The organism is Gimesia aquarii (assembly GCF_007748195.1).
GTDB lineage: Bacteria > Planctomycetota > Planctomycetia > Planctomycetales > Planctomycetaceae > Gimesia > Gimesia aquarii.
Genome location: NZ_CP037920.1, coordinates 3,525,312 through 3,640,654 on the forward strand (window position 1 = coordinate 3,525,312; position 115,343 = coordinate 3,640,654).

Consider the following 115,343-nt stretch of genomic DNA (forward strand, 5'->3'; position numbering starts at 1 on the left):
CTAATGGCTTTAAATGATAGTCCATTTAAAAAACTCGAAGCTAAAAACTCGAAATCGAACTTCGTGAGGCCGTTCTAAGCCAAATGATGGGTTCGTTTGATAATCTTGGTCGAATACTAGCCTATAACACGATTTAGCTCAAGATGAGTCTGGCAGCTGTAAACAAGCTCGTTTTGCAGAAACTGGAGTTTTATATTTGCCTTAAAGTATTGTAAATCAGAGTGTTATGAACCCGTAAAGAATTTGTCTGAGGAGCCACCCTCTTTGACAATAGGGATCTCGATCCGAGAAGCACATTTAGGACAATGACCGGCATAAGCAGTCTTGTCATGATTCATGTAGATGTGGGAATAGACGTTACAGCACTTGAAATGGACACCAACATGTGATCGTTGGGGAGCATGCGAGTCACGTTCCTCTGTCATGATCGACTCCAGTCAAATTCAATAAAGTGAAATCACTCCAATGAGTTTCACATTATTTACGAGAATTCGCTGAATAAATCAAGAGACACTGATTCGAAGTGAGGGCTGACTACTTTTGATTCGCCAGCGTCAGCATAGCCCGTGCACGATCTTGATCTCGTTCGCGGGCATCACATTGATCATCACCAATAGCCGGTCTGGCTAGTGCCTCTTCTAGAAGTTTTTCAGCTTCTGCGGCGTCCAGTTCGCTGATGGGAAGCGCTTGTTCTGTCAAAACGGAAATGACGTTGCCTTGAACTTGTAAAAAACCACCATCAATAAAGTAATTGCTCTCTGTTCCATCTGTAGATTTGTAGACAAGTTCACCATGGCCGAGTCGACCGACCATCGGCATGCGGCCTGGTAGAATCCCGATTTGTCCATCAAACAAAGTACATCGCAGGCTCTGGATCGAGAGATCTAACAGAGTTGTTTCCGGTGTCACTAATAAAAAGCGAAATTCTTGTGCCATTGGTGGTCTAACCACATTTTGAAACAGGTCGTCAAATTGAATTTGTGGTCGGAATACCCGACCACAATATTAAATCAAAGTCTATTTATTCTTCTGCCATTCTCTTGGCTTGTTCTTCAGCTTCTTCTACGGAACCAACATACATAAATGCGGCTTCAGGAAGATGGTCCCACTTACCAGCACAGATTTCTTCAAAGCTGCGAATCGTATCTTCCAGTGGAGTAATTTTTCCTGCTTTACCGGTAAACACTTCAGCAACCAGGAATGGTTGTGATAAGAATCGTTCGATACGACGTGCGCGGTGAACGACCAATTTATCTTCTTCACTTAATTCATCAACACCTAAAATGGCGATGATGTCTTGAAGTTCACGATAACGTTGCAGAGTTTGCTGAACCTGACGGGCCACTTGATAGTGACGTTCTCCCACATATTGTGGGTCCAGAATACGACTTGAAGAGGCGAGCGGATCAATCGCCGGGTAAATACCCTTTTCAGAAATCTTTCGTTCCAGATAAATGAACGCATCCAAGTGGGAAAACGCTGTGGCTGGAGCAGGGTCGGTGGGGTCGTCAGCAGGCACATAAACCGCCTGCACACTGGTGATGGCTCCATTTTTTGTTGAGGTAATTCGCTCTTGGAGTTCACCCAGTTCTGTTCCCAGGGTGGGCTGATAACCGACAGCACTCGGCATACGTCCCAACAGCGCCGATACTTCACTTCCTGCTTGTGAGAATCGGAAGATGTTATCGACGAACAGCAGAGTATCAGTCCCCGTGGTATCACGGAACCATTCTGCCATAGTCAAGGCAGAAAGAGCAACTCGCAGACGTGCTCCTGGAGGCTCATTCATCTGTCCAAAGACCATACAGGTTTGCTCAATCACAGAACGGTCTGTTTGACCAATTTTTGTTTCCTGCATTTCCAGCCAGAGGTCGTTTCCTTCACGGGTTCTCTCCCCCACACCAGCGAATACAGAATAACCACCATGAGCACTGGCGATTCGAGCAATTAACTCGGTCAAAATCACAGTTTTGCCAAGTCCGGCTCCACCGAACAAGCCTGCTTTTCCACCACGTACAAAGGGGGTGAGCAGGTCAACCACTTTGATACCTGTTTCAAACAGTTCAGTCTTTGCGCTCAGGTTATCTAATTCAGGGGCATGACGATGGATGGGCCAACGTTCTTCAGTCTTCACCTCACCGCGACCATCAACAGGGTCGCCAAGCAAGTTAAAAACGCGGCCTAATGTTTCTTTTCCGACAGGAACTGAGACAGGTGCACCGGTGTCGGTGACGTTCATTCCCCGGACCATACCATCGGTTGACCCCAGGGCCACACAACGGACACGGCTACCACCCAGGTGCTGTTGAACTTCACCGGCCACTTTGATTTCCACGCCTTTAATCGTCTCATCTACAATAAGTGCATTATAGATTTCAGGCAATTGGTCTTCAGGGAACTCAGCATCAAATGTTGAGCCAATGATCTGTGTGATTTTACCAATTGTTTTTGTTTTACTGGCTTCCGTTGTCGCCATTGATTTGTCTCTACTTTCTGATGTTAATCAATTTGTAAAAATACAAAGTGCCCACTCAGGGCAGGTCGGAAATTACTCCAAGGCAGCGGCACCACCAATGATTTCAAGAATTTCCGAAGTAATTTGTGTTTGTCTTGCACGGTTATATTGAGCAGACAGAGTGCCTACCATATCGTTGGCGTTTTCAGTAGCACCTTTCATGGCAACCATCCGTGCAATCTGTTCGCTCACTGCTGCGTCCAGGAAGCATTTGAATAAGCGTGCTTTAAAGGCTGTTGGAACAATTTCTTCCAGTATTTCCTGTGCAGAGGGAAGAAATTCATAATCGTATTTTTGAGATCCTGAAGATTCTGCTTCAGATGATTTTAATGCACCAATTGGGAGCAGTGAATGTACAACGGGTTCTTGTTTGGATGCAGAAACAAACTCGGTATAAGCGACATCCAGTCGATCGATCTTGCCTTCAATATATTCAGTAATATAGCGACTGGCCAGCTCATCTACTTCTTCAAAAGTAGGGCGGTCTTCAAAGTGTGTGTAAGTTTGAGACGCAGAAGTACCTTGAAATTTCAAAAAGCTGATACCACGTTTTCCGGAGACTTCCAATCGTACGTTTTGTCCGCTTGTTTCTAATTCTTGATAGCGTTTCAAGGCACCTTTTAGCACACCCGAGTTGTAGCCACCACAAAGTCCACGATTCGAAGTGAGAACCAATAGGACAGAATTTTTCTCAGTTTCATGCTTTTCAAGTAATGGATGATGAAACTCAAGATTTGCTTGAGAAAGATCAGAGACAAGCTCAGAAATCTTTTGAGTATAAGCGGCAGCCTCCGAAGCGCGGTCCATAGCCTTCTTGAATCGCGCAGTGGCGATCAATTCCATAGTCCGTGTGATTTTACGGATATTTTTAACCGCTTTTAAACGTTTTACGATGGCACGTGCTTTGGCCATTAGATTTTGAACCTGTTTTTGATGATCTATATCAAGTGATTAAATCACTGAGTCGGTTTACGGATTTTTTCGTTGAAATTGTTCGATGAAGGTGGTCAATACTGATTTCAGCTGTTCGATCGTGTCGTCTTCCAGTTTACCAGTCTCTGTAATCTTATCTGTGATTTCAGGGTATTGATCATGAATGAACTGGAGCATTTCAGATTCTGCTTGTTGTACCTGAGGAATCGGAACGGTATCAAAGTACCCTTTCGTACCGGCATACAAACTCACAACCTGATCGGCCATCGGCATCGGCTTAAACTGTGGCTGCTTCAATAATTCAACCATTCGATAACCACGATCAAGCTGAGCCTGAGTCGCTTTATCGAGTTCGGTACCCATTTGTGCAAATGCTTCCAGTTCACGGAAAGCGGCAAGGTCTAGTCGCAAACTTCCCGATACGCTTTTGGTCGCTTTGGTTTGAGCATTACCACCCACACGTGAAACACTGATCCCTACGTTAATCGCAGGACGAATTCCGGCAAAGAATAAGTCCGGTTCCAGATAAATCTGACCGTCGGTAATCGAAATCACATTTGTCGGAATATATGCCGACACTTCACCTTCAAGCGTTTCAATGATCGGTAGAGCAGTCATGGAACCGCCGCCAAGTTCATCACTCAAACGAGCAGAACGTTCCAAAAGACGACTATGACAGTAAAAAACGTCCCCAGGGTAAGCTTCACGTCCGGGAGGACGTCTCATCAATAATGACAACTGGCGATATGCTTGAGCCTGTTTGGAAAGGTCATCATAAACAACCAGAGTATGTTTGCCCTGGTACATGTAATGTTCGGCAATCGCGGCACCAGCATAAGGTGCAATATATTGTAACGGAGCAGGGTCACTGGCAGAAGCACTGACGACAACGGTGTAGTCCATTGCACCATGTTCTTGAAGTTGATTGACAACACCTGCAATGGTCGCAGATCTTTGCCCACAACCCACATAAACACAGATGACGTCTTTGCCTTTCTGATTGAGGATTGTGTCGATGGCAATCGCCGTTTTTCCTGTTTTACGGTCCCCAATAATCAACTCACGTTGACCTCGACCAACAGGGGTCATGGCATCGATCGCTTTGATCCCAGTTGCCAGCGGTTGTGTCACTGGCTGTCGGGCTGCAACACCGGGGGCAGCAACTTCCAAAGGTCTGGATTCAGTTGCGACTATGGGGCCCTCTCCATCAAGTGGATTACCAAGAGGATCAACGACTCGTCCCAGTAAGCTGTCACCGACAGGGATCGAAAGTAGATTGCCCGTACTCCGAACTTCATCACCTTCAGCGATGGATAAATAGTCGCCGAAGATAATAATTCCGACAGAGTTCTCTTCGAGGTTGAAGACCTGTCCTCTAACCCCATTGGAAAACTCAACCATTTCACCAGACATGGCAGAGGAAAGACCGTAAACGCGTGCGATACCATCGCCCACTTCAAGGACTCGTCCTACCTCACTCGTCTCGATTTCGCCGCGAAAGTCTTCAATTTCCTTCTGGATGACTGAAGCGATCTCGTCCGCTTTGAATTTCATGTATGCTCCTATTGCTCAATCGTCCGCGTAATTGTTTTAACCGCGTACGCAGTGAACCGTCATAGACTGTGTCATCAACTTGAATTACAAGACCACCAATTACAGATTGGTCTATTGATGTTTCTATTACTGGGGAAAAACCGAGTGCTTCGTTCAAACATTTCTCAATGTTTGTCAGATTTTGTTCTGATAACTCAAATGCAGACCGAACAGAGACTGCCTTTTTTCCGGCTTCTGTATCGCGCAATGTCTTGATTTGAGTAAAGATCAGAGGTAGCAGCTCCAGTCTTTCATGACGAGCCAGAACTCTCAGGAAGTTTGTGAGAAGTTCTGAAGCATGGGGAGCGAAGACACGATCCACCAGGCTTAATCGTTCGTCTTTGTTGAGTGCATTTGACATCAACATTCTTCCAAACACTGGTTGCTGAGTCATGGCGAGGTCGATAATTTCAGTAAACTCTTCGATTACGGAATCTCTCTCCGATTCTTTAATCGAACCAAGAAATGCTTTGGAATAAACCTTCGCGACCGATGTGGCGCTCGGGTCTTCCATTACACTTGGTACATGAGTTTTTACTTCTTTCTGATCGTTCACGCGAACCATAACTCACAGCTAAAGGAATATTGATTCAATCTACACCCACTTCATTTGAATAAAATGGGTCTCTTAATTGTTAGTTAGAACTTCCTGAAATCTGAGACAAAGCCTCTTCAATCAGTCGCTCACGGTCGGATTCATTTAATGCTCGTCCTAAGACTTGTTCGGTTGCATCAATGACTCGACCATTTAATTGATCAAACAGATCTTTCAAGGCCAGTTCGCGAGCTCGCTCAATCTCATCAAGTGTATGAGTCTTGATTTTCTCTGCTTCCTGTCGTGCCTGTTCAAGGATGTCCTGTTTGATACGATCTGCATCAGAACGAGCTTCAACCATCATTGCTTGAATCTCATCCTGAGCAGCTGCTATTTTTTGTGCATGTTCTTTAACTAATTCTTCTGATTCTCTTTGCTTTGATTCTGCTTGATCAATTGCGTTGACAACTCTTAATTCTCGGTCATCTAAAGCTTGAATGAGCGGTCCCCAGGCAAACTTTTTGAGCACAAAAATAAAGATGACGAAAACAATAAATGACCAAATGGCCAAGTCCGTTTTCCAGCCCAGCGGAGCCCCTGTCGCATGTCCTGCATCTTCAGCCGCATATAATGAGGCTGAAGAATCAATGAGTCCACTGCCCAATATGATGCTGCCCATTATGATCAGCATAATGAAACAACGGCTTGTACAAAGACTTTTCAACATGATTAAAGACTCTCGCATTGTCATCAGAAGAATTGGTTATGAAATCGTTCTCAAATGCTTGAGCACGGGTTTCTTCAGTAAAACATGGACACAAAAATTGGAATTCATCAGATCATGCAGATGATGAGGGCGAAGAATGCTGCACCTTCGATCAACGCTGCAGAAATAATCATTGCTGTCTGGATTTTACCAACAGCCTCTGGTTGTCGAGCAATTGCTTCTACAGCGGAACCACCAATTCTACCGATGCCGAAACCAGCACCGATAATGGTAATTCCCGCACCAAGGGCTCCTAGTGAAATTCCACCACCTTCTCCTGCTTGTGCCATTGCAGGAACAGCTGTGGCCAATACAACAACACATGTCATGTACATAATCCGTAAAGCCTGGATCATTGTTTTTATCCCCTGACCTTTCTCAACGAGGAACACTCAAACGAAATATACTAAGCAAGTCTGTAATAAAGCTCTCTGTTCCTCTAGTGAGGATGTACAGCGGCTCCAATAAACAGAGTTGCAAGAAACGCAAAAACATATGCCTGTAGGAACGCAACGAAGAGTTCCAGCAAGCCAACTAATATTTGGGCAATGATGCTTGAAGGCATCACGATCGCCCATAATCCTGAATCCGCGGTCATCGCGATGAATCCCAGAAAAACTGCAATCACAGTATGACCAGCCATAATGTTGGCAAATAAACGAATTGCCAATACTGCATGTTTAATCAAAAAGCCGGCTAACTCAATGACCCAGATCATGGGTAATAAAGTGAGTTTCATGAAAAATGGAAGCTCCATGGAGGGCGCTAAAGATAACCAGAATTGAATAAAACCCTGTTCTCGCGTCCCATACATGATAACCGTACAGAACGTCGTAAACGCCAGTGCGATTGTCACATTTAATTCTCCTGTTGCAGATCCCATCCACGGGAAAACTCCCAGAAGATTACAAATCAATACATAAAAGAAACAGGAGAGCACAAAAGGCAAGTATTTATCAGCAGAGTGTCCGACTTTGGGTTCTTCGTGGTGCCCATGATCATCATCATGGTGGTGATCAGAGCCAATTGTGGGTCGAACCACTTCGTCGCGCATATAGATGACGAGCGATTCCCAGAAGTTCCACCAGCGACCTCTTACGACTTGACCACCGGCAGCATGTTTAGCTAATCCACGAAACACAAAGAACAGAAAAGTAACAGCTATTAACTGTAGCAGCATGAACTTTGTAATTTGGAACCCGAATAGGCTCGGCAACTCGAGGTGAATTCCCCAAGGGAGCTCGAAGTGCGGAAAATCGCGAACATGATGAAAATGATCAGTGTGACCGGCGGCCATTTTTTTAGCTCAATTCCAAAAAAATCTAACTCGATACATTGTTTAGGCTAATTAACTTCGGCAGATTACCGAATGATCAACAAGGTTTCAACCAATAGAGACGCAAAGTAACAAATCAATAACCAAATCAAAAATTCGGGTAAACCAAAATCAGATCTGAGGTTCAATATCAACACAGTTCCGATACCAACGATCATTAATCGAACTAAAGTCGAGATCGCCATTACTGCAACGGGAGCCGCTTCGCGGAAGAATAATCCCGAAATGAGCAATACGATAATCCCGGGTATCAGGCAGAGAATCGTAGCGTAAGCGAGTCCTTCAACTGCTTTTGTTCCGATGCTCAAATAGGCAGGTAAGCAGAGAAGAACAAACAGGCCAATTAAAACGCCCGCAAGAATGCCACACTGTTTTATCGGGTTTTTACTTTGCGAAGGAGCTGAAGAGAGCATGATGTTAAAGTTGATTCTTGCTGTCTATCTAGTCGATAAAAATTCGTTTTTAATGAGATTCTATAATTGCGAATTATTTATATTATTGATCAGTTAATCTACTTCTATCTTTTCATCTGAGTTTGACTCAGGTTGATTCGATGAGGGACTTTTACTCTTTCGATCTTTACGCTCTGCTTCTTTAGTCATTCGTAATAAATGTGTCAATCCACAGCCAAAACCCAGAAAGGCACCGATGGCCGTCATCACAGGTTTTGTTTCCCACTTTGTATCGAGCCAATGGCCTAATAAAGCAGGTAATGCCATTTCTAAACTGATTGTTGTCAATCGACTGACCCATAAATGGGCCTCGGCGAATGACGAACGTTTTTGCCGATCAGGAGTAGGGTCAGGATGCGGCATTTTAGATGCTTTCAATATTGAAGCAGAGCAATATTAAGCTTGCGAAATCAAATACGAAGCAAACCTGAGAGTGACTTTAAGTAGATCACCTTGTTGAGTCAAAGTGATCGGCTTATCGAAATTGCTGAATCTAAATTTTCTCAAAAATGAAATTCCGTATGTTGAGGTCCTAAATAGCTTATAAAGCAAGACCAATCGTCTTGGAACAAGGTGCGGGTACACCCTCAAAATCTTCTGACAGGCTTTCAGGCGTCTCGCTTTTTTAGAGATCTCAAATTCTTGTGATGAAGCGATTTGTTTAGTGTCGCTACGATTGAGCTGACTAGCCAGGACGATGTCTGCTTGTATTAGGTTTCTATGAAATTTTGACAAGGCTAAAATTATAAGTACCATTGATGTAACGGGATATGACTAAATGCGGACTTGTGTTATGCAAATCAGGATAGTCGAATAGTTGATTTTTATGACCTTTCGTGTTAAAAACGTTTTTCATGTTGTTAAGAGTGATTTGAGTGTCACAAACTTTGAGGAGACACGAAAGTCATTGATAATAAGTTCGTCTGACTAACCTACTTCAGGTTGTTGGGTGATCGAATCAAAGCTCTTAAAGTTGCAATTCTGATCAAGGGAGTCAGCCTAGTAGCCTTTACTTTAGCGAACAGCGGTTCCTGATTATGAGAATTTTTAATAGTGGCTTTCTGTTCTGGGGAGAGTAGCGTCCTGGTCGAAATTTGATTTGACGTTTACATATTGTTCATTACATTCTGATCGTATGAAATAAAGGATTCGATATTACTGCGATATTCTGAATGTACTGGAACGGGGCAGATGTGCTAAAACTTAACCTGATTGTCATGGATGACTAAGGCGATATTAAGACACCGACCAGTGTCTTGGTTGATACTTGGGAGTCCGTTCCTAATGTCCCCGGCAGTCATAAAAGCTTTAGAGTGTCAAACGCGTCGTGATCTTGCTGCAACTGCTAAATCTCATGGAATTGCCGGCTGGCATGGCATGAGAAAACAAGAGTTGGTGAAAGCAATCGCAAAAATCAAAACTGCAAAAGCAAAGCCGAAACCCAAAAGTAAAAGCGTTCCTGTCACCAAAAAAACATCTCGTTCTGTTACTCCTAAACCTGCGGCCGTACCGGCTTTACCCTCACAATCTTCTTCAAGCCACTTAGCTCCTTCCGAGCATCAGGCAAAGATACAAAAACTGCTCAAATCAAACGGGCAGAGTTCACATAATGACAAAATCCTACCGACTTCAGAATCTTCTGAAACCAAGCTGACTGCGGTGGTGAAAGATTCCCATTGGTTACTGGCGACATGGACAGTGACTCAGGGAAGCTTAGACCGTGCCAAAGCAGCTTTAGGGGCATACTGGTATCAGGCCGTTCCCGTCATTCGTATTTATGATATTACGACAAATGAAAACAGTCGCACCAGTAAAGCGTATGTCAAAGACGTTGAAATCAAGATCGACTCCGGGCTGTGGTTCGTGCAAATCGATCAACCAGCTCGGTCGTATAAACTCCAGCTTGGTTTTGTGACGCCACAAAATAAGTTTTTCGGCTTAGTTTACTCTCATAAATTAACTCCTCCAATGCCTGAAGTCTCTGAAAAAGGAGGCAAAACAAAACGGGCACTCGACAGTAATTACTCAGCCACTCGATCCAGACGCTATACGTCGCGGAACGAGAACGGCGGTAGCGCTGCCGCAAGACTCGCACTGCCTTTGACGCTCGATTCGAATGGTGGTTCCAATGGATCCCGTAGCAAAAAAGCAAAGCGAGAGTTCCATGTGGAAACGGAATTACTCATTCATGGGACCTCAGACCCGCAAGCAGAGGTCACATTATTAGGAGAGAAAATCCCGGTTAGCAAAGAAGGGCGGTTTGCCCTGCGTCTCAGCCTACCCAATGGTAGGCAGGTAATCCCAGCCGTCAATACCTCTTCGAATAAACGTAAGCAACAAACTATTGTGCTTGCGATTGAACGTAATACCAAAGATCTCGAGCCCGTTCAGCTCGACGAGTAAGGAAATCGCGCTCGCAACGCCAAATGACTGACAGAGAGCGCTTCTCTGTCAGTCGGCGTTTCCGTAATAGACTTCAGTGGTGAGACCCGTTTTTTCCTTCACCTTTTCCGCAATCTCATCAACTTGCGCAGAACTAAGCGAAGTTACATAATCTTCTGTTGTACGACGTGCTATCGTATAAACCTGAACCAGCTTAATCTCGCCTCCTGACTCAATCACTTCGTTGAGCCGATCACAGTACGCGTCGATTTCTGCTGCATCAGGTGGTTGCTGATTCACCAGCATAAACAAGCTCTGAATCACAATCGGTCGCTGTTTCGCGACGAGTGCGATGTTATCCAGAATCTGTTGAAATCGAATTTTGGTGCGATCAATGGTTTTGAAGTAGCTCTCCGTGCCGGCGTCAAGCTTGGCCCAGATCTCTCCTTGATTTTCATCTAATAGTTTGAGTGCGTTTTGGGTACTTTCCCGATGGAACATACTCGCATTGGTGATTAATACCATTTTGACATCATGCGCTTGATGCTTCTTTTTCAAGTCGGCCACTTCTTTGACAATGTTGTCAAAATTTTTGTAGGTTGTCGGCTCTCCATCGCCCGAAAATGCGATATCGTTCAGCCTTCGCAGCGCTTCAGGCACCGTAGCAAACTTCGGATCTTGATAAATTTCCCCACTCATGACGAACTTCAGCATGTGATCAAGCTCTGCCAGCAGCTGTTCGAAACCGACAAAGCGGGTTTCCGATTCTTCCCTGCGATCAACTTGACAGTAAATACAGTCAAAATTACAGATTTTGTCGGGGTTGAGATTCACACCGATCGAAATTCCCTTACTGCGCCGGGATAAAACCGGGTAAACAAACTTATTCTCGTGATAAGTTCGTTGATGCTGCGAGTGCAGAGGCAGTGATGATGATGGCATAGTTCAATTTCCAGAACAAAGTACTCGACTTACTCTTTTTATATGACTGGTATCTCAGAAAGACAAGTGGAACTTGATTAGTTATCACTCAAGGCAAACAATCTGTACATCTTACTGCGATTTACCATAAAAAATGCGGTAACGACTATACGAAGCCGCTACCGCATTTGTAGTTAAATTTACCGCAGGTGGGATTAGACTTCTTTCGAATCAATCCAGCTCATCATGCGGCGAAGTTCTTTACCAACTGCTTCGATGGGATGCTGTCGATTCAAGCGTCGAATCGCTTTGAATGAAGCCTGGTTCGCTTTGTTTTCCAGCAACCAGTTCTTGGCGAATTCACCATTTTGGATCTCTGTCAGAATCTGCTTCATTTCTTTGCGGGTTTCCTCAGTGACGATACGAGGGCCACTGGAATAGTCGCCATACTCGGCTGTATTGGAAACGCTGTATCGCATGTAGTTCAATCCACCCTGGTAGAACAGGTCAACGATCAGCTTCAATTCATGCATGCACTCAAAGTATGCCATTTCAGGCTGATAACCAGCTTCAACGAGTGTATCATAACCGGCTTTGACCAGTTCACTGACACCGCCACAAAGAACGACTTGTTCGCCAAACAGGTCGGTTTCTGTTTCTTCTGCAAAGCTCGTTTCAATCACACCACCACGAGTTCCGCCGATTCCCTTCGCGTACGCGAGAGCCAGTTGGCGGGCACTATCAGAGGCACCTTCGACCAAAGCAATCAATGAGGGAACGCCACCGCCTTGGACATATTCGCTACGAACCAGATGCCCCGGACCTTTCGGAGCGACCAGAGCAGCATCAACACCAGTAGGTGGAACGACCTGGTTAAAGTGGATGTTAAACCCATGCGAGCAGAGCAGCAGATTTCCCTTACTCAGATTGGGAAGAATTTCGCTTTTGTAGAGATCGCCCTGAACTTCATCAGGTAGCAGAATATTGACTAAGTCACCCGCTTTGGTGGCTTCCGCAAGAGGCACGGGATCAAAGCCATGGCTGACAGCCAAATCGTAATTTTCGCTCCCTTTGCGTTGTCCAATAATGACATTGCAGCCACTGTCGCGAAGGTTTTGAGCTTGTGCATGTCCCTGGCTTCCGTAGCCGAGAATCGCGATGGTCTTGTCTTTGAGCAGCGACAAGTCTGCGTCATCATCGTAATAAATTGTAACTGCCATAATCCTGATCTCTTGTATTGATGTAATGCTGAAAGAAGCAGAACCGGTTCCACTTCGATTAGAACTTCTTTAGTCAAATCGTTGCCATCAAACATTCTTTTAGGCAACGCTCTGCGTTGTGGGACAAAACAGCCGTGAATAGTTAGTCTGCTGTTTGTCTGGTGGAATGATTAAACAGTTTCCACTGCCTTTGAACCAGAGTCTGCTTTGACTGTTTCGGAACGTAACAGTGCGATTCGTCCTGTACGCACGATCTCCAGAATTCCAAAAGGCCTCATCACATCGATGAATGCATTGATCTTGGATTCCTGACCTGAGATTTCGATCATCACGTTTTCAGAGCTCACGTCAACGATTTTCGCACGGAAAATGTCGACTAATTCACGAATTTCTGATCGTGACGTTCCCGAGGTCGAGACTTTCATCAGCATCAGGTCACGCTCTACATAGTCCTCGCCGGAAAAATCGACCACTTTCACAACGGTTACCAGCTTTTCTAACTGCTTTCGGACCTGATCCAGTTTGTTGTAATCCCCTACGACAAAGGTAATTCGGGAAAATTCGGGTTCTTCCGTTTCACCGACAGCCAGGCTCTCGATGTTAAACGCACGCGAAGCGAGCATGCCTGAAATATGGGCCAAGACACCCGGTTGGTTCATGACTAATGCAGAAAGAACGTGTTTCATCCCAAAACCTTAATGTGTAATTCAATCAAAAACAGGGGTAACGTGAAAATCACCGAAGCGTTTAGTTTAGTCTTGTCTCAGAGCACGAGCAAGTCCCGACGTCGATATCTCAGTGCACTCGGCTGAGGATCAGGCGGGTTAGACCGATTATGTGCCTCTCTCATCAGTGGACTGGACAGGGGAAAGCCGAAATGGGTTCGTTTTGACTTCCCGGCGGGGGGAGTCTTTCATTTTGTACATTCAGTCAATACCATGGTTTTGACAGTCGAATGTGACTCTGTTTTAATAGTCAACCAGTTTACCGCTGATTTTTTCTCCTTATATCTGATCGAGAGCACGGATGACTCAAAACTGGCGATTTGCTCCTCACGATGAATCTCAGGTCCGCCGTCTCAGTGGGGAAATGCGGATCTCTCCACTTCTTGCCCAGGTCTTAATTGCAAGAGGACTTCAAGATGCAGCTGCGGCGCGGAGCTTCATTGACGCTAAAATGAACGACCTGCTGGAGCCCAGTTCCATGCCGGGCATCGAAGACGCAGCCGACCGCGTGATCGCCGCGCTAAATGCCAAACGTCGCATCACCATTTACGGCGACTACGATGTGGATGGCATGACCTCCACCAGCATTCTGCTCCAGTGCTTAACATTAGCAAACGGAGAGTGCGACTATTACATTCCCAACCGTCTGGAAGATGGATATGGATTAAGCTGTGACTCGATTCAAACATTGCACGAAGAAGATCCACAGCGGCTCGTCATCACCGTCGATTGTGGAATCACCAGTGTGAAAGAAGCGGCACTCGCCAAAGAGCTGGGGCTGGAGCTGATCATCACCGATCATCATCAAATGAGCGATGAACTTCCCGAGGCGGCGTGTCTGGTACATCCCCGCTTGCCCGGCAGTACGTATGAATTTCCTCATCTCTGCGGGGCAGGGGTTGCTTTAAAGTTGGCCTGGGCCGTGTGTCAAAAATTGGGCGATGGTCAGAAAGCATCGCCTCAAATGCGCGAGTACCTCAAGTGCGCAGTCGGGTTGGCAGCGATTGGAACCGTGGCGGATGTCGTTCCCCTGCTCGGTGAAAACCGAGTGCTTGTGAAATACGGTTTAAGCGCCTTCACCGAAAGAGCGCCGTTAGGTTTGCTGGAACTCTTGAAAGTCGCGGAAATCAAGCCCGACCAGAAACTCGATACCGAAGATATCGGCTTCGCCATTGCGCCACGCTTGAATGCCGCAGGTCGACTGGGGCAGGCAAGGCTGGCTGTCGAACTGTTAACCACCACAAATCAGGATCGCGCGACTCAGTTGGCGGCTTACCTCGACGAGCTGAATAAAAATCGCAGAACCGTGGAACGGCGGATTCTCAAACAGGCCAAAGAAATGGTCGATGAGAATGAAGACTGGGCCGACCATGCGACACTGGTCTTAGCGCATGCAGACTGGCATCCCGGCGTGATCGGCATCGTCGCCAATCGAGTCGCCGAGCATTATGAAAAGCCAACCGTCATGATTGCCCTGGATGCGAACTCGCAAACTGGACAAGGCTCCGCGCGGTCGTTTGCAGGCTTTGATTTGCATGCCGGCTTCACAGGTTGTTCCGAACACCTGATCCGCTTTGGCGGTCATCAGGCAGCCGCCGGACTCAAAATCGCGGAAGAGAAAATAGAGGACTTCCGACGCGCGTTTGCCGAATTTGCAGCCTGTGCGCCACAGCCCTCTGATGAAGAGTTACAGATGCGGATCGACGCCGAAGTCTGTTTAAACGAAATCACAAAACAGGCAGTGCAGGAGCTGGACCGCCTTGGACCATTCGGACAGGAAAACCCACGGCCCCAATTTGTAGCGACCCGCGTTGATCTCGCAGAGCCGCCGCGCACGATGGGAGAAGGGGGGCGGCATCTTTCATTGGTCTTCCAGCAACACAAAACCAAGATCCGCGCGATCGCCTTTGGCAAAGGCGAATGGGCCAACCAGATGCAGGAAGACGGCGGTCCATTCTCCATCAGCTTCGCTCCCAGCATCAATAAATTTCGCGGTTTCGAAAATGTGCAGTTGCATTTGAAAGATTGGATCTCCGAAAAATCAACCGCACCACTACCTTCCTGATCTTCAGTGCTCATTTTGAACTTGACGCCGCCGTGCAGAGAGTGAAACTCCTGATTTATGTCTCGCGCGCGCGAGGGAAAAAATTCGGAATGCTGAAGACTTCTGCCCCTGTGGATGTCATCACTATAAAACCCCCTCGTTTGAGCAAGCTTTCAAAAATCGCTAGCAAAACCGGTTCCCGATCTTCACTAATTTGACTACCGATTTGCACCCTGGATGAGCTCAAATCGTGTTTCCACTCGTCACGAATTAACCAACTCTCAGACAAAACTGCGCAAATATCAAACTTGACCACCTCCCGCCATTCGCGATGATAGTTGAGGTTCAAACAACGAACCTTCCAACAACAAGAAAGAAAGGAGCTAAAACGAAAAAACAAACACCACATAACAGATCCTCCTTGAAAGGAATCAAATCAAACACACCAGGCAGCCGCAACAAAGCACTGCAATTGCTGCAGCACAAAGACTGCCCAACAGATTCTACCCGATAGACACGAACAGATCGGAGATGAAGATTGTGCAGGTGTTGTAAGAACTGAAAGTCAAAGCATTGAGATCCAGAATTCGTTGTAGTGTTCCCTACTCGGTGCAGGACAGAGGTTGGAATTACAGTGAATCATTCGAACTAGAGTCGGGGCAGCCATTGCTCTCCATGCGCTTGTTCGGTGTCCTCTCGAGAAGCCAGAAGGCGATACCAAAGCTGATATACTCGACGAGTATAATAAGCCAGTTGATGTTGGCAAAAAATGAGATAAACATGACAACAAGAACTGCTATCAGAGAAACTATCGCAACAAATATCCTCCTGCGATAACTACCTTTCATTCGAGCCAAAGTTATTGTTCCTGCAATCGCGATCGGAAGATAGACGCAGATCCAAATACCATAGTAGAATCCGACTGCCCCAGCAAACTTCGGATCTCCTCGATCTAGCAACATCACTAAGATCCAGATCACACCCCACCCACCAAGGAAGTAGCCAAATAAAAAAAGGAACGGTGCAAACAGTTTCATTTCTTCACCGAACTTGTTGTTTATCTATAATCCCTTGTTTATGTGTTGTGCTGATAGGGATCAAAAATGTGCAAATGACCGATTTTGTTTCGATATGATGTCACAGAGGCTTAATACTTCTCATTAACGTTATGAAATATAGGGGAAACTCATCATTCAGGAAACAACCCGTTTCCTTTATCTCATAAACCCCATTTGATTTTCGCTTAAAAACTATTCACGGCTTGATTTGGGTTAATTGTAGTAACTTGATCAGCACAAATCTATTTTGTGTCGAATATTTCCTGCTTGCCTGAAGTATCAGGGCTCAAGGAAACAATAATGGACCAGGTCTCTTATTGGTTATTGGTGTTTGACCGGGTATTTACCAGACATATATTGTTAGCATAAAGTGTCAAAGGAGTTATTTCTTGAACTGAAATTCCGAGAGAGTATCATGTTTAGTATATATGATATGAATCCCCTAGTGTATCCGATTAACGACTATGACAGCTTGAGATTTAGACAATGGCAAAGAAGGTTCGAAAGAAAACGAAGGCAGAACTGGCTGATCCTGCTTTTCGCAAACGTGCTACCACTCAATCTAAGGTGCTAACACTATCCTATTCTGAATGTGATAAACTAGCAAAATCTAGACATCAATACATTCTAGATGTGGCGGCCAGTGAATGGATCAACCGCTTTGAGAGCATAGACGACGATGCTGCTTTCGAGAAAGAGTGTCGCAAGTGGGACAAGTTGCGACGGGAATTCGTGAAGTCAGTTTCCAAACCTCTCGATATTCACTGCTTTACTTGCAACTATGATGCGTCGAATGGCATGAAGCCACTGATTCAGTTGGGAAAACACCCATCGTGTGATGCTGGAACTGCGCTTCGTCTTTTCTGGGTATATGAACCAGTCTTCTATTATTCTCAATATGCTACGATTTCAGAATGCGCTTATGAAGAAGATCAGGATGCGATGAGACTTCTCAAGGCTATAGAGCGTCGATTCAAGAAAAGTAACTTCAAGACACACAAGATTTATTTTGACCCAAAACCTTGGCTTGAGGCATGTGAAGTTGATCTCGAATCGCTCCGGCTACCAGATTCGATGCTTGTGTCCGTTCCCTAAAAAAGTAATAATAGACTAGGTCTCTTTTGTTACTTCATATCTCATTTCGCATCGACTTTCCAACGGATTGGACCTATGATGAACTGTACGAATTCAACTGGCAAGATCTTAAGAATAAACCCAATTGCTTCAACAAAATCGACTACGATGCAATCACATAACAACGTCGTTCGCCGCGGCCCGGTGAACAGTAACGTTAGGTGCAAGGATAGATATGGCGCAGAATCCATTTTATGTTTATGCCCTAAAAGATCCTAGGGAGAAACCGGCTAAAACTTTCTACATAGGAAAAGGTACTGGTAATCGTGCTTGGGAGCATCAAACACAGATTGATGATTCAGAAAAAGGGAAAGTGATTCAGGCCATTCATGACGCAGGTCTTTCTGTTCTCCACACAGTCATCTCTGATAATTTAACCGAAGAACAATCGCTAAAAATCGAAGCGGAGCTTATTTCAGGATTTGGTATCAGATCTCAAGGTGGTTTACTTACTAACCGCGTTAAACCAAACCCAAATAATATTTCCAAACGCATCAAGGTAAACATACCTGATGGATGTTATGAAAAGGCTCAAATGGGCTTAGGCATACTTAAATCAGCAGTTATGGAGCTAGCTAAGGCAAACCCTGAAGGTATTAAAAACTCTGATGCGGCTAAATATCTTGGTTTGCAGTCAGATTATGGTGGTGGTTCTAAAGATTATTTAAGCTACAGTGTACTAGGCATTCTAATGAAAGAAGGCCGTATAGTTCGCGACGAGAAAAAGACGCATATTGCAAAGTCAGAGTAGGCACCTACCTAGTCAATCAACTTCGTGCCTATGGCGCCGGTTATTGGGGCGTTATCCAATAAACTCATTCGTTTCTTCAGACGTCCTGTAATTCGATCGTTTTAAAAGACACTCTTTAGAAACAATAATGGACCAGGTCTTTTTTGGGGTGGTTCATTCTCATTTGATGTTGAATGCCACCACGTTGCATCCATTGAATTTGGCGAATGCCAACAATTTTGATCCCATTTTTTTCTGTAATAATGACTGGTCCACGTTTTTTTCGTAGTGAATGGATTGAATCATCAACTTGTGATTGCTTCGATCTGCTTTGCAATCAATCCGGGCGACAAATCGGCTGCCCTGGAGGACCGGCAGAGAAAAATAGCCATACTTTCTTTTGGGTGCAGGGACGTAGCATTCAATCTTATAATCAAAATCAAAAAAGGTGATCAGCTTATTTCTTTGAATGATCAAATTGTCAAACGGGGATAAGATGTGAATTTTAGAGCCGACCCTGGGGATGTTCTCTAATGCTTGTCTGAGGGCAAAATAAGGCTCGTCAACTCCTTCTACAGCGACTTGGGATATCTCGCCGGCAGCCACCATTTCGTTGAGGGTCTTCAAAACGGTTTTCTTGGTTTGCGCTTTGCGCATGTAGGCAATTTCGCTTACAGAGGCTAAGCCATGATGTTGCAGCGTTCGTTGAATCAGGAATCGGGCATAGTCGGTTTCGCTCGGTAGTGTGGTGTCAACAGAACCAGGAATCACATTCTCCGGGAGATCGTATACTTTCTGGAATCCCTCACGGCGGGTGATTTCCAGTTTGCCTTCAAGAAACAGTCTCTCTAACGCTTTTTTGGCTGGTTTCCAATCCCACCATCCCGATTTCCCTTTCTTTGTCATCTCAAAGTCTTTGGATCGAAGCGGACCTTCTTTACGGATCCTGGTTAAAACCTGTTTCATCATTTTCAAGTCTTTGGGATACCAGGAAGTCTCGCGTTTTTGAAATTCTTTCTTCAGTGGTAGCGAAAACCGGTAGTCTTTCATTGGCAGGTAAGAGGCGGCATGGCTCCAGTACTCAAACGCGTCTCGTGATTCAATGAGATTGTCCAGGTCGGTTGGACTATATTTTGGGTTTCGACTCCAGAACACATGGTGATGAGCACGCTCCACGACAGAGATGGTATCAATCTGAACGTACCCCAGATGCTCAATGATTTGCACGGGATCTAAAGCGGGGCCTGACAGCTTCTGACTAGCCACCATTAAACGTTGTGCAGATTTCAATGGCAACTCGATCGTTTTCATCTCGGGGATTTTTTTAGAGAACCTAAAAGGATAATAGATCGACACAATCAGGCAACGTCCATTCTGCACCTGCCTGGGAATGATAAAGTTGCGCAAAACACATCAACGTGAGCGTAGAAAACGAAGTGTAAAACCTCAAGTAAGAACTTGACTCGATCTTCTATTTTCCAAAAACAATTTCTTTATCGTCAGGATGGAAAAAGAGAGCAAGAATTATTTAGTTCAGCCAAGTCTTTAAAAGTTATTTTGAGAAGCGATTTTTTTCGAGCTTTGTTCTACCATTCAATTGAGTCGCTCATTTTGTGATTCCCCAGTTTGTTGTGGTTTTTAAACCCTGTGGTTCAACCACAATCATGGGAACGAAATACGGACGCCAGTGCCATGGGACGGCATCTCTTTCTGCAAGTTCAGCCGGGTTCTTACCAAGTTCTTTATATAAAGCGTACTCAGCTGGTGGTCTTCCTACCATGCGACCTAGTTCGTATCCCTTGAGGATGCATCGCGTTTTGGTGGGAAGTCGAACATTGTCGACTTTGATTAGAATCGTCTTTTCCAGTTTTTTACCATCGACCGTGTCGATGACAATCGTATTGGATTCGACCTTTCCGTTGCCCTCATACAGCACACCTTCTATTGTCAGATAAGTTCCAAGTGTGGCATTTAAATAACCACCAGGTTGGCGTGGTCGGAGAGGGGTTTTTTGTGCCGACTTGGTCACTTCTGGGGATTGAGCATAAATGACTCTCACATTACCGGTTACAATGACCAATATGAGTACAGTAATAAGATAGAAGCAGGGAACGTGTTTCACGACAAGACTCCTTCAGGGCATGGACTGTGGTTACACTAAACGATTCTCTCTATGGTATTGCAGAAATTCCTGACAATACAAGATACGATAACCAGAATCGAACTGAAACATTCTCCGAAAAGAGAAAATATTAATGGACTGGGTCACTTTGAGGTACCTTGGTTCGTATTCCCATATTAGCAATCGCCGGTATCACAAGATGGGTTACCTTCTGCTTTGCACTTGAGAATGTTTCCCTGTCTGTCGAACTGGAACTGGCAGCACTCTTTCAGCATTATTTCAAGAGTTTTACGGCCGCGTTGAACTCGGGATTTTGCTCCAGAGAGATATATTGATTCTCGCTCAGCGATTTCCTTTTGTGAGATGCCTTCCAGTTCGTACAGAGAGACGGCACGCTGTTGATCTTCAGGTAAATGGTGAATCAAAGCGGTCAGGCAACCGGCAACTTCTGTGTTCAGATTCTCAACGCTTTTCATTTCGGCAACTGCGTTCTGCGCGAGGTCATCATTTGGCACATCTCGTTTTTTGCGAAAATGATCAATCACGGCATTACGTGTGATTTGAAATACCCAGGCTTCCAGCCGCTCGATTTGATGGAGGTCCTCGATCTTTTGATGAATGCGGAGGAACACCGATTGTAAAATGTCATCCACATCCGCTGCCGAATTCACGCGCGAACTGACAAACTGGCGCAGCCGATCACTCAGCTCGCGCCAGATTTGTTCGGTTGTGATGTGGGAACTCTGGTCTTTCATTGCTAACAGCAACCCGATTGATCAGATTGAGAACGCACCTTGTTTGGGCAACAACTTTGTGTAGCACAACAACAAACACAGCAACAGTTTATTGTACAACACGCGTTGTTTTCATCACACTTAGAACTGTTTTCATTCGATTGATCAGTCATTTTTTCTCCTTTTCGAATTCGTGAAAATGGGACAGTCACTCGTTCCGTCACACATAAAGACGTATTGAATTCGAAAAAGACGCAACTCTGACCAGTTTTTTCATTCAATCAATGAAAAGTGTTCGGGTAACCTGAGTCGCCCGAACACTTCACTCGTGCCACGCTTGGTGGTCTTAAATGATCGCATCCTCTGCAAGGCATTTTTTCTTTTTTTGAAGTGAGGCGTAATGAGCTACTAAATTGATAAGTTTGTCACGATCGACTGGTTTGGTTGTATAATTATCACAACCGGCGGCAACACAGGAATCTCGATCATATAGACTGGTATGAGCGGTGATGGCGATAATCGGACTGGTATAACCTGCATCACGTAATTTTTTTGTGGCTTCATTTCCATCGATTGACGGCATCTGAATATCCATCAGAATGACGTCAAAGGGGAACCCGTGATCACGCGCTTCCATAGCAAGATCGTAGGCAATCTGCCCATCTTCCGCGATGAACACTTCAGCGCCCGCCTGCTTCAAGTAATATGAGACCAGCCTTTGGTTATCGGGCATATCTTCCGCTAAAAGAACCCGGCATTCGAGCTGGTTCTCCTGGTCTGTGGATTTGTCTTGATCGTTCATGATGAAGTTAGGCCTTTCTTCCGATACAAATGAGATTTTCCATCTGTTGAGCGTATCAACTCACGATTTCCGTATATTCAGACACTGGGTATCAAACTATAGAACACAATCGATGTCCGTGTGGGGAGGTAATCATCTGCATTTGTTTAAAAAAGAGAGGGCTAAGTCCCTCTGAATGCCTTAAAAGATTTACCTCCATTCTGAGGTCCGGAATTCGAAAAGTCTTGCGAAACGATGGTCCCGTTCTCTTCAATGCCTTCCACTGACTGTCATTAGGAAACGGCAATCGACTCCAGCTCAGCAAGATGGCTGTCGGTATGGTGAAACATTTCTGTGAGGTGTTGACCAATCTGACCGTCGCCTTCCTCATCAGTCACCGAAGCAGTGACATTCATTAACAGTTGTCTGGCGTTTTGCAATCGATCCAGGACCTCAGTGTGTGTATGGCTGCGTGCCCATCTTGCTTCGCGCTCATTATGCGTATCAGCATCGGGCCACGGGGCGTCTGGTGCTATCTCAAGATCAGTACCCCCATACCACTCTTCCACAGGGATTTCTGGACCGCCACGAAACATACCTTGGATGACAGGCAGGCTTGTTTCTTCCCAGAACGCAAGATGGGCCAACATCTCCTTCACGGTCCAGCCATCACGGATACGTCGGTCAAAGCCTTCAGTTCCTAAACGATTAATAACACGTGCCAGACGTTCCCGACTGGATTCAAGAAGTTTAAGTTTTTCGCTCGCCCACTTGCTCTGAGATCGCATTTGTGGATTCCTTAGGAATGTTTTTTGTCCAGATGTTAAATCTGGCTAGAATATAAACAGACATTTAAGCATGACAAACTGTAAAAATCGTATCAAACTCAGGTGGTCTTTATCAAACGCAATGATCAAAAATGAATTGATTGTGTTAACCGAACCTCGCGTCTCTTAACGATGTCAGAAGATTCGAGTAAAACAGCATTCTGGTCTGTTCAATCTCCTTTTGTATGCCTCCTTTGCCTCGTAATAATGAAAGCCCATCTCATGACCTGGTTAGAACCGATTACTCTTAATGGCCCTGGTGTTCGACTGGAACTGCTTGATCAACGGCATCATGACGATCTTGCTGAGGCAGCGAGGGATGGCGCACTGTGGGAGCTCTGGTATACCTCCGTGCCTGGACCCGATGGTGTGGCAGCAGAAATTCAAAGACGACTTGATTTGTTCGAACAGCAGCGAATGCTGCCCTTTGTGATTATTGAAGAATCATCGAACAAGGCCGTCGGTATGACCACATACATGAATGTCGATGCAGCGAATCGGCGGGTTGAGATTGGATCAACCTGGCTCCGCAAATCGGTGCAGAAGACAGGACTTAACACGCAATGCAAACTACTCTTACTGACACATGCGTTTGAAGTATTGGATTGTATTGCCGTCGAGTTCCGAACGCATTTTTTCAACCGACAGAGTCGCGCTGGTATCGAACGTCTGGGAGCGAAGCTCGACGGAATCTTGCGAAACCATCAGATCTCACCGAACGGCACACTGCGAGACACGTGCGTTTATTCCATCATCGCCAGCGAATGGCCTACGGTGAAAGCACATCTGACATTTCAGGCAACACGTTCTCGTTGAAAGAGATTCGTAATACGATACTTGACTCACTGTATTTGTTTCTGTTTTTTTGCAGTAGAGTTCAGTATTTTTATTGGTCCTGATGAGGCAAGTGTTGTAGAACAGGCCATTCCGCGAAAGCCAGAAAATAGATTAGTACAATATTTACGATTGGAACTAAGATTCCAAGACTGATCCAGCCAGGGAACCCCGCTTTGGAACAGATCATCCAAAAGGGAGTCACTACGAAAATCAAAATGATTCCGATGGTGAGCAGTTCTAAAAGGCCGGGCATGAGAATGAATACGGTAGGCATAGGTAGAGTTTCCTTTGGTTTGCTGATTGAAGTCCGTTTATGGAGTCATCAGATCTCAGCTAACGGGACGCTACGAAATACGTCTGTTTATTCCATTATTACAAGCGAACGGCCAAACGTGAAAGCACACCTGACTTTTCAAACAACACGATCATGTTGAATACGATTAGAACACGGCACCCATGAAATCCGACCATCGATTGCGGTCGACAAAACCGTAGTGGCCGGCGTTTTCCCAAACATGAGTTGTGCAATCCGGTAATCGTTCTGCAAGACGAAGTGGCATTTTAATATCAAGGATATCATCGGCATCGCCGTAGAACAGTTCGACATGCTGATTGATCTCTTCCGGATCAAATCCCCAATCCCAGAGCGCCATGATCATTTCATAGATTCCTTCGCCCCCCTGAACCATGCCGGTGGTAAAAGAGGCTTCGAACATTTCGCGTTGTATCGGATCGCGAAGAAAAGTTTCCGCATCAGAGGGATCTTCCTGCGCGGTTGTCTCAACGAAGCTCGGAATATCTTTTAATGCTCTTTTTGCTTCACTATTGGAAGCCCATTTAATGATGAAATGGAGGTGATGGAGTTTTGCGATCAGTTTCAGGTCTTTGTTGATCATCAGTTTGCCCATCCCTGGCTCATCGAGGGGAGAGACTGGTGAGGCCAGAACAATCTTCGTCACCCGTTTTGGGAGACGGTAGGCAATGGCGAGCGCATGAGGTGATCCACCCGAATGCCCCGCCACTGCAAATCGGTCTAATCTGAGTGAATCGGCTAACTCTTCCATGTCTTTGCCCCAATCGACCATCTTGCGTTTTTTTTGTGGAGAGGAGATACCCACTCCCGGTTGATCGGCGGCAATGACACGGACACCCAGAGATTTGGTTAACGACTCGTCAGGGTTACGGATCAGTCGTGAGTCCGAAAGGCCGTGATTGAAGATCACTGGCGTACCATTTGGATCACCGTATTCGTCGTAGGCCAGAATTCGACCATCACTGAGCGTTAGTTTTTCCATCTTGTATTCCGAGAATTGAGGGGGACTTTTATTTTCGGTAGCGCGTTTTTTAACTCTTCTCGTTGTTATGTTTGTTGTACCTGCCGAACGGCGTCCAGACGCCTTGAATTTTGATCATCCTTTTTTGTCTTCCAGGATAACTTTCACTTTGACTGGAGGCGTGGTGACTTCGTATTTCTTGGGCTTGTTTTTTGGCTTTTTGTCATCGGGTAAGGGAAACGCTGGTAGCCCTGTGTAAACTGTATACGTGGCGGTGATCGTATATTCTCCCGGTTCGCTCCAATAGAACCAGGGAGTGCCGCCGTTTGGGTTGAGTGAGTCGATTGAGAGGCGATAACTCTTACCCGGCGCTATGGTCGGCTGGATGCTGCTGCCTGAAGACGCTCCTGATATTGATTTCAAATTATCCGGTTGCACGACTCCCGGTCCCTTAACTGTTAAGTCAGGGTAGCTAATCGCCCCTTTCGGCCAGATCATCACGTTCTCTTTACTGATATTCTTGAGTTCCAAAACAAGATCGACTTGCGGTGCAGCGGGTAGCTTGTCGCTGTCGGTTTCAGCTTCGATTCGCTTACGAAAGGCTTTTCCGCGGCGTTTTGGGGACAGGATGTATTTCGATTGATTCACGATTAATCTGGCTTCCACAGGCGAAGCCTTCGATTTTTTTATCGGTTCCTCTGCCAACAGGGGGACTGAGGTCGATATGAGGCAAACGATGACAGGCAATGATATGAAGCGGTTTGAATACACAATCATAATCCCTGTTAGAATATTGACCGATGACGAAACGCAAATGAAATAAAAACGCATGCTTTCGTTCTTCAGTTTACGCTATCTGATTATAGATGAGCCGTCAAGAAAATTATCCTCAAGATTACAGGCGATGAACTGTTGAGCGGGCATGAAGAGATAATTTCGCTTTAAGATGCCGTCACACACAAAAGTCGCTATAATCCTGGACTGAAAGAAAGAATTTGATTTCATTTCAAATAACAAACGAGTTGATCAGGGAGGACAACCAATTCCGTTTACACCATTTCACTTTTGTCCGGGATTGCTCGCCAAAGCGTTTAGCCCTCGTTATTTCTGGCTTACTTCGTTTGTGTTGGCAAATGTCCTCATTGATTTAGAAGTTCTTTACTATCTCAGCAAAAATGACCCACCAATTCATCGATACCTGCACACCTATCTTGGTGGCATTGTCATGGGGGTATTCGCCGGTTTGCTGATGTTTGCTGTCATTCAGATAGCATGTCGGGTTTTACCAGCACATTCGCGCTGGAGAGTAAAGGTAATACAGGCACCAAAATTACAACTGCTCTGGCAATCGCTAATTGCCGGTCTCATCGGTGGGGTGACTCATATTTTTCTGGACAGTCTGATGCATGAAGAGATGAATCCGTTTTGGCCAATTGCGGATGGAAATGGATTGGCTGGGATGGTCAGCGTCGGCACTCTTCATATCGGGCTGGCAGTGACTGGCCTCTTCGGCCTGATATTCAGGCTTCTGCTTCGCGAATCGTGAGAATTCCGTTTTCTTCGCTGCCTTTTACAGCTATAAACGGTGTTTCAGAAAGTTTGATCTACTGCATCTTGCAGGCTGTGAAACTAAGGCAGTATTATGCACTTGTATTCCGTATGATCAGCGATTTTGAGTCGGGGGACATCCAACTGATACGCGACGTGAAGGAAGAAGATGCGAAAGATATTTGTGAAATCTATAATCACTATGTCACAAATTCCATAATCACATTTGAAGAGAATGTGGTAACTGCTTCCGAAATGCAAGGACGTATTCGGGACATCACTGCAACCTTGTCCTGGCTCGTTTATGAAGATCAGCAAACGATTCAGGGCTATGCTTATGGCAGTCAGTGGAAGAGCCGCTGCGCTTATCAATACTCGGCAGAAATTACGGTCTATCTGGCCCATGATTCAGTCGGAAACGGTATAGGTAGTTTACTTTATCAGGAGTTAATTGATCGTTTACGCAGTCTTTCTTTTCATAGTCTGATCGCAGGAATTGCACTTCCTAATCCAGCCAGCATTGCGTTGCATGAGAAAATGGGATTTGAGAAAGTAGCACATTTCAAAGAAGTTGGCTGGAAAATGAATCGATGGATTGATGTGGGTTACTGGGAATTAATCATGCCGAATACCAATCCAGTACAATAACTCTTTGACATCAATCAAATACTCAGTCAGCAGGCGCCTACATATATAGCGCTATAGCGCGACTAAATCAACGACTCCTTCAGATAACTCCCTCCAATCATGTTTGTTCGAGCGTTGAAACTATAAAATAAATTCAAGTTGAGTAATCCTCATAATCGATAAATTAACAGACGTGTACCTGTGTTAAAAGTTAGTGATGCTAACTGGTGGTTTTTGTGATCTGGGGGATTGCTATGAAAATTGACTCAATTAACTCTAGTAGTCTGTTGACTCAATCACAAAAACGAGAGCAGGACCACCAAATTCAAAATCTCTTTAGTGCGCTGCTGACCGAAGCAGGACGTAAAGGATATGCCTCGGCTCAGCCTATAGATAGCCAGCAGCCGCTCACGGAAAATATTCAAAAAACCTGGGACAGTTGGTTTACGGGGGAATTGGGAGGTCGTTACACGCAGGTTCAAAATCCTGACGAGTTGAAGCACACCTACGGCGAAATCCTTGTGCGGGCGCACAATGAGGGGGGATATTTTGATCCCAAAGGTTTCCTGCAAAGTCTGTCTCATGACGAATTAGCGGTGATTCAAAAAGTTCAAGGGCTCGCCAGTGAAATCGATGTTGAGTCTTTAACGGAAGAAGGTGCATTGAATTTGCTTTTGCCACCTGCAGCGCAAGTCGACTTGAACCAAGATGGATTGACGCGCAGTGGTTTGGCATACGGCATCAAGTTTCCTGATAGCAACACTCCTGCTGAAGTTGTCAACGCCTGGGAAGAAGCAACTGAGGGTATGAGTTTTCGCGAGCTTGCTTTCGCTCAGTTTCAAGTGATGTTACCAAAGCTTACCTCAAATATAGTACTCGATGAGAACGGCTCATTTCTGCATCGGTATGAACCTGGAGATGCCGGGTTCAAAAATCCGATGGCAACCTCTGATTATTCATATGTAACAGCGGCAAAAGATCAATTAGCATCGCTCGAATTTATGAAAAACGAACTGCCAGCTGAACAATATGAGCGTCAAAAATCGTTTTGGAGCAAGTTTCAGCAGTCGCTGATTGAGAATGGTGCTGAATAAGTGCTACATAAAATAACCAGAGATATTCTTTTCGAAACTCTTGTGTCTTAGCGACTTAGTTTTGCTTCTTTCGCCATTCTAGTAGCTCTTGATAGAGATCAGTCTCCGACAGTTCAGTCTTTACAATTTGCTCGTACGACATGCCTTTGGTAGCGATTAAATATTCAATCAATAGACGCCAGCGAACGTAGTGTGGCGGAACAATCACTCCTTCAGAGATCTCCATCCAGTTCTCATTGCCTCCTGAAGTCGCGACATGCATTTCGTATTGATCTAAGAGTGAGGAAAGGTGGTAATCAGGTGCGTTTCGATCACGGAGATGTGAGACGTACTCGGCATATCCTTCTCGTTTCCATGACGCGGTGTTGTTATGCATTCCATAGTGTGCGTTTTCCAGGCAATGTGTCATTTCATGTGCCAGAGTGCGAACAAGATCCATTTCCAAAACGGGGCCAACGAGTCGTAAATGGTCCAAATCAATTCCACCATTCAGAAAAACGATATTGCGTGATGCTTTTGCTAAGACCGGTTTGGCTAAGAGGCTTTCTAATCGACGGTAGTTAGAATTGGAAATCAACAATACGTTGAGCTTGGAATGATTCGAATACAGTTCAGAGCTTTGAATTAATGGAAGAAACTCATCGATGACATTTTTCCAACGTGGATCAACTTCTGATTCCGAATGAATGGTAATATTTCGATGTGTGAGGGTATGCCGAAACAGCGATTGAGGGAAGCAGAGTACCCAGGCGTATGCACTGATTGGTATAAAGACCAGCAAGGCTACAAATAAGATCAGTTTTTTTTTGCGTAATTTCATAATCTGGAATACTCTACTCTATTTCGCTAACAGATTCCGCTGATTTATATTTTTCCTTTCTCTTTTTGAGATAACCATACAAAAACAATCCAGGCAGACTTAACAGGGCAAGCGGCAGGAACCAGCGATCCATAAAGGAATTGACGACTCCTTCCTGTTTGTTTTCAGGATTGATCAGGACAGCAACCGTTTTCCCTTTTTGCCGCTCACAATGGGATTTGCTGCCATACCAGCGTCCCGTAATGCGTGCGCCATTTTTTGTTTCAACGACATAAGCATATTTCGATTTATGCTTGAAGCGTTTTCCCGTACATCCCACCACGGTGCCAGTGTCATGTTCAAATTGAGTGAGGTACCAGGTTGTTTTTCCCAGTTCATAAACGCCAAAAACGGGGACAGCGCAGACCATCAGAATGATCACCGCACTGAACGTGTAACCAAAAATATATAAAAGCACTTTTTTCATGTTGTTTTGTCGGGTCGTCCGTGAAGATGCAGGGCTACTCAGGATTATAGTCGAGTATGAATTTGGCTACGAAAACAGATCGCCCATGCTCATCATAGCTCCAGGCAAACATTTCTTGAACACATTCCATCACACGTTCATATTCGCCAACGACTACAGTTGCTGTGGGACCAGGAGTGACGCGCAGGCCTTCATACTCCTTCAATTTTTGGATAAAGGCTTGAATCAATTCCCGATAGCCTTCTTGAAAGGGATACATGCTTATTTCGACTGTAGTTATCATAGTAGCTTTTTCATCCTTTGCGATTGTATGTTATTTGGAAAAATTCCATGAAGTCGGCATCTTAGACCCACCTTTTGACAGCTTCGACAGAATCAAAGGGAGTGCTGTTGAAAGCGATCTTCGCATTCGGAGCTTCTGCATGAATTGTATTGATGATCTTTTCAAAGAGTAGGAAGTGATCGGGATCAATTCGAACGCCAGCACCGACTAAGACAATATCAGGAGTAAACTCTTTGAGATCTGTGGTCAGTTGTTGCTCTGCGGTTTCTCCGGTATCCGTCAAACACCATTTCGCCTCATAGCCGAGTTCGATTAGATTTGTGTGAACATCAGAAAAGGCTGCTTCTAATTTTTCCACTGATAATTCTGGCCATTTCTCGAAATTTACGACCGATGATTTTAAGCCGACTAAAAGCACAGACGTCTTCTGCATGAGGGCATCCTTTCGGTTACTTGCAGGTTACGACACAATCCCAAGCACAAAAATTGTATAACGAATGTCACTGAGTGAAATGATTCAGAACGTTTCATTGAGTTGACGCATCGAGGAATTAAATTTCACTGATCAACTCAATTCCCGAGATAACAGGTGGATGTGCTGAATCATTTACCGGAATCAATTCAATCTCAATTTTGTCTGATGCGGGAATATTTTTAAACTCTTTGACCAGACTGTGCATTGCCTGACCGGTTTCTCTGAGAATATCCAGATTATCAATGGCAGGTGTTCCCTGTAAGCGAACCTGGAATTGTCGGTTTCCCGGTTTCATATTCTCATCAGGCTCGGTAAATGTCAGTCGGATCGTATACCGATTTGCTGGAGGAGTGGCTTTCGTTTTTGCTGCTGTTTTTTGCTGCTGCTGTTTCATTTTGGTTTTGAGAACAAGCCGTGCGGAGCCTGATTTCGCCCCCTTGTACGATTTGGCGATGCGTGTGCCTGTTCCCGTAAAGAGAAACGAAATCGCATTTCCTGGTTTCCAGTTTTTCTTTGACAGGACACTTTTGATAATGGAAGTCAAATCAGGTGTCGCTTGTGCTGTGCCCACGGCACCGACTTTTGACCATGCAGGGGGAGTCCATTCCACATAAGCCTTGGATCGCTTTCGAGAGGAAAGATTCCGTTTTGTTTCCACGTACGCTTTGGAATTCGCGACATCTTCGGTTTGAATTTTTAGTTGACAGCGCGAATCGCCTCTTTCATCAACGGTAAATTGAATGTAGGCAGATTCTAAATCGTCAGCCGATAACAGTGGAATGTCTGTAAAACGGAGTGCGACCACTTGTGGGTCCCCGGCATCAAGGCCGAGTTCCAAATCGCTACTATGCAGTTTGACTTCCCCCTTCGAATCCTCTTCTGCATCATCTTCGACACCGGCGATTGGGATTCCCTCAGGTGTCATCGTGTCCTTGTTCTGATTGATGGCGATGGTGATTTTTTGGGGGTTTTCAATTCCAGAAGCAGCGACCCAGTTCAAACTGCCAGAGGGAGAAGGTTCTCTCATTTTGAGTGTATGGTGTCGAAACGGGACAAATTGTTTGTTAGAAATCTTGACCTTGAGATCTGGAGATTGTCCACCCACACTTGGATAATCGAGCCAAAGGGTGCCATTTTTTGCCCGACGATCTCCGGGAGCACCAAAGTTAATACCTGCCTGTTTGACCAATGAAGCAGAATCGGAACCGCTGCCTAATTCACTATTGGTCCAGATTTCAATTTCCGGCATGTGAATCAACGCCAGAGAAGTCTGGTTCTGGTATGAGCAGCTACAAGTGCGCGTGTAGTCCGGCGCGTTTAAGACTCCATTAGCTACGACCAAATTGGAAGTGCAACTGGATTTGAAACCACCAAAATTTCCGGTGCCGCTTTTTGATTCCAGATCATAAAATCCGGCGGCTCCCGATCGAAACGTCAGCAGGTTTTCACTGGCAATGACGTAATTACAACCATAGGTTCGTGAAAACTTCAGCGACTCTTTTTGCTTTGTAATCGGATTGATAATCGAATAAGGCGTTCCGTCTAAAATATTGAACGCCCCGCCTGAGACTTCGTAAGAATTAGCCGAGGTGATGATGAGGTCGTTATGCAATACACAAGGTCCCGTATAACGTTGGTCTTTATTCTGCCAGATGATGGATCCATCTTTGCCGCGGTAGGCTGTCATGCCTTGTCCGACTTCATCACTCAAACGGTCTTTGGCACGCGCTCCCGCCTGAAGCAGCAGGTCATGTTTTTTCGAGTAGCCCAACCACGAACCGAAGATGCTTTTATTGGTCGACCACAGTTCTCTTCCAGTGTGGATATCAAAGCAGACGATGCGATATTTTGTGGGATCTGCCATTCCGCGACGCGAAAGTTTTTTCTCGGCGCTGGCAGGGAGCTTATCCAGGCAATAAACACGCTTGCTTCCTACGACGATTCCATTATGTAAAAAAGAATGCACGGCAGCGGTTTCCCAGAGTTTCTTGCCAGAATGACGGTCATAGGCAATGAGTCCGTTGCTGGCGGAAAGATCGGCTGCCGCAGGTCCGTCTTTCCCTGGTTTCTCATCGATTTTCTTACCATAATGTGCAAATCCATTGCCGGCGAATAAGATGTGTTCAGAGACGGCGATGAAGGCCCAGTCATTTTGGGGATTTGGTAATTTGATGATCCGCCGCGTTTTCCCATCCGTCGCATTCAGAACATGGCATTCCGAACCGATGGCGAGATAGACTTCATCAGAGGTTGCAATATAATTCGTGCCACGCGCATTGGCACCCGGAATATGTTTCTGATTGTATTGAGTACTGAGAGGGGTGTCTTTATAGGTCGTATTGAAATAAATGCCGAACGTTCCCAGATCGTCAAACTCTCTTCGCCAGAGAACTTCTCCCGTATAAACATCGCGTGCACTGAGACTGTTCATTCCTTCCAGAAACGTCCGGCCGCCGACAACCTGCTCGGGAGGACCATGTCCATGTCGGGGCAGAATATCATCGTGTGTGTTTCCGCCAAACCAGAGAACGCCCAGGGGTAGCTTTACCCGTTTGTCATTCGACTTGACGGTGTTGGCAATATCACCATATTGGTGGGTCCAGTCGGCTGAGTCAGGTAACGCTCCCTTGCGCTCGATGAGAAACTGTTCTGCACGTCCGGTATAAATTGCCTTCGGCAGTGCAGCCTTGTGAAAGATTGCGACGGTTTCACGCGTGGACCTTTTCTCATTCTGCGGCATACAGATCACGCCGCCATAAGGTCGAACGGAGCGGTAGATTTGTTTGAGTTGTCTGGCATCGAGGGATTCCATGAACGCCTCGCTCAATAATGTCAGCCGTGCGATATGTTGTGGTGCCTGGAATGATTCAGGGGTTCCTTCGTGAACGGTAATTCGAGAGCCGTACAATCCGAGTGAATCATATTTGGTTCGTAACCTCTGGACTTTGGCTGGATCCTGTCCGATGACGATGAAACGTAATTGAGACTGATCCAGAAAGGCATCGAGTAGCGATTCTTGATCTGCACCATAGCAAATTGCGTAACCTTTTTTTGTTTTCGCTTTTTCCAGCAGGGTGTTTGCTGTTTCAATAGATTGAGGATCAGAGAGTAATGATTCTGGTTTTGGTTTCGTTTGTGGCGACAGTTTCGCTGGTTTACCAAATGCTTTGATGTCTCCATTTAATGTCACGGCAAACAATTTCTCATCGGCTGCCAGCAACCGTAAAACCTGACTCTTTAAAGGGAGTTGCCAGGCGATTTTTGGCTTTTGTTCTGGTGAGGTCGGGAGAGTAATCGCGGACAGCGTTTTTTCCCCTGCCGCATACAGTCGATTTCCTGCGCGGATCAGATCGCCTTGGCCATCAACGTCGAGGGACCACAAAGCCTGATGGTTTTTTTTGTAGGCCTGAATTAAAGGTCGTTTGTTTTTCAAAATGGCAGAGTAGAGCATTTTGTCATCAAGCACCGGCTCATTATGCACATACAGACTGGGTAGCCCCGTTTTGAGATTGTAGGTTCGCACACCGCGATAACGAGTGTGGACAAAGAACTCACTTTCGTTACTAATGACAAAAGAGCCACCATTTCCTTTACCACCGAGGTGAAAATATTTGAGTTTCCCTGTCTTGCGATCAAGTGCCGCGGGAACAGACCGACCACCGGGAACTAACAAAAGCTCTTCTGTTGCAACTAAAGTTCCCTGTGGTGCAACACCCGCAAACGAAGGGGCACTGTGTGGCTGTTTGATATAGCTGGCACTGGTAGAGTCATTGACCCAGACGACATTTCCTGTTTCCGCATCAAGGGCGTAGATGAAAGTGCCCATGAATGGCCAGATGCTGGCGGCAAAATAAATCGTATCATCATACAGTACGGGGCCACCTCGGGCAGGCCACGCGGAAATGACACGTTTATTTCCTAATGCTTTTTGCGCAGCCGGAGCGCCGCGAAATTTCCAGACCAGTTTTCCCGTCTCTGAATTCAGGCAATATAAATAGCCATCATCACTGACCGTATAAACGCGGTCTTTTGTGGCAACAGGGGAAAATCGAATGGGGCCATCGGCGTAAAATGTCCAGAGTGTGTTGCCATCTTCTGTATTAATGGCGATTAACTTATCGGAATCATTGAAACCAACAAACATGCGTTTGCCATAGACGACGGGTTCGAAAACTTTGTCGTAGGTCATCAAATCGTTATTGAGGGGATCATCCCAGACCTGCTCACGTTGACCGAAAGAACGCGTCCACAGTGGTGTTAATTGATCGGGTAAACCATCTGGGGATGCAGCGGTGTGCCCCGCATCGTAACGCCACATCGGCCAGTTACCGGCTACTGCTGATGACGGTAACGACGAGAGTGTTAACATCAGGAGACTGAGGACTCGGATGGTATTTAATGAATTTCGCATCAATTATTCCTATGAGTCTATTTACTCGAGCAACTTTTTCAGAGCCGTCGTTTATGGTTCTTTACCGGATTTGAGGTGGATACAGACCGTCAGGATTCCCCAGATGAGTAACAAAAACCCTGCAATTTTCCAGAACAGGGCCCATTCTTTGTCCAAAGTCGAAAAGTAGAGAAAGCTGCCACCGGCCATGATCGCAAACAGATCATCCTTATACTTTTTCATGAACTCTTTCTGATTTTAACAAGGGAAGTCCCTCACTATGGTTAATTTATGAATAATTTGAAAGTTGCTAAGCAAAAACAAGGAAGTAGATCATCTAAACTGATAGTTTTTTGACAGAAAATGGGAGGTCAGTCTCAAAAGTAGCTAAGATTAAGGGTTTCTTGGCGATTTTAGTATTAGGGAGCTGGAGGGCGGATCAATGAGATCACTCTTGTATTGCTCCAAGTTGATTGTACAATTGAATATACAACAAATGTAAGTGATCACAGTCTTCTCTTTTCTGATCGATCTGATCATATTTTGCGGCCAATCTAAAGGACTGTATTAAAGTGTTGAGTGTTTCAATACATCATCACAGGCGACGTTTCAGGACAGCGGTTGCCCATCTCTTTGTACTCCTGTTCGTTCTGCTTTCGTTGGCGATTTTCCCATACGGCTCCATTTTTGCGTCCGAACCAAAACCCAATGTCCCCAGTGAGAGTCTTTCAGGCCAGATTGACCAGCTCATCGATCAGGCGAAAGAACGGGAAGGAGTCGTTTCCGCACCTCGTTCGACCGATGCGGAATTTATGCGACGGGTCTCGCTCGACCTTTCAGGGAAAATTCCGCCTGTTTCCGAGTTACGTCTTTTTCTTGCGGATCCGGATCCCAAGAAACGCGAAAAACTGATCAATCGTTTGTTAGACACTCCCGGTTTTGTCGTTCACTTTACCAATATCTGGCGTTCCATCCTTTTGCCGGAAGCGGGAACCGACCTGCAGGCACGGGTACAGATCCCCGAATTTGAAGCCTGGTTGCGATCTCAGTTGAGGGAGAATACCCATTATGATGAGATCGTTCGACAAATCATCAATGCCCCTCTTGCTGTTAATCGTAATCAAGCAGAATCAGACACGTCACAGGGGTTAACGCCGCGGGCGTATTATATTGCGAAGCAATTCAAGCCAGAAAGTCTCGCGGCCAGCACTTCACGCGCGTTTTTAGGCGTGCGAATTGAATGTGCGCAGTGCCACGATCATCCGTTTGATAAATGGAAACAAGAGCAGTTCTGGCAATATGCGGCTTTCTTTTCAAACGTGGCTCCTGCGCAACAGGGAGGGGTGGGCGCTGTTTTGAACGTCACAGAAGTTGTAGGAAAACCGCAAATCAAAATTCCCGATACAAATCGGCTCGTTGAAGCCAGTTTTCTTGATGGAGTCCAGCCTGATTGGGAACAAGAACAACTCAATCCACGTCTGCGACTCTCCGAGTGGGTCACCTCACCTGAAAACCCGTACTTTGCGAAAGCAACAGTCAATCGCGTTTGGAGTCTCTTTTTTGGCCGTGGCCTGATTGATCCCGTTGATGATTTTTCAGCGTCGAATCTTGCCACACATCCCAAACTGCTTGATCTGCTGGCAACGAAGTTTCAGGAACATGATTACGATTTGAAATATCTGATTCGTGAAATTGCAAACAGCCAAACTTACCAGCTGACCAGCCGCCAAACAGATCCGAGTCAGTCTCGTACTGAATGGTATGGAAAGATGCCAACACGTGGATTAACGGCAGGACAAATCTTTGCCAATCTGATTCAAGCGACAGGTTTTTTTCAACAAACGACAGAGGCGAATGGAAATCTGTTTGGGCCTGGAATGAATGACCCCCAGACCGAAATCTTTGAGTTATTTAAGTCTGACTCTGAGAGTCGACTGGAACCCAGGGCAACTATTTTACAAGCACTGGCTCTGATGAATGGTACCTTTGTGACGAATGCGACCAGTCTGGAACAATCAGACGTATTTACGGCCATCGTTGATTTTCCAGGACTTTCTGTCGAACAAAAAATTGAAGCATTTTTCCTGTCTGCTTTAAGTCGTAAACCTACGGACGCTGAATCGCAGCGTCTTGCAGATTATGTGAAGTCGCAAGCTTCGGAAGAGGACAGAACACACGCTTATGCAGATTTATTTTGGGCGTTATTAAACAGTAGTGAGTTTTTGTTGAACCATTAAAATGCAACACATCTTCAGAAAATTTTGTTGGATGCTGGTTGTCTGTCTGTGGGGAATGATTGGAAATTCCCACATGCTGGCAGGTGAAGTACGACCTGAAGCTAATGATGATCAACACAAACATGCAGCACAAAGAATTGTGTTACTCGCGCCTTCTGCACCCTTCATCATTGAATTAAGTGTGCTGGTTGACAAAGAAACTTTTCGTACGACGACGACCGATTACATTGACAGGCTGTTTCGTTCACTGGATCGTGATCAAAACAATTTTATCGATCTCAAGGAAATGGAAAACGTTCCGGCCTTTGGCATTAAACAATATGACCAGGGGACTCCTGCCCAGCGCATGAAAAAACTTGAGTTTCCGCCAATGGATAATCGACTCAGTCTGGCTGAATTTGCTTCGTACCTGCACAGCGCCCAGGGAACTGCGTTTCGGATTACAGGTACTCCGTCACGTACTTCTCAAGCGATCGAATTGTTTCGCAAATTGGATCAGAATGGTGATGGTTCGATTAGCGATGCGGAATTCATGGCAAGTTCGAAAACGCTTTTCATGTATGATCGCGATGAAGATGAAGTCTTTAATGTCGCCGAGCTACAGCCGTTTGGGAGTGATCCCAACAGAGTCGGTGCGCAGCCGGTTGTTCGTCAGGTTGTGGAAACACCATTTCGCCGCTTAGACAATGATCAATCAATTAAAGATTCGATCTCTGAGTTATTCAAGAAATATGTTGAGCACGCGAATGCTGAGAAAACTACACTCTCAGTGAATTGTTTCAAATCGGGAGATCCTGATGCCATGGCGCGCGTGCAAAGTTTTGATCGTGACAGAGATGGTTTTTTAAGTCACGATGAGCTGTTTGTCTACCTTCAAAATCCCGTTATCGATGTCCAGTTACAAATTACACTACCACGGAAGCAAAGATTTCGTCCCCAACTGAAATTACTTAAAAAACAGTCGAATCGGATGAGTGAGATTGAACCCGTCTCAAACTCTAAGTTAAAATTACGCGTAGATGGCCTTCTTTTGGAACTGAGAGCGAAAAGTTCGCGTCATATGTTTGCGGACAACGTCCGTTTTTATCAGACACGATTTCGCGTCGTCGATGCTGACAAGAATGGATATCTGAACCAATCTGAATTTATGCAGCTCAATATACCAAAGCTGGATTATAAGAATGTGGACCAGAATAAGGATGATATGTTGACCGTGAAGGAGCTAACAGATTCTCTCATCAAAGATACCTTAGCTGTACAGAATCAGGTTGTCATGACCGTGCAAAATGATGGGAAATCGTTATTTGAAATTTTGGATACCGATCTGGATCGGCGTTTAAGTCCACGTGAATTACAAAAAAGTGTACAACGTGTGCGAGAATACGATGGAAATCGTGATCGTTCGCTGGATGTGTCTGAGCTCCGCGGGCATTTCAAATTAACATTCGAGTTAGGAAAACCTGAGTTATTTGTATTTGATCCACGAATGAATTCGATGGCTATGGGGCAGGGGAGAGCGGTGCAGCGCACATCAAGCGGACCACGCTGGTTTCAACGTATGGATCGAAATCGTGATGGTGATATTTCTCCCAGGGAATTTCTGTTTGATCCCTCTTTATTTATAAAACTCGATACGAATCACGATTCTCTGATCAGTCCTGCGGAGGCAGAGGCGCTAAAAGATAATCAATAAGACACCACTAATTGATAGCAGGTAATCCTTCTACCAGATGAGGGGAAGCGAAAATGAAATCTATGGATAAATCAAATCATCTCATTCAACAGGTGCAACGACGTCTGGCCATCGCGAGTTGGGGGCGTAGCCTGTTTATTGCATTCGTTTGTTCTTTAGCTGCTTACCTAGCAGTCTTGTTGTATAGTCGTTTTTCGGGCTATCTCAGAGACTGGTTTACTTTGGAATCGGCTGGCGTTGTCTTAATTGCAACATTCTTGTTGGCTTGTCTGATCTATCGCAAACCAGGCAAAGAGCAAGCCGCACGGCTCATTGATCAAAGCCAGGGAACAAAAGACCTGTTTTTAACCATGACAATGTTGGAAAGTGCAGTCGGCAACTACAAGCCGCTGGTTGTGAAGGACGCAGAACAGAAAGCGGGAAAAATCAGGCCTGCTCAGATTGTCAGTTTTGAGTGGGGCAAGCGTTTAGCCGTTTCATGCGCGGGAGCCGTTTGTCTGTTTTTAGTATTACAATATGCTCCGCAGTTTGATCCATTTGGCAAAGTTGAAGCTGCCGAGGTTGAAAAAGAAAAAGTAAAAGAATTCGAAAGTTCTAAAAAAGCAACCAAAGCCAGAATGGCTGACTTAAAGAATAAAGATAACGGAGAAGGGGACGAAGAGTCTAAAGATGTCAAAATGGCTGTGGAAAATTTGAAATCCGATTTTCGAAAAATGAAGCCTGGGAAAAAACAACAGAATTCGAAGACTCTCGCCGGGCATCAGAAATCTCTGGGTGGTAAGTGGCGGAAGATTGCTGAAGAGAAAATGAAAGGTCTGATGATGAAAAGCGATCAGGCTCAGAAATTTGGGGGAATGTCGAAAAATGAAGGCATGAAGAAGTGGAATAAGGAACTACAGGAAGGTTCGACGCAATCTCTCACAAAAGAAATGGATGAATTAAAAGAACAGCTGAAGCGATTGATGAAAGAGACTGATCCTGTGAAACGGGAGCAGTTAAAAAACGAAATCCAGAAAAAACTAAAAGAAATGGAATCATTCGCACGCGAACAAACAAACTCCAAAGCGATGGCCGCGGCATTGAAACGCGCTATGAAACAAATGCAAATGGCACAATCCAAAGGAATGAATCCAGATGAAGCATTCAAAGAAGCAATGCAATCTATGGATCTGGCCAAAATGGAACTGAAAGAAATCGCACAGTCTGCCAAAGATATGAAAAAGCTCGAAGAAGCACTGAAAGTGTTACAAATGGCCAAAAAGGCAAATGATAAATCTGGTCTGGATGGGGAAGCATGTGAAAACTGCATGAGTCTTGAAGATTATGAAGAACTGTACGCAGAGATGATGGGAGAAATGGCGGGCGAAGGAGAAGGAACCGGTGGGGAAGGCCAGGGAGGCGGAGCCAAAGTTGATGAAGATGATACTGGCGACAAGGGATTCAAAACTGAAAAATCGAAATCGGCGATCACCGCTGGTAAAGTTCTGCTCTCATTCAAAACTAAGGGGCTCAGCGACCGGGGAGAGGCCAAAAAGAGCTATAACAAATTGATGACCGATCTCAAACAGGGCATGAGTGAAGCAATCATACAGGAGCAGATTCCCCCTGGTTATCATGAAGGAATCAAAAAATACTTCAATTCACTTGAGAAACAACCTAAAGAAACAACATCCAAGAAATGAATCAAAATGTAGGGGGGCGACCTGTTTCCGGATGGCGCATTCTGGCAATCGTCGAGTTTGTTGCCATATTAGCAATCGGATTGGTCTTTTTTTATCGCCAGCAGGACGAGGCTCTCGTTGTCTATTGCGCGCATGATGCCGTATTCTCCGAAGAGATACTCAATGCGTTTGAACAAAAAACCGGAATCAAAGTCGAACCGCGCTTCGATACCGAAGCGACAAAATCATTGGGCTTGACAAATTTAATCATCCGGGAGCAAGATCATCCGCGCTGTGATGTCTTCTGGAATAATCAAACATTGGGAACAGCAACTCTGAAAGAACAGGGACTACTGGAAACGTATCAAGGCGACGGGTATGAGAGAATTCCCGCAAAGTTTAAAGACCCTGATGGAACCTGGACAGGCTTTGCCGCACGATTGCGAGTGTATATTACCAACACTGAAAAGCTGACAGCGACCAGGGAGAGCATCGAACAGAAACTCTCTGGCCCGCTAAATGACGTTGCTATTGCCAAGCCACTCTATGGCACCACATTAACTCACTTTACTGTTCTCTGTGATGCGTGGGGATTGGATCGACTAAAAACGTGGTATCAGTCCCTTCAGGAAAGAAACATTCAGGAGACTTCGGGCAACGCTGGTGTAAAGAATCTGGTGGCCAGTGGTTCCTGTGCCTTGGGGTTTACCGATACAGATGATTTTTTTGTTGCCGTCGATGATGGAAAACCAGTCGCTTCATTACCGATTACGGTCGACGAACAAACAATTCTCATTCCCAATAGCGTGGCCATTATCAAAGGCACAAAAAGACGAAAGCAGGCGGAAACTTTAGTCAATTATCTTCTGTCTGAAGAAGTGGAACTCAAATTAGCTCAGTCACAATCACGCCAGATACCTTTAGGGGATGTGAATTGGGACCAAGTTCCGACTGAAGTCAGAGAATTACAACCTTATGTTAAGAATGCCTATCCTTTAGCGAATTTAGTCAAAGAACGAGAAAAAGTATTGGCCTGGCTCGAATCGGAGTATTTGAAATGAGCTTGGCCACAATATGTGGCGTGACCGTGTTACGCAGTCTGGTGATTTCGATTCTAGCAGTCTTCGTCTCCAGGCATTTGTCAAAACTTGTTGAAGCGAGGCATTCAAAACGTTCGTTTTTGTTGTTTGCTTTAATATTGGCTCCCTTATTGGTGCCTGATTTGATTGTGGGTTATGTCTGGTCGTTGATGGTTTTAAAACTGTCACAGTATCCTTTTTTAATCGAGTTGGTGTATTCAAGTCTTGTGTTACTGAAAGTGGTTCCCGTGGGAATTATTTGCTTCTGTTTTGCGGCTCCACCTCTGGTGACTTCAGAGGCCGACTTCATCCGGAAATCGGTTCGGTCCGCCTCTGCTCAGATTTCGGGAATCGCTGCGCAATGGAGTTTCTTCTTCTGGAAAAATGTGTTACGTTCTTTTCCCATCTGGGCACTCCTGTTTCTGCTCGCCTTTCAAGAATTTGAAATGGCGTCTCTTATTTACCGGGATTCATGGACTGTATCGATCTTTGATGCACAGGCAAGAGGCGTCCCTCTTCACGAAGCACTTTCCTTTCTGAAGGTTCCCCTCTGTGTTGAACTATTACTCGTTACCGGAGTCGCACTCTTATTAAGTCGAATGCAAAAACAACCGCAATTCAAGCAGCATTCCGATTTCAGAAGCAATTCGGTCTTTTCACAAATGAGTTCGTTAGTCTATTTGCTGATTGCATTTTTAGTGATCGTGCTCATTCCATTCAGCTTGACCGGGGGAGGTGGGCTGCGTGCGATCGGGAGTTTGTTCCGAAACCAATTGCAGTTGATGGGCATCCTGCAGGAGAGTGGTTGGGGGCTGCTGTATGGAATCACCGCTGGAATTGCAGCCTGGGGGCTTGCTTCATTTTTCTTTTCGGAAAATCGATCTCGTCAATTAAAAATGCTCGGCTTGATATTCTGCCTGCCGGGGTTGTGTGGTTCACTGACATTGGCACTGGTAATGGCGTCACTCTTTTTATCAGACTATGGTCACTGGTTATATGATACCCCAGTGCCACTTTTTATCACTCTCGTATTGTTTCTGTTTCCCAGAGCTGCGTTCTTGAAGTTGATATTTCGATCTCAATGGCAGCGCGAACCTCTCTTTTTAGCTCGTTTATTAAGTCACTCCCCAAATCAGAATCAGATGAAAAATGGAGGACGTTTACAATGGATTGTAAGTGGGCGGATGCAATATTGGGCGGTGGTGTTGCTCGCATTCTGGGCCTATTGGGATGTAACGATCAGCTCTATTCTGGCCCCCAATAATGCAATGACATCTTCTGTTCGATTATATAACTTAATGCATTATGGCCAGAATTCGATTCTGTCGGCGATGACCTTTCTGAGTTTTTGCATCCCTGTGTTAGCCAGTCTTTTACTGTTACCCGTTGTCAAAAAGCTGTGGATGCTTACTTTAGATCAAAAGCACGTCACTAAAACTGTGTCAACTTCATGAATATGAGAACTCAACAATCTGAATCTTCTCTATGGTCGCTGAAGCAAGTCAGTCTTCGCGGGGGATCCGGCGACCGTTTAGTTGACGTAGATCTTGAGATCCCTCAAGGCATCACTGCCATTATGGGATATTCGGGAGCAGGAAAAACATCTTTGCTGAACCTGCTGGTTGAGTATGAGCGTCCCCATCAGGGAAGTGTAGCACGTAGCAACCACTGTTTTCCGTCTGACTCTGCGGTCGAAACTTTTTGGGTGCCGCATTCATTGGGTTTATGGCCACAATATGATGTTCAAGAACATCTGGTGCTGGTTCATCCTGCCCCCGAGACACTTAATGAAACCGTAGAAGAATTATTGAATGCTTTTCGTCTGACATCAGTCAGGAAAAAATATCCGGGGCAACTCTCTCAAGGCGAAGCATCCCGTTTATCGGTGGCTCGAGCATTGGCCAGTCAGGCGAAGGTATTGGTCATGGATGAACCTTTAGTGCACGTGGACCAGGCACATTGGCCTTTATATTGGGATGCCATTCGCCACTATTGTGAAAAAAATAAAACTTCGCTGGTATTTTCAACACACATGCCAGAGTTGGTATTAAAAGAAGCACAGCATGTTGTCTGTTTAGATGAAGGAGCCGTGGTCTATGCGGGGGCAGTGCATGATCTTTATTATGCGCCCCCATCGTATCAAATCGGGATGTATCTAGGACCGGTGAATGATCTTTCTGATGTGAAGATACAGTCGGATCAAAATCAATCAGAAACGATCACACTCGTCCGTCCGGAACAGCTAACGCTGATAAAAGAGGAGTCCAGTGAATGGGAAGTCCGCCAGACGACATTCAGTGGCGCGCTTGAGAAAGTCGAAACGGTTCATCATCAAACTCAATCAAATCAAACCTTTTACCATCGACCTCCACGTGCAACGTTGAAACCGGGGGATCGCATATCGATTCATTTGTTACTGCTCCTTTTTTGTTTGTTGACTTGCTTTGGTTGTCATTCGGATTCTGCTCCCGAACTTTCGTTTCCAAAGATTGTTCAGTGGTCCCTTCCTTCTGAGGGAACCAAGGTTCCTGCGCCGCGCAGTGTGAATGTCGGACCGAAGGAAGAACTTTATGTACTTGATAACGCCGGACGTGTCTTAGTTTATAATCCTGAGAATGAACTTGTCAGGAAATGGATGATGCCTGACTATGATGTTGGCAAACCGGAGGGAATTTGCTTCTTGAAGAATGGTCAAATCGCAGTCGCTGATACCCATTATCACCGGGTTGTGTTTTTTGATGATCAGGGAAACGTCCAAAAAATGCTGGGGGAACAGGGAGAAGGGCCTTCGCAATTTATTTACCCGGTTTCCATTGTTCAAGACCCCTCTGGTAACATTTATGTCGGCGAATATGGAGGCAATGATCGAGTTCAGAAATTCTCAGAAGAGGGCGAGTTTCTGTTAGAATTTGGAGAACATGGGACTGAACCGGGGCAGTTTGAACGGGCTTCCGGGATGGTCTGGCATCAGGGAAAAATCTATGTGGCAGATGCCAGTAATAATTGCATACAGGTATTTTCAGATGAAGGTGCCTTTTTAGAAGTTTTAGGCACGAAAACTGGGGGAATTCCACTCTATTATCCATATGACATTGCCATTGATCGTTCCAAAGAGGAATTTTACATCGTGGAGTATGGGGCAGGCCGTATTACAAAAACAGATTTAGAAGGCAGAGTTTTAGGCAGATTCGGGAAGACAGGCAGTAAACAAGGCGAATTCGTCACTCCCTGGGGAGTTACAGTAAATTCAAAAGATCAGGTGTTCGTGGCTGACACTGGTAATCGTTTAATCGTAAAATTAATACCATGAAGATCAAAGAACTCTATCATCAATTGGTTCCGAAACCACGTATCGCCTTGACTTGGATGCGTGCGCTACCTTTGATCTTTTTTCTTCTCTTTTATGCCGCTCTTTGCATCAGCCTCGAATTGTCTGGTGTTTTATTATTTGCCCGACCCTGGGCCTTTGGTCTGATTCTGTTTTCGATCTGGATCTGGTGGCTTTCGGTCGCCGGTTATGGAGGCTTGAGTAAAGGCAGAGCGCTGGCTGCTCTAGTCTCTCGGCTATTAATGTTGGGCCTCTTTGTGATGCTGATCGCCGAACCTCGCTCGGTCCGTGTGCGGGATGTCATCTCTGTCGTCTATGCCGTTGATCTTTCTGATTCAATTGGTGAATCATCGGTGGATTCTGCTTTAGAATTTGTCACAAAGACAGTTACTGAAAAACCACAGACCGATGAAGCAGGTTTAGTTGTATTCGGGCGCAATTCTGCCGTGGAGCTTCCACCTCGTGTCTCTTTTCCGTTTGAAGCATTGAATTCGCGAATTGACCGCGACGCGACAAATTTGCAGCAGACGCTTTCCTTGGCAGCAGCGATGTTACCCGAAGAAAATCGCGGACGTATCGTTTTAATCAGCGATGGAACGGAAACCGAAGGTTCCATCTCACAAATCCTGGATGAGCTGAAGTCGCGCGGCGTTGCCGTTGATGTCCTTCCCATCCAGTATGAATACGATAAAGAAGTCTGGCTCGAAAACCTGGAATTGCCACGGTTTGTTAAACTGGGTGAGAATTATGAAGCCGCTGTTGTACTGTCTTCTTTGAAAGATGGCACCGGCAAGCTCGTGCTTCGTGAAAATGGCGAGCCGATATATGAAGAGGATGTGACTTTCAAGGCAGGTAAGAATCGTTTTGTTGTTCCCATTTATTTACGGTCTGCCGGCTACTACGAATATTCGGCAACGATTGAAACAAAACGCGATGAAGATCAGATTCGCGAAAACAACACAGTGATCAACTACCTCTTTGTAGAAGGAGAAGGCAAGGTTCTGGTTGTGACGGATCCCGCTGGAGATGATCGCGACTGGGAACCTTTAGTCAAAGCGATTCGTGAAGGTGAACGCAATGTAGAGACCATTTCCGCCTATGAATTTCCCGGTGATTCATTGTCGCTAATGCCCTACGATGCGATTCTGTTCGTCAATGTCCCCGCCGATGCCTTTAATGTGATTCAATTAAAGGCCGTGCATGATTCCATCTTCAATCAGGGAATCGGATTCATGATGGTGGGGGGTGAGAATAGTTATGGTCCGGGGGGATATCATCGTACGGTCATCGAAGATGCACTCCCTGTGACGATGGACATCACAAAAAAGAAAGTGCTTCCCAAAGGCGCCCTTGCCATCATCTTACATACCTGTGAATTCCCGGAAGGGAATACCTGGGGAAAACGGATCACAAAACAGGCCATTAAAGTGCTGGGAGCACAAGATGAAGTCGGCGTGTTAGTCTATGATTACATGAATGGCGAAAAGTGGCTCTTTGAACTGATGCCCGCCGGTGACTACGAAAAAATGGTGCCCAAAATCAATGGCGCCCAAATTGGCGACATGCCGAGCTTTGTAAACACCATGGAGTTAGGGTTGGAAGGGCTCATCAAAAGTGATGCGGCCACAAAGCACATGATTATTATTTCAGATGGCGATCCACAACCACCCTCTCCCAAGTTAATCGGCCGATTTATCAAAAATAAAGTCAGCGTCTCAATGGTGGCGGTCTTTCCGCATGGAGGCCGTGATATCTCAACCATGCGAGGAATCGCAAGTGCGACAGGGGGGCGATATTACTTTCCTTCAGATCCCAATCAACTGCCGTCGATATTCATCAAAGAATCAAAAACGCTGAAACGGAGTATGATTCAAAACGAAACCATTACACCTGAAGTCGGAATGATCTCCTCCGTTCTCAAAGGAATTGAAGCAATTCCACCTCTGCACGGTTATGTGTTAACAACAATCAAACCCAGGGCAGAAGGTGTTTTAAACGCACCCGAGAAGAAAGAAGCAGAAGGTGATATTGATCCCGTCCTGGCGTTCTGGCGTTATGGACTTGGTACAACCGCCGCATTCACTTCTGATTTATCTCCGAACTGGGGAGCGGATTGGGTGAATTGGGATCACTACAGTGCGTTTATTAAGCAGTTAATGATAAAAATCTCGCGTGTTCAAAAACAAGCACATCTCAAGATGTGGAGTCACACCAATGGGAACAATGCGACAATCATGGTCGAAGATTTTCATCCTGAAGAATCGTTTTTGAATGTGGCGGCTCGCATTTCAGGTCCTCATGATAAAAAAGAAACGGTTGTGCTTAAGCAGGTCAGCCCTCGCCGGTATCAGGCTTCGGTTCCTCTTTGGGGGAAAGGCCGCTATCAAGTGATGGCGATTGGAAAATCAGGAGACCGTGAAGACCACGCCAATGGTGGTTTTATCGTTCCCTATTCTCCGGAATTTCTGCGGTTTCGTTCGAATCCCATTGTTTTAGAAGAAATTGCAGAAAAGACAGGCGGGCAAAGGCTGAACCCAGACAAGGCAGCAGAAGTGATCTATGGACGTCGCGCGCCCAAACAAAGTTCCAATCCTATATTCGACTGGTTTCTGATTGCCCTGGCCATATTAGTGCCATTGGATGTAGGCATCAGACGCGTTCAACTCGATTGGTATGTGATCAAAAGCTGGTTTGGGTTCGGTTCAGAACAAAAAGCAAGTACGGTAACGATGGGAGCGTTACTGCAACGGAAGCAAGGCGTTGTTGAAGAATTAGATTTACGCAAAGGGAAGACATCGGGTGCAGCGAAACAGACGACTTCTCAATCCACGATTTCCCAATTGCAAGCACAAAAGCAAAAATCAACCAGACCAAATTCTAAAGCAGAAAATACCCAAAAGAAAAAGACCGACAAGACAACAAATCCTCCAGGTACCAAAACGGCAACCGATTCTGGTGATAATGCAACCACAACCGGACGATTACTGGATCTCAAACGAAGACGACAATCGGAAGACGAAAAATAATACGAATTTTATTCTGTGGAGTGAGTAATATGAATCAGCCAGAAGTCACTGAAGAGCCTACAGTATTGCAGGCGGAAGCGGACCATTTTAAAAAGGTATTCAACGAAGTTCGTTCTGAAGTCGGCCGTATGATTATTGGCCAGGAACGGGTTGTCGAATCAACACTATATGCGTTGTTTTGTGGCGGGAATGTTTTACTGGAAGGGGTTCCCGGACTGGGAAAAACAGAACTCGTCAAAGCACTTTCCAAGGTATTGGAATTAGAATTTCAACGGATTCAATTTACACCTGACTTAATGCCGGCGGACATTATCGGTACCAATATCATGAACACCGATGAGACGGGAACTTATCGGTTTGAATTCCGTAAAGGTCCGATTTTCACTCAACTGTTACTGGCTGATGAAATTAACCGTGCGTCTCCCAAAACACAGTCTGCTTTATTGGAAACAATGCAGGAGGGGACTGTCACAGCAGCGGGAACCCAATATCGGCTTGACCAGCCCTTTTTTGTGCTGGCGACTCAGAATCCCATTGAGCAGGAGGGGACCTATCCGTTACCCGAAGCGCAATTGGACCGCTTTTTGTTTAAGGTCAATGTTCCTTTTCCGAATCGGGCTGAACTGAACACAATTGTGCAGCAAACGATTCTAAGGCAGCCGGTAGAGTTGAAGAAACTATTGAATAGTGAGCAAATTTTAGAATTAAGAAAGCTCCTGGAGAAAGTCGTTGTTGTGGAACCAATTCGTGACTATGCCATTCGGCTGGTGCTCTCGACACATCCCGGAACCGACTTTGCTACTGAAGAGGTCCGCCGTTTTATTCATTGGGGAGCCAGTCCGCGAGCTGCACAATCTTTGATAAAATCTGCACGCGTTCGTGCTCTCAGTGAAGGGCGGGCACATGTCGCCTTTGAAGACATTCGTTATTTTGCCAACGAAGTACTCCAGCATCGGGTGCTCTTGAACTACGATGGCCAGGCAGAAAATATCAATGTGACTGACTTGATTGAGCAGAACTGTAAAGAACTACCAGAGAAGGAATAATCAGAAGTGTCGGAGGGAACTCAAGCGAATCAATATACTTCTTTGTTTGATAATAAAACATTATCAAAGTTGGAGAGGTTGCGTTTAAATCCAACGCGGCGCCTGACAAATCGAAGTCGTGGTGAGCATCTTTCCGGTAAAGGGGGAACGAGTACAGAATTTTCAGATTATCGGAATTACGTTCCCGGTGATGATGTGCGCTATATTGACTGGAATATCTTTTCCAGGCTGAATCGTCCCTTCATGAAACAATATCAGCATGAAGAAGAAATGCATGTGGTGCTTATTCTCGACGCCTCTTCTTCCATGGACTATGAAGATAAGTTTTTGCGTTGTAAGCAACTGGCTGCTGCGTTTGGTGTGATGGGGCTGATGAATTTTGAAAAGGTCAGTGCCTATTCCTGCAATCACAAAGGAGGACGCCCCGTAAATTTGTCGCCTTGCACCGGTCGCATCAGTATGAAGCGTTTATTTGATTTTCTCTCTTCGATTGAAGCCGGTGGTGATTCTCCGATTGAAGCAGCAGTCGAAGATGTTTTACGTTCACATCGCGGACGCGGCGTGGCCATTGTGCTTTCTGATTATGAATCATTTGGTGATTTACAACGTCCGTTTAACATGCTCTTTAGTGCGGGTTTGGAAATCTTTGGGGTGCAAATATTAGCACCTTCTGAAATCGATCCCGAAATTAATGGTGATTTACGTTTAGTTGATAGCGAATCCGGGCAGACTCTGGATATTTCTTCAGCCGGAGATTTGTTGGGATTGTACCATGAACATCGTGCCTTGTTAGAGGATCATCTGGCGATGCTCTGTCGCCAACGTTCCGGACGATTTTTGACGACCAACAGCGGTGATACTTTGGAGCATGTCCTCTTTGATGTATTGCGTCGGAAAGGGTGGGTCAGATGAACTTTTGGCCTGGCTTTTACTCACTACCAGGAGCCTGGTACCTGTTATTGCTGATCCCATTGGTGGTCTTTTATTTTTTGAAATTAAAACGCCCCCATAAAAGTGTTCCCTCATTGGCCCTTTGGAGCCAGGTGATCAACGACCGTCGCGTCAATTCGCCATTTCAAAAATTCAAACGTAGTATCTTACTGTTGCTGCAAATTCTTTTACTGCTGTTTCTGGTTCTGGCTTTGATGCAACCCTATGTACAGAGCGGGGCAGAGCGGGCAGAATATTTACCAATTCTGATTGATTGTTCTGCCAGTATGGCAGCAACAGATCCGGAAACAAAAAAATCACGCTTGGAACTTACGAAGGAACGTGTTGGCGAAATTATTGATAATTTGCTGCCTGATCAACGTGTTTCCTTAGTCGCTGTTAGCTCGACAGCACGTCGATTGACCGACTTTACGGATAATCAACGTATTCTGAAACAGTCCCTGGCTGGACTAACCGTTGATGATGTCCCCAGTAATCTGGAAGATGCCTTGCGGATGACACAAGCCCTCTCTAGGACCGTGCCTATTAATACGGTGCTTTTTTATTCAGACGGAAACTTCCCTCAGGAAGTCAATTTTGATCTACCTTTTGATCTCAATTACCAGTTGCTTCCCTTAGCGGGGTCCAATGTGGGAATTACTTCATTTAATGCACGAAAAAACCAGACGGGAAACTGGGATGTCTTTATTCGAGTTGAGAATTCAGAAAAAAATGATAGTCCTGCCACGGTCGAGTTATTGCAAGATGGAGAGAGCATTGCCAAAGAGGAGATCGTCTTAGGGAAAGGGGATTCACAACGCCTGGAGTTTTCCGTGAATGCCGATAAAAAATCGTCTCTGGAAGCGATTTTGACTCCTGGTAGCTACGATAGTTTAGCTGCTGATAATCGCGCCTTTCTCAATATTCCTCAATCACGCTCATTATTAGTGTTCGTTGATCCGGATCTCGCCAGTTATCGTTATGCGTTAGACGAGAACAAAGATCTGGTGTTATATCCCGAGCAGGATGGCGCTGCCGGCCCTCCGGAGTATGACCTGGTCATTTCTTCTTCTGAAAAAAATATGGATAAACAGGCATTGATCAAGCTGGGCGTCGGTTTTGTGCCTGAGGATTTAAAAAATTATGTTTTGCTCGAAACAAATTTAACAGATGTTGTTGACTGGAACCGTAGTTCCGCATTATTGCGGCATGTGGAATTGGGTGATGTGCAAATTACGGAGCAGCCCGTTTGGGCAGAGAATGCAAAAGTAGAAAACCTGGAAGAACTGGGTTACGAAGTCTTAATTCATGGTCGATTGGGGCCACTCTTATTGCAAAAACGTAACTCAGACGGGCTGGAGTTTTACTTTCTGTTCAATACAGATCGTTCCACCATGCCTTACCGAGTTGGTTTCCCGATTATGGTTTCGAATCTGATACAGCTGACTTTACAGGAAGCCGGTATTGCGGAAGTGCAGGCCTCAGCAACCCCACTCTTACCTGCCGTCGAGTACGTGCCAGAACATAAATACAACATTAAAACGCCGGGTGGGAAACAGCTGACTGCCGAAAGTAACAAGAATGGCATTGTTTCAGGAGTCGCCGCTTTGCAAGTGGGGAAATACACAATCAGTGGTGAAGGTGCAAAATCAGATCAAATTAGTGTAAGTTTATTGAACCCCATGGAAACATCCCTCGTTTCCGTTGATGAAATTCAGTTTAGTGAAGTTCCGGTTTCTGCAGCACAAACGCAAATCGACAGCGATAAACCACTTTGGAGCGAATTTGCATTGATTGCCTTTGTATTACTCTTGTTAGAGTGGTGGTATTTCCAGCGTCGACCGGGTGGGATTCCTGCATAGATAACGTAAGGAAAGAGAGAATTCGCCTTTATGATTCAGAAACGTCTGTTTTATTTATGGTTGTTTTTCTTTTTAGCGCCCGGGGCTTTGCCTGCGCAGACCTTTCCATTAGTGGTCGATATTCGGCAATTGTCGCAATTTCCCAAAGGTAATGGCCCGGTTTCGTTTGTCTGGCAATGTCAAGTATCAGCGACAGGACTTCTTGAGGGGTATTTTCTGGTCACCGTACATGACGGCGTCGAAAAATTTGGAACATTCAGATCACATGATGTTGCCATGCATGCGGGCTTCCATGAAATCCCGATGATGCTGCCTCCCATGAAAGTGGATAATCCCTATTCGGAGGTGAAGCTGAAGCTCAGCTTCGTCACTCCGAATCAGCAGTACGATTTTAAAGATGAATATTCGTTGCGAGTCGGTCAGCGTTTTCAAAGAACGTTTGCAGTGGGAGTCTGTGACCCATTTGATATGAGCATGTCGAAAGACCTGAAGGAATTTTTGGAACGATTGGACTTTGAGTCAATCAGTCCTAAAGAACCGATTAAAATAGACTTTCAGAAGCTCAGTCGATCAATTCCTAATGTGGGCATGTTGAGAAATCAGCCGTTGTCTTTAAATGTCAAAACGGTTTCCATTCATCTGCCTCCTCCTGATTACCCTCAACTACCCATTGATTGCCACCAGTATGATATTCTGGTGATTACAGCACGTGGTTTCGCGCAACTGGAATCAAGAAATCTGAAAGCCATTCATCAGTGGGTGCGGTCGGGAGGCAGCTTGTGTTTACTTGCTGGTCCTGTTTTAGAACAACGACAGGTTCAGTTTATGAATGACCTTGTCGAAACTAAGAATGCGCCGCCCTTTCTGATTGACTCAGAAGGTAAGCTCGTAATGGACCAGTCAGAGCAGGTCTGGTCGCAGCGAACCGGATGGGGCAGGAGTGTGATTGTGCTGTCCGAAGCGCTGAAAGAAAAGCGTCTTACCGCTTCTGAGCTGAAACAGATTCCCTTTTTTTTATGGAAGCTGCGCGAATCACAAAGAAGTTATTTTGATAAACAAGAAAAATGGGATTATGAAAAACTGGTCGATGCATTCATAAAGACACAAAAGAGAACAGATTATCGCAACATGAATGCATATTCTGCCAATCAGGTATTTAATTTGAATTATCGACCGATCTCTACAGGGGGGGCGGTTGTCACTGACCTAATGCCGGCTGAATTACGGATTGTTCCCTCCTGGGTGATTGCATCAATTCTCCTGGGGTATGTGCTCATCATTGGTCCGGGTGAATATTTTATTCTTGGGAAATTTCGGTTGCGGCGCTTTACCTGGATCACATTCCCCATCATTTCCATTTGTATTGCCTGTCTCGCATTTATCGTATCTGATCACTACATGCAGACATCCTATGAACGAAAATTACTGACAATTCATGATTTGGACAGACAGGGAAAGCCTGTCAAAGAAAATCAAATTGAATTGTTGTTCACAGGTTCCTACCAAAAAATCGAGACAAACATCAAGTCCGGACTCTTCACTCCCTTGAATCATACAGAATTAGGGATGGCGCAGAATTACAACATGTATGCTCGGAACAGAGTTCAATCATTGGTCGGACCTCCGCTTTATGCAGGATCGATTCCTACTCAATACTCGGTTTATCAGTTGATGCCGCAATGGACACCTCAACTGAATCGCATCATCAAGAATTATCCAGATGAATTGCAGACAAAATTTGACTGGTCATCGATTCAATTAAATCAGCTTCGTTCGAATCAAGGGCGAGTCAAGATACGGAAACAAATCAAAACTGCTTTTGGTAACCGGGCTAAAGTCATGGTTTATCAAGGGCAGAAGAATGGAGAAGTCAAAAAACATCCACTCTTTAAAAAAACAGATAATCCGCGGAATCGAAATAATTATCGGTCAGAACAAGATTATGCCTTATTCAATGAGTATTACCAGAATTATCCACACTATTACGGAAATAATAGACTACGGCGTAATAGTTTCATGGATGATTTGTGTGTTCGAAGTCAAAACGGTCTTTTTCAAATTGTTTCACAAACATCACCCTCAGGTGGTCAAAATTATGAGGACTTGAGTATTCTGGATCCTTCTGATCCCAGTCAATGGTTAGTTGTCGTTTATGTTCCCGGTAATGAGCAGGACACGATTTATCGGCAACTTATTGTGGCAGAAAAATAAAACACCACTTCTAACGATTAATTTAAAGAAGAATTTACATCCCAATGAGCATACAACCTCCCATGGTGGAAGTGAAAGATTTGTGGGTCCGTTACGGAACGTATGAAGCCGTGAAAGGTATCTCTTTTTCCATTCCGAAAGGAGAAGTCTTTGGTTTTATTGGTCCTAACGGTGCCGGCAAGTCATCGACAATCAAAGTCCTCGCCACATTACAACGTGATTATGAATGTCAGTCAGTCAAAATAAATGGAATTTCTGTTGGAAAAGCACCACATTTAATTCGAGAGATGATCGGCTATATGCCTGATTTTTTCGGCGTTTATGAAGATTTGACTGCCAGGGAATATCTTCATTTTTTTGCAGCCGCGTATCGTATCGCTCGCAGCAGAAGAAAAGCGATCGTCAACGATGTGCTGGAATTGACAGATTTAACAGAAAAAATCGACGCACCCGTTGATTCCTTGTCACGTGGAATGAAACAGCGCTTAGCACTTGCACGAGTCTTGCTTCACGATCCTGATTTATTGTTGCTCGATGAACCAGCCAGTGGACTGGATCCCCGTGCCCGTATTGAAGTTCGGGAACTACTGGTCGCGTTAAAAGAGATGGGGAAGACCATTATCATTTCGAGCCATATTCTCCATGAATTATCGCAGCTTTGTACCAGTATCGGGATTATCGAAGCCGGTCAATTTGTGACGCAAGGGTCTTTAGATCATATATATAAACGTTTGGAATTGAGCCGTATCATTCATGTGCAGATTGTGGGTGAGATGAATGGTATTTGCCAAACCATTGAAGAGATCGATGGTGTGAAATCTGTCAGTGCGCAAGCAGATCGTCTGGCGATTCAGTTACAAGAAGATCAATTGGCGGTTGAGGAACTGCATGCCAAGATCGCTGAGACTGGTGCTAAAATTCGCATGTTTCAGGCGGAAGCCATGGATATGGAGACGGTATTCATGAAGCTGACGGAAGGGAAGACCGCATGAAATTGAGGAAATTCCAGGTCAGCCTTCCACTGTTGTCTAAAGAATTAGTCGAAATGGCGAATCGTCGGCGAACCTATATCGTCAGGACGATCTATGCGCTCTTATTTCTGGGATTTGTCGGTTTTATTTATCTCGAGTCAATTTCCGGTCTCCAAAATAATCCCATGGCCATTCTCGGTCGAGGGCGCGAAATATTTGAAGCCATGATTTATTTGCAATTTACGGCAATCTACCTTTTTCTACCCGCGATCACTTGTAGCGTGATCACTCAGGAAAAAGAACGCAATAGTCTGGGATTGTTATTAATCACCCGGTTAAGCCCCTCCACAATCATTCTGGAAAAATATCTGGGGCGTTTAATCACGATGGTTACGTTTCTCATGTTAGGGCTTCCGATTTTAGCATTTGCCTATTCACTGGGTGGCGTTTCGCTGGCCATGTTTATCAACGCACTCTGGCTCTTATTGATCACCATGCTTCAAGTGGCCGCACTCGGAGTCATGTGTTCCAGTTTTTGTCGCACAACGGTATCTGCCTTTATTGCGACTTACATTCTTGGTTTTATCATGCTGTTTGGCCTGATTATCATATACGAGCTCAATTTGTTCTATCTGGGTGACGTAATACGATCGTTCACTCGCTCACTCCAAAACACTCCATTATTATCCGATTATATTCGTCGAGGTGGTGAAGAGCTTTGTGCGATTATGTTTGCACCTTATTGGTTTGATCGTTTTTCCAGGACCGGAGGGATTGCTTCTGTAGTCGGCACATTCATATTAAGTATTCCCATCATCATCAGCACTTTTATGTTTCTGATTTTTGCACATTATTTTCTGATCCGCCGCGCTTTTCTTCCCGCGCGAAATTATTTATTGAATGCGTTCAAATCGTTGGATCGAGTGTATAATAAAATTAATCACAATCGCATCACGCGCGGAATCATACTTGTAAAAGAACAGATAAAATTACCGGAATATGCCCCGATTGCCTGGCGTGAAACATCGAAGAAGTCGCTGGGTACATTTCGTTATCTGTTTCGAATTCTCGTCGCACTTGAAGTTCCGATACTTTTCATCTGTATTATTATTGCGACTGGTAGCCCAAACCCCGTGGTTGATGGGGCAGTCATTCTATTGTGGTTACTATGGGGCTTGACTGTCTTGCTGTTGGCGGTATCAGCAACGAGTCTGATTTCCGGGGAACGCTCACATGAGACACTGGATGTGCTCTTGACGGTGCCCATTTCGGGAAAAGAGTTAATGCGTCAGAAAATTGCGGGTGTAAAACGATTGTGCCTGGTGCTATTGATTCCTCTGTTAACGATTGTGCTCTTTGAGGCCTGGTGGAAATGGGAGTATACCTATATTACCTCGGGATATCGAAATCGATATGCCACTCAATGGTTTGCCTATCTCGTTGGATCCTTGATCACACTGAGTATCTATTTGCCGATGCTGATTTGGTTCTTCTGCTGGATCGGGATGAAGGTGAAATCACAAACGAAAGCCATTTTGACTGCATTAGGCTTGATCATCGTCTGGTGCATATTACCATTTATTTTAGCGTTTCCTATTTTTATGCTGAATCCCTCATTTGACGAAGATTCGATCATCTATGGTATATTTCTCAGCCCGGCTTCATTTGTGGTGATCAATGAAATCGCCGAATTTCATGAGTTTGGAACTCCCTGGATTCCACTACTTGTGAACACCATCATTTATGCTGGCTGCTTAATGCTTTTTCGATCTCAATGTCTGAATCACATCGATGAGAATTTAGGCCGCTTGAGTGACCAGGATTACCATATTGATCGTTCCGCGAAAATTCCAGTCAGTGATCAACCTATTTTTAGTTCAGAATAATGATTTCCCATCTACTCATAAAAAATCTGAATCGACTAATCAAACGCCAATTACTCAGCGTTGGATGCCTTGGTTTATTACTATGCTTCCCATCATTGACTTATGCACTTGAAATCGAAGAAGTGATATGGGGGTTTAATAACCAGTCAACACAAGGGAAGTGCATTCCGCTTTCGTTGCTATTAAGCAATAATACTCCCGAAGTATTTGATGAGTTGATGCAATTAAATCGGCAACAATACAATGGGTCTAAAGTTGGCGCACCACTATTTCGTGCAGTCTACCTGGCGCCCTTCAGTTCAAAATGGGTTCAGTTTTATCCCTATATTATCGACCAGGGTCAGAATAACTGGTCTCTGAACTGGGGGCCACGTTTTATTTACAGCCGAAAAGTATCCAGTAGAAGTAACGCCTCAGCTATGGATGAGAGTGGAGGCCGTGACTCTTCACGTATTATCTTAACTGGTATGGATGCACTCTCAAGAAGTGGAAGGCATTTCAAGCAATTTCCAGAAGAACTCTTTCCTCCGTTTGTCACTGCGACAGATTCTTTGGATGAAGTGATTTTGGATCATGTTCCCAAACGCTGGGAAGCTGCGCGGAGAGGGGCATTTATGGATTGGCTCTATCAGGGAGGCGTTCTCCATTTGCTCCCGGATTCTTCGGGAGATAATCTGGTATTTTCAGATACGATGAATGAGTTGAATGCTCCGTTTGAACATTTCCGAGTTGGTTCAGGGCTTGTCATTCGTCATCAAGGTAATCTGAAACAGATTGATAAAGAAAAACTCAAATTAGAAATTCAAAAAGTCCATGCGACTCAATTATCGAGCCTTGATATTCCCGAATCATTACAGAAAAGAAAGAAAAAACCGAACACAAATAATCAGACGAATGATGACTATCGGTATGGCGACACCAACGCAGGATTTCTTCAGAAGCTCTCTGATATCTCCCGTCCTGAACACAACTGGGAATTGATTTACGTAATGACGATATTGTACATATTCATGATTTATCCTGGGTGTTATCTCTACAATAAGAGACAAAAAGGATATCGAAGTTCTTTGCTGTTTCTACTCATCTCAGTAGCACTGTTTAGCACGATCTTTTGGACGATTGGGAAACGTGGTTACGGTGAAACGACAACGATGAACAGTTTAATCATCGCTCAGCCTTTGCAAGATGGTCAATATGACTTGACGGGGTGGGTCAATTCGTTTGTAACAGATGGTGCTGAATATCAGTTTTCACTCACCGGTGATGGCCCCATCTATTCAACCGCTCAAGAAACGGAAAAAATAAAAGGAGGGATTATTAATGGGGCGGAAGGAAAATTTATTGCAGATATTCCGCCATTTTCTGATCGACGATTTATGTATCGCATAAAATCAAAATATAAGTTACAAGATTTCGAACTGATCGACCAGAAGATTGGAACAAATTCAAATCTTGAGATTATCAAAATTCGGGTGAATTCTGCGTTACCAGAAAATATAAAACGAATTCAAGCATTGTATGGTCGTGCATTGTATGATCTGAAACAGAGTCCAGAAGCAGGCAGCCTGTTCCTGGTACTTGGCAATCAACGTACTCCTCTTTCCGCCTGGAATTCAAAGTTAGATTCTGATGAACTTTATGGTCGTCAATTTGGTTATGGGGAGGAAGAGAAAGATCCTTCAAAGATCTATGACAGCTTGTATGAAAGACTTGTATTGAAAAATCTAAACATTGAGAAACCCAGCCAACTCAATCAATACCAGGGTGACTTATCCCATTTACAATTATTTATTTATTGCGATCTTCCGGATGAATTTAAACTGAAGACGAACGTACAAGGATCACAACAAGGGCGCGTATTGTTTACAAACCAGTTAGCGCTCCTTGAGAAAAAGGATAACAGCAAAAATGACTGAGCCGATTTTTAGTCAACCTGTGATTGATATTAAAAATATATCACATTCCTTTAAAGGTCATCGCGCTTTGCAAGGAGTGAGCTTTCAAGTCGAACCCCAGTCTTTACATGGATTTGTAGGGCCTAACGGTGCAGGAAAAACGACTACGCTGAAAATTATCTGTACTTTATTACGCCCTCAGGCTGGCAAGGTGGAAGTGTTTGGAAATGATGTGGTTGCATCTGTAAAAGAAATTCGTAAACGCATTGGTTTTATGCCTGACCACTTTAGTACATATCGCCAAATGACAGTATTTGAATATCTGGACTTTTTTGGGGCGGCGTATGGATTGAGTCTGGAGCAGCGCGATCAGGTCATTAATGATGTATTGACGTTAACGGACATGGATGGACGGAAAGATTCGCTGATCAGCGGATTATCACGGGGAATGCAGCAACGTGTTAGCTTAGCGCGTGTCTTAGTGAATGACCCCGATTTATTGTTGCTGGATGAGCCAGCCTCGGGTCTCGATCCTCGTGCGCGTATTGAACTGATGGAAATCTTACAGGAACTGAAACGGATGGGAAAAACGATTTTTATCAGTTCTCATATCTTGAGTGAGTTGGCCGAACTGTGTGATAGTGTCACTATTATTGATCGTGGAAAAGTGAAATATAGTGGTACGATGGATGGGTTACTAACACATGAGCAGGAGCATCCCTGCTATAAGCTGACATTGGAATCTGAAGTAGAAGGCTTAGTCGAATCTTTAGGAAACGAGCCAGGTGTGATGGAAGTAGAAAAAACAGACCGACCTCGTGAGCTGCGAATTTCGTTTGACGCGAGCCTCACCACGACAGGCAATCTATTATCAAAAATTATTGAATTACAAGGGGAAATTGAAAGCTTCCAAAGAGACAAAAAGCATTTGAATCAGGCATTTTTAGATTTAACAGAGCAGGGAGTTCGTTAATGTTTCAAGGAACGTTTGCATTGTTCAACCGCGCATTAAATGTCGACTTCCGTTTGATGCGAACGCATCTGTTTCGATTTCTCTTTGCGGTCATGATTCTTTTTTTTCTCATGTCAGCTCATGTAACGAGTCGGGCGATAGGCGCCAGCGGTCTGGTTTTATTTTCGCAAATTATTTATCTCAATTTTGTTGTTATTTTAATGGCAGGGATCAGTATTTTTGCGACTGCGATTACGGAAGAAAAAGAAGAACAGACGATGGGCTTGCTTTTGATGGCGGGAGTGAATCCGATCTCGCTTATGTTGGGAAAGTCGATGCCACGGTTGGTGACCGCTTTATTGTTGCTCTCAGTTCAATTCCCGTTCACATTGCTCTCAATTACATTAGGCGGTGTGACTTTAGCGCAAGTCATTGCTGCCTACTCCGCACTAGCCGCCTTTTTGTTTTGTCTCGCTAATCTGGGTCTTCTCTGTTCTGTTGTGTGTGCTCGATCGCGTTCTGCATCGACTCTGGTTGTGATTGCTTTGGCTTTCTTTTTCTTAGGTTTTCCATTTTTAGAGTGGGTTTTCAATGTGATTCAGTCTGAAAACTGGATCACGAAGGGAGCACTGCTCGCGAACTCCATAGAAACAGTCTTTGACTGGCGGAATCAAATTTCAGTTTTGAGCCAAATCAACTCGATTCTTGCTACTGGGTTCAGTGATTCTCCCTGGGGAATTCCATTCTGGGGGCATATTGTTTTTGGATTCATCTTGTTTGTTTTTTCATGTATGTTATTTAACCGATTTGCATTGATTGATGTGGGGTTGAGTCCAGGACGCGGCGTCATTTCAAAAAAGAAAAGTCATACATTTTCTCCCAGCCGCACCTGGGACAATGCGTTAATGTGGAAAGACTTCTATTTTCTCAATGGCGGCGTTGGGATGACATTAATTAAATTTGTCTGTTATGGCATCGCTCTATTGGCGTTATGTATTTTTATTGGATTTTCCTCAAATCAATGGGATTTGGATTTAATTGGGTATACCGTCTTTTGGTCAATGTTTCTTGTGATCTTGATTGAAATCAGTCTTATTTCAGCGCGCATCTTTCAAGTTGAGATTCAGTGGAATACCTTGGTTTCGACGGCAATGTTACCACAATCAATGGCACGGATTGCTTATTCCAAACTGTCAGGATGTCTGCTCAGTCTTATTCCCGCCTGTTGTTATCTTATGTTTGGAAGCTTATTCATCATTGATGAAATCTTTTCAGCACTCGATGAAATATTGCCAGAACCAACATTTTGGATGATGTGCGTAGAAGTGTTCTTTTTCTGGCACTTAACCGCATTTTTATCAACATATATAAAATGGGGCGCTTTGCCACTGGCTTTTGTATTAATGTGGGTCGGGAATACCACTTTCTTTATAATGGTGAGTATAATTTCAATAGGAGGGGGAGTAGGGCAGGATGTGTTTGAAGCACTGTCTTTATTCTTTTCTCTCGGTTTACTCGCTTGTATCGTTGGTTCCCATTTCTTAATTAAAGAACGGTTGGTTCTACTGGCGTCTAAATAAATGTCACTGTCAAAATTAGTTCCGAGGAAGAGAAGTTCTTATGAGATCAGAAATCAGTCGTAGAAAGCTTTTACAAAATTCAGGTGTCATTGCTGCCACTGCTTTGGGATGGGGTACTCAGCATTCAATTGCCGGTGAGAATAAAGAACCGCAACCTCTGAAAGGAAATATTAACCAGTCTGTAGTTCACTGGTGCTTCAAAAAATATTGGGATCTTGAAAAAACAGCTCAGGTCGCGAGTCAACTTGGAATGAAGAGTGTGGAATTAACTCCGGCTGAAAATTGGAAAACACTTAAGAAACATGGTCTGACTTGTGCAATCGCTTCCAGCCATGGGTTCAAAAAAGGGTTTAATAATCCAGAACATTGGGATCAATGCATCGAAATTCTGCGGAAGCGAATTGATGAATGTGCCGCGGGAGGTGTCAAGAGTGTGATCACATTTACTGGCATGCGAGATGGTAAAATTAATGATGAAGAAGGAGCCAAAAACTGTGTTACCGGTTTGAAGAAAATCATTGGGCATGCAGAGAAAAAGAAAGTGAATGTTTGTTTGGAAATGTTAAATTCACGTGATGATAGCCATCCCATGAAAGGTCATCCTGGTTACCAGGGGGACAAAACCGAATATTGTATCGATATCATCAAGCAAGTTGGTTCTCCGCGAATGAAATTGTTATTTGATATTTATCACGTCCAAATCATGGATGGCGACGTTATTCGCCGAATACGGCAACATAAAGATTATATTGGTCACGTTCACACCGCTGGAAATCCCGGGAGAGGTGAATTAGATCAGAAACAAGAGATTAACTATCCTCCGATCATGCAAGCTCTACAAGAAATTGGATACCAGGGTTTTGTCGGTCAAGAGTTTATCCCAACACGAGATCCCTATCAGGGGCTAAAGCAGGCTGTTGAACTTTGTGACGTGTAACCGAAAACAGCCTGGCTCGATCATCTTCCTTTAACAAAAGAAAGGCGGGAAAGAAACATCAGTTTCTTCCCCACCTTTAATTTTATTGTCTCGAGCCATTTCAGGCTAAAAGTTCCTGGAGTACAAAACTTCCCATTTCACTCGTTGAGATCGGGTTTCCGCCTGCGGCGATATCGGCGGTTCGGTGCCCCGCTGCGAGAACTCGGTCTACGGCACTTTCCACAGCTTTTGCTTCTGTTTCTAATTGCAATGAATGACGTAGTAACATGGCAGTCGCCAGGATGGTGGCTAATGGATTGGCAATGCCTTGTCCCGCAATATCAGGCGCTGAACCATGAATCGGCTCATACAAACCGGGGCCGGATTCTCCCAATGAGGCAGAGGGGAGAAGTCCTAAAGAACCTGGCAACATCGATCCTTCGTCAGTCAGGATATCCCCAAACATGTTACCGGTAACCACGACATCAAAATCGGAGGGTCGGGAGATTAAATGCATTGCCATCGCATCGACGAGCACGACTTCATATTCAATATCGGGGAACTCGTTTTTGACGACGTCTTCCGCTACCTGACGCCACAGACGGGAAACTTCCAGAACATTCGCTTTATCAACGGAGGTCAATTTACCACCACGGTTTCGTGCAGACTCAGCCGCGAGTCGCACAATGCGCGCGATTTCCGAGGTAGTATAAGTCATCACACTAAACGCTTTTTCTCCATCAGGGTGCTCCATTCTTCCCGACTCACCAAAGTAAATTCCCCCGGTTAATTCGCGGAAAAACAGAATGTCTGTGCCCTCAATGATTTCCCGTTTTAGCGGAGAAGCATCGAGTAACTCGCTATAAGGTTTAATGGGTCTTAAATTTGCGAAAAGGCCTAACTCTTTTCGAATTTGTAGTAACCCGGCTTCAGGACGGGTTTTGGCAGAGGGGTCATCCCATTTGGGACCGCCGACTGCTCCCAGGAGGATTGCCTGTGATGCTTTACAAGTTTCTAAAGTCTGTGGAGGCAGGGGATCACCAAACTCATCAATGGCATTTCCACCCATTGGACAGGAGGGCGTCTCAAATTGATGGCCGTATTTTTCAGCAATTGTATCCAGAACACGTTTGGCTTCCGCTACGATCTCAGGCCCAATTCCATCACCGGGTAATAATGTAATCCGAGCTTCCACTGTCGTTTCCTCGCTTCATTTCTCATGTCTTGGTAAATCAGGTCATTTTGAATACAGAAAGGCCAATTTAACGACTAGGATACTAAAACTCCAGCCGGCCCCATGTTGCATTTCTAATTGTAAGCAAACTTAATGCAGCCACAAAGACACTTTTTTCAGTTGTGTTCAGTATTTCCTATGATCCAAAATATCGATACAACCGGACGGTAAAAAAAGATGCCTATTTTTATTCGCTCTGCAAAATCAAGAGATCAGACGATGATTCCGATAAAAAGAGTGGAGCTTACTATGTTCAAACTGTGTTAGTAGTGGGCTAAACTTAAATTTTGTCGTCGATTCGCATTTAAAGCTCTGAAGGTCAGGAAGGTACTTCGGGAAAAGGGCTCGCGCTCAGGAGGGGCAAGCGGAATAGAAATCGATGTATGTTACAGGACAGGGACATCGCATGTTTCGCTCAACGTTTTTTGCTACCGGCTTATTTGTAATGCTTACAGGCGCTTCATTCCTGTTTGTTGACAAACTGGTACTCAGTCATAAAGTAACAACTCAAGAACCACAACAGGTTCGGGAACCCGAATTTCGCGGTTTTTTAGGAATGACCTCTTTGAATAAAGACAAACAAGAAGAGTTGAATCCTCCAGACTGGGCTGCATTCAGCCTGATGTCAGTCGGTGCTGTGACTATGTTGTACGCTGTGGCTTTACCCAAACGAAATTAAACGTACAACCTCATAACCGTATATCGAAACAGCAATGAATCCGAGCGGATTGATTGCTGTTTTTAATATTAGTCACCTAAACGAATTGTTGTCCACAAACTCGGGTCTTGTCCATAGGGAAATTCCTGACCAACAGTCATGAATTGTTCTCCCAGTTCTGAATCAGAAATAGCATAATAAAAGCCAAGTTGTGGATATGCTGCGGGGTCAAATCCATACAGCACTGATGCAGGAAGCCAGGCTTCTAATTCATATCCAGCCGAATTAACTTTCGACCAGAGCTTGATTTCGGAAAGGTCACAGGTGGGGGCATCACTTTGTGCCCGATTAATAGGAAGCTGAGAACAAACAGGCTTTTGTTGTTTGCCAGCTTTCCCGACAGGATGGAACTCAAACAGGTGACAATAACGATTGGCTCGATGGATTGTCTTTGTATCTCGAGTATCGATCCATATCTGAAAATGTTCAGTCGTTGTGGTGGGATGTTGTTTTTGATCGACTTTTATACCAATGCCCAGCCCCTCTTTATTCCAGGCAAGTTTGAGTTTACCCCATTGCCCCGACTTTTTCTCAAGACTCAAATTTGGAAGTAAAGCGGATTCCGGCAGGTTTAGTAATCTGCCTCGTTTGTGAGGAATCTCTGTCAGCTCGGGTAAAGCGATGGAGTGACGAAACAAAAATGAATGAGGAATAATAGACATCTTCAACTATCGAGTGGGTCGAAAAAGAACTTTTAAAAATTAGACTATTCCAGAATCATATCAATTGATAATCTTTGATACCATCGAGCGGCTTACATAATCCTGGTAAACACATTTTTTCAAATCAAATACATACTGCAAAACCATGAAGTGCGCGAAAGTGCCCTATGTCGAAGCAAAATGAGAATTACATCCGAATTCGGGGCGCACGCTGCCATAACCTCAAAAATATCAATGTGGATCTACCCCATAATCAATTGACTGTCGTTACTGGGGTGAGTGGAAGTGGGAAAAGTAGCCTGGTATTTGATACGATTCATAGCGAAGGTCAACGGCGTTTTATCGAAAATATGTCTCCTGGTACACGCCAGTTGTTAAGCCAGATGCAACCAGCTGATGTTGATCAAATTAGTGGATTGCCGCCTACCATTAGTATTGATCAAGTGCAACGATCGCAATCCCGCCGAAGCACTCTGGCGACGATGACCGAACTGTATGATTATTTTCGTTTGCTCTACGCGCAACTGGGAACCGTCTATTGCAGTCAGTGTGAACAGCCACTTCACCAGCAGTCTGCAGAACAGATTGTCGATTTGATCCTCAAGTTAGAACAACGACAGAAAGTGATGATTCTTTCTCCGCTGATTAATGCGAAAAAAGGAGACCATACCGCGCTTTTAAATAAAATTGCAAAAGAAGGATTCGTTCGCGCCAGAGTCGATGGTGTTGTCATTGATGTGGCCCAACCACCAGACCTCCAGGAAAATGATTACCATGACATTGAAATCATTATTGACCGGATCATTGTCAAGGAAGGAATTAATGCGCGCCTTAAAGAGTCTGTTGATCTCGCTTTAAAACATGGTAATGGGACCTGCATTGTCAGTCAGGAAATGGAAAGTGGGTGGTCAGACCGTTTTTTGAGTACAAGACTCGCTTGTGGAAGATGTAGCCTCAGTTTTCCCGATCCCGAACCGAGAAGCTTTAGTTTTAATAGCCCTTATGGCGCATGCCAATTCTGTCAGGGACTGGGAGTAATTGAAGACGACTCAGATAAGGAACAAACCTGTCCCGAATGTCAGGGAGCCCGAATCAATAACTATAGTCGTTCAGTGAAACTAAGCGGGAGCTCAATTGATCAAATCATGAGTCAGACCGCTCCCGGAGTTTTAGCATGGATTGCGACTTGGAAAAACAATGAATTAAAGTCATCTTCTACGAAAGACCAGGAAATTGCCAACCAAATTATGCCAGCGATTAAGAATCGATTAGAGTACCTTTACGAAATTGGCCTGGGATATATCGGATTAGGTCGTTCTACTCGCACTTTATCGGGGGGCGAACATCAACGAGCCCGATTAGCAGCTTGTCTAGGTTCTGGTTCGACGGGGGCCTGTTATATTCTCGATGAGCCGACCGTTGGTTTGCATGCCAGTGAAACAGAAAAGCTGCTCCAGATTCTGAACAGACTGAAACAATCCAGAAATACGGTTGTGGTTGTCGAGCACGATTTAGATGTCGTCCGCGCATGTGATTTTCTGCTTGATCTTGGTCCACAGGCAGGAGAGCAGGGAGGGGAAGTCGTTGCCAGCGGCACTTATCAGCAGGTTATTCAAAACACAAAATCCTTTACAGCACGCGCTTTGAATACCAAATTTCAGTTCAATCGTTCAAATATGCCAGATAAAGATGACATTCATGAGGAGATCGTTCTGACTGGTGCCCGATTTCATAATTTAAAAGATGTCATTTTTAAAGTTCCATTACAGAAACTGGTTTGTGTTACCGGGGTCAGCGGTTGTGGGAAAAGCTCACTTGTAATGGACACTTTAGTTCCCGCTTTACAAAATGCAATAAAGGGAAGCCACGATCATTCTTTGGAGTATCAGTCGTTGGAAGGAGCGGATCAACTCCAGCATGTCAGAAAAATTGATCAATCTCCTATTGGAAGAAGCGGCCGATCAAGTCCCGCCACTTTTTGTGGCGTCTGGGACGAAATACGTAAACTATTTGCAAAAACAAAAATAGCTCGCATACGTGGCTATACTGCCAGACGCTTTAGTTTTAATGCGAAAGAAGGGCGTTGTGCCACGTGTCAGGGGCAAGGTTTTCGTCGCATCGATTTACAATTCCTTCCCGACATTTATTTACCCTGTCGCGAATGTAAAACGAAGCGATTTAATCGACAGACATTATCTGTAAAGTACCGAGGAAAATCTGTCAGTGATCTATTGGAAATGTCGATTGATGAAGCGACCACTTTTTTTGAGCAAATTCCCAAAGTCAGCAAAGTCTTGCGAATTCTCAAAGAAACTGGTTTGGGTTACCTCGCATTAGGACAGCCTTCGACGATGCTCTCAGGAGGAGAAGCCCAAAGGCTGAAACTGGCAACTGAATTAGCCATAGGTAGCACCGGGAATACACTTTTTGTTCTGGATGAACCAACGAGAGGGCTCCATGCAGCAGATATTGACCGATTATTGAAACTATTGCGACGATTGCTCCAACAAAATCATTCCGTTTTGATGATTGAGCATCATCCACAGGTCATGCTCGCAGCAGATTGGATTGTTGATCTCGGCCCTGAAGGAGGAGAAGCTGGCGGGCATATTATTGATGAAGGGACTCCTGAGGAGATTGCCTTGCGACAAGCAGGACCAACAGGCCAGATGCTAAATCGTGCTTTGTAGATTTTAGCAATCGGTTAAGGTATTCTAGTCACGCATGAACGTCGATTTCTGATTCTACAATACATATGATTGCTAATGAATCAATTTGAAAAAGTTAGAATTTCAAAAATGAAATCAATCCTTTATTATTCTGTTTGAAAATAATGTAATCCTACCAGAGTGACCAATGAATCTATTTCAAGAATATGGAATCTCTTTCGAATATCCTGATGATTGGGAACTTTCAAAAGAGGTGAATGAAACCAACGGAGAAATCCAGGTGAGTGTGAGTGGTGGTGATTCCTCCTTCTGGATGATTTCATTATTTCTTGCAGAAATCTCGGCGGAAGAACTACTTGATCGTGCGTTGGAAGTCTTCCAGGACGAATACGATGAACTGGATATTTACAAAAAAAAAGTCAAGTTAGCTGGCAAAGACTGTCTGGGGCGTGACATTGAATTTGTATGTTCTGAATTAATTAACAGTGCATTTCTACGTACATTTGAAGCCGAGTTATTTACTGCGTTTGTTTTATATCAAGGAACAGACCAGGACTTACAGAGATCCTTAAAGGATCTCGAAGCAATCTCAGAAAGTCTGGACTGTTTTGACAGTGATTTTGATGATTATTTAAAAATTGTATAAGTAAATTCTTCTCTGTAAGTTAAAACTTTCGGATTCCATGATTGCTTCCCAAAGTTATTCAGTTCTATAATGGGGAGCATCATACACCGCACTCATGTTAAGTTAAATATTGGATTTCGCTAGGGTTGGAATAAAAACACTTTCTATTTCTGGAATCTGTGGGTTTATAGTTCAGGAGCCATCTAATGTCTGTGGAAATTGAATCCCATGAAGTCGAAAGCATTGGTGTTGTGGCAGGAGTTGTCTGGGAATATTTAAGTGAACACGAACCTGTCACATTAAGTAAATTATCTCGCGAAATCGATGCACCGCGTGATCTTGTTATGCAAGCTGTCGGCTGGCTTGGCAGAGAAGGAAAAATTGAATTCCATAAAGGCACGCGGAGTAAGCTCATATCGCTCGTGAATGAATAAAATTAGTTTAAGTCAAAGCCGATCTTTCATTTCAGAGAGCCGGGCACCTCTCTGCTAATAAAGAGTCGGGTTAACTTGCCTGTGAATTGCCCTGAAGGGAGAAATTCGGTGGTCACCGACTCCAATGTCACAGAACTGTTTCAGCAAGCACGTCAGCATTTAAAAAAACAGCAAATCGGCGATGCAATTGATGCGTATCAGAGAATCATCAGCCTCAAACCAGCTGAAAAAAAAGCACATTCAGGCATTGCAGCCGCTTATTTTCAGTTAAAGCGGTATGAAGATGCGATTAAACATTTTGAAGAACTAACGCGACTCTCACCTGCTGAAGCTTCACCTTATATTAACATGGGTGCAATTTACAATCGCATGGGGGAATATAAGCAGGCGTTGAGTGTGCTGCGTAAAGCAGTCCAGAAAGATAAAAAATCTGCAGATGCCTTTTATAATATGGGGATTGCGCACAAAGGATTAAATCAGCTAAGCATGGCAGTCACTGCCTACAAGCAGGCGATTGTGTTCGATCCTGAAATGGTTGATGCACATTTCAATCTGGGGAATGTTTATCTGGAAATGAAAAATCATACCCAGGCACATTTAAGTTTTACGAGAACTCTTGAAATTTCGCCCCAGTTTAAAAAAGCTGCCAATGCACTGAAAAATCTGAATACAGAAACAGAAAAAGAAAAGCAGAAAATCAATCCTTTCGGAAGGCTGGTCGATGAATCAGCGTTGAGAAAAAAGAATATCTCCTCGGCATCAAAAATTCTTTCTCCAGAAGAACGAGAAAAAGATCGGAAGGAAATTCACGATCTATGCAATGAAATACAAGATGCAGCTCATGCTATCGTCGACGATTTTAAAAAAGGTTTTACTCCCAGTTTGCTTAATTTAAATCGGTGTATTTCACAGGGAGAAAAACACTACTCAGAGCTGGAAGAGGCTAATGATCAGTTTCAAAAAAATGTAAATTCATTACATAACATCCGAAAACTACTTAAGCACAAGATGCTTGAACTGCGTGCCCATGAAGAGATGGTGAATGCCATTGACGTGGATTAATGAAAGATGCTTATTCAATCTGTATCTCTATTTCGTTTCATTATTCTCTTGAGCGAAAAGGTGTTATCTTAAGCTTTCCTGCGTCATTAATCAGGCAGGTAATTGCACCTTCAGATGTAGTGGAAAAGATGTTCGTATTCGACGCATAAACTTTTTCCAAGTGAGTCGCAGTCTGCTTTTTACCACCACTGATTATCAGGTATCTCGGATTTGCCCAGCGAGCTAATTCCGTCGTATTGGCTGAAAGGCTGCCATGATGTGGGGAAAGCAGGACATCGAGAGGGGCCGTGATTGGTTCAGACAGTAACTGGTTCAAGCCTTCTCCTTCTAAATCTCCCGTCAACAGAATTTGACGTCCCTTGAAGGTAATCAGGATTGTAAGGCTTGCTGGATTATCATCTTCATATATTTCTGAGAAGCGGGGATGTAGCACTTCAAGCTTAACCCCAGAATCAAATGCAATCTGATCGCCTTTTCCAATAATCTTGACAGGCACATCATGCTGAATTGCCGTATCACACAGGATAAGAGGACCCTTTTGGTTTTGGCTTAGAAATGCCTGCGGGAATGCTAGTTCTCTGATGTATTGATTCGAGATTAATTTTGTGGCTGCATTAAAATGATCACGATCAGCATGTGAAATTAAGAGCAAATCGATCCTTCTAATTCGATGATCCAGTAGTGTGTTTTTGATTTTGGAATACGTCTGCTCAACAGGGGACATCGAGCCGGCATCGTAGAGTATCGTCTTACCATCTGGTAGTTCGAGCAGGATTGAAATTCCATGGTTTACAGCAATGAAAGTACAGCGAAACGAAGTTGATTCTGGTACACACAGAGAAACAAGTAAGCCAACGATGATCCAGATAGGAATGATTGACACGCGAAGCTTATGGAATAAATAGTTCCAACCGAGTTTCAAATTGACTTGAATAGGCAGAATGATGAACACGAACAGTGAATAATAGACTATCAGCCACCATAGAGGGGGGGCCGGTAACTCTAAGTGGGAAAAAGGAATTGAAGAAGCACACTCAACAATCCAAAGTAATAGTTGCACACTATAGTCAAAGCAGGCTCCAAACAGATTGCCTGAAAAGGGAATGAGTGAACCCACAAATATGAGTAAGTAGCCCAATAGTAAAATGAGGAACAAAAAAGGGAAGATCAGAGTATTGATTAATAGCCCAATGGGTGCAATCAGCTTAAAGTGATAGAGCACTAAAGGGGCTGTGACGATCCAAATAAAAGCGGTCACGAGAAAAATACTATACAGTAAACGGAAATATCGAATTGAAAACCATTGCAGAGGTGATTGTAGTGAGGGGTTACTGGCCAAAAATCGCCATCGCAAGGGAACCCAAGACTGTTGAAACGGGTTTTGATAAAATTCCTGCTGAACCGTCCAGAGGATCGCAGAAACCGCGAGGAACGATAGTTGTGCGCCGACATCAAATAAATCTGTTGGGTTGATGACTAAAATAATGAGTGCGGAAAGACAGACAAGATTTAAGGTTGTGATTGCTCTCCAGTTTATAAGTCCTAAAGTAACAAGGACACAAAATGAAGCAGCTCTCAGAATCGGCGGACGAATTTCAATTATCGAAAGATAAAACAGAATCGCGCAAATGAGTAAGCTGACAGAAATCGATCTCGGTAAATTCAGAACATGACAAATCCCCCATACAAAGAGTGCAAAAAAACCAATGTGTAGACCTGAGATCGCTAAAAAGTGAATCAAACCTGTTTGGCTGAATTTCTTTCGCGTTGCTGAAGAGAGTTCGGATCGATCTCCCAGTAAAAGGGCGAGTCCAATCGCTTGAGTTTGTTCGCTGGTATGCTTTTTGATTTGTTGTGCAAATCTGTTATGAAAATAATGACGTAGAGAGAACCACGAAATCGCATCTCGTTTCGAAACAATATTGGCAGCGTGTGACGACTTGACTCGTAACACAGCACCAATTTGCTGTTGACGAAAATAAGTCTGAATGTCGAAATCATGTGGGTTCTGCTGACTGGAAAACTGTTTTAATTCGCCACACACTTCAATGAGATCACCAACAGAAAGTAGGGGAAGTTGGTCCCGTTTCATTTGATGAACCGGATCAGAAATTGTGACATAAACTTTTCCAGTTACGGGAATCTTTGCTGCATCGGAGATGAGTTCTCTGCAATCGAGAATCAAATTGGTTCGTTGGGTAGGCTGATCTGGATCAAACTGTTCTTCATCTGCCGGAATCTCGGTTTGTGGCTTTGTACAAACTGTTCCCATCACTCGAACGATCTTTGCATTTGGATCTTGTTGATTGTCGTTCTTCAGTACGCGTGTGATATGATGAGGAGGATGACAAAACCAGAATTTATGATGCCGCATTCCTCCCAGGCAGACGACCAGGAGCAAAAGAATTACTGTAGAAAGAGAATTTCTCTGAATTCGGTAGCTGATAATCCAGGAAATCGTGGTTAGACCACCAAGAATCATCCAGTCAAATAAGTCTGGATGAAAATAGAAATCCAACAGAATTCCCAGCGAAAAACTAACAAATACGCTTAATGCAGGGGAGCGATTTGAATCTTTCGGAGCAAAGTCCACATTTAGTTCAGGATCAGAAGCGAGGGCAGAGGGTTCGCGTTTTGGAATGGACACCATGACCCCACTCTCGACTTAGTGTTCCTGAGGTAAATGCAAATCAACTTGATTATGCATGGTATAAAGCCGAAAACGTTTACCATCTGGAATCAGAAGCCCACTTGATTGATTCGCTGAAGAGGGGGTTAGCGGGTTTCCCGAATACTTGACCCAGTGTATGAGATCTTTTGATGCCGCAATATTTGTGGTCCACAAGGAAGGCTTTTGAGCGGCAGCGGTTCCATGGTAAATCATATAATAAACTCCCTGATACTTCAGAATCTGATTTGTGGCAATCATCTTCTGATCATAGGCATTGGGGCCCGGGATCAGCACCGGACGATCTTCATTGAGATTCGTCCAGACTTTTAAATCGGTTGAGCGAGCGAGCCAGATTCCCGCATCTCGTCTTTCGTAAAAGAGGTACCAATGTCCGTCTTCATACCAGACTGTGGGGGTTCCATAAGGACCTTTTGGAATCGGGGAGCCGTTTGCGAGTCGGACATCCAATGGTCTTACTCGTTTCCAGTTGATCGCATCAGTGGAGGTGAGGTGCTGTGCAATATCATGCTTGCCTTCTGCAAACATGTGATAAATGTTTCCCTGTTTGATGACCATCATATCTTCCACCCAATGGTCTTTGTATATTGGATTGCAGGGAGAACGTGTCCAGTGTATTCCGTCACAGGAATAGGCATAACCTAGCATTTTCAAGCCTGCTCTGGTGCCATCATAGCCTGTGAACCACATATGATAGAAGTTTCCCTCTTTGAGGATCCAACCACGTTCACGTATTTTTACGTCCCAATGTCCGGGGCCTTCTGCTTCGAAGATCGGATTGTTTTGATAGGGAACAAAATGGGTGAGCACTTTAGGAAAAACAATATCTTCAGCCGAAGCAGTATTACTTACACTCAAAATAATTGAGAGTAGTAACAAACAATGATGAAATAACTCAGGACATGCTTTCAGAACAATCTTAGCCATTTTTTCCCAATCATCAGGTTTCTAGAGTTTCCTCTCCCATCTTGCAGGAGATTCGCTATTATACGCAAGTCACTTTGAAAAATACAAAGAACAACAAATGAAATTTCAATACGCCTTAGACTATGGCTATTAGAAATAAAATTCAAAAGGTAATTCCATGTCAGATACAACTGCATTACTTGATATTCAGGGATTGAAAACTTACTTTCACACGAGCCGTGGCGTTGTGAAGGCTGTGGAAGATTTGACGATCAAAATTGAAAAAGGAAAAACCCTGGGTTTAGTTGGTGAATCTGGTTCAGGAAAATCAGTCACTTCTCTTTCCATTATGAAACTGCTTCCCGAAGCCGCGGCAGAAATTGATGCTGGATCAATCTCTTTCCTGGGGAAAGACCTTGTCAAGTTGTCTGATCCAGAAATGCGCGGGATTCGTGGCAGCGAAATCAGCATGATATTCCAGGAGCCAGGCACTTCTCTGAATCCTGTTTTTCGTGTGGGAAAGCAAGTGATGGAAGCCATTATGCTACATCAGCAGGTTAGTTCCGTGGAAGCAAAACAGAGAACGATTGCCCTTTTCCATGAGGTGGGGATCTTAGACCCCGAACGCAGGTTTTCAAGTTTTCCTCATGAAATGTCAGGAGGCCAGAAGCAGCGTGTGATGATCGCGATGGCCTTAAGCTGTAATCCGGAACTTTTGATTGCCGATGAACCGACCACAGCGCTTGATGTCACAATCCAGGCACAAATTCTCAATCTGATTCGAAAATTACGCGACGAGCGTGGCATGTCTGTTTTATTTATCACCCACGATTTGGGGGTGATTGCTGAAATTGCCGATGATGTCGCCGTGATGTTCCGTGGTAAATTAGTTGAGTACAAACCCGTTGTCGACATTTTTGAAAAACCCGAACATCCTTATACAAAGGGTTTGCTGGCTTGTCGGCCTGCATTAGATACAACATACAAGCGACTTCCGACCGTTTCTGATTTCATGGATATTGAAGAATCTGATGCGGGAGATTACACAATCCGTGAAAAGAAGTTTGATGAGAGTCAGTTTTTAAAACTCACTTCATTGGGGCGTAAACGATTATTACATCCCCGCTCAGAATTAGAAAAGATAGAGTATGAGTGGAATGAAGTCAAAGACCTTCCCGAGACTCAATTTGTCAGCGATGGCGAAGAACCTATCTTACGGCTGGACCAGTTACAGGTTTACTATCCGATAAAAAGTGGAATATTGAGACGAACCGTCGATCATGTCAAAGCGGTCGATGGAATCTCCTTGAATATTTATCGTGGACAAACATTGGGGCTTGTAGGGGAATCTGGTTGTGGAAAAACTACGGCTGGCAAGGCAATTGTGGGCCTCGCCCCCGTTACTGATGGAAAAATTCTATTGGAAGGAAACGACCTTGCTCATATGAGTCGTGCAGGGAGAAAACCATTTTGCCGTAAGGTGCAAATTATCTTTCAAGATCCATATAGTTCATTGAATCCGCGTATGATGATTTCGACCATTATCACTGAATCGATGACCGCTCATAATCTGGGAAAGTCAAAACAGGATCGTCGGGATCGAGCTGCTGCACTGCTGGAGGAAGTAGGATTACAGTCTGATTATCTGGATCGTTATCCCCATGAATTTTCTGGGGGACAGCGTCAGAGAATCTCAATCGCACGTGCCTTGGCGGTCGAACCAGAATTCATTATTTGTGATGAATCTGTTTCAGCTCTGGACGTCTCCGTACAGGCACAAGTACTGAATTTGCTCAAAGATTTACAGGAACAACACAACCTGACTTATATTTTCATCAGCCATGATTTGAGTGTCGTCAAGTTTATGTCTGATATGATGGCAGTCATGAATGCGGGAAAACTGATCGAAATCGGGCCTTCCGAAATGATTTATCAGAATCCTCATGAAGACTATACAAGAAAGTTGATTGATTCGGTTCCCACGGATAATCTGATGCAAATCAAGAATCGTGTTGAACATAGGAAAAATCGAGCATTGAAGCGTGAATGATCTTATATATGTAAATTTGTAGATATGTTTTGAGATTTCCAATTTCTCCCTCCCGTACAGTAGACCACCAGAATTGCCATTGCTAATCTTTCCCCCGTAGTCTGCGGGACCGGCAAGCTTTATGTCGGTTTGACATTTTGACATCCTGTATGGAAAGATTAGGAAAAAGAACATGACAATAAAATCATCATGGAGAGTTGTTTTAGCAAGTCTGTTGTGTCTACTGCTTATTCAACCAGTTTCTGCAGAAGAAACTAAAAAGAAGGGGGAACATGATTGGTTGATCAAACACCCTACAATTCAGAAACTCTTAAAACTGCACAATAAAGAACGAGCTCGACATGGGCTGCCTGCATTGACCCTGAACACAAAGATGTGTCTCAAAGCTCAAGAACACGCCACTTGGATGGCAGAAACTGGTTACTATCAACACAGTAATCTACCTTGGCCGGAAATCATTTTCCAGGGGCCCACATCAGCAGAAGCTGCTGTCAATGGGTGGATTGCCTCACCGGCTCATCACTCGATTATGCTAACTGGAACTCAAGCTGGTTTCGGCTACATGGTCATTAATGGCCAATATTATTGGGTAGGGGTCTTTCAATAAGAGCGAGTCAAAAAATGCTCTGAAGGCATTTGCCACTAAGTTAACAATGACAAGGCTGATTTTGGTTGATGATAAGTCTAAATGCTTCTTGCGTTTAAAACCAAAATCAGCCTTGTTCTATTTGACCCAGTCTGCCACAATCTAGCTCTACTGACTCATGTAGTTTGGCCAGATTTGGATGTTGACCTCAATCCTGGCTATTAAGTGATTTTTCCGACTTTGCAACGGAGTAATTTGAAGGAATGTCCATGTATCTAGTTTCCCGCCTGAATCTGCTACTGTTGACTCTCTCATTCACAATCTTTCTCACAGGATGCCCCGGCCCTTCCACGGAGAAGACCGAAGAAGCGGTTTCAAAATCGGATACCGATTCAAATTCGAATTCTGATGAAAAAAATTCAGAAGAACCTCCTGAAGTGTTATTGGAGCCATTCGATGCTCCTACTCTTGCTGAGCTGGACGCAAAAGCGAAATGGGAGAAACAGCCTGTACTAGATAGTTTGGAACTGTTACGCGAACGTCAGAGTAAAGAAAAACCACTGGTTAGTGTTTCTGAGGCTCTTAAGCTCAAAAATACCAATCAGGAAATCAATGAAAAAATCTTGAGCGCGTTAGGCAGACTTCCCGAAAGTGTGGAAGACGTCGATTGGGGGGCAACCATCAATCGTCATGTCTTGGCGGACCTCAAAAGTACCAATCCAATTATGGGTAGCTCTTCGGTTGAATTTGAAGTCTCTTCTCTGACCGGTTTTGGCTTATTTAGTTTCGACTGGAACTTCATTCCATTTGCTGTCTCAGACACAGTTGTTTCGTGGGATACCAGTGAAGATAAACTATACGACAAAGTCGTGCTGCGAGATGATCTCACCTGGTCAGATGGCGTACCAATTACCGCTCATGATATTGTGTTTACTTTTAAGACCATCATGAATCCCAAAGTCCCTGTTCCAGCTGTGCGATCTGGAACGGACCAGATTCGTTGGATTCAAGCCTACGATGATCAAACTCTGGTTTTCTTTCACAAAGAATCCCTGCCAACAAACGTATGGAATCTTAATTTCCCCATTATTCCCAAGCATATTTACGAGAAAGAATTGGAAACCGATCCGACTCTTCAGGATAGTGAATATCATGTGAAATATGAAAACAATCCTGTTACCGGTGGACCTTATGAATATGAGAAAAGAGTGCGCGGCCAGGAAATATTGCTGCGCCGTCGAGAGAGCTGGTATATGCATGATGGGAAAGAGGTCCGCACTCGTTCTTATTTTGAGCGAGTGCGCTTGCGAATTATTCAAGACCCGAACACGGCGCTATTGGCCTTGAAAAAAGGGGAAATTGATGAAATGGCATTGAATCCCGAGCTTTGGAAAACCCAAACCAAAGGCGAGGATTTTTATAAGAATTGTACAAAGGCAAATGGTCTGGAGTGGGTCTATTTTTACTTCGGTTGGAACACAAAGACGTTATTCTTTCAAGACAAAAAAGTACGACAGGCAATGGCTTATGCCTTCGATCATGATGAAATGTTAAATGAACTCTGTTATGGCCTCTATCAACCATGCACCGGGATTTATCACGAAACGGCCTGGATGTCACCAAAGCCAATGACAAAACCGTACAAACAAGATTTGGATAAAGCAGAAGACCTACTCGATGAAGCGGGCTGGATCGACCACGACGGTGATGGAATTCGTGACAAAAAATTTGATGGAAAAGTAATTCCGTTTCGTTTTTCTATTATGACTTCCAACAGACCTTTATCACTTTCGATCTGTACGTTGCTCAAAGAAAACTTGGAGCAAATTGGTATCATTTGTGATGTGAAACCGACTGAGTTTACTGTGATGCAGGAAAAATCTCGTAAGCATCAATTTCAGGCGATGTTTGCCGGGTGGGGAACAGGCACGGATCCCGACACTTCCATCAACTTATGGAAAACAGGGGCAGGCAGAAACTACGGAGAATACTCAAATCCAGAAATCGACAAACTCTTTGAAGAAGGGCGTCGAGAATTCGATAAAGACAAACGAGCGAAGATTTACGGAAAGATTCATAAAATCCTCTACGAAGATCAGCCTTATACATGGCTCTATTTTCGAAATTCCTTCTATGGATTCAATAAGGATTTGCGAGGGTATGTATTCAGTCCACGCGGTCCCTATGGATATGGCCCTGGCTTCAGCAGCCTGTGGAAGCCCGTCCCAAAATAGTCTCTGCTTTTGGTCTCTATCCTGAGTTCTCGCAGAATGGAGACCACCTGAAAGGCAGGGCAGGGTTGTATTGTTATTTGTAGTGATTCTGTTTGTGGATTGATTGAAAAGCATGTTCAGCTATCTCGTGCGAAGGCTCTTCATCGGGTTCATTACCCTCATCCTGATTACCTTCATGATCTTCGGCTTGATTCGAAATATGCCAGGTACGCCTATTTCTGTGAATATGGCAATGATTGATCCTGGAAAAGAACTGAATCCAGCAGATATTGAGCGTATGAAAAAAGCTTATGGGCTGGATAAACCCTGGCCACAAGCTTACGTGTTATGGGTAAAAAATGTAGTGCAGTTTGATTTTGGACGGTCAATCTCCCGGAAGCAACCCGTTGCCCGCTTGATAATGGAGCGGATGGGCCCCACATTGATTTTATCTGTGAGTTCTTTACTGCTAACCTATCTGTTGGCGATTCCCATTGGTCTCTATTCTTCGGCACGCCAGGGACGACTGGATGAAAGAACGACGGGCACAATTCTCTATATGCTCTATTCATTTCCCAGCTTCGTAGCTGCTTTGTTTTTACAGATCTATCTGGCAAATAAATTAGGGTGGCTACCACTTTATGGAATGAAGAGTGATGGGTATTCTTCCATGACATCAACGCAACAAGCGTGGGATATCTTTAAGCATGCTTTGATGCCAGTGATTTGTTATACGTACGGCAGTTTGGCTTATTATAGCCGCTTCATTCGAGCGAATATGCAGGAAGTTTTGCGGCAGGATTACATTCGCACCGCGCGTGCAAAGGGCTTAGGTCCTGTCAATGTGCTGGTCAAACATGCGTTTCGTAACACATTCATCCCGTTAGTCACATTGATTGGTTTAACGCTGCCATCATTATTGGGTGGTTCTGTGATCATTGAACGCATTTTTAGCTGGCCCGGAATGGGACAGCTTTATTTTGAGTCGATCCTGGAAAGAGACTATCCCACCATCATGGGATTGACTTTGATGTTTTCGATTTTGACTTTAGCAGGTCAGTTGCTGGCTGACATCTTTTATGCACTGGCAGACCCAAGGGTCAAAATTGCAGATCATTAATGATAAGACGCGATCTTTTTTTAATATTTGTCATGTTTACGATTTGAATCATTAAAACATTATGCAAGAGAAATCTGAAGATAACTTAGACGCTTCCTCTGAATCGAAGCCAGTGAAAAAATCTCCCAGTTTCTGGGCTGAAACCTGGCAGCGTTTCAAGGGCCGAAAAATGGCGATGCTGGCCTTAATTTATATCTGTTTTTTAGGGTTTGTTGCCGTTTTTGCCCCTGCGATTGCAGGAACAAAACCGATTATTTGCAAATATAAAGGGCATATCTATTTTCCAGCATTGGGTTATTTTCGACGTGAATGGGAGAACCCGATTTTTCTAAAGGATCGATTTCGAAATCGTTATCCGAAAAATCTCATTGAGAAAGATCCAAATAGTTGGGCAATTTGGCCGTTAGTGTATCAGGATCCTTATCGCCGCGTATATGACAATGAATGGAAAGGTCTGCCTGGTAATCCAACCCAGGATAATGGTGCTCCCAGCCTTAGAAACTGGTTTGGAACTGACCAGCGCGGCGTCGATGTCTTTACTCAGATGGTGCATGGGACAACAATCGCTTTATTAGTCGGTTTTGTTTCTATGGGGATTGCCGGCTTTATTGGAATTATTGTGGGGGCTTTAGCCGGTTTTTATGGGAAATGGATCGATATGGTCCTGAGTCGCCTGATTGAAGTCGTGATGTGCATTCCAACTTTAATTTTGATACTCGCCATTATTGCGATTATCGATTCTCCCACAATTTGGCACATGATGGCGATCATTGGTTGTACAGGCTGGACAGGAATTGCACGGTTGGCGCGTGCTGAGTTTATGAAACTTCGTGAAAGTGATTTTGTCCTAGCAGCGAAAACGACGGGTGTTGGACAGTTCCGCATTATATTTCGTTACATCTTGCCAAACTCACTGGCGCCAGTACTTGTTCCCATCACATTTGGAATCGCAGCAGCGATTCTGATTGAAAGTGGTCTCAGTTTCCTGGGCTTTGGGGCACCCCCTCCTAACCCGAGTTGGGGAACACTACTTAATCTGGGAAGACAAAATTTGCAGATGTGGTGGTTGATCTTCTTTCCAGGAATGGCAATCTTTCTGGCTGTCTTGGCATATAACTTGATTGGTGAAGGATTGCAGGAAGCATCTGATCCGCGATTACGGGATGCCAATTGAGAATCACAGCTTATTTTTGTGTGAGATCTTTTTCTTCAGCCAAAACAGTTTCCAGCTTACTCAGTTTTTGAGAAACCTCATCGGCTTCTTGTGATGCGAGAGGGCGGTTGCCGTATCTGACCCGATAAAACAGTTTTGTAAATCGGTCCGGATAATCAATGATTTGGGCCTGAGTCAGGTCAGAGTTCAAATCAACTTGAACATGATCTGAAAACTCTTGTTGAGTTTCCGAGTGATTTCGCACCAGACCTTTTTGGGCGAGTAACAACCGGAATTTTTCATAAAAGGCTACATCTACTGAGTTCAACGCTTTCTTTTGCCCTTTCTTTGGATGAAGCAAATAACGTACGAGTCTGATCATTAGTAGTAAACTCCACTTCAGCCCAAAAAAGAGACCAGCAATAATAAAAACAGCAAGCCCTCCTTCCCAGCTGAACCAGCGACGGGGATTCAACAAAAGGTTTTTGCCCTTGACCACCATGCCTGAAATCATAGAACGAAAATTGAATAACCATTGGTTTAACTTTTTGCCCACTCGGAAAATGGGATCATAAAAGGTTTGTTTTTGTCTCTGATAAGAAACTCCAATGACATAGTCTGACCAGAACTCAGACAAAATTTTTGTCATACCTTTCCAACTACTGAATGAGGTCGCATTCTGAGCAACGATTGTGGCACGCTGTAAAGCAGGAGTTGCGTCCAGAGTTTCCCAGCGATCGTTCAGAAACGCTTCTACCCAGGAATGGGCAAAGCGTTGTTGAATCTCCAAGCGATTTGAGAGCATTTTTTCTTCACCCCCTTTGAAGCCACTAATCACCCTCGCAGGAATTTTGATCGCTCTCAGCATCAATGCCAATGCCGACGCATAATATTCACAATGTCCCGATTTTCGGTTAAACAGAAAATCTTCTACGGGGTCAATCGTTGGATCAGCGATTGACATATTGAGAGTGTAGCTGAAATCCCCTGAATCCCGTAAGTACGATTCAATAAATTTGGCTTTCTCGCGATCTGATTTCAATTCCGGGTGAGAAGCGATTAACTCTTTGGTGAACTGAATCAATTTTCGTATATCTTTTTTGGGTAGCTGTAGATACATCCGTGGGTCATCTAACTGATCCAGTTCAAGATTATCGCCTGGTTTTTTGGCTGTCAGTACATTGTATTTGGTGTTTTCATTACGATTCGGTGGTTCTGACTGGCGAACTTCCATCGTTTCTATATTTAAACGATTTTCCGTATTGCTCAGCATGTCCATGCCCAAGCATGGATACATAATAAATAAAACATCAGTCCCGATCGGTTCCAGAATGATTTCCTGCCGGTAGAGTGATTGGTCGTCAAGTTCTGAGGAATTTAAGAGTCTCCAGTTTGATCGTCTTCTGACTTTACTCCAACCACCATTTTTATAGTTAGAAAGAACTGCACCTCGAAAAAGAGGTTCATCCAATCCAAATTTCTCGACAAACTCTGAAATTGTGACCGGTTCGTCAGATTCATTATCATAAATCGAAAGCTCTAAAACCCGTTCTGAACTTTCGAGAATTTCACCCATTTCACCCAACTGCACTTTTTCAGTAAAACCGACTAAAGGTTGAGCATCTGCTTCAATTGATTCGTTATTGAAAAATGAACGATTTACCCACAATCGTGGTATTAATAAAAAGAAACACATTGAGATCAATAATGCGCTGATTGAGCAGCCCGCAGAGGCCCAGAAGAATTTACCGGTGAGCCATTGACGGCTTTGATCAAATTGAACTCCACTGCGTACCTGACTTGTCTGTTGAAAAGGGGAAGCTGCATTGCTCTCAACTGCTAATCTGGGGATCACCTCGGGAGAATTCTGTTGTAGAAATGTGTTTCGGGTACGGTAAAGCGAAAAAATGGAGAGTGTCCAGATTGATAAAAACAAATAGATAACCAGCAGGATTCCATAATATCCCGATTCGGTCAGAACCGAACCAACCGCAATTTGCAGAAATCCTAACGCGCAGAGCCACCAGTATTGAGTGTCTCCTTTTTTTTGCAGTAGGATGATCCAGGTCAGATAGACTAAAAAGTGAGCACCGGAAAGCAAGCGGCCTTCAATATCTGAAAAAAACTCGGCACACACAAACAGAAAGGCAAGGAGCCCCAGAACATTTGCCCACAGAGGACTCAAGCTAAACTTAGACCAGCGATCTGTGAAGAACAGCGTGAGTAAACCCAGGGGGATTGTTACCAACTGGGGAAAAGCGCCACCTTCTGCCAGCATAAACATGATGCTGGATAAAGATATGAGCAGATAAATGCTGAGTTGAAATGTGAGTGTTAAGTTCACGGGTTAATATCCACTAGAATTAATTTTAACGTCAATTTATTTTGCTTCCAGAACCAACCAGCGCGAGAGGATTTCAGGTGCCGCTTCTATCGTTATAGGCTGTCCGTTGATCTCAATCCCTTGCTCTTCAAAGATGGATTGTAAATGGTCCTCTTTATTCGAACCGTTTTCTTTTCTTGTTGTCACTAAAACCGTTCTCGAACGCTGAGAATGCGCCTGTGCGATTGACGCTCCAAACTTCATTTCAGGCTTTGAATTTCCTGGTTGTAATGTTGCCAGAAAGTCCAGCAAGTATTCTAGTCCCATCGAACCGATGCCGACTTCCAAAACTTCCAGTGACTTTCCCTGTGAAATCAAAGTCAGCTTGGTGTCGCGGCTGTTCTTTAAATGCTCTCGGCAAAGTGTTCCGACAAAGCTGACTGCCCATTCCACCCGTTCTTGCTGATTCTGATCTGCAGAGGAAGGTAAATACAAGTCCAGTCCTATGATCAAATCATAGTTTCGATTCTGCTGATATTCCTGAACCATCAATTCTCCCTGACGAGCAGAACTTCGCCAGTGAATGGCGCGCTGGCTGTCGCCAGTTCGATACTCACGAATATGGTTAAATTCATCATCGAACACACCACGTCGATTTCGGTTTTGTTGAGCCATTTCTGCAATAGAGAAAAAGTCATCAGTCCAATGCGAACTTAATCTTCCTATTTGAGGATGAACGATGATTTCGCTATATTCTGAAAAGACAGCACCACGTTTAACCAACCCCAGTGGATATCGTGTGGAAACTTGTAATGGGCCAAACTCGTATACTCCTCGACGCATCAACTTGGCATAATAGTGCGCTGATAACTGCTGTCTAGGCCCCACTCTGCGAAAGACGACTGAAGCTTCCAGTTGATCATCTTGGTTTGTAAAGTAATCGTTCACTTCCATCAGGTAAGCTGCAATGAGGCGTTTACTGTTTTTTAGAGTAATTTCTGCCGTAAAAGACTCACCCACCATCACCCGTTTGGGAATGATCCGCTTGAGTTGAATATTTTTTAACATACTGAATGTGATCCAACCATTTAAAACGAACGGGCCCGTCATCATCGCAAACACAAGCATCAACATATTTTCTCGAGACAGCACCGAGCCGACGAAGAGGACCATCATCATCATTAGATAAACCATACCATCTCGCGGAAGTGAAACGCGGTTGCGTCCAATGCGTTTGACCTGGAATCGTTTTAACGTCGGGAAAACAATCAGCAGTACATGATGAAGTCCCCAGAGAAAGAGGCCTCCACTGGCAAGACGCAGGATTAACGGGAGATTATGGTGGAATCGTCCCAGTGTGCGCGGGGCTTGAAATGTATATATAAAAATAAATATGCCAATGAGCATCAAAATGAGTCCTTGGCGGCACTCAACTCGATTACTCCAAAATTTAATTAAGATACGTTTCATATTTTTGAATTGATTACTGGCAGCCAGCAACACTTAAAGTCTTGAATGATTCAGGAGGGAGTGGTCGTTCCATGACACTTCTATTTTATCAGGAAGTATAGAAAGATCTATGGATAAAAATGGAAGGAAAAATCCTTTGCTTGAAGAGATAGTTTGAATAACATTCGCCAATTCCATTTTACTTCAAAGCGTGTAGTCCTAAATCGTTTCGTTTTTGATTGAGGAGGGCAAACGCGCGTGGTTCTTTTTTGAGAAATTTAATTAGTTGTGATGCTGAACATTTTAAATATTCGCTGGCTTGTTTGAGGTCAAACTGATAATAGGCAAGCGTATCCATTGCCTCAGCTAGCAACGCGGGGAAGTCATCATGTTCAGAATTGACTTTGATTGTCCCGTTATAAATTCTCCGTTGCCATTGGTTGCTTGCTGATTTTGGAATCTCAGGTATACGGTGTTGAAGAGCCAGATTGATACGCAATCGAAATAACGCAACCGAACGGTTCCGACCTTGTTGGCGTTTTTCAGAGGCTTCACCCAGTATCTTTGTTGGGAGATGTTTAATGACCACTCCCGTTTCGACTTTGTTACGATGCTGCCCTCCAGGTCCAGATCTTCTGACATTTTGAATTTGGCAGTCTTTCAACAACAGCTCATGATCAAGACAGGCGGGGTGTGTTTTTTCAGAGAGAGAGTTTACATCGTCAGATGATGTCATCATGAATGAAGAGACTTTGTAAAAGAAGAGGAGAGATTTTTAAGAGTACTTCACAGAGCTGATACAACCGATTATGATATATGAGTTATCTATTATTATAGGTCGTTTCAAATATCGACTGCCAGTAGTTTCCTGTCAGAATTAATATCACTTCAAGAACCTGAATCTTATGCTGAAATTTGTCATTAATGGGGTTGAGTTAAGACCCCCAATACTAGTTTGCTTAGCTCTTGTCTACTTAACAATTACAGGTTGTGGAAAAGCACAGGATCCAAATAGCCGGCCTGTGACAGAATACGTACTGCAATCTGGAGGTAAAGTAATTCGAGTTTCCAGTGATCTGCCTATCGATTCTACTGCTAAGATTCCAGAAGAAGATTTTTCGATACGAGAAATTGATCTTACCAATGCAAAAATTAAAAACATTGATATGAAAAAACTATCTGATTTGCCAAATTTGGAGTCACTTAATTTGCATGGAACGCGATTGAATGATAAAGGTTTGGCCCTGATTACAAATTTACCAAATCTAAAATCACTGGAACTTGCTTATACTCGGGTTAGCGATGAAGAAGTGAGTAAATTGACACGTTTTCCTAAGCTAAAAAAAATCTTTCTCTATGGAACAGCTGTAAAGCCACAAACAATTGAAGATCTCAAATCAAATCTGCGTGGGAGCGTGGTTTATAAGTAAGTGGGAATACCATCGCTGTAAATTGTCTACTAACTTATTTTGCAGCAGAATTTAAAGGCTTCTGCCAGGGAACGCTTCCATAACGTTGAATCTCGGCTCTTAATAAAGCCGACAGCTCGTTAAACTTTTTACGATTTTTATTTGCGAGGTCTTTTGTCTCAAGAGGATCCGTTTTCAAGTTGTAAAGCTCCAGAGGAGCAAAGGGGCTATTTTGCAGCAGTTTCCAATCACCGCTACGAATCGCTTCGATTGTTTTTCCGCCATATCGATTACCTCCTTCGCGTCTACGGAAAAACCAGTGCTTTCGTAAAGAGAGTTGTGACTTTCCTTCCAGTGTGGGTAAAAAGCTGACGGCATCCAAATTGGCGGGAACTGTGATCCCAGCAGCTTCACAGAGTGTTGGAAATAAGTCCATACTCATTGCCATAAAATCAGTTTGCGAGTGTGGTGCAATTCGATTTTTCCAGACGATTCCGGCAGGAACTTTGAGCCCTCCTTGGTAAACACTTTGCTTCCCGTCCCGTAAGTTACCATTATTGGCACCGACGTTTACCTGGCCTCCATTATCAGAAGTGAAAACAATGATTGTATTTTCGCTGAGTCCCGTTTGATCCAAGGTTTGAATTACTTTGCCAATACCAGCGTCCAAATGCTCAATCAAAGCGACGAGCTTTGCCCGTTTCTGTGTAATGCCAGCTTCGCGCTGTGTCACCTTTTCAACCCATTCATCGGGAGGTTGAATGGGAGTATGGGGCGCATTATAGGCCAGGTAGAGAAAAAACGGTTCTGTTGTCTTTGCCTGTTGTTCCAAAAATTCACAAGTCCAATCGGTAAATAAATCGGTCGCATGCCCTTTGGGGGTGATTGTTTTCTGATTGAAACGCATGTAATTTACATTGTGCCTGCGATGGAGATAATAGTCGTCCATCATGTCTCCCAGGAAACCATGAAACGTATCAAATCCACGTTCATTTGGCGTATTCGGTGATTCTAATCCCAAGTGCCATTTCCCAATGATTCCCGTGTGATACCCGGCTTGTTGGAAGACATTTGCCAAAGTTGGGGCTGATGGTAGAAAATATCCCCAGCTATTTTCCGGATGAGTGCGAATGACACCGGGAACTCCAACCAGATCCTGATAGTGGCCCGTTAATAAAGCAGCTCTTGTAGGGGAGCAAACCGGGCAATTCGCGTAAAAGTTTGTAAATTTCATACCACTCGCAATGAGTTTGTCGATATGCGGCGACTTTAAGTCTGAGGCTCCATAACTGCTCAGGTCCCCATATCCCAGGTCATCGACTAGAATGACAAGTACATTGGGGGAAGCTGGTTTTGTGTTTGCGTCTGCTGCGCTTGTGCTCCAGAGTAGAACGAGTAGTAGGAAAAAAAACGCTCGCAAAGAATGGGGCACTTGCATCGGATGAGATTCTTTCTGTTTCATAGAACGTAGTTAGCTGCTTCTTATGTTGCGAAATCAGTCCATAATTTTTCAAATTCCGATTCAAACCGAATCAGCAAATCAGGGTCATTCGTAATAATCAAATTTTCGGAATTATTTTTTGAAGCACTCCGAGTCCAATTATAACTGCCCGTCAGTACCAATTGGGAATCAAATAAGGCAAATTTATGATGCATATGAAATTCCGTTTTATCAATCCTCACGGGGATACCTGACTCAGAAAGATGTTCTATGTCGGAACCCAGATCGAACGATTTATCATTATCAGAAATAACACGAATTTGGATTCCACGTTGATGCGCATCTTTGATTGCGGTTGTTACGCGGTCGTCAGTAATTGTGAAAACACAGATATCAATCTGCTTACGGGCAGAAGAAATCAATCTGCAAATTCGATGGGAACAATCATCTCCAGGGCTGAATAATGCCTCTGAACTCAGAGAGGATTCTTTTTTACCAGCATTCGACAAAATTTTCATAACTTCTTCTAACCAACTTAAACAGTCATTGTCAGAAGAACTAGCTGGTCTATACTCTCTAAAGATCTGAAATGCTTCGACGCGGATCAGGGATAAGCTCTGGTCCGTGAGTTTGATGTGGGAAAAAATTTGATTTAACGCAGCGCGTTCGCTACGTGTCATCTTATAATCGTCGAATGTCTGTAACAGCATATTGCGGATTTGTGAACGATCCATTAGTTTGCCATTGATACTATCTAGAGAAATATGGTGCTAGGAGTTGTTAAGAATTCCATGACATGTTTCAATTCATAGTAGCGTGAATACTCTTTATGGAAAAGATACACAGATGAAACTATTGATCGCAGGCAGTTCAGGACTCGTAGGATCAGAATTATGTCGGGAGCTGGAAGCGGATTCAGCCAATGAAGTTGTACGGTTGATTCGTGAAAAGTCTTCCGATACATCAGGCAAAACAGCCATCTGGCAACCCAATCAGGATCTCCTGTCTCCGGAAGTTTTTTCGGGAGTTGAGGCTGTCATCCATCTTGGGGGAGTCAATATTGCTGATAAGCGTTGGACATCCGATGTAAAACAAGCGATCTTTAATAGCCGTGTGCAATCAACCAAGCTGCTGGCAAATACGATGGCCTCTCTCGAGACTCCTCCTTCCACGTTTTTATGTGCCTCTGCGATTGGATTTTACGGAAATCGCAGTGATGAACGACTCGATGAATCCAGCGAACGAGGTCAGGGATTTTTAGCAGATGTCTGTGACGCCTGGGAACATGCCACTCAACCTGCAGCAAGTGCGGGAATTCGTGTCATCAATATGCGATTGGGGATGATTCTAGATAAACGGGAAGGCGCTCTGGCAAAAATGCTGACACCGTTCAAATTGGGAGCGGGAGGAAAGGTGGGGTCCGGATCACAATATTGGAGCTGGATCGCATTGCCAGATGTGATTAAAGCAATTCTGTTCTGTTTGCAAAATAAAGAAATAGAAGGTCCTGTCAATTTTGTGGCTCCCGATGAGGTCACTAATCTGGAATTCACTAAAACACTGGGGACTGTTCTGTCGCGACCGACTGCTTTGCCAGTTCCTGCCTGGGGAATTAAAGCCCTGTTAGGCGAAATGGGACAGGAATTAATACTAAGTAGTGCTCGAGTGACGCCACAACGGTTGCTGGATACCGGGTATGAGTTTCAATATGCTAAGTTAGAAAGTGCGTTGCGCGGCATTCTCTAATCTCACAACGGATTCTGATAAACTACACTATTGGAGAATCGGAAGTGATGAGCCTGGATTGTGCTGATATTCTTTGGTGACAATCGAACCAATAAGCGTGGTGGGTGTGACATCAAAGACTTCAACCTGGGCTAAAGATCCTGCCAGACGTGGATTCCCGTCAAAGACGACAATTCGATCGCAGTTGGAGCGTCCCATTAACTGTTCAGCCAGCGATTCATTTGAATCTTCTGTCACTTTTTGCGCAGACTTACTTGGTCCTTCAACGAGGACTTCCACTTGTCTGCCAATGAATTCCGCATTGTCTTCTTCGCTGATTTCATTTTGTAATTTCAGCATTTCATTGTTACGACGCTTCTTGACGTCGTCTGGAATATCATCGGAAAATCGTTCGGCTGCTTTTGTGCCGGGGCGTTCACTATATTTGAAGATGAAACTGTTTTTAAACCGAAATTCGCGAATCGATTCCAGGCTTTTCTGATGTGATTCTTCTGTTTCGCCGGGATGTCCCACAATAAAATCACTCGAGACAGAACAGCCAGGCAAAATCTCATTAATCCGTTGCATCATATCTCGATAATCTTCAACGGTATAGCCGCGCTTCATGTATTTCAAAACGTCATTGCAACCATGTTGTAAAGGAACATGCAAATAACGAGTCGCCTTGGGGAGATCACGAATCGCTTCCAGCAGATCATTCGTCATATCTTTAGGATAACTGGTGACGAACTTAATACGATCAATTCCCTCAATATCATGGATGAGATAGAGTAAATCAGACAAGCGAAAGAGTTTGCCATCCTGAGTGTGTTTGTAGCTGTTAACAGTTTGCCCCAACAGAGTGACTTCTTTGACCCCCTGATCAGCCAGTACTCTGACTTCAGAAGCAATCTCTCTTGGCGAGCGACTTTGTTCGGGACCTCTTGTCGAAGGAACAACACAATACGAACAAAACTTGTCGCAACCAATCATGATTCGCACAAATGCCTGGAATGGTGAAGGTCGCATTTCGGGATCACGCAATGGGTCATAGCTTTGGAAGCTGTTTGTGATTTCTGTATGTTTTCCGTCTTTGCGTCCTAGACCAACAGCGAGTTCGCGGCTGCGTTGATTCTGACTATGATGAATTCGTGCTTTGTCAATTAAACTTGATACTTGAGCAAGCTGACCGGTTCCTACAACAAAATCAACCTGGGGCGCTTTTTGAAAAATCAGTTTCTGATCTTTCTGCGCCATACAGCCCATCACTCCGATTACTTTTTTCGGATTTTTTCGAGCTCCATACCGAAGTCTACCCAATGAGCTATAAATCTTATGCTCAGCATGCTCTCTGACACTACATGTGTTAAAGAGGATGGTTTCTGCTTCTTTAACGTCTTTGGTCAGCTCATATCCACGTTTTCGAAGGTCTGCCACAACCAGTTCACTGTCGAGCATATTCATCTGACAGCCCACAGTTTCTATGTAAAGTTTGTGGTTATGGTCAGTCAGGACTTCTGAATCAACTGCAGTATCGCTAACAGGGAGGGGCTCTGCTGCATGGTCATTGGTTTGATCAACGTGAGACATTAATGGATTCAACTACTCTCTATAAACAAAAAAACTGCGAGCAGAATGTAAAACAATCAGCCCGCATCAGATTATCCTGAAATCATAAGTGACTAAGCTGCTGGTGCTTTTTGATCTGAAGGATTCGGTTTTACTTCTTGATCTGGCGAATCACTTTGAGATACTTTTTTCCCATTTTGGGATAATTCTTGTGTATACTCAAGAGCCAATTGGTGGGCGACCACTTTCTTGTGATGCGTCATTAATGAGGCCAGAGACTTCAGAGCTAAAAGTGAAGCAACGACATACAAGACCAGATTCCAGACATCCATGTCAATCCTCCCTGAGATCCATGGTGGCACAATTATCGTGATTTCAGTAATAACTTACTGTTGAAAACTCCCTTGAACTTATCGAATACAAGCTGAAACGAGGTTCATTTTGTATTTTTGCAACACTTGAAGATAATTCAATATCATTTGAGCCAGATTCATGAAACCTACTCAAAAGAATCATAAAAAACATGGTTTTCTGCTGATTCATTCGAAAAAGAAGCAAATGAACTGGCATTTTTGCATTAATTCATTTCAAAGCCAAGCGATTTGCAAATGACTATTCGCGAACACGTTCCACATAGGAACCTGTGGCGGTTTCCACTTTAATTTTTTCACCAACATTAATAAACGCAGGCACGTTCACTGTAGCGCCCGTTTCGATGGTGGCTGGTTTTGTGACGTTTGTGGCTGTGTTTCCTTTGGCGGCAGGCTCAGTGTAGGTGACTTCAACAATCACCTGTTGTGGCGGGTCCATACCGATCAACTGATCATTCCAGAATAAGAGGCCGCAAATTGCTCCATCCAGCAGGTATTCTGCAGCATTTCCGCATACTGATTCATCAATCGAATATTGTTCAAATGATTCATTGTCCATAAAGTGCAGACCGGTTGCATCTTTATAAAGGTATTGACCATCTCCCTTGCGGATATCAGCCTGTTCCAGGCTTTCGCCCCCACTTTTATAAGTGCGATCAAGTATGGTACCTTTGAGCAAATTTCTCAGTTTCGTACGATATAAGGCCTGACCTTTGCCCGGCTTGACAAAGTTGACTTCAATCATTTCATAAGGATCACCGTCGACGATTACCTTAATACCTTTACGAAAATCGCCTGTACTGATTTGTGGCATTGCTGAATTTCTCTGACATTGAATGTGTTGTACAAAAATACGTTTGTGTAATGTATCCAAGGGCGAAAGAATAACATATCTTTCAACTATTGAAAACGGAGAGAGGTCGAATTGTTACTCAATTCCTGCCGCAGATTCTCTTGATTTTACGAGTAGAAACAGAATTTTTGTGATTCAGTCAGGGTCTCAGACAGTCAGACGACTGAAATCAATCAGCTTTATCTATTGGGAATGGATCAATTTATGTCACCCAGCATTGCAGAAACGACCTGGCAAAAATCACTCGCTCAGGCAATCCGCGATCCCGAGGAACTGATAGCTCGGTTAAATTTACCGAGCAGTCTACTGCAACCCGCGTTACGATCTGTTCAATTGTTTCCATTAATGGTTCCCGTTAGTTATTTGAACCGGATTGAGCCTGGAAATCCAGATGACCCGTTACTGAAACAAGTTCTGCCTCTGGAAATTGAGACCCAAACAGTTCCCGGTTTCACTGCCGATGCAGTTGGCGATTTGAACGTCCGTAGTACTCCTGGAATGTTGCATAAATATCAGGGGAGAGCACTTCTGATGGTAAGCGGTGCCTGTGCCATTCATTGCCGCTATTGTTTTCGCAGGCACTATCCCTATGGAGAGGAACCTCGCACCTTAGCTGATTGGGAGCCCGCCTGGAATTCACTATTGTCTGATTCATCAATTCAGGAAGTCATTCTCAGCGGAGGCGATCCGTTATTACTGACTGATGTCCGTTTACAGGAACTATGTGAGCGAATCAGTGAGATTCCTCACGTTAAGCGACTACGAATTCATAGCCGCTTGCCAGTTGTGCTTCCAGATCGAATTCATTCCGGTTTATTGGACTTGTTTCAACGTCTTACGGAAAACGGAACGACTGTCTGGATGGTCATACACGCTAACCATCCAAATGAACTTGCAGAGGATGTCGAAATTGCGATCCGTCAGCTATTACAGGCAGGGATCCCGGTTTTGAACCAGTCTGTCTTGTTGAAAGGCGTTAATGACTCGGTTGATACACTTTTAAAGCTTTCTGAAAGCCTGATTAATCTGGGAGTCATGCCTTATTATTTGCATCAATTAGACCGTGTCAGTGGAGTAGCACACTTTGAAGTTGCGGAGGAGCAGGGCCGTGAACTGATTCGTGAATTACGAAGGCGACTTCCCGGCTATGCAGTGCCACAATACGTCAGGGAAATCGAAGGCGAACCTCATAAAATCTCTTTACTGGGCTGACATTTATTTTTGGTCGGGGAGGCATTGAACCAACTCGGAAAATCGCTCACCACGCTCTATAAAGCTGGAAAACCAGTCATAACTTGCACAGCCCGGTGAAAGTAAAATCACATCACCTGGTTCAGAGTGTTGAAAAGCCCAATCAAATGCCTCTTGAAATGATTTGTGAGGGTGAGAAATCAATGCCGAAGCAACTTGACTCTCGACGGGATTGAGATTTTCTAAGAGATGAGCTAATGTCGATCCTGTTTCTCCCATCAAGGCTGTCGCTTTTGTCTGATTGAGAATGGTTTTTGCAAACTCTGTCAGATCCACTTTTTTGTCAGACCCACCTGCCAGTAGAATGACAGGGACTTGAGAAAACGCATTGATTGCACAAATAGCAGATTCGGGTGTCGTAGCCAGTGAATCGTTATAAAAACGCCGGTTCTGGAATTCACCGACGAATTGCAATCGATGAGGTAAACCTTGAAATGCCTCTAAGCCTGTTTGTATCGATGCTTCATCAATCTCCACGCAACAGCAAGCCGAAATTGCTGCAGACGCATTCATGCGATTATGCCTGCCTGGCACTTTGAGTTGTGCCTGAAATTCCCTTTTGGGATCGGAAATCATAAAGGAATCGTTCGTCATCAGCACGTCCGGCTGCAGATGTGTTATGGCTCCAAATGTGGAAATGTTCCCATGTGTTTTCCAACTCTGTAAATCTGAATCATCGGCATTAAGGACGGCAAAATCATGTTCTGTTTGCCAACGCAAGATGGCTTGTTTCGATTGTCGATAGTGTTCCAGGGTGTGATGCCAGTCCAGATGATTCGGACTAAAATTGGTCACAACTCCCACATGCGGACTGGCTTGAATACGATTCAGTGCATCCAGTTGAAAGCTGCTGAGTTCTAATACGACCCAGTCTTCCGCCTGGATCTGATCGACGACAGGTAACAGGCTCACGCCGATATTTCCGCCTAACCAGCAGCGAGATCCGTTCGCCTCCAGAATCGAATAGATCATCGCTGCTGTAGTCGATTTTCCATTACTGCCAGTGACTCCGATGAATCTGCCACGGTTCAATTGCCAAAAAAGTTCGATTTCGCTGGTTAATGGGATACATTGCTCTTGCGCATATTTCATGAGTGGGTGAGCAGGGGGGATCGCAGGATTCAGAACCAGTAAATCTGTCGCAGGTAATTCTGTTGGTGAACTTCCCAATTCATATGCGATGTCAGGATACATGCTGAGTTGTTTTATCGATTCAGAGAGGGCCTCTTCATTCTGGCTATCAATGACAGTGATACTAGCGCCCCATCGGGAAAGGTACTCAATGGCTGCAATTCCCCCTCCAAACCGCCCTAAACCAAGCACGGTTGCATGTTTCCCTTTCAAATCAAAGTCATGAATCAGGAAGGGTTTGATTGGCATAAGCTATTTTCTCGCTTTGGGTGCAACAACAAATCTTTGCACACAAGTTAGATTAAGAAAACTCCAAAGTGATTGAAATGATCAGGTAAGGGACTCTTGCATCAGTAGGTTTGCATATTTAGAAAATCCTCGGTAGTCTAATTTTGAATTCATAATCATTCAACATTGGTCAATGAGAGGATCAGTCCATGATACTCGCTGCTCAGAAAAATATCTGGTTAGGACTCCATCCAGCTGACTGGATTGTACTGGCGCTTTATTTCGTCGTCATTCTTGCCATTGGTATCTGGTCGGTCAAAAAAGTGAAAGATATGGCGGACTTCTTCATGGGAGGTCGTCGGTTTGGCAAAGTGTTCATGATGTTCTTTGCCTTTGGTTCCGGTACAAGCAGCGAACAGGCCATCAGTGTCGTAGCGGGAACATGGCGCGCAGGACTGGCTGGTATCTGGTGGCAGTTTCTCTGGTTATGGGCAACTCCCTTTTATTGGATTGTCGCGCCTATCATGCGGCGGATGCGGGCGTTGACCACCGCTGATTTCTTCGAGACCCGCTTTAATGGTCCCACAGCTGTGATGTATTCTTTCTATGGTATTGCGATTTCAATCACGTTTATTGCCGGTGGTTTATTTGGCACAGGAAAAATGGTCGATGCTTTAACAGGAAACGAGTTAGACCGCATTGCTGTCAAAGCCGACATCATGGTTCCCGCAGCCGAATGGGATGCAAAGGAAAAAACATTCAAGATCACAGAGCGAAGGCTGCAGGGTTATGAGTATGCAATCCTAGCGGTAACAGTCATGTTTGTGATTTACGGAATGGCAGGGGGATTAGGTGCCGCCATTATCACCGACTTCATTCAGGGTATTCTGACGATTGTGTTCTCGTTTTTGCTTTTACCGTTCGTCTTTTATCAAATTGGTGGTTTTGGCGAATTACATAAACAGGCCGATCTCAAGCAGGGGATGCTCGATTTGGTCGCCAGCCCTCAAGTTGCTGCCACATTGGGGAGTGAGCCCATTACTCCCTTTTATGTATTCATGTTGTCCGTGACAGCGCTCGCAGGTATTGTAATTCAACCTCACATTATGGGAGTCTGTGGTGCAGGAAAAACGGAATATGAAGGTCGTTTTGGATTCACTGTTGGAAACTTTCTCAAACGATTTTGCACCGTTGCCTGGACGTTTACCGGCCTTGCCTGCATTGTCTGGTACATGGGTGATAACAGCCCGCTGAAAACGTCTGATGATCCTGCCGATCAAGCGATTTATCAATCGTTGGTGATGCGGGCCAGCCCGGAATACAATCAGCTTCCCGATGAGGAAAAAGCAAGAATCGACAAGCATGACCGCAACTTTGCTGACAAACTCTTTGGAATGGCTGCGCATGATATTCTGCCCCGCATTGCACCAGGCTTGATTGGGCTCTTGCTGGCTTCTCTGTTAGCGGCGGTCATGAGCACCAGCGACGCGCAAATGATTATCTCCAGTGGTTTATTTACGGAAAATATCTATCGCAAATGCATTGTGAAAAACCGTTCCCAGCGTCATTACCTCTGGGTAGGACGTTTGTCTGGATTAATCATTGTGATCTTAGCACTTATTTTGCAAACCACATTTACCGACATCATCGCAGCCTTGAAAGTGATTGTAAAAACGCCCGCCTGTATCGGCATCAGCCTCTGGTTTGGCATTGTCTGGAGACGTTGGAATGTCATTTCTGTCTGGGTTTCCACATTAACTGGGATTCTCGTTTGGATCGCCGTCGCCTTTAGGGCTGACTTAATTCATCAAACGGGTCTGTTTCCTGAAAGTATGTTTAAAACGGTGAAAGAGCAAATTGTGATGCGTGATGTGTGGCAAATGGTATCATTTATGGGGGTTGCCATTCTCAGCGGTATCATTGTCAGTTTACTGACGAAACGGCAATCTCAGGAAAAACTCGACCATTTCTATCAGCTGATGCATACTCCTGTGAAACTGGGTGAGGTCGTGCCTTCACCGTGCACACTTCCAGAAGAACCTGAACCAATGGGGAAAAAACTATTCCCCAATTCAAAAGACATCGAAATTCCCAGACCGACCTTTCAGGATCTGGGTGGCTTTGTCTTAGCCTGGTGTGCTGTGTTTGCCATTATTTATTTGACGAAACTGCTTTCAGAATACGCGTGAGAATTTGGATAGGTCTAATCTCAACGACAGGATTCAGATCTCTGTCTGTTTTAGAGACGTATAAGGCAGTAGGGGGGAAGCTGTTTATACAAAAAAAGCCAGAAACAAAAACTGTCTCTGGCTTTTTCAATTGTGATGAAGCTATTAAAGTTGTAATTAGCTACGATAGGTGACGACAACTTTTCCTCGGTGTGATTCAACAACCACACTGTATTTACCATAGTCAAAAACTTTGCGGCGTCCATCTTTGCTGCAACGGACACACTCGCAAGCACATCCCGGGGCACAGATTTCTACAGCAACACATCCTGGCTCACAACAACTGCGTCTGGGGGCACAAGGGTCGACAATGGTTACTAATTTAGGGTTTGAACAAGGGGCAATGTTGCGAGGTCGACGGTAGCGAACATTTTCAAACAGCCGAATCTCTTCTGAAGCAACATGTTGTTCATACGGTTGTGGCATTAACTCTGGCATCGGTTCAGGTGCAACTGTCGAAGCAGGAGGGGCTGCAGTTGTTTGGCTCAGAAAAATTCCTTGCCCTAATTTAAATGCAGGACCTTCGGCCTGAGCAGCTGTCACTGAGACAGCAATAATGCCTAACGTGAAACAAACGATCTTAGTCATCTCTGTGTACTCCTTTTGCTACCATGGTGAACTCCATTAAGGCAGCTGATTGATAATAATCAATTTTTAGTGTTTCCTTAACCACTTGCTTGTTGGCATTCTCCAGAAGCGATCAGTTAAGCAGTCGAACAGTCAAGGAGGTCTCTCGGTTGTCCACCACCAAATTATACCCTACAGAAAATATCAGTGACAAAATTTTCAGCAGAGCAGATGAAAAACCGGTATCAGTTACATGGCTGATAATGGTCACAAATAATAAGTGAACTTTGAGTTGACAAGGCTAGTTGCCTCTTTTTTTATGCAAACATCCAAATAGACCTGTATTGCCCGATCGGAATATTTTTACACAGTATATGCAACCAAAGTAAATTGTATTAAAATGTTCAAACGTATTGATTTGTTTCGACACATGGGTTTCGTGAATTACTGGCACATCCGTGACCGATTTGGGGAAACAGTTCAAGAGAAGGAATTGAACAATCAGGGCAAGCTGCAGTTGCAACCGAGGCTTGGATCACACATAATCTAATTGGTTTAATTTCAAGGACTTGAGGGAGACTTCCATGAAAATGCTGGAGAACCGGTTAGATAGGAAATCTATCTTACAGCCAATCAAATCGGTTTGTACCTGTCTGTTTGCTGTCGTATTAACGGGATGTGGGGGAGGGACTCCAACAGCGCCTGCTCCGCAGCCCTCATCGCAATCATCTAACGCAACACCAAATACACAAGTCGCGCAAAATGCAAAAAAGCAGCCGGCAAAATCGTCTGAGGAAAAAGTAAATAATGACCGTAAGATGATTGATGGCATCCCTTACGATGTCTGGTTTGATAATCCTCTCGCAGTTGCCGCAAATAGTAAATCAGTCACACCGGTAGCTTTGCCAGGGACCAATGTTGCTAATTCTTCTGCTCCGCGTACATCACCGAATGCAACGAAAACAACTGAGACTCAAGAACCGTCTCCCGCTGGCGGGGTCGATTGGAAAACAATCATTCCAATGCCTGTGGTTGAAGCACAGGTCAAAGAGATACGGAATCGTTTAACCAGAAACATGCAATCTGTGGGAACCTATAATACCAGCTATCTGGAACTTCCTACATTTACAGCTACTTTAGCTGCTCTGGCGGGGATTGTTACAGAACACCCTGAAGACATTGGTTGGAAAAAAAATGCAAAATATCTTCGCGATTTATCCGCCGCTTTCACAGCCGAACCATTGATGCGAGGAGCGAAATCTTTTCGTAAGGTTCAAGTTCCTTATGAACAGATGATTGTCATTCTTAATGGGAGTTTACCAGCAGACGTTCCCAAATCCGATGACAAAATACCGCTATCCGATGTTGCCTCCATGGGGGACTTAATGAAACGCGCTGATATTGCTTCCAAATGGTTAAAATCCAATGTAGGTAGTGCCGATGCTCTGAAAGCGGAAAAAGAAAAAGTAATCAACGAAGCGCATTTGCTGGCTGCGATAGCGAAAGTCATTACAACGGAGGGATATGGATATGTCGATGATGAAGGCTTTTTAGGCTATGCGAATCCGATGTCAGATGCTTGTTTGAAAATGGTAGCCGCTGCAAAAAGCGACAATTATGAAGAGTTTGATAAAGGTTTAACTCAAGTCTACAAAGCTTGCACACAATGCCATAGTGAATATAAAGAGTAGAATTTCAGTATCAAAAGCATTAACTATGAGAATTTGCCAGGAGAGGGATTTAAGGGCATGAGACGTTATTGGTGCGATTTAGGTGTCAAAGCTTGTCTGCTACTGTGTTTTCTGTGTCTATCCAGCAGTACGCGCGCCGATTGGATCGAACTGGTAAGTGGGCATAAAATTCAAGGGGACGTTCTCAAGCAGAGCAACAATCACTTACTTGTTGATATTGGAATTGAAGTACTGCGAATTCCCGTCAATCAGATTCGTTCTCGGACAAAAGAAGAAATAGCTACCAAAGGCAAAACCCCCGTTAAACAAAATAAAAATAAAATCTATTCCGTTGCCGAACTTCCCGTCAAAAGCATCAAAGAACTCGCCCGTCTCTACGGGGAGGCAGTCACGCTCATTCAAACTCCCAGTGGGCTTGGTTCAGGGTTTATCATCAATGACCGTGGCTACTGTGTTACGAATTATCACGTTGTTGAAAAGGAAACGCGTATTGCGGCTACCATTTTTCATCGTACCAAAAGTGGTGAATTTCAGCGTCGACAGATTAAAGATGTTGAGATCCTGGCGTTGAATCCCTTTTTTGACTTGGCTTTGTTGCGGATTCCTCTACAAAAAGATATGTCATTTCGGACTGTTTATTTAGCAGAAAATGATCAACAACGTGAAGGCGATGAAGTCTTTGCCATCGGTAATCCTTTAGGGCTCGAGCGTTCTGTTTCGCGAGGAATTGTCAGTACCAGAAATCGAAACATGGAAGGGATTGTTTATATACAAACAACGACACAAATCAATCCGGGTAACAGTGGTGGACCATTATTCAACTCCCGAGGTGAAGTGATCGGAGTCACGAATATGAAATTAATTTTGGGAGAAGGCCTGGGTTTTGCTATTCCCATTACTTATGTAAAGCACTTTCTCGATAACCGAGACGCATTTGCGTTCGATAAATCCAGTCCCAATACGGGGCATCACTACTTCAATGCGCCTCGTAGAAAAAATATGAATTTTCAAAAGTAATTCGAAAAAGTTGTAACCATTTCACCTTTTTTCTGGTACCCAGTAGTGTACCAGTACCTCATCGGATCGATTTATTATTACTCACACAATGATCAGTCGGTTGGGGTTGCCAGGAAAGGCAGAAATGCTACAAATAGACAGTTCAAATGATCGTTGCGCTATACTGTTTGCTAGAGTTCAATCTGTGTTTGAACCTGCAAACCGAGCGTGAGGTACTTTAAAATCCCCAGATAGAGAAAGAATGAAGGCTACAATGAGAAAGCCATTTTTGTTATGCACTTTAATGCTGATGCAGGCAATTTTACTGCTGACTGGTCAAGTCGGTTTTGCACAAGACAGAATCTCGGCTGCTCAGCGAATTCCCGCCGATACACTTCTGTATTTTTCGGTTCCCGACGTTGAACAATTTGGGGAGCAATGGAGTAAAAGCTCTATGGGGCAAATTACTCACGACGAAGCGTTCGCCGATATGAAAAAAGATCTGGTGGAACTGATTGAAAAGTACTCCCAAAAATTTGAAGAAGAAACAGATTTGAGTCTCGATCAAGTCATGGGGATCCCCAGTCGGGAAATTTCATTAGCTTTTGTCAAAACCAGTGATGGCAAATTAGGTGGCGTCGCTTTCATGGATTATGGAGAAAGCGGTGAAATACTCGAAAAGATTTTGACGAAGACAGCAGATGCGCTGGATAAAAAAGGGGCTCAACGTTCAATCAATAGTGCTGAAGGGACAAAAATTACCGTCTATTCATTCGGTGATGATGACGCGGACGCAGGCCCTGTTAAAGTTCCCTTAGCAAAGAAGTTTGCATACTTTCTTAAAGATAAAACTCTTGTTGTCTCCAATGATGACAAAATTCTGGAATCAGTTTTGTCAAAGTGGGATGGTCAAAATCAGGATTCGCTTGCCAACAAAAAAGAGTATCAATACATTCAACAAAAATGCTCTGAGCCTGGCGCTCCCGCTGTCATGCAGTGGTACATGAATCCAATAGGCACACTGCAAACCGTTTTAGGAATTGCCAGCCGAGCAAATCCACAGGTTGCCATGGTGCAGGGCTTTCTACCTGCCTTGGGAATCACCAACCTTAAAGCAGTTGGCGGAACGAGTTATCTTGCCACGGAAAATTTTGATTCGATTAGCAGAACATTTACATTTGTTGAATTACCGACATCGGGAATTATTTCGATGTTTAAATGTCCGGCTGTCGCTCAGCAACCACCCGAATGGGTTTCCGATAAGGTCTCATCGTATTATTCAATCAATTGGGGGATCGAAAGTGCCTACGATTCGATTGAAACATTATTTGACGGGTTTCAGGGACGTCCTGGTGCTTTGGCGGCGATCGTTGATCAATTGGCAGACAAGCCTGATGGTCCCAAAATCCACATCAAAAAAGATATTGTCGATAACTTGAGTGGTCGAGTTCAGGTAGCGACAGAGATTATTGATGGAGAGCAAATTGATCTGACCAAATTATCCGGACAGTTCACTGTTGCACTTGGATTGAAGAATTCTGATGCGTTCCAGAAGATCATTTCTTCTCTGACTGCTCGTGACGATTTCCCAGGTCAGGCCAGAGAATTTCAAGGGACCACTTTATATGAAATCCCTGGTGCAGTCTTGAACACTCCCACGGACGCCGCTTTCTGTATTGCAGAAAACCAGCTTTTCGTCGCCAATGATGTCAAGCAGATTGAAAGAGTTTTGCGAAAAGACCGCGGAGTTGGCTCTCTCCTTAATAGTGCTGACTACAAACGAATTTCAGAAACGTTTCCTGAAAAAACCTCGATCATCACTTACCAAAACTCAGATGCTCAAATTCATGCTCTTTATGAGATGTTGTTAAAGAATCGGAGTGCAGTGGATATCGAAGGTGTTGATTTAGGAAAGATGCCTTCATTTGAAGTGATTCAAAAGTATTTACCCATTTCGGGTGGGTATACCGTTCCCGATGATCAGGGGTTTTTGACGTCCACATTTACTGTGAAAAAATCATCCCGATAGAGTCTTCAATATCGTCTTTGAATCTTTTAACCCGGTGAGGTCTCTCATCGGGTTTTTTTGTACATATTCATATTTTACCGAATAAACCAATACTTTTTGGGATCTACCGTGTTAAATAGGCCAGTAAGTGGTTCTGATTCCAAATCTTTCCTTAATTACAGCACTTCCATGAAAGGGGCTGTTATGCAACATTTTTACAAATCATTAACTTTATTAGCAATTTTCTGCATCGCAGGTAATGGTTTATTCGCAGCGCCAGAACAGGACGAATCGACTGGCAAGAATGTCTTTCAGCAACTCGATAAAAATTCTGATGGCATTGTAAACGCTGATGAAGTTCCTAAGGAAAAGGAACGATTCTTCGATCATCTCATTCGACTTGGTGATCAGAATCAAGATGGCAAATTGACAAAAGCAGAATTTGAGTCTGGTCTCAATAAAGAAAAACAGAAATTTCCCGCGGAGACTGGTTCGAATCGGAATCGGGGACCACGTGATTTTCAAGCTTTTATGAGTCGATTAGATCGCAATGGAGATAAGAAAATTACGAAAGACGAAATACCTGAACCATTAAAAAAACGTTTGGAACCACTGTTTCAACGCCTGAATAAAGAAGAAATTTCATTAGACGAACTCAAAAATCTTGGCGCCAAATTCAGAGGTAGGGGAGAAGGTGACAAAAAAGAGGGTAATCAGCGGAAAATTTCTTCAGAAATGTCAGAGCGGATCTTTCAAAGAATGGATTCGAACAAAGACGGAAAAATAACGGTCGACGAAGCCTCTGAACGTGGTAAACGCTTCCTGCGGCATATGCTTGAGCAATCGGGTAAAGATGCCGATGGATCATTTTCTAAAAAAGAATTTTCAGAAGCACTGGCAAAATTCCGACCAGATCGCCGACCTCAAGGGCGTTCTAATAATAAAGACAAACAGGAAATGAAACGTCCGGGAAAGCGAGATCAGGAGACAAATCGTCGTCGCACTGATTCTGCAGGACAACGTCCTGGTCCAGCATTTGTCAAAATCTTAGATACAAATCGGGATGGAAAATTGAGCAAAGATGAACTCAGTCAAATGAAAATGCTCTTTGAGAAACTGGATCACAATAAGGATGGAAGTTTGGATCTAAGAGAAATGATGGGAGGAAATCGTATGGACCGTCCTCGTCGTCCCGCACAAGATCGCCCTCAGAGTAAAAACAAGAACAAAAACTCTTGAAACTTAAGGCTCTAAACCTTGTGAGGCAGTTTGCTCTACTAACGAAGCACTGCCTTTTTCTTTTTGTAGATGCTGAACCCAGGCAGGGGGCAGATTAAACCAAACCCAGTTCGTTCGAATTCGGAACTGGCGTGTGTAGTTGCCCATGATTTCATCTATGTTTCGAATTCGCTGATTTTCTTCACCCCGAGAAACGACTTTTCGTACAGGGCGCACATACATGTATTCGAAGTAAGAAAGTACTCCCCCTGGCTTGAGCAAGCGAAAATAAGCTTCAAAGATTTCATCGACGAGAGTCGTTGGGAAATTATTGAGTGGTAATCCAGAGATGATAAAATCGTATTCTTCTCCTGACCCATATTCCTGCAGAGGACAGTTATGGATGGATGTAAGATGTTTAATCTCCTGGAAGGCCACTTCCGAATCAAAACGCTGATTTAATATTTCCACAAACTTGTCATTCAATTCCACAAGATCAAGTTGATCTCCTGCTTGAATTTGTTTGACGATTTGTCTGGTAACTGCTCCAGTACCTGGCCCAATTTCCAAAACTTTCTTGGGTCCCTGATGTTGGCTCATCGGTCCTGCCATATTCGAACCTAGAAAACGGCTACTGGGAGCTATGGCACCGGTCGTTTCAAAAGTAGTTCGAAACTGTTTAAAAAATTCCCGATAATGTGACACGTTGAAGGTTCCTGATTTACTGTCAAAACTGTCAGAGCGAGTAGAATTCACTCCGGTTTAATGTTGTTCTGAAATCGACTTTCGTCGCGCTTCACCGACTTGTGTTGCCTGCTCTACAATATCTACTCCCACACTCTGACTCCAGGCAGACAACAACTTTTGAAAAACAGGTCCTGGCCTGCCATCAGAAATCGGCTGAGAGTTAAAATGGGTTACTGGCATCAGACAATAAGCGGTTGAAGACGTCAATGCTTCATCCGCATCGATAATCGCATTTGAGGAAATATCTGTCTCTTCATAGTAAAGTCCAAGCTGTTTTGTAAATTGGGCTAGTACAGTCTGGCTGATCCCCCCCAGTACATATTCTGGACGGGGGGTTTTAATGATGTTGTCTTTGACAAGATAAAAGTTACCAATTGTTGTTTCGGCTGCAAATCCAGATTGATCAAATAGTAAGGCGCTCGCTTGCGGATTTTCTTTGCGGACGAGTTTGTCGGCTCGATAAAGATGAATGCGACTTCGAGATTTAATACGAGGGTCAAAGATACTTTTATTGAGCTGTTGTCCTTCCGCTTTTTGCAAATATTGGCCCGTATTGTATTTTTGGTCCCAAAGCTCAAAAGCCAAAGGAAAAGAGTGAACACAAACTGTTGGAGTGCGACACATTTCTAATTCAGATAACCCGAGATAAGGCAGGTTGTGACCAGCGGTGATGAAGACAGTCAAACCCAGATCGTGTTCTGGAGGGAGTAGTCTTGCATTATGCTCAATCACTGTTTCACAGACCTGCCTGAGTTCTGATTTTTGTGGGACAGGTTCGATGCAGGCATATTCAAGCGCGGAATACAATCGATCCAGATGTTCGTCGAGCATAAATAACTGATGCGCGAATGTACGTATCATTTCTGTTACTGCGGCACCGTAAACAATGCCCAGATCGGTCACAGACAACTTTGCTTCTGAGAAAGGTATGTAGGCGCCATTAAGATACGCCTGGGGTTCAGTCATCTAAAAAACATTCACAACGTAAGCAGGACGAACTCGTCACAGAAAACAGAAATAAGTGCAGTGCGGAAATTTAAACAGAATCAATAGCCATAGTAAACAAGATAAGGGGATTGGTACTGTGAGTTTAAGAACGGTCTTCTCCCAAAAAGCCGAACCTGCAGATACATCGTATTTGCTACCATACGACAACCCAGTGGGAACCGGGAATAATCGCAGCGACGAAATAATTGCTGACGAAGTTGTAAATCACAGTAACGCCGACTGATACCTGGAATTTGGTAACACGCATCATGCTGAGCGCAGCTTCCCCGAAAGTCGGCTCCCATAAATCCTTGTGGCGTTAAGAATTGCAAAAGTGGAGCACCATCAGGACCGCAAGGGTAAGCAACTCCTTGTGCGTAAACAGAATTCGTGTCATATATGCCACTTATTAAAACGAACAAGGTCATTACGATTATCGATTTTAAATTCATTTGGACTCGCTTCTTCATCTGAAAATTAGTCAACTGATTTCTATTTAGTTAAAGGGGCGGTCCTCAGAGTGATTTCCGATTTTCTCCAGTTCGGTTCGGATTCGCAAGTGCCTTTTGGTGCTAGTCCTTATTTCAATCAACAAAAGCACGAACCTGTGATGATTGTGACCAAAAAATGAACCAGTCGTATGACTTCTGAGTCCTTGCTCGATATACTTCCAAAGAGAATGATTGTGCTAACTTGTGATATGGCAATCATTTCTTTACGATTTCCATTAAGAGACTCATGTATTGACTGCTTGCATATTGGCATTATTGAATTGATAACTAAAGGGATTGAGTGATATGACGATACCAGCAATTCAACCAGGTAAAACAAAAATCGGCTGGATTGGAACCGGGGTGATGGGGGCCAGTATGGTCGGACATCTGATGGATGCCGGCTTTTCAGCTACTGTCTATAACCGTAGTAAGGTAAAGGCAGAGTCATTACTAAAAAAAGGAGCGAGTTGGGCAGACTCGCCGAAGGCTGTTGCTGAAGCGTCGGATGTGATTTTCTCAATTGTCGGGTTTCCTGCAGACGTTAGAGAAGTACTGTTAGGAGAGCAGGGGGCTTTGGCAGGGGCAACAGCCGATAAAGTTTTGGTTGATATGACAACAAGCGATCCTTCGCTTGCAGTGGAAATTGCAGAAGCAGCACAGTCAAAAGGTGTTTCTAGCGTAGATGCTCCTGTTTCTGGTGGAGATATTGGAGCGAAAAATGGCACGTTATCAATCATGATTGGTGGCGACCAAGAAGTTGTGGATGCATTACAACCTTGCTGGAATGCGATGGGCAAGACCATTGTTTATCAGGGAGGCCCGGGATCGGGACAACATACAAAAATGGTCAATCAGATTCTGATTGCCACTAATATGATTGGCGTCTGTGAAGCACTGCTCTATGGATATAAGGCAGGACTTGACTTGCCTACTGTTTTGGAATCAGTTGGTAGTGGTGCTGCAGGCAGTTGGTCACTTTCAAATCTGGGTCCTCGTATCATGGATAACAATTTTGATCCCGGGTTTTTCGTCGAACATTTCATCAAAGATATGGGAATTGCTCTGGCGGAAGCAAAGGCGATGAATTTAAGCCTTCCCGGCTTAGCCTTGGGGCATCAACTTTATCTGGCAGTTCAGGCACAAGGACATGGCCGTGACGGAACTCATGCCCTGCAGTTAGCATTAGCATCGTTGTCGAATGTCGACTGGGAGCATCGCACTTAGTTTCAACTGTCGGTTATAAATACAGCACATGGAACACAAATATTTTTGTTGAATATCGCTGGTTGGCAGAATTTGTTTTAAGGTATTAAGAGCATGGCAAATCAAAGCGACCTGTTCGCAGGTCTTTCAGTGGCAATGATTACTCCCTTCAAAAATGGAGAAATCGACGAAGCTGCACTGCGGACTCTGGTTGATTACCACATTGAGCAAGGGACCGATACCTTGTGTCCCGTTGGTACTACAGGTGAATCACCAACTCTCTCACATGAAGAGCACAAACAAGTCATTTCGATTGTTTGCCAACATGCTGCCGGCCGCATCAAAGTCATGGCTGGAACGGGTTCGAATAGCACGAAGGAAGCTGTTGAACTGACGAAGTACGCCGAACAAGCTGGTGCCGATGGGGGGTTACATGTGGCTCCCTATTACAACAAACCGACTCAGGAAGGATTCTTCCAGCATTATCAGACAATTGCTGAGTCGGTTGAAATTCCAATCGTGATTTACAATATTCCAGGAAGAACTGCCAAGAATATTGAGCCTGAAACCATTATTCGTTTGGCAGAGATACCCAATATTGTTGCAGTCAAGGAATCGACTGGCTCAATGGATCAGGCGTCTCACATTCTTTCCGCTTGTGACTTATCGGTCCTGTCCGGTGATGATAGTTTGACATTACCACTGATGGCTTTAGGTGGAAAAGGAGTTGTGTCGGTTGTCGGAAATATTGTTCCCGGTGATGTGAAAAATATGTTAAATGCGTTTAACGCCGGGGATTTACAACTAGCCAGAGAATGGCACTTCAAGCTTTTTACACTCTGCAGAAATTTGCTGGGGCTGGCTACAAATCCGATTCCCATCAAAGCTGCAATGCAATTGCTGGGTAGGGACAATGGAGAGGTTCGTCTTCCGATGACTCAACTCGATAAGGCATCGATTAAAATCTTGGAAAAAACATTGGGAGATTATGGACTGCTTTAATTCGTGCCTGGGATCCCATCAGCAAGGTATCGTTGAGAAGAGCGAGTACACAACAAGTGGTTTCCAGTCGAAAACGTACACAGAAATAGAGTTCAAGTTTCACACATAACCTGTTTGGTAAGAGGTATCGCTAGTGATATTTGGTTTTGGAAAATCCCGGGATGACGAGGAAGAATTCGAAGAAGAAATTGAGCCGGTTTCCTTTCAAGGCGCATTAAATGGTCAACCAGCGAACCTGAAAGAAAATGCAAGACTGGTGAAAGCCGGCCTCATGCCTGCTAAAAATATCGTCACTGATGCTCTTGCTCTCCGTGCGGAGTTCATTCGTTTTGAACCGAAAGGCGAGCGGTATCAGGTTTTGTTTTATATAGACGGTGTTGCGAGTCCGGGACCAAAGCTCTCAAAACAACAAGGTCTGGCTGTCATTCAGATTATCAAACTACTTTCAGGTATGAATATCCAGGAACGGAAGCGACCACAATCGGGTGGCGTCTTAGCAGAGCTGGAAGAAGTCCCTTATCAACTGCGAGTCTCGACTGCTCCTGGTCAATCAGGCGGCGAGCGACTTTCGATTAAAGCGATTAAAGTCAATGAACCTTTAGATCGTCCTGATGATATTGGTATTTCTGAAGAAAATAAAGAACGTATTCGAGAGTTGGCGAAAGGCCGCAGTGGCGTCATTCTCGTCAGTGGTCCATCTAATTCAGGTACAACCACCACCACGTTTGGTGTTGTACGATCTGTGGATGCGTATCAATATACAATTTTCGCTTTAGCGGACCCTGAGCACCGAGAATTAAGTCATATTACGGTTCCGGATAAAAAAGAAGATGACACATTCGATGATGAACTAAGAAGAATCATTCGTATGGAAGCCGATGTGATCTATTTGAAACCGGTTACTGATGAAGCATATGTGGGCAGTATGCTCAATGTGGTAAACGAAATCGCAATGATTGCGGAAATTTCGGCGAAGGACGCAATTGCTGGTTTGGTAAAGTTTTGTAAACTGGCTGGAGATGTAGAGAAGGGAGCCAATGCACTACGGTGTGTGGTTGGTCATAAACTGATCCGCACGCTCTGCGATCAATGCAAGGAAGCATTCCGACCAAACCCAAAATTGATCGCAAAAATGGGGCTCCCGAAATCGACAAAAATGCTCTATCGACCGCCCCGTCAAACCGTTGATGAAGACGGTAACGAAATCGAACCATGCGAAAAGTGTGATGGTGTTGGTTACTACGGACGCACTATGATGATGGAAATGATCATCATGAGCGACGAGATGAAACAGTTAATCATCAGTGGGGCAGAACCGGCCAAGATAAAAGCGTTGGCTAAAAAACAAGAGATGCCAACCTTCCAAAAAGAAGGGATTCGCTTAGTTGCTGAAGGGAAAATCTCCCTGGACGAGCTACAGCGAGCATTCAAGTCGTCTTAAAATATGACTGCAATTGTCAGGGTAGGCAAAATACGCTAAGAATTTCTATTTTGCAGGCCGATGCAATTCATGAACCATAACGAGGATATAGACATGTCCCAGTACTCTATTTCGAGGTGCTCATGCAGATTCGTCATTTCAAAAAAGGGTTATGTGCGGCGGTTCTACTTTTCGGCGCTATTGGACTCGCTAACTATAGTCTTGAGAATAAGACAGAGAAAGATCCTTCGTCTGCTTATTTTTTCAGTACCGATGTAGTACAGTTTTATCCTGCCAGCGCTGAAGAAGAGCTTTACAACCAGCGTGAGGTTCTTGAACAATACAAAAAAGAGATAAAGCGTAATCGAGCTGAATGATCAAGCTGGTTCAGTTGAACAATTTGGTCATGTTGACGTTTGCAGACGTCGCTTAGTTGAAAAGTACAAGAACGGGTGACGCAATTGGAGGCGTCGAAGAAAGTTATCAACGGAACGGGATGATCTCTGAATCACATCGTGTGCTTTACCAACTTAGTAGGTCGTGTGGTTTCTGGCCCTATTAAATTTGAGGCTTACTCTCTAACTGGTAATGGCAGGTCTTCTGGAACGACATCCTTTACCGTCAAGTCTCCATAGATGGCTCGATAAGTCCCGGTACTTTTCAGTTTGTAAAACATCACGATTCGGTCAGTACTCCCCAATTTTACGCCTTTGCCGAGATAGCGAAACCGTCCATTGACCGCGTACTCGTTTGCAAAGGACGGCATGACAACGCCGTTACCGTTGTGTAGATGCTTGGTCTGAACTTCGACCATTTTCTGTTCGTCTTCAGTGCGATTCGCTTTGCCCTTTTCTACAACTTTGTTGTATGGTTCTAGATCGAATCCTCGATAAGTATCAAAGAACATTCCGCCATTATAGCGAGCGGTGACACCCAGCCACTCAATCAATTCTGACTCGGTGACTGTCGGCTTCGGAGCAGCAACAGCAATTTCAAATCCCTGAGGCGGAATCAGGCTGAATAACTCGGGATCAAGCTTGGCATCAAAAACGATGTTGCCTGTCATTGAACCCAGCATAGAGGCCTTTGAAAGTCGTTTCTCAGCAGGTTTGTCACGGTCGGGATCAGTAACGAGATTAAAGATACTTGCACCTGGACTATACATCCTTACTAATTGCTTTGTTTTCGCATCAAGCCAGATATCCGTAGTTCTTGTGCGCTCATCAATTACTTTAGTGTCTCGTCGATAGCGAAATACATTTACTTTAACACCATTGAGCTCCTTTTGTCCGACTAGCTCAATTGGTTTGTTAAGCAAGATATTTTTCACACTTTCAAAAGGACCTCCTGGTCCAAACTGTTCGGGTTTGTTTAACCAGGTCGCTTTCTTTCTCTGGATGTCGAGATGCAACGCTTTGTTAAGCAATGTATCAATGATTTCCACCGAGCGAACGTTACCCTCTTCGTCGTAGAGAGTATTGCGATAGAGGTTAGGGGATCGATAGGCCCATTCACTTCGAGGTTCCGTTCGTATCCACGTTCGCTTACCATCTTCACTAGTGGCGCGCGAGTAGACAGTCCGCGTCCATGTGATCGTTGTTGCTTTGTCAATAGCCTTCACAGTCCTGGCAAAAGATTGCTGTTCGAAATCTATAAAAGCAACCAAAGCAAAGAGGATCAAGATTCCCATCGCAACGCTCGTTAGTCGCACAATCATGCTTCGTCTGCTGCGGTAGTTTTTGGTTACGATTGGGTTGAGGTAAGCGATCGCATTTTCATGTCGGGATCGCCAGTGATCGAAATCGGCTTTAGAGGGAGCGCCCAGTGATTCCCTTAACTTTTCCTCAAAGGCCCAATCCTCTGACTTATTCATTGATAACTCCTTTTCCCTCAGATTTGGGAATTTTGACGGCCAGCTTACGACGTGCCCGCTGCATGCGTCCATGAACAGCCTGGGGCGAGATTCCCAGTGCCCGGGCGACATCTTCATGTGACAATCCACTGAAGTAGTGCAAATAAATCACCTCGCGCTCGGTTTTTGAAAGTTGAGCCAAGGCTTCGTGTACCAGTTCCGATTCGATATTATCAACTTTTACTGGCGAGATTGGTTCTCCAATGATGGGGTTGCCCTTCGTCAATGATCGTGCCAGTCTGCTTGCTGTCCGTCGACAAATTGTTGCTAACCACTCCGGAAACTTTTCAGCATTTCTGAGCGAAGACAATCGGCGACATGCAGTCGCAAATGCCTCTTGTGCAGCATCCTCAGCCAAATGATGATCAGACAACCGGCTATAAGCGATTCCCACTGTCATACTGTAATAACGCTCATACAGCTCTCGAAAGCTGTCGATGTTGCCAGCGCATGCCGCTTCTACCAGTTCTGAGTCAGAGCGTTGCAATTAAGTTGATTCCTTTACGGTAGAAAAGAAACGGCACCAGTTTCACTTAGTTAGTGTTGTAAGAGAGGGGAAATGAGCGCAAAAACTTGAATTTTTATAAAAGTTTCCGCGAATTTAAAACTGAGCTCCTGTGTGAATTTTGGTCGGAAAACCTGCTGTATTACGTTATTGATCTTGCTAACAGGCTTAGCTCCACTCAAGGATAAAAAACATGTAATCAATCCATAACATAAGTTTTTCCCACACTCGTGATTTCTGACTCTCGTTATAGAGGCAATGCATCATAATTTTCAAACTGAATGCGTTATAAGTAGTGTTCAAATCATTTTAAACCGCCATATCTATGCTCTGGTGACTTCCTTTACACAAAATATTGTCGGATTAGGCAAAATATATCGAAGATTCCGATTTTATGTGTCGATAAAGTTAGTACATGCTTTGTACTTATGTGTGACCTTGAATGTTGCTTCTTCTTGAAGTGGCTGGACTTAGTTAATAATCAAACTGATCCCAAGGTATTCCCGGCTCCTGTCTTACCCTGTTTACATGTCTTCCCAACAGGTGCCATTCGACAACTTTTTCAATCCGAGGAAAATCATGGTGATTCGCCAGATTAAAAATTGGTCAAGTGCAGGAATTCTAGGTTTAGCATTAATCGGAATCACTAGCACTGGCTGCCAGTCCAGCATCGGTGGCCAGACTTTGCCTTCTGCTTACTACTTACGTGATGATGTGCAGTTCTATCCTGCTGGCCCTGAAGAGCAGCTTTACAACCAGCGTGAAGTTCTCGAGCAATACAAACTAGAGAAGAAGATGCAGGAAGACCAGTAGTCTCACCTCAAGCAGAATTGATGCAATAGTACGCAGCTTGGATTTGGGCTGAATTTTGTGCTTGAAAGAATTGATTACTATCAATCAAAACAGGGGGGATCCTTTCGCATTATTTATTGCCGTTCTTATGTGCTGGATTATAAGAACGGCAAGCGAAAGGAAATTAGCCGGACGCAGAGCACGGGACTCTCGCCCGGCTATTTTTGTGTACCTATCGCTGGTGGCAACGAAAGCATTAAAGGCTTTTTGACATTTTATCTGCCAAACGAGTCAACGCAGGACTGACGTCGGTTGGCTCAAGATGCACATTGATCACACTCAGACTGTCTTTATTTGCGAGGGCAGCTTTGATTGCTTTTTCGAGATCGCCTTCTGTGCTGACTTCAAAGCCCCAGCCTCCGCCAATAAGATCAGTAATATTATGGTATTTCCAGTCCGGAATATCATTAAAGGGGCCTTCTTGTAAGAAGCGTTCAGTTGTATAGCCTTTATTATTTAAGACAATCACAATTGGATTGAATCCCAGCTTGAGTGCTGTCGACAGTTCAAGACACGTCATCTGAAACGCACCATCACCCACTAGAACGATCGGCCTCAAGTCCTGGTTAGCCACTTGAGCGCCAAGGGAAGCCGGTATCGCAAAGCCCATCGAAGTATAATACGCAGGGCTAAGGAATTTCGTATGTGTGCTGATCATTAAATCAACGGCCCCAAACAGGCAATCTCCCACATCGGTCACAACGACGGTCTCATCGCTTAAAATTTGATTGATACTTTCAAACAGATGTTTTGTGGTTACGAGCTTTGTAGGCTTAACAACATAGTCTACCGTATGCGGACGAACCTTCTCTGGAATTTTCCGGACAACGACCTTCATTTTCTGTTTTCCCAGTTCCTGGACAAAGTCAGAAAAGATCACATCATGAAAATGATGGTAACTGATACGGAGTTTTTCACTCGTTGCATAAATACACTTTCCGGGATCCAGATGAGCAGTATAAATACCCAAGTTGATGTCTGTCATAAATGTACCAAGAAGTATGACACAGTCGCTGTCTTCAACATAACGTTGTACTTCATTTCGACCCATCGCGCCTTCATACACGCCTAAATAAAGCGGGTGAGATTCACTGACAACCGACTTACCCAAAATGGTGGCACACATCGGTATTTTGTGCTTTTCTGCAAATTTCAGGACTTCTTCACGTAATCCAAAGCGATGGACCTCTACTCCCGCAATGATGACCGGTTTTTTTGCCGCCTGAATCAATTCTGCTGCTTCGACTAGTGATTCACGTAAAGCATGTTTGTTACTTGTTGGTTGTTTATCGTTTGGAATATGTGGAATGACGGCTTCCTTGTGAACACAATCTCGTGGTAACTCTAGATAAACGGGTCTTTTATATTTCACACAGGCTTCGAGGCAGCGATCGATTTCCTGGAAGGCAGTGATCGGGTCATCAAGTAATGCCGTTGCGACTGTGATTTTTTCAAAGACATCCCGTTGTGTATGGAAATCTTTAACACGATGATGCAGTAGAGGGTCTGTTTCTCGTTCTGACATACCCGGAGCACCACTGATAACAATTACAGGAGACTTCTCTGCGTACGCTCCTGCGATGGAGTTACACAAACTCAATCCACCAACACAATACGTTACGCATACGGCTCCGAGACCATTGACACGCGCGTAGCCATCGGCTGCATAACCGGCATTGTCCTCCCGTGTTGTCCCAATGACTCGAATGGGACTCTCTTCTAGCATTCCATAAAATTGTAACACAAAGTCACCGGGAATCCCGAAGAGGTCGCGCAGGCCATAATCCTCTAAACGCTGAATCAAATAACTGCCGATCGTGTGTACTTTTCCGTTATTTTTTCCGGTAGCGCGTTTTGTGGGTAGCTTATTTGTCGAACGAGATTGATTACTGTCCGATTTTGATTTAGAGATTGATTTTCGAGCTGCCATTTTAGAACCTTCCTGCAAGAGAGTGGAATAAAGCCAGTGTGGAAGACCAGAATGATATCAAGTGTCATTATATCACTCTGCGGTTACGAAATCAGGGCGTTTTTCGTAAGTCTCATCAGGTCAAAAAGATACAGCTGTTTTTGTTTCGAGACTCTTAGTAGAAAGGTACTCATTTTCAATTACTTAACGACGGATCAAGTTGCGAATTCTTCGGCGTTCAGCATGTTTTACTGGCGGAGTATTTGGTGATCGAGAGGGAGTTGGAGCGGAATCAATTTCGCTCCCAAATTGTCCCCAGTAGCTTTCTAACAGACGGTAACAGTCAAGATAGCGTTGAGAGTTCCAAGCAAAAGAGAGGCTGGAAACGAGTTTTGTCATCTGTCTATCGTCTTCCGGGGAAATTTGATGAATCTGTAAATTGACATCATCGATCCACAATTTGTCGGGCCCCAGTTTTTCGATCAAGATATGCGCATTCTTGATTTGAGTGGTAGGAATATCTTTTACTCGAAATAGATATTTTCGCCATTGGTGATCAACACTAACAATAGCCGATTGCACTTTTAATTTTTCATTCTGTTCTGCTTCTAAAGCAATTCTGACTTGCATTGCTTTCGCATCGGTTTTTAACCAGACGCTCATGTTTAGATAGCGGCTTTGATTTAGTGGAATTTCATTCGTTTTCAGGGAGCTATTCCCTGGCATTTGATCCAAAACCAATGAAACCTTGCCGGAATGTGCCTCATTCCGATCCAAAGTCCAGGATTTTCGTTTTTGATCCGTCGCTTCCCAACCTGCCAAAATATAGTCGCGGGCAGCACCTTCTTCAAAGTCTGCATGTAAGACGACTGCTGTTGTTTTTTCAATCGACTGATGTAACTTTCGTAGATGATGTTTCTTTTCATCAATTTTCGTATATAAATCAGTTAATGCATTTTGGTCGACTTTGCAGTCTACAGATATTATTTGTACCTGAGGATCTTGAATTTTGAAGGCTTGAAAATCAAATGCATTTAAGGAAACTGAATATTTGTGTGTTCCCTGCAATGATTCGATTGTGTTTATGACTTCACCATTCGCTAGATGAATGATGGCTGCTTTGGATGGTACAGTGAGTTCAACCGTCGCCTGACAGGCGTACGGGAAATCGTTTATAAGATAATAATAGGTTACATCTTTTCCACGTGATAAACGAGTTACAACAGGTTGTTCTACGGATTCTACTGTTTGAAAAGGCCTTGCCGGTAACTTTTGAAGCTGCGTGCGAATGGATCGAGTCGAATGCTCTTGGCCAAAAGGAATTGTCCAGCCACCATCAAAAGTGACATAAGGATCCAGTGTAGAAATTGAGTGCACATAACGAATGCGGTTCGTAGCATCTGAGGGAGAAACTTGAGATACGAGCCAGGTAAATGCTGGCTGCCAGGGAGAAATCTGATCAAACTCAGGAATCCGCACTTCGACAGGAGAGTGATAAAATAAGGCACCGTTAATCCGAGTTTTAAACGAATCATCAACAGTTGGATGATTATTTGTAACGTGTGCTATCGATGATTTTTGCTGGCTTGAATGGTAGAGACTGGGTCTTAAAACGATACAGTTACTGATCTGGTGGTAATCTGAAAAATCCAATCCCATTGCCATTAGAACAGGGCGAAACTGTGATCCTGAATTTAACAAGGAAACAACATCGCCATCTTTACTATGCGATGGTAATAATTTTCTGGCGGAAAAGATCATACGGGTATCTGGTCGTTCTTTTAAAAGAATTCCAGCCAATCGTTGATGTAGTTCTTTAATTTTCTGACAGCGCCATT

The 115,343-nt window shown here is 44.2% G+C and carries 99 protein-coding genes and 1 pseudogene (2 of these 100 cut by a window edge); 49 read left to right on the top strand and 51 right to left on the bottom strand.

From position 1 onward, the window contains the following. From V144x_RS13850 to V144x_RS13905, 12 genes are all read right to left on the bottom strand, one after another. Nucleotides 1–25 carry the start of a hypothetical protein gene (locus V144x_RS13850; protein WP_144985742.1) on the bottom strand. 464 nt of this gene lie to the left of the window's left edge, so 25 of the gene's 489 nt are visible here — the first part of the coding sequence; the start codon lies at nt 23–25; the stop codon falls past the left edge of the window. Between the two features lie 199 nt (nt 26–224). Beyond that, a complete protein-coding gene (locus V144x_RS13855) occupies nt 225–425 on the bottom strand; it encodes a hypothetical protein (RefSeq protein ID WP_144985743.1) in 201 nt (66 codons plus the stop codon). Nucleotides 426–534: 109 nt separating this feature from the next. Further along, a complete protein-coding gene (locus tag V144x_RS13860) occupies nt 535–936 on the bottom strand; it encodes a FoF1 ATP synthase subunit delta/epsilon (protein WP_144985744.1) in 402 nt (133 codons plus the stop codon). A gap of 85 nt (nt 937–1,021) precedes the next feature. Next, complete coding sequence (gene atpD, locus V144x_RS13865) at nt 1,022–2,476, bottom strand: F0F1 ATP synthase subunit beta (RefSeq protein WP_144985745.1); 1,455 nt, start codon at nt 2,474–2,476, stop codon at nt 1,022–1,024. 72 nt (nt 2,477–2,548) lie between these two features. Further along, nucleotides 2,549–3,427, bottom strand: coding sequence for an ATP synthase F1 subunit gamma (gene atpG / locus V144x_RS13870; RefSeq protein ID WP_144985746.1), 879 nt, complete (start codon nt 3,425–3,427; stop codon nt 2,549–2,551). Nucleotides 3,428–3,484: 57 nt separating this feature from the next. Further along, complete coding sequence (gene atpA, locus V144x_RS13875) at nt 3,485–5,002, bottom strand: F0F1 ATP synthase subunit alpha (RefSeq protein ID WP_144985747.1); 1,518 nt, start codon at nt 5,000–5,002, stop codon at nt 3,485–3,487. After that, nucleotides 4,953–5,597, bottom strand: a complete 645-nt coding sequence (gene atpH / locus V144x_RS13880; RefSeq protein WP_232102813.1) for an ATP synthase F1 subunit delta — start codon at nt 5,595–5,597, stop codon at nt 4,953–4,955. The genes atpA and atpH overlap by 50 nt, the downstream gene beginning before the upstream one ends. A gap of 79 nt (nt 5,598–5,676) precedes the next feature. After that, nucleotides 5,677–6,303, bottom strand: a complete 627-nt coding sequence (atpF, locus tag V144x_RS13885) for a F0F1 ATP synthase subunit B (protein ID WP_197993024.1) — start codon at nt 6,301–6,303, stop codon at nt 5,677–5,679. Between the two features lie 107 nt (nt 6,304–6,410). Next, nucleotides 6,411–6,698, bottom strand: coding sequence for an ATP synthase F0 subunit C (gene atpE, locus V144x_RS13890; RefSeq protein ID WP_232098621.1), 288 nt, complete (start codon nt 6,696–6,698; stop codon nt 6,411–6,413). Between the two features lie 83 nt (nt 6,699–6,781). Next, nucleotides 6,782–7,639 (bottom strand): F0F1 ATP synthase subunit A, encoded by an 858-nt coding sequence (atpB, locus tag V144x_RS13895; protein ID WP_144985750.1) that lies wholly within the window; start codon nt 7,637–7,639, stop codon nt 6,782–6,784. A 65-nt stretch (nt 7,640–7,704) separates the two neighbouring features. Beyond that, nucleotides 7,705–8,091, bottom strand: a complete 387-nt coding sequence (locus V144x_RS13900; RefSeq protein ID WP_144985751.1) for a hypothetical protein — start codon at nt 8,089–8,091, stop codon at nt 7,705–7,707. 93 nt (nt 8,092–8,184) lie between these two features. Then, nucleotides 8,185–8,493 (bottom strand): AtpZ/AtpI family protein, encoded by a 309-nt coding sequence (locus V144x_RS13905; protein WP_144985752.1) that lies wholly within the window; start codon nt 8,491–8,493, stop codon nt 8,185–8,187. A gap of 921 nt (nt 8,494–9,414) precedes the next feature. Here V144x_RS13905 and V144x_RS13910 point away from each other — a divergent pair. Further along, complete coding sequence (locus V144x_RS13910; protein WP_197998925.1) at nt 9,415–10,533, top strand: DUF4912 domain-containing protein; 1,119 nt, start codon at nt 9,415–9,417, stop codon at nt 10,531–10,533. Nucleotides 10,534–10,581: 48 nt separating this feature from the next. On the opposite strand, the gene V144x_RS13915 is transcribed toward V144x_RS13910, so the two are convergent. The 3 genes from V144x_RS13915 to ilvN form a co-directional block, all read right to left on the bottom strand. Continuing rightward, complete coding sequence (locus V144x_RS13915; protein WP_144985754.1) at nt 10,582–11,454, bottom strand: radical SAM protein; 873 nt, start codon at nt 11,452–11,454, stop codon at nt 10,582–10,584. A gap of 194 nt (nt 11,455–11,648) precedes the next feature. After that, nucleotides 11,649–12,653 carry a ketol-acid reductoisomerase gene (gene ilvC / locus V144x_RS13920; protein WP_144985755.1) on the bottom strand — a complete coding sequence of 335 codons (1,005 nt, stop codon included), beginning with the start codon at nt 12,651–12,653 and terminating at the stop codon, nt 11,649–11,651. Nucleotides 12,654–12,823: 170 nt separating this feature from the next. Beyond that, nucleotides 12,824–13,339: an acetolactate synthase small subunit gene (ilvN, locus tag V144x_RS13925; RefSeq protein ID WP_144985756.1), complete on the bottom strand. Its 516-nt coding sequence runs from the start codon at nt 13,337–13,339 to the stop codon at nt 12,824–12,826. Between the two features lie 403 nt (nt 13,340–13,742). Between ilvN and recJ the strand changes: the two genes are divergently transcribed. Next, nucleotides 13,743–15,443, top strand: coding sequence for a single-stranded-DNA-specific exonuclease RecJ (recJ, locus tag V144x_RS13930; protein ID WP_390620814.1), 1,701 nt, complete (start codon nt 13,743–13,745; stop codon nt 15,441–15,443). Nucleotides 15,444–16,051: 608 nt separating this feature from the next. Here the strand turns inward: recJ and V144x_RS13935 are convergent. Then, nucleotides 16,052–16,459 carry a hypothetical protein gene (locus V144x_RS13935; protein ID WP_144985758.1) on the bottom strand — a complete coding sequence of 136 codons (408 nt, stop codon included), beginning with the start codon at nt 16,457–16,459 and terminating at the stop codon, nt 16,052–16,054. A 507-nt stretch (nt 16,460–16,966) separates the two neighbouring features. On the opposite strand from V144x_RS13935, the gene V144x_RS13940 reads away from it, so the two are divergent. Both V144x_RS13940 and V144x_RS13945 read left to right on the top strand, forming a co-directional pair. Continuing rightward, nucleotides 16,967–17,575, top strand: coding sequence for a DUF4274 domain-containing protein (locus V144x_RS13940; protein WP_144985759.1), 609 nt, complete (start codon nt 16,967–16,969; stop codon nt 17,573–17,575). Nucleotides 17,576–17,789: 214 nt separating this feature from the next. Then, nucleotides 17,790–18,365 (top strand): GIY-YIG nuclease family protein, encoded by a 576-nt coding sequence (locus V144x_RS13945; RefSeq protein WP_144985760.1) that lies wholly within the window; start codon nt 17,790–17,792, stop codon nt 18,363–18,365. 159 nt (nt 18,366–18,524) lie between these two features. Here V144x_RS13945 and V144x_RS13950 read toward each other — a convergent pair whose 3' ends face one another. From V144x_RS13950 to V144x_RS13970, 5 genes are all read right to left on the bottom strand, one after another. Further along, on the bottom strand, nt 18,525–19,655 hold the full coding sequence (locus V144x_RS13950; RefSeq protein ID WP_144985761.1) for a winged helix-turn-helix domain-containing protein: 1,131 nt from the start codon (nt 19,653–19,655) through the stop codon (nt 18,525–18,527). Between the two features lie 295 nt (nt 19,656–19,950). After that, nucleotides 19,951–20,466, bottom strand: a complete 516-nt coding sequence (locus tag V144x_RS13955; RefSeq protein ID WP_144985762.1) for a hypothetical protein — start codon at nt 20,464–20,466, stop codon at nt 19,951–19,953. Nucleotides 20,467–20,642: 176 nt separating this feature from the next. Then, nucleotides 20,643–21,221, bottom strand: coding sequence for an RNA polymerase sigma factor SigZ (gene sigZ / locus V144x_RS13960; RefSeq protein ID WP_144985763.1), 579 nt, complete (start codon nt 21,219–21,221; stop codon nt 20,643–20,645). A 325-nt stretch (nt 21,222–21,546) separates the two neighbouring features. Beyond that, entirely contained in the window at nt 21,547–22,002 is a 456-nt protein-coding gene (locus tag V144x_RS13965) for a response regulator (RefSeq protein WP_144985764.1), read from the bottom strand. Between the two features lie 272 nt (nt 22,003–22,274). Next, nucleotides 22,275–22,769: a DinB family protein gene (locus V144x_RS13970; protein ID WP_144985765.1), complete on the bottom strand. Its 495-nt coding sequence runs from the start codon at nt 22,767–22,769 to the stop codon at nt 22,275–22,277. 261 nt (nt 22,770–23,030) lie between these two features. On the opposite strand from V144x_RS13970, the gene V144x_RS13975 reads away from it, so the two are divergent. Then, nucleotides 23,031–23,624, top strand: coding sequence for a GNAT family N-acetyltransferase (locus V144x_RS13975; RefSeq protein WP_144985766.1), 594 nt, complete (start codon nt 23,031–23,033; stop codon nt 23,622–23,624). 70 nt (nt 23,625–23,694) lie between these two features. Here V144x_RS13975 and V144x_RS13980 read toward each other — a convergent pair whose 3' ends face one another. Further along, nucleotides 23,695–23,919 carry a hypothetical protein gene (locus tag V144x_RS13980; protein ID WP_144985767.1) on the bottom strand — a complete coding sequence of 75 codons (225 nt, stop codon included), beginning with the start codon at nt 23,917–23,919 and terminating at the stop codon, nt 23,695–23,697. A 37-nt stretch (nt 23,920–23,956) separates the two neighbouring features. On the opposite strand from V144x_RS13980, the pseudogene V144x_RS29010 reads away from it, so the two are divergent. Continuing rightward, nucleotides 23,957–24,079 (top strand): annotated as a pseudogene (locus V144x_RS29010) (GNAT family N-acetyltransferase); the annotation flags it as partial. A gap of 6 nt (nt 24,080–24,085) precedes the next feature. Here the strand turns inward: V144x_RS29010 and V144x_RS13990 are convergent. Then, nucleotides 24,086–24,940, bottom strand: a complete 855-nt coding sequence (locus tag V144x_RS13990) for an alpha/beta fold hydrolase (RefSeq protein WP_144985768.1) — start codon at nt 24,938–24,940, stop codon at nt 24,086–24,088. A 114-nt stretch (nt 24,941–25,054) separates the two neighbouring features. Further along, on the bottom strand, nt 25,055–25,690 hold the full coding sequence (locus tag V144x_RS13995) for a hypothetical protein (protein ID WP_144985769.1): 636 nt from the start codon (nt 25,688–25,690) through the stop codon (nt 25,055–25,057). Between the two features lie 271 nt (nt 25,691–25,961). Between V144x_RS13995 and V144x_RS14000 the strand changes: the two genes are divergently transcribed. From V144x_RS14000 to V144x_RS14010, 3 genes are all read left to right on the top strand, one after another. Further along, the gene (locus tag V144x_RS14000) at nt 25,962–26,465 is read left to right on the top strand and encodes a DUF4184 family protein (RefSeq protein ID WP_261343671.1); all 504 of its coding nucleotides are present in this window, start codon (nt 25,962–25,964) and stop codon (nt 26,463–26,465) included. A 53-nt stretch (nt 26,466–26,518) separates the two neighbouring features. Next, nucleotides 26,519–27,115: an arsinothricin resistance N-acetyltransferase ArsN1 family B gene (locus V144x_RS14005; protein WP_197998927.1), complete on the top strand. Its 597-nt coding sequence runs from the start codon at nt 26,519–26,521 to the stop codon at nt 27,113–27,115. A 233-nt stretch (nt 27,116–27,348) separates the two neighbouring features. Then, nucleotides 27,349–28,188, top strand: a complete 840-nt coding sequence (locus V144x_RS14010; RefSeq protein WP_144985771.1) for a hypothetical protein — start codon at nt 27,349–27,351, stop codon at nt 28,186–28,188. Nucleotides 28,189–28,243: 55 nt separating this feature from the next. On the opposite strand, the gene V144x_RS14015 is transcribed toward V144x_RS14010, so the two are convergent. The 6 genes from V144x_RS14015 to V144x_RS28390 all read right to left on the bottom strand — a co-directional run bounded on the left by V144x_RS14015 (nt 28,244) and on the right by V144x_RS28390 (nt 34,865). Then, on the bottom strand, nt 28,244–29,008 hold the full coding sequence (locus tag V144x_RS14015; RefSeq protein WP_144985772.1) for a hypothetical protein: 765 nt from the start codon (nt 29,006–29,008) through the stop codon (nt 28,244–28,246). Between the two features lie 13 nt (nt 29,009–29,021). Beyond that, nucleotides 29,022–29,474, bottom strand: a complete 453-nt coding sequence (locus tag V144x_RS14020) for a DUF3592 domain-containing protein (RefSeq protein WP_144985773.1) — start codon at nt 29,472–29,474, stop codon at nt 29,022–29,024. Between the two features lie 34 nt (nt 29,475–29,508). After that, nucleotides 29,509–29,757, bottom strand: a complete 249-nt coding sequence (locus V144x_RS14025; protein ID WP_144985774.1) for a thiamine-binding protein — start codon at nt 29,755–29,757, stop codon at nt 29,509–29,511. Nucleotides 29,758–29,818: 61 nt separating this feature from the next. Next, entirely contained in the window at nt 29,819–30,190 is a 372-nt protein-coding gene (locus V144x_RS14030) for an SGNH/GDSL hydrolase family protein (protein WP_144985775.1), read from the bottom strand. 118 nt (nt 30,191–30,308) lie between these two features. Next, on the bottom strand, nt 30,309–34,643 hold the full coding sequence (locus tag V144x_RS14035) for an outer membrane protein assembly factor BamB family protein (RefSeq protein ID WP_144985776.1): 4,335 nt from the start codon (nt 34,641–34,643) through the stop codon (nt 30,309–30,311). A gap of 51 nt (nt 34,644–34,694) precedes the next feature. Beyond that, nucleotides 34,695–34,865 (bottom strand): hypothetical protein, encoded by a 171-nt coding sequence (locus V144x_RS28390; protein ID WP_197998928.1) that lies wholly within the window; start codon nt 34,863–34,865, stop codon nt 34,695–34,697. Between the two features lie 329 nt (nt 34,866–35,194). On the opposite strand from V144x_RS28390, the gene V144x_RS14040 reads away from it, so the two are divergent. From V144x_RS14040 to V144x_RS14120, 17 genes are read left to right on the top strand one after another with little or no spacing between them, the layout of a single operon-like run. Continuing rightward, entirely contained in the window at nt 35,195–36,859 is a 1,665-nt protein-coding gene (locus V144x_RS14040) for a DUF1549 and DUF1553 domain-containing protein (protein WP_144985777.1), read from the top strand. Nucleotides 36,860–36,890: 31 nt separating this feature from the next. Continuing rightward, nucleotides 36,891–38,552: an EF-hand domain-containing protein gene (locus tag V144x_RS14045; RefSeq protein ID WP_197998929.1), complete on the top strand. Its 1,662-nt coding sequence runs from the start codon at nt 36,891–36,893 to the stop codon at nt 38,550–38,552. 53 nt (nt 38,553–38,605) lie between these two features. Next, entirely contained in the window at nt 38,606–40,234 is a 1,629-nt protein-coding gene (locus V144x_RS14050; RefSeq protein ID WP_144985779.1) for a hypothetical protein, read from the top strand. Beyond that, a complete protein-coding gene (locus V144x_RS14055; protein ID WP_144985780.1) occupies nt 40,231–41,274 on the top strand; it encodes an extracellular solute-binding protein in 1,044 nt (347 codons plus the stop codon). Before V144x_RS14050 ends, V144x_RS14055 begins: the two co-directional genes overlap by 4 nt. Then, the gene (locus V144x_RS14060) at nt 41,271–42,746 is read left to right on the top strand and encodes a hypothetical protein (protein WP_144985781.1); all 1,476 of its coding nucleotides are present in this window, start codon (nt 41,271–41,273) and stop codon (nt 42,744–42,746) included. The genes V144x_RS14055 and V144x_RS14060 overlap by 4 nt, the downstream gene beginning before the upstream one ends. Then, nucleotides 42,743–44,602 (top strand): ATP-binding cassette domain-containing protein, encoded by a 1,860-nt coding sequence (locus V144x_RS14065; protein ID WP_144985782.1) that lies wholly within the window; start codon nt 42,743–42,745, stop codon nt 44,600–44,602. Before V144x_RS14060 ends, V144x_RS14065 begins: the two co-directional genes overlap by 4 nt. Next, on the top strand, nt 44,599–47,646 hold the full coding sequence (locus V144x_RS14070) for a VWA domain-containing protein (protein WP_144985783.1): 3,048 nt from the start codon (nt 44,599–44,601) through the stop codon (nt 47,644–47,646). Before V144x_RS14065 ends, V144x_RS14070 begins: the two co-directional genes overlap by 4 nt. A 29-nt stretch (nt 47,647–47,675) precedes the next feature. Next, complete coding sequence (locus tag V144x_RS14075; RefSeq protein WP_144985784.1) at nt 47,676–48,692, top strand: AAA family ATPase; 1,017 nt, start codon at nt 47,676–47,678, stop codon at nt 48,690–48,692. A gap of 6 nt (nt 48,693–48,698) precedes the next feature. Continuing rightward, nucleotides 48,699–49,604, top strand: a complete 906-nt coding sequence (locus V144x_RS14080; RefSeq protein WP_144985785.1) for a DUF58 domain-containing protein — start codon at nt 48,699–48,701, stop codon at nt 49,602–49,604. After that, nucleotides 49,601–51,484 carry a vWA domain-containing protein gene (locus V144x_RS14085; RefSeq protein ID WP_144985786.1) on the top strand — a complete coding sequence of 628 codons (1,884 nt, stop codon included), beginning with the start codon at nt 49,601–49,603 and terminating at the stop codon, nt 51,482–51,484. The genes V144x_RS14080 and V144x_RS14085 overlap by 4 nt, the downstream gene beginning before the upstream one ends. A 30-nt stretch (nt 51,485–51,514) precedes the next feature. After that, the gene (locus V144x_RS14090) at nt 51,515–53,695 is read left to right on the top strand and encodes a hypothetical protein (protein ID WP_144985787.1); all 2,181 of its coding nucleotides are present in this window, start codon (nt 51,515–51,517) and stop codon (nt 53,693–53,695) included. Nucleotides 53,696–53,739: 44 nt separating this feature from the next. Further along, a complete protein-coding gene (locus tag V144x_RS14095; protein ID WP_144985788.1) occupies nt 53,740–54,687 on the top strand; it encodes an ABC transporter ATP-binding protein in 948 nt (315 codons plus the stop codon). After that, nucleotides 54,684–56,552 carry an ABC transporter permease gene (locus tag V144x_RS14100; protein WP_144985789.1) on the top strand — a complete coding sequence of 623 codons (1,869 nt, stop codon included), beginning with the start codon at nt 54,684–54,686 and terminating at the stop codon, nt 56,550–56,552. The genes V144x_RS14095 and V144x_RS14100 overlap by 4 nt, the downstream gene beginning before the upstream one ends. Then, the gene (locus V144x_RS14105) at nt 56,552–58,468 is read left to right on the top strand and encodes a hypothetical protein (RefSeq protein ID WP_144985790.1); all 1,917 of its coding nucleotides are present in this window, start codon (nt 56,552–56,554) and stop codon (nt 58,466–58,468) included. Before V144x_RS14100 ends, V144x_RS14105 begins: the two co-directional genes overlap by 1 nt. Continuing rightward, on the top strand, nt 58,461–59,420 hold the full coding sequence (locus V144x_RS14110; protein ID WP_144985791.1) for an ABC transporter ATP-binding protein: 960 nt from the start codon (nt 58,461–58,463) through the stop codon (nt 59,418–59,420). The genes V144x_RS14105 and V144x_RS14110 overlap by 8 nt, the downstream gene beginning before the upstream one ends. Beyond that, nucleotides 59,420–60,979 carry an ABC transporter permease family protein gene (locus tag V144x_RS14115; protein ID WP_144985792.1) on the top strand — a complete coding sequence of 520 codons (1,560 nt, stop codon included), beginning with the start codon at nt 59,420–59,422 and terminating at the stop codon, nt 60,977–60,979. Before V144x_RS14110 ends, V144x_RS14115 begins: the two co-directional genes overlap by 1 nt. Nucleotides 60,980–61,019: 40 nt before the next feature. Further along, nucleotides 61,020–61,916 carry a hydroxypyruvate isomerase family protein gene (locus V144x_RS14120; RefSeq protein WP_144985793.1) on the top strand — a complete coding sequence of 299 codons (897 nt, stop codon included), beginning with the start codon at nt 61,020–61,022 and terminating at the stop codon, nt 61,914–61,916. Between the two features lie 100 nt (nt 61,917–62,016). Here the strand turns inward: V144x_RS14120 and leuB are convergent, their stop codons facing one another. Beyond that, nucleotides 62,017–63,090, bottom strand: a complete 1,074-nt coding sequence (leuB, locus tag V144x_RS14125; RefSeq protein WP_144985794.1) for a 3-isopropylmalate dehydrogenase — start codon at nt 63,088–63,090, stop codon at nt 62,017–62,019. A gap of 445 nt (nt 63,091–63,535) precedes the next feature. Between leuB and V144x_RS14130 the strand changes: the two genes are divergently transcribed. Beyond that, on the top strand, nt 63,536–63,808 hold the full coding sequence (locus tag V144x_RS14130) for a hypothetical protein (protein WP_232102814.1): 273 nt from the start codon (nt 63,536–63,538) through the stop codon (nt 63,806–63,808). Between the two features lie 68 nt (nt 63,809–63,876). Here V144x_RS14130 and V144x_RS14135 read toward each other — a convergent pair whose 3' ends face one another. Then, nucleotides 63,877–64,509, bottom strand: a complete 633-nt coding sequence (locus V144x_RS14135; protein WP_144985796.1) for a DOMON domain-containing protein — start codon at nt 64,507–64,509, stop codon at nt 63,877–63,879. A 167-nt stretch (nt 64,510–64,676) separates the two neighbouring features. Between V144x_RS14135 and V144x_RS14140 the strand changes: the two genes are divergently transcribed. The 4 genes from V144x_RS14140 to V144x_RS14155 all read left to right on the top strand — a co-directional run bounded on the left by V144x_RS14140 (nt 64,677) and on the right by V144x_RS14155 (nt 69,299). Next, nucleotides 64,677–67,199: an excinuclease ABC subunit UvrA gene (locus V144x_RS14140; RefSeq protein WP_144985797.1), complete on the top strand. Its 2,523-nt coding sequence runs from the start codon at nt 64,677–64,679 to the stop codon at nt 67,197–67,199. Between the two features lie 166 nt (nt 67,200–67,365). Next, complete coding sequence (locus V144x_RS14145) at nt 67,366–67,824, top strand: hypothetical protein (RefSeq protein ID WP_144985798.1); 459 nt, start codon at nt 67,366–67,368, stop codon at nt 67,822–67,824. A gap of 185 nt (nt 67,825–68,009) precedes the next feature. After that, complete coding sequence (locus V144x_RS14150; RefSeq protein ID WP_144985799.1) at nt 68,010–68,237, top strand: winged helix-turn-helix domain-containing protein; 228 nt, start codon at nt 68,010–68,012, stop codon at nt 68,235–68,237. Nucleotides 68,238–68,345: 108 nt separating this feature from the next. After that, on the top strand, nt 68,346–69,299 hold the full coding sequence (locus tag V144x_RS14155) for a tetratricopeptide repeat protein (protein WP_197998930.1): 954 nt from the start codon (nt 68,346–68,348) through the stop codon (nt 69,297–69,299). 40 nt (nt 69,300–69,339) lie between these two features. Here V144x_RS14155 and V144x_RS14160 read toward each other — a convergent pair whose 3' ends face one another. Both V144x_RS14160 and V144x_RS14165 read right to left on the bottom strand, forming a co-directional pair. Then, nucleotides 69,340–71,949 carry a ComEC/Rec2 family competence protein gene (locus V144x_RS14160; protein ID WP_144985801.1) on the bottom strand — a complete coding sequence of 870 codons (2,610 nt, stop codon included), beginning with the start codon at nt 71,947–71,949 and terminating at the stop codon, nt 69,340–69,342. Between the two features lie 15 nt (nt 71,950–71,964). After that, nucleotides 71,965–72,915: a glycoside hydrolase family protein gene (locus V144x_RS14165; protein WP_197998931.1), complete on the bottom strand. Its 951-nt coding sequence runs from the start codon at nt 72,913–72,915 to the stop codon at nt 71,965–71,967. A gap of 157 nt (nt 72,916–73,072) precedes the next feature. Here V144x_RS14165 and V144x_RS14170 point away from each other — a divergent pair, with 157 nt between their 5' ends. From V144x_RS14170 to V144x_RS14190, 5 genes are all read left to right on the top strand, one after another. Beyond that, complete coding sequence (locus V144x_RS14170) at nt 73,073–74,944, top strand: ABC transporter ATP-binding protein (protein ID WP_144985802.1); 1,872 nt, start codon at nt 73,073–73,075, stop codon at nt 74,942–74,944. 172 nt (nt 74,945–75,116) lie between these two features. Continuing rightward, the gene (locus V144x_RS14175; protein WP_144985803.1) at nt 75,117–75,551 is read left to right on the top strand and encodes a CAP domain-containing protein; all 435 of its coding nucleotides are present in this window, start codon (nt 75,117–75,119) and stop codon (nt 75,549–75,551) included. A gap of 248 nt (nt 75,552–75,799) precedes the next feature. Then, complete coding sequence (locus V144x_RS14180) at nt 75,800–77,764, top strand: peptide-binding protein (RefSeq protein ID WP_144985804.1); 1,965 nt, start codon at nt 75,800–75,802, stop codon at nt 77,762–77,764. A 112-nt stretch (nt 77,765–77,876) separates the two neighbouring features. Next, entirely contained in the window at nt 77,877–78,863 is a 987-nt protein-coding gene (locus V144x_RS14185) for an ABC transporter permease (protein WP_144985805.1), read from the top strand. Between the two features lie 61 nt (nt 78,864–78,924). Beyond that, complete coding sequence (locus tag V144x_RS14190; protein ID WP_144985806.1) at nt 78,925–80,037, top strand: ABC transporter permease; 1,113 nt, start codon at nt 78,925–78,927, stop codon at nt 80,035–80,037. A gap of 10 nt (nt 80,038–80,047) precedes the next feature. Here V144x_RS14190 and V144x_RS14195 read toward each other — a convergent pair whose 3' ends face one another. The 3 genes from V144x_RS14195 to V144x_RS14205 form a co-directional block, all read right to left on the bottom strand. Next, the gene (locus tag V144x_RS14195) at nt 80,048–82,360 is read right to left on the bottom strand and encodes a transglutaminase TgpA family protein (RefSeq protein WP_144985807.1); all 2,313 of its coding nucleotides are present in this window, start codon (nt 82,358–82,360) and stop codon (nt 80,048–80,050) included. 36 nt (nt 82,361–82,396) lie between these two features. Then, nucleotides 82,397–83,746 carry a DUF58 domain-containing protein gene (locus tag V144x_RS14200; RefSeq protein ID WP_197998932.1) on the bottom strand — a complete coding sequence of 450 codons (1,350 nt, stop codon included), beginning with the start codon at nt 83,744–83,746 and terminating at the stop codon, nt 82,397–82,399. A gap of 241 nt (nt 83,747–83,987) precedes the next feature. Further along, nucleotides 83,988–84,527: a peptide chain release factor family protein gene (locus V144x_RS14205; RefSeq protein ID WP_197998933.1), complete on the bottom strand. Its 540-nt coding sequence runs from the start codon at nt 84,525–84,527 to the stop codon at nt 83,988–83,990. Between the two features lie 166 nt (nt 84,528–84,693). On the opposite strand from V144x_RS14205, the gene V144x_RS14210 reads away from it, so the two are divergent. Beyond that, nucleotides 84,694–85,218, top strand: a complete 525-nt coding sequence (locus V144x_RS14210; RefSeq protein ID WP_144985809.1) for a leucine-rich repeat domain-containing protein — start codon at nt 84,694–84,696, stop codon at nt 85,216–85,218. Nucleotides 85,219–85,252: 34 nt separating this feature from the next. Here V144x_RS14210 and V144x_RS14215 read toward each other — a convergent pair whose 3' ends face one another. Beyond that, the gene (locus V144x_RS14215) at nt 85,253–86,659 is read right to left on the bottom strand and encodes a sulfatase family protein (protein WP_232102815.1); all 1,407 of its coding nucleotides are present in this window, start codon (nt 86,657–86,659) and stop codon (nt 85,253–85,255) included. A 20-nt stretch (nt 86,660–86,679) separates the two neighbouring features. Beyond that, nucleotides 86,680–87,372: a phospholipase D-like domain-containing protein gene (locus V144x_RS14220; RefSeq protein WP_144985810.1), complete on the bottom strand. Its 693-nt coding sequence runs from the start codon at nt 87,370–87,372 to the stop codon at nt 86,680–86,682. A 112-nt stretch (nt 87,373–87,484) separates the two neighbouring features. Here V144x_RS14220 and V144x_RS14225 point away from each other — a divergent pair, with 112 nt between their 5' ends. Then, on the top strand, nt 87,485–88,384 hold the full coding sequence (locus V144x_RS14225) for a TIGR01777 family oxidoreductase (RefSeq protein ID WP_144985811.1): 900 nt from the start codon (nt 87,485–87,487) through the stop codon (nt 88,382–88,384). A gap of 27 nt (nt 88,385–88,411) precedes the next feature. Here the strand turns inward: V144x_RS14225 and miaB are convergent, their stop codons facing one another. The 3 genes from miaB to efp form a co-directional block, all read right to left on the bottom strand. After that, nucleotides 88,412–89,953 (bottom strand): tRNA (N6-isopentenyl adenosine(37)-C2)-methylthiotransferase MiaB, encoded by a 1,542-nt coding sequence (gene miaB / locus V144x_RS14230; RefSeq protein WP_144985812.1) that lies wholly within the window; start codon nt 89,951–89,953, stop codon nt 88,412–88,414. A gap of 92 nt (nt 89,954–90,045) precedes the next feature. Continuing rightward, nucleotides 90,046–90,264: a hypothetical protein gene (locus tag V144x_RS14235; RefSeq protein ID WP_144985813.1), complete on the bottom strand. Its 219-nt coding sequence runs from the start codon at nt 90,262–90,264 to the stop codon at nt 90,046–90,048. 280 nt (nt 90,265–90,544) lie between these two features. Further along, nucleotides 90,545–91,117, bottom strand: a complete 573-nt coding sequence (efp, locus tag V144x_RS14240) for an elongation factor P (protein ID WP_144985814.1) — start codon at nt 91,115–91,117, stop codon at nt 90,545–90,547. 243 nt (nt 91,118–91,360) lie between these two features. Here efp and epmB point away from each other — a divergent pair, with 243 nt between their 5' ends. Beyond that, entirely contained in the window at nt 91,361–92,368 is a 1,008-nt protein-coding gene (gene epmB, locus V144x_RS14245) for an EF-P beta-lysylation protein EpmB (protein WP_144985815.1), read from the top strand. A gap of 3 nt (nt 92,369–92,371) precedes the next feature. Here the strand turns inward: epmB and murD are convergent, their stop codons facing one another. Then, the gene (gene murD / locus V144x_RS14250; protein WP_144985816.1) at nt 92,372–93,787 is read right to left on the bottom strand and encodes a UDP-N-acetylmuramoyl-L-alanine--D-glutamate ligase; all 1,416 of its coding nucleotides are present in this window, start codon (nt 93,785–93,787) and stop codon (nt 92,372–92,374) included. 188 nt (nt 93,788–93,975) lie between these two features. On the opposite strand from murD, the gene V144x_RS14255 reads away from it, so the two are divergent. Continuing rightward, nucleotides 93,976–95,955: a sodium:solute symporter family protein gene (locus V144x_RS14255; protein ID WP_144985817.1), complete on the top strand. Its 1,980-nt coding sequence runs from the start codon at nt 93,976–93,978 to the stop codon at nt 95,953–95,955. Nucleotides 95,956–96,111: 156 nt separating this feature from the next. Here V144x_RS14255 and V144x_RS14260 read toward each other — a convergent pair whose 3' ends face one another. Then, nucleotides 96,112–96,582, bottom strand: a complete 471-nt coding sequence (locus V144x_RS14260; RefSeq protein ID WP_144985818.1) for a hypothetical protein — start codon at nt 96,580–96,582, stop codon at nt 96,112–96,114. A 563-nt stretch (nt 96,583–97,145) separates the two neighbouring features. On the opposite strand from V144x_RS14260, the gene V144x_RS14265 reads away from it, so the two are divergent. From V144x_RS14265 to V144x_RS14280, 4 genes are all read left to right on the top strand, one after another. After that, nucleotides 97,146–98,252 carry a cytochrome c gene (locus tag V144x_RS14265; protein ID WP_144985819.1) on the top strand — a complete coding sequence of 369 codons (1,107 nt, stop codon included), beginning with the start codon at nt 97,146–97,148 and terminating at the stop codon, nt 98,250–98,252. Nucleotides 98,253–98,309: 57 nt separating this feature from the next. Next, nucleotides 98,310–99,269 carry a S1C family serine protease gene (locus tag V144x_RS14270; protein ID WP_144985820.1) on the top strand — a complete coding sequence of 320 codons (960 nt, stop codon included), beginning with the start codon at nt 98,310–98,312 and terminating at the stop codon, nt 99,267–99,269. Between the two features lie 253 nt (nt 99,270–99,522). Beyond that, nucleotides 99,523–101,277, top strand: a complete 1,755-nt coding sequence (locus V144x_RS14275) for a hypothetical protein (RefSeq protein ID WP_144985821.1) — start codon at nt 99,523–99,525, stop codon at nt 101,275–101,277. Between the two features lie 183 nt (nt 101,278–101,460). Beyond that, nucleotides 101,461–102,495: an EF-hand domain-containing protein gene (locus V144x_RS14280; RefSeq protein ID WP_197998934.1), complete on the top strand. Its 1,035-nt coding sequence runs from the start codon at nt 101,461–101,463 to the stop codon at nt 102,493–102,495. A 3-nt stretch (nt 102,496–102,498) separates the two neighbouring features. Here the strand turns inward: V144x_RS14280 and V144x_RS14285 are convergent, their stop codons facing one another. The 3 genes from V144x_RS14285 to V144x_RS14295 all read right to left on the bottom strand — a co-directional run bounded on the left by V144x_RS14285 (nt 102,499) and on the right by V144x_RS14295 (nt 104,660). Beyond that, nucleotides 102,499–103,179, bottom strand: a complete 681-nt coding sequence (locus V144x_RS14285) for a class I SAM-dependent methyltransferase (protein ID WP_144985823.1) — start codon at nt 103,177–103,179, stop codon at nt 102,499–102,501. A 57-nt stretch (nt 103,180–103,236) separates the two neighbouring features. Further along, nucleotides 103,237–104,187 (bottom strand): aminotransferase class IV, encoded by a 951-nt coding sequence (locus V144x_RS14290; protein ID WP_144985824.1) that lies wholly within the window; start codon nt 104,185–104,187, stop codon nt 103,237–103,239. Between the two features lie 80 nt (nt 104,188–104,267). Then, the gene (locus V144x_RS14295) at nt 104,268–104,660 is read right to left on the bottom strand and encodes a hypothetical protein (protein ID WP_144985825.1); all 393 of its coding nucleotides are present in this window, start codon (nt 104,658–104,660) and stop codon (nt 104,268–104,270) included. Between the two features lie 345 nt (nt 104,661–105,005). Here V144x_RS14295 and V144x_RS14300 point away from each other — a divergent pair, with 345 nt between their 5' ends. From V144x_RS14300 to V144x_RS14315, 4 genes are all read left to right on the top strand, one after another. Next, nucleotides 105,006–105,926, top strand: a complete 921-nt coding sequence (locus V144x_RS14300) for an NAD(P)-dependent oxidoreductase (RefSeq protein WP_144985826.1) — start codon at nt 105,006–105,008, stop codon at nt 105,924–105,926. A 93-nt stretch (nt 105,927–106,019) separates the two neighbouring features. Next, a complete protein-coding gene (dapA, locus tag V144x_RS14305) occupies nt 106,020–106,907 on the top strand; it encodes a 4-hydroxy-tetrahydrodipicolinate synthase (RefSeq protein WP_144985827.1) in 888 nt (295 codons plus the stop codon). 133 nt (nt 106,908–107,040) lie between these two features. Then, entirely contained in the window at nt 107,041–108,348 is a 1,308-nt protein-coding gene (locus V144x_RS14310; RefSeq protein ID WP_144985828.1) for an ATPase, T2SS/T4P/T4SS family, read from the top strand. A 122-nt stretch (nt 108,349–108,470) separates the two neighbouring features. Further along, nucleotides 108,471–108,704, top strand: coding sequence for a hypothetical protein (locus V144x_RS14315; RefSeq protein ID WP_144985829.1), 234 nt, complete (start codon nt 108,471–108,473; stop codon nt 108,702–108,704). Between the two features lie 194 nt (nt 108,705–108,898). Here V144x_RS14315 and V144x_RS14320 read toward each other — a convergent pair whose 3' ends face one another. Together V144x_RS14320 and V144x_RS14325 are read right to left on the bottom strand one after the other, a co-directional pair. Next, on the bottom strand, nt 108,899–110,200 hold the full coding sequence (locus tag V144x_RS14320) for a hypothetical protein (RefSeq protein WP_144985830.1): 1,302 nt from the start codon (nt 110,198–110,200) through the stop codon (nt 108,899–108,901). Next, on the bottom strand, nt 110,193–110,726 hold the full coding sequence (locus tag V144x_RS14325) for an RNA polymerase sigma factor (RefSeq protein ID WP_144985831.1): 534 nt from the start codon (nt 110,724–110,726) through the stop codon (nt 110,193–110,195). Before V144x_RS14325 ends, V144x_RS14320 begins: the two co-directional genes overlap by 8 nt. Nucleotides 110,727–111,323: 597 nt before the next feature. On the opposite strand from V144x_RS14325, the gene V144x_RS14330 reads away from it, so the two are divergent. Continuing rightward, nucleotides 111,324–111,557: a hypothetical protein gene (locus V144x_RS14330; RefSeq protein WP_144985832.1), complete on the top strand. Its 234-nt coding sequence runs from the start codon at nt 111,324–111,326 to the stop codon at nt 111,555–111,557. 235 nt (nt 111,558–111,792) lie between these two features. On the opposite strand, the gene V144x_RS14335 is transcribed toward V144x_RS14330, so the two are convergent. Both V144x_RS14335 and V144x_RS14340 read right to left on the bottom strand, forming a co-directional pair. Next, nucleotides 111,793–113,526 carry an alpha-keto acid decarboxylase family protein gene (locus V144x_RS14335; RefSeq protein WP_144985833.1) on the bottom strand — a complete coding sequence of 578 codons (1,734 nt, stop codon included), beginning with the start codon at nt 113,524–113,526 and terminating at the stop codon, nt 111,793–111,795. Nucleotides 113,527–113,709: 183 nt separating this feature from the next. Then, nucleotides 113,710–115,343: the end of a family 10 glycosylhydrolase gene (locus V144x_RS14340; protein ID WP_144985834.1), read on the bottom strand. 2,089 nt of this gene lie beyond the right edge of the window; 1,634 of the gene's 3,723 nt are visible here — the last part of the coding sequence; its start codon lies beyond the right edge, outside the window — the gene reads right to left on this strand; the stop codon is at nt 113,710–113,712.

Excerpts from the sequence above, each read along its gene's own strand:
- V144x_RS13855 (WP_144985743.1), bottom strand. The coding sequence starts at position 425 with ATGACAGAGGAACGTGACTCGCATGCTCCCCAACGATCACATGTTGGT.
- V144x_RS13860 (WP_144985744.1), bottom strand. The coding sequence starts at position 936 with ATGGCACAAGAATTTCGCTTTTTATTAGTGACACCGGAAACAACTCTG.
- atpD (WP_144985745.1), bottom strand. The coding sequence starts at position 2,476 with ATGGCGACAACGGAAGCCAGTAAAACAAAAACAATTGGTAAAATCACA.
- atpG (WP_144985746.1), bottom strand. The coding sequence starts at position 3,427 with ATGGCCAAAGCACGTGCCATCGTAAAACGTTTAAAAGCGGTTAAAAAT.
- atpA (WP_144985747.1), bottom strand. The coding sequence starts at position 5,002 with ATGAAATTCAAAGCGGACGAGATCGCTTCAGTCATCCAGAAGGAAATT.
- atpF (WP_197993024.1), bottom strand. The coding sequence starts at position 6,303 with ATGTTGAAAAGTCTTTGTACAAGCCGTTGTTTCATTATGCTGATCATA.
- atpE (WP_232098621.1), bottom strand. The coding sequence starts at position 6,698 with ATGATCCAGGCTTTACGGATTATGTACATGACATGTGTTGTTGTATTG.
- atpB (WP_144985750.1), bottom strand. The coding sequence starts at position 7,639 with ATGGCCGCCGGTCACACTGATCATTTTCATCATGTTCGCGATTTTCCG.
- V144x_RS13900 (WP_144985751.1), bottom strand. The coding sequence starts at position 8,091 with ATGCTCTCTTCAGCTCCTTCGCAAAGTAAAAACCCGATAAAACAGTGT.
- V144x_RS13905 (WP_144985752.1), bottom strand. The coding sequence starts at position 8,493 with ATGCCGCATCCTGACCCTACTCCTGATCGGCAAAAACGTTCGTCATTC.
- V144x_RS13910 (WP_197998925.1), top strand. The coding sequence starts at position 9,415 with ATGTCCCCGGCAGTCATAAAAGCTTTAGAGTGTCAAACGCGTCGTGAT.
- V144x_RS13915 (WP_144985754.1), bottom strand. The coding sequence starts at position 11,454 with ATGCCATCATCATCACTGCCTCTGCACTCGCAGCATCAACGAACTTAT.
- ilvC (WP_144985755.1), bottom strand. The coding sequence starts at position 12,653 with ATGGCAGTTACAATTTATTACGATGATGACGCAGACTTGTCGCTGCTC.
- ilvN (WP_144985756.1), bottom strand. The coding sequence starts at position 13,339 with ATGAAACACGTTCTTTCTGCATTAGTCATGAACCAACCGGGTGTCTTG.
- recJ (WP_390620814.1), top strand. The coding sequence starts at position 13,743 with ATGCGGATCTCTCCACTTCTTGCCCAGGTCTTAATTGCAAGAGGACTT.
- V144x_RS13935 (WP_144985758.1), bottom strand. The coding sequence starts at position 16,459 with ATGAAACTGTTTGCACCGTTCCTTTTTTTATTTGGCTACTTCCTTGGT.
- V144x_RS13940 (WP_144985759.1), top strand. The coding sequence starts at position 16,967 with ATGGCAAAGAAGGTTCGAAAGAAAACGAAGGCAGAACTGGCTGATCCT.
- V144x_RS13945 (WP_144985760.1), top strand. The coding sequence starts at position 17,790 with ATGGCGCAGAATCCATTTTATGTTTATGCCCTAAAAGATCCTAGGGAG.
- V144x_RS13950 (WP_144985761.1), bottom strand. The coding sequence starts at position 19,655 with ATGAAAACGATCGAGTTGCCATTGAAATCTGCACAACGTTTAATGGTG.
- sigZ (WP_144985763.1), bottom strand. The coding sequence starts at position 21,221 with ATGAAAGACCAGAGTTCCCACATCACAACCGAACAAATCTGGCGCGAG.
- V144x_RS13965 (WP_144985764.1), bottom strand. The coding sequence starts at position 22,002 with ATGAACGATCAAGACAAATCCACAGACCAGGAGAACCAGCTCGAATGC.
- V144x_RS13970 (WP_144985765.1), bottom strand. The coding sequence starts at position 22,769 with ATGCGATCTCAGAGCAAGTGGGCGAGCGAAAAACTTAAACTTCTTGAA.
- V144x_RS13975 (WP_144985766.1), top strand. The coding sequence starts at position 23,031 with ATGACCTGGTTAGAACCGATTACTCTTAATGGCCCTGGTGTTCGACTG.
- V144x_RS13980 (WP_144985767.1), bottom strand. The coding sequence starts at position 23,919 with ATGCCTACCGTATTCATTCTCATGCCCGGCCTTTTAGAACTGCTCACC.
- V144x_RS13990 (WP_144985768.1), bottom strand. The coding sequence starts at position 24,940 with ATGGAAAAACTAACGCTCAGTGATGGTCGAATTCTGGCCTACGACGAA.
- V144x_RS14010 (WP_144985771.1), top strand. The coding sequence starts at position 27,349 with ATGAAAATTGACTCAATTAACTCTAGTAGTCTGTTGACTCAATCACAA.
- V144x_RS14015 (WP_144985772.1), bottom strand. The coding sequence starts at position 29,008 with ATGAAATTACGCAAAAAAAAACTGATCTTATTTGTAGCCTTGCTGGTC.
- V144x_RS14020 (WP_144985773.1), bottom strand. The coding sequence starts at position 29,474 with ATGAAAAAAGTGCTTTTATATATTTTTGGTTACACGTTCAGTGCGGTG.
- V144x_RS14025 (WP_144985774.1), bottom strand. The coding sequence starts at position 29,757 with ATGATAACTACAGTCGAAATAAGCATGTATCCCTTTCAAGAAGGCTAT.
- V144x_RS14030 (WP_144985775.1), bottom strand. The coding sequence starts at position 30,190 with ATGCAGAAGACGTCTGTGCTTTTAGTCGGCTTAAAATCATCGGTCGTA.
- V144x_RS14035 (WP_144985776.1), bottom strand. The coding sequence starts at position 34,643 with ATGCGAAATTCATTAAATACCATCCGAGTCCTCAGTCTCCTGATGTTA.
- V144x_RS28390 (WP_197998928.1), bottom strand. The coding sequence starts at position 34,865 with ATGAAAAAGTATAAGGATGATCTGTTTGCGATCATGGCCGGTGGCAGC.
- V144x_RS14045 (WP_197998929.1), top strand. The coding sequence starts at position 36,891 with ATGCTGGTTGTCTGTCTGTGGGGAATGATTGGAAATTCCCACATGCTG.
- V144x_RS14050 (WP_144985779.1), top strand. The coding sequence starts at position 38,606 with ATGAAATCTATGGATAAATCAAATCATCTCATTCAACAGGTGCAACGA.
- V144x_RS14055 (WP_144985780.1), top strand. The coding sequence starts at position 40,231 with ATGAATCAAAATGTAGGGGGGCGACCTGTTTCCGGATGGCGCATTCTG.
- V144x_RS14060 (WP_144985781.1), top strand. The coding sequence starts at position 41,271 with ATGAGCTTGGCCACAATATGTGGCGTGACCGTGTTACGCAGTCTGGTG.
- V144x_RS14065 (WP_144985782.1), top strand. The coding sequence starts at position 42,743 with ATGAATATGAGAACTCAACAATCTGAATCTTCTCTATGGTCGCTGAAG.
- V144x_RS14070 (WP_144985783.1), top strand. The coding sequence starts at position 44,599 with ATGAAGATCAAAGAACTCTATCATCAATTGGTTCCGAAACCACGTATC.
- V144x_RS14075 (WP_144985784.1), top strand. The coding sequence starts at position 47,676 with ATGAATCAGCCAGAAGTCACTGAAGAGCCTACAGTATTGCAGGCGGAA.
- V144x_RS14085 (WP_144985786.1), top strand. The coding sequence starts at position 49,601 with ATGAACTTTTGGCCTGGCTTTTACTCACTACCAGGAGCCTGGTACCTG.
- V144x_RS14090 (WP_144985787.1), top strand. The coding sequence starts at position 51,515 with ATGATTCAGAAACGTCTGTTTTATTTATGGTTGTTTTTCTTTTTAGCG.
- V144x_RS14095 (WP_144985788.1), top strand. The coding sequence starts at position 53,740 with ATGAGCATACAACCTCCCATGGTGGAAGTGAAAGATTTGTGGGTCCGT.
- V144x_RS14100 (WP_144985789.1), top strand. The coding sequence starts at position 54,684 with ATGAAATTGAGGAAATTCCAGGTCAGCCTTCCACTGTTGTCTAAAGAA.
- V144x_RS14105 (WP_144985790.1), top strand. The coding sequence starts at position 56,552 with ATGATTTCCCATCTACTCATAAAAAATCTGAATCGACTAATCAAACGC.
- V144x_RS14110 (WP_144985791.1), top strand. The coding sequence starts at position 58,461 with ATGACTGAGCCGATTTTTAGTCAACCTGTGATTGATATTAAAAATATA.
- V144x_RS14115 (WP_144985792.1), top strand. The coding sequence starts at position 59,420 with ATGTTTCAAGGAACGTTTGCATTGTTCAACCGCGCATTAAATGTCGAC.
- V144x_RS14120 (WP_144985793.1), top strand. The coding sequence starts at position 61,020 with ATGAGATCAGAAATCAGTCGTAGAAAGCTTTTACAAAATTCAGGTGTC.
- V144x_RS14130 (WP_232102814.1), top strand. The coding sequence starts at position 63,536 with ATGTTTCGCTCAACGTTTTTTGCTACCGGCTTATTTGTAATGCTTACA.
- V144x_RS14135 (WP_144985796.1), bottom strand. The coding sequence starts at position 64,509 with ATGTCTATTATTCCTCATTCATTTTTGTTTCGTCACTCCATCGCTTTA.
- V144x_RS14140 (WP_144985797.1), top strand. The coding sequence starts at position 64,677 with ATGTCGAAGCAAAATGAGAATTACATCCGAATTCGGGGCGCACGCTGC.
- V144x_RS14145 (WP_144985798.1), top strand. The coding sequence starts at position 67,366 with ATGAATCTATTTCAAGAATATGGAATCTCTTTCGAATATCCTGATGAT.
- V144x_RS14150 (WP_144985799.1), top strand. The coding sequence starts at position 68,010 with ATGTCTGTGGAAATTGAATCCCATGAAGTCGAAAGCATTGGTGTTGTG.
- V144x_RS14160 (WP_144985801.1), bottom strand. The coding sequence starts at position 71,949 with ATGGTGTCCATTCCAAAACGCGAACCCTCTGCCCTCGCTTCTGATCCT.
- V144x_RS14165 (WP_197998931.1), bottom strand. The coding sequence starts at position 72,915 with ATGGCTAAGATTGTTCTGAAAGCATGTCCTGAGTTATTTCATCATTGT.
- V144x_RS14170 (WP_144985802.1), top strand. The coding sequence starts at position 73,073 with ATGTCAGATACAACTGCATTACTTGATATTCAGGGATTGAAAACTTAC.
- V144x_RS14175 (WP_144985803.1), top strand. The coding sequence starts at position 75,117 with ATGACAATAAAATCATCATGGAGAGTTGTTTTAGCAAGTCTGTTGTGT.
- V144x_RS14180 (WP_144985804.1), top strand. The coding sequence starts at position 75,800 with ATGTATCTAGTTTCCCGCCTGAATCTGCTACTGTTGACTCTCTCATTC.
- V144x_RS14185 (WP_144985805.1), top strand. The coding sequence starts at position 77,877 with ATGTTCAGCTATCTCGTGCGAAGGCTCTTCATCGGGTTCATTACCCTC.
- V144x_RS14190 (WP_144985806.1), top strand. The coding sequence starts at position 78,925 with ATGCAAGAGAAATCTGAAGATAACTTAGACGCTTCCTCTGAATCGAAG.
- V144x_RS14200 (WP_197998932.1), bottom strand. The coding sequence starts at position 83,746 with ATGCTCATTGGCATATTTATTTTTATATATACATTTCAAGCCCCGCGC.
- V144x_RS14205 (WP_197998933.1), bottom strand. The coding sequence starts at position 84,527 with ATGATGACATCATCTGACGATGTAAACTCTCTCTCTGAAAAAACACAC.
- V144x_RS14210 (WP_144985809.1), top strand. The coding sequence starts at position 84,694 with ATGCTGAAATTTGTCATTAATGGGGTTGAGTTAAGACCCCCAATACTA.
- V144x_RS14215 (WP_232102815.1), bottom strand. The coding sequence starts at position 86,659 with ATGAAACAGAAAGAATCTCATCCGATGCAAGTGCCCCATTCTTTGCGA.
- V144x_RS14220 (WP_144985810.1), bottom strand. The coding sequence starts at position 87,372 with ATGGATCGTTCACAAATCCGCAATATGCTGTTACAGACATTCGACGAT.
- V144x_RS14225 (WP_144985811.1), top strand. The coding sequence starts at position 87,485 with ATGAAACTATTGATCGCAGGCAGTTCAGGACTCGTAGGATCAGAATTA.
- miaB (WP_144985812.1), bottom strand. The coding sequence starts at position 89,953 with ATGTCTCACGTTGATCAAACCAATGACCATGCAGCAGAGCCCCTCCCT.
- V144x_RS14235 (WP_144985813.1), bottom strand. The coding sequence starts at position 90,264 with ATGGATGTCTGGAATCTGGTCTTGTATGTCGTTGCTTCACTTTTAGCT.
- efp (WP_144985814.1), bottom strand. The coding sequence starts at position 91,117 with ATGCCACAAATCAGTACAGGCGATTTTCGTAAAGGTATTAAGGTAATC.
- epmB (WP_144985815.1), top strand. The coding sequence starts at position 91,361 with ATGTCACCCAGCATTGCAGAAACGACCTGGCAAAAATCACTCGCTCAG.
- murD (WP_144985816.1), bottom strand. The coding sequence starts at position 93,787 with ATGCCAATCAAACCCTTCCTGATTCATGACTTTGATTTGAAAGGGAAA.
- V144x_RS14255 (WP_144985817.1), top strand. The coding sequence starts at position 93,976 with ATGATACTCGCTGCTCAGAAAAATATCTGGTTAGGACTCCATCCAGCT.
- V144x_RS14260 (WP_144985818.1), bottom strand. The coding sequence starts at position 96,582 with ATGACTAAGATCGTTTGTTTCACGTTAGGCATTATTGCTGTCTCAGTG.
- V144x_RS14265 (WP_144985819.1), top strand. The coding sequence starts at position 97,146 with ATGAAAATGCTGGAGAACCGGTTAGATAGGAAATCTATCTTACAGCCA.
- V144x_RS14270 (WP_144985820.1), top strand. The coding sequence starts at position 98,310 with ATGAGACGTTATTGGTGCGATTTAGGTGTCAAAGCTTGTCTGCTACTG.
- V144x_RS14275 (WP_144985821.1), top strand. The coding sequence starts at position 99,523 with ATGAGAAAGCCATTTTTGTTATGCACTTTAATGCTGATGCAGGCAATT.
- V144x_RS14280 (WP_197998934.1), top strand. The coding sequence starts at position 101,461 with ATGCAACATTTTTACAAATCATTAACTTTATTAGCAATTTTCTGCATC.
- V144x_RS14290 (WP_144985824.1), bottom strand. The coding sequence starts at position 104,187 with ATGACTGAACCCCAGGCGTATCTTAATGGCGCCTACATACCTTTCTCA.
- V144x_RS14295 (WP_144985825.1), bottom strand. The coding sequence starts at position 104,660 with ATGAATTTAAAATCGATAATCGTAATGACCTTGTTCGTTTTAATAAGT.
- V144x_RS14300 (WP_144985826.1), top strand. The coding sequence starts at position 105,006 with ATGACGATACCAGCAATTCAACCAGGTAAAACAAAAATCGGCTGGATT.
- dapA (WP_144985827.1), top strand. The coding sequence starts at position 106,020 with ATGGCAAATCAAAGCGACCTGTTCGCAGGTCTTTCAGTGGCAATGATT.
- V144x_RS14315 (WP_144985829.1), top strand. The coding sequence starts at position 108,471 with ATGCAGATTCGTCATTTCAAAAAAGGGTTATGTGCGGCGGTTCTACTT.
- V144x_RS14320 (WP_144985830.1), bottom strand. The coding sequence starts at position 110,200 with ATGAATAAGTCAGAGGATTGGGCCTTTGAGGAAAAGTTAAGGGAATCA.
- V144x_RS14330 (WP_144985832.1), top strand. The coding sequence starts at position 111,324 with ATGGTGATTCGCCAGATTAAAAATTGGTCAAGTGCAGGAATTCTAGGT.
- V144x_RS14335 (WP_144985833.1), bottom strand. The coding sequence starts at position 113,526 with ATGGCAGCTCGAAAATCAATCTCTAAATCAAAATCGGACAGTAATCAA.